Origin of the sequence: Modestobacter altitudinis (assembly GCF_005930475.1) — a bacterium.
Lineage (GTDB): Bacteria > Actinomycetota > Actinomycetes > Mycobacteriales > Geodermatophilaceae > Modestobacter > Modestobacter altitudinis.
Genome location: NZ_SJEW01000007.1, coordinates 1 through 104,212 on the forward strand (window position 1 = coordinate 1; position 104,212 = coordinate 104,212).

Below are 104,212 nucleotides of genomic sequence, written 5' to 3' on the forward strand. Positions count from 1 at the left end.
CGCCTGCACGGCGAAATCGGCCTGATCCCACCGGCCGAACACGAAGACAACTTCTACCGGCACAACACCGCGGCGACTACCGTCGCCGCGTCAGTTCCGAGCCTCCACTGAACCCGGGGCGGGACACTCACCGCTCTGGGGCCTGACCAGAGCTGAGGTCGCACACGTCGGCCCGCGCCTACGCGGTGGATGCCCGTGTCCCTGGGGCCGCCCTCCGGGCGATGTCCCAGAGCGGCCCACTCAGGGCGACTCTGGAACGGGGCGGTTTTAGAAAGTGGGTCGCACGGCCCCGGTTCGCGGTCCTACGTTTTCGGCGGTGAAGCGGCGAGGACTAAGGCCCTGCGGCTGCGTCGCCGCTGTCCCCGGCCCGCTGCAAGGAGTTGGTCGATGTCGGGAATCCCCGCCGTCTGCGACCACGGTGTTCAGGCCGAGGGGCGCGAGGCCGAGGCGTGATCGGCCCGATGCGGCACGACGCGCAGAAGCTGGCCCCCGTCGGCGCACTCGATCTGTGCTACGACGCGTTTGGTGACCGCGGGCGATCCACGCTGCTGCTCATCATGGGCCTGGGCCAACAGCTCATCCACTGGCCGGAGGACTTCTGCCGGCAGCTCGCCGCCGAGGGCTTCCGGGTGGTCCGGTTCGACAACCGCGACGCGGGCCGCTCGACGCACCTGTCGGGACGCCGCTACAGCCTCGAGGACATGGAGGCAGACACCGTCGGCCTCCTCGACGCGCTGGCTGTCGACTCCGCACACGTCGTGGGTGCCTCGCTCGGCGCAATGATCGCCCAGACGATGGTCATCAGGCATCCAGACCGGGTGCGCTCGCTGGCCTCGCTCATGTCCACGACGGGCCGCCGGGGCGTGGGCCGGACCTCCATGCGCGTCTTCCGCCACATGCTCACCAGACCGCCCCGGACCGAACAGGAGGCGATCGAACGCCGCGTCCGTGTGTTCGCGACGGTGGGATCGACCGGCTTCGACCAGGACCTGGACGAGCTGAGGCGGGTCACCGCAGCTGCGTTCCGGCGTGATCCCCTCGCACGCGACGGCCGCCGTCGTCAGCACCGAGCAGTACGCGCCGCCGGCGACCGCACCGAGGCACTGCGACACGTCACGGCGCCCAGCGTCGTGGTCCACGGCACCATGGACCCGATGTGCCACTTCTCCGGCGGGCTGGCCACGGCGCAGGCCATTCCGGGCGCACGCCTCGTATTAGTCCCAGGCATGGGCCACGATCTCCCTCGCGGTGCGTGGCCACAGCTCATTTCCGCAATCGCAAGCAACGCCGCGCGCGCCGACGCTCCTCATGTTCCTGATCGTGGGGCCCAGCCCTGACGGACGCACGGCTCCGCATCACCGAGTTCGTCGCCTCTCAGACTGTCCTGGAGGCCGCCTTGTCTCCAAGCGGCCCACCCTGGGCGATCATGGGGGAGGGGCCCTGGCGCGCCGGGCCGTACTCCCTTTCCCGGCGGGATCGGCGACTCCTAGCGTTGGCCCATGACTCGGAAGCCACTGCGGTGCCGATTCGGGTTTCACTCCTACGTCCAGCGACACCCGGACGGCGAGCGGCCCTCAAGTCCGGACGACAAGATCTGCCGGCGGTGCGGGAAGCGCACGGGCACCCCGTTCGGAAACGCGCCGTCGGTCTTCCCCGGGTGACGTTCTCGCCGGTGGTGGAGGTGGTCCTGAAGCCGCCCTGTGGGCGAGGCTGGAGCGCGTGACCCTGAGGGGCCAACTCAGGGACACCGGCAGCGTAGTGCCAGTGGTGTGTCTAGCCTCTGTTGGATGGAGGACCGCGGGCGGGCCTCCCGGTTCCGTCCCGACATCGAGGGGCTGCGCGCCGTCGCCGTGCTGGCGGTGGTGCTGTTTCACGCGGAGGTGCCCGGCTTCTCAGGCGGCTTCGTGGGCGTCGACGTCTTCTTCGTCATCTCGGGGTTCCTGATAACCGGTCTGCTGTGGCGGGAGACGGAGAGGACTGGAAGGCTTCGGCTGGGCCGGTTCTACGGCGCCCGTGCCCGCCGCCTTCTGCCGGCAGGTGTTCTGGTCCTGATCACGACCGCGGTGGCGGCGGCCTGGCTGTTGCCCCCGCTGCAAGCGCGGTCTGTTCTGGGCGACGCCGTGGCCGCCGGGCTGTATGTCGGCAACTATCGGCTCGCCGTCCAGGGCACCGACTACCTGGCCGCGGACGTTCCGCCCTCGCCGGTCCAGCACTATTGGTCTCTCGGCGTGGAGGAGCAGTTCTACCTGTTCTGGCCGTGGGTGGTGATCGCCACCATGGGACTCATCTCGTGGCTCACCCGCGCCCACGACCGTGGGCGGCCGGCCCCCGGCAGGTCGATGCTTCCACCGCTGCTGGTCCTGGGGGTGGTCGCGGCAGCCTCCTTCGCGCTTTCGCTCCGGTGGACGACCGACCTGCCACCGTGGGCGTTCTTCTCACTTCCGGCGCGCGCGTGGCAGCTGGCGGTGGGTGGGATGGTGGCCTTCAGCGTTGCGTGGTGGCGCCGGCTGCCGCCGCTGTCAGCCGGTCTCATGGGGTGGGCCGGGCTCGCGCTCATCGTGCTGGCCTGCGTGCGATTGGACCAATCCACTCCCTACCCCGGCGTCGCCGCGCTGTTGCCGGTCCTGGGCGCGGCGCTTGTGGTGATCGGTGGCTGCGCGCGGCCGACGTCGGGAGTGGGCGCGCCGCTTTCTACTCCGCCGATGCGCCTGGTCGGACGACTGTCGTACTCCTGGTACCTCTGGCACTGGCCGGTGCTGCTGCTGACGCCGGTGATCGTCGGCCACTCCCTGGACCTCGCCGCGCGCCTGCTGGCAGCCGCGGTGGCAGGGGTCCTGGCGATGCTCACGCTTGTGGCCGTGGAGAACCCGATCCGCTCGGCGGCGACCCTGCGCGGCTCCGGTGGCCGCAGCCTCCTATTGGGCGGTGGCCTCACCGCATCTGGCGTTGCCGCGTCGCTGGTTCTGCTGGCCGTCGTTCCGGTACCGGTGGGGCGCGGGGCGGCGGCACGGGCTCCGGAGATCGAGTCGCAGGCGGCGCAGCCGGATTCGGCCACGCCGGCGCCTCCGTCCCGGGACCCTGCGGAGGCGGCACTGAAGGCGATGACCGACCAGGTCCGGTCCGCGGTCGCCGCGTCTGCCGACGTCCAGGCCGTGCCCTCCAACCTGACTCCTCCGCTCGCCGACGCCTTCGCAGAGAAACCTGAGGTGTTCGTCAACGGTTGCGTGCGGTCGTGGCTGTACGTGGGCCAGGACGAGTGCGCCTACGGGGCCACCACATCCGCGACCAGGGTGGCGCTGGTCGGAGACTCGCACGCTGCGATGTGGTCTCCGGCCCTGGAGCGGATCGCCGCCCAGCGCCAGTGGCGGCTGGAGACCATGGGAAAAGTGACCTGCCCACTGCAGGACCTGCCTATCACCAGCCCCTATCTGGGCCGGACGTACACCGAGTGCGCGCAATGGCGGGGCCAGATCCTCGAGCGGCTGCGGAGCGAACGACCGGCCCTCATCGTCGTCAGCATGTCCCGCCGGTACGGCCCCGACTACGGGTTCACTGTCTACAGCCCGCAGTGGCTCGACAGCCTGACGCGCCTCGTCGGGGAGTTGCGCTCCACCGGCGCCGCCGTCCTCGTGCTGGGTCCGGTTCCGGATCCGCACTCCTTCGTTCCGACGTGCCTCTCCGAACACCTGGACTCGGCCACCGCCTGCAGCCCCGAGCGCGCCGTCGCGGTGAACGACGCCGGCATCGCCGAGGAGGAGCGGGCGACCGCAGCCGGCGGCGGTCACTACGCCCATCTGACCGACCTCTTTTGCACGGCCGCACGCTGCCCGGTCATCGTCGGCGACCAGCTCGTCTACCGCGACGACAACCACGTCACCGTCGGCTACGCCACCTGGCTCGTGCCCGTCCTGGACGCGCACCTCACGAGGGCCATGAGCCGGTGAGCGAGGGCAGCAAGCGACACAGCCGGGCTCGCCAAAAAGGGAGTCCTCAGGAAACGTGATGGCGGCGTCGGCGGGGGCACGGGCTACTCGAGAGGCAGCACTCCTCGGCCGAACCGTCTGACGCCCCCACGTGCAGCCGTGCTCGTGACGGTGTCCCAGAGGCCGCCTTCAGGGACACCAACCGTGTCCGCAGGCGGTGACCGACGGCGCCTGCGGTACTGAGGCACTCGGACGTCGGTAATGGGGTGGCCGCCGCTCCTGGTCTTCCTCCGTGCGGCGCTTCATGTGGGTGGTCGCGGTCGCAGTACTAGCTGGCTGTGGTAATCCAGGCATCCCGCCGACCCCTGCGGGTGAACTCATCTCGAGGGATGAGCGGATGGCCGCGCCTCCACTCAAGGGTCCAACTCATGGTCGATCGTGCTGCCGCACAAGGCGCAGCCTCGCCGAGCGGCCCCTGCTCGGAGTAGCTGCAGCCCCGGTGCTCACCCCTCTGGCAAGCCGGGGAACCAGTTGACGTCTGCCGTGGTCGCGGCGTCGGTGAGTAGCCAGCCACTCGCGGTCGGGGTGGAGGTGAACGTCCAGTCCTGGGCGGCACCCACGACCTCATCGCCGAACCGCACGTTCATGGCGCAGGTCGCCACCATCCGCAAGCGGGGTCGAGTGCCGGTGCGGTCGACCGTCACCGCCGCCTGGCGGTGGCTGGTCTCGTAGTGCAGTGGGGAGCTGCCGTCGCAGCCCTTGCGTACCGCGGCGGCTTCGTTGTGGCCGTTGCCGTCATGGGTGGGCAGGTCGGACAGCAGCGAGGGTGGTGACCCCGTCGGCCCGTCCAACTCCTCAAGCGCACGGTCGAGCAGCTGGGGGCTCACCAGCGCGGCGAGTTCGGGGTCGACCTGGCCGGTCCGCCACCGTCGGCAGTCGGCCAGCGCGAGACGGGCGATGCGGGCGTCATCCAGCAGGGCCAGACGGATCCCCTCGTCACCGAAGACGGAGGCGGCCTCCGTGTAGTCGGCATCGCGCTCAACCGGGACATCGGCCTCGTCCGGCGCGGCGGTGGGGGCGCTCACCGCGGGCGCCGTGGTCGGTGCGGCAGTCGGCGACGACGCCGGGCTCGGCGTCGTCGGGGACGCAGCCTCCGAGGTGTCCTCCGAGGCGGTACATCCGACGGTCAGTGCGAGCAGCAGCGCGGTCGAGCCGAGGATGACGCTTCTGCCGAGCAAAGCCCCTCCCAGGGACGCGGACCGCGCATGATCCTGCCCGGGGTGATGGGACAGGGTGTTGATCCAGCCCGGCGTGTTCCACAGAGCCGGTTGTCGCGCCAGAGATCCGAGCCCCGTCATGTACGGCAGAGCGCTCATCGTGCCCATGACGCGGGTCGATCCCGTCGGTCGGGCTCAGGCGGCCGGCATCAGCAGGACCGGCTTGACGACGTCGCCGGTCTCGGTGTCGGCGGCCGCCTGGTTGATCTGGTCGAGGCGGTAGTGCGTGATCAGCCGGTCGAAGGGCAGCAGGCCGCGCCGGTGCAGGTCCAGCAGTCGGGGGATGGTGCGGGCCGGGGTGCTGTCGCCCTGCAGGACCCCGCGCACGGTGAGGCCCTTCGTCATCGCCTCCAGCATGGGGATGCCGCCCAGCTCGCCGGGGGCAGCCGTCCCGACGTAGGCGCAGGTGCCCAGGGAGTCCAGCGACCGCACGGCCTGGGTGAGCACCTCCGGGACGCCGGTGGTCTCGAACGCGAACTCCACACCCCGGCCACCCGTGGCCTCCCGGATCGCCTCGACCGGGTCGACGTCGTTCGGGCTCACCAGGTGGGTCGCGCCGAACTCGGCGGCGAGCGCCAGGCGGGAGGCCCGGCGGTTGACCGCGACGATCGTCGTGGCGCCGCACAGCCGCGCGGCCATGACCGCGCAGAGCCCCACCGAGCCGGCGCCGAAGACCGCGATGGACGAGCCCGGAGGCACCCGCAGGACGTCCAGCACCGTCCCCGCGCCGGTCTGCACCCCGCAGGCCACCGGCCCGGTGACCCGCAGGTCGACGTCCTCGGGCACGCGGACCACGCTGCGGGCGTTCGCGACCGCGAGGGTGCCGAACGACGACTGACCGAAGAAGTGGTCGCCGACCGGCTCGCCCTGCGCGTCGGTGGTTGCCACGGTGCCGTCCGGACGGCGGCAGCCGAACTTCAGGCTCGCGATCGAGTCGCAGTACGCCGAGCGGCCGGTCCGGCACCGGACGCACACCCCGCACGACGGGAAGCTGAGGACGACGGGGTCGCCGGGGCCGACGCCGCGCACCTCGCTGCCGACCTCCCGCACCACCCCGGCGCCCTCGTGGCCGACGACAGCCGGCAGCACCGCGGGCCGGGAGTCGCGCACCAGCAGGTCGGTGTGGCACATGCCGGCGGCCACCACCTCGACGAGCACCTCGTCAGGGCGCGGCCCGGTGACCTGCACCTGCTCGAGCAGGAACGGGCCGCCCTGGTCGCGGACGACCGCGCAGGTGGCGGTGGTCACTGGGTGGCCGTCAGGCCGCCGTCCAGCGTGAGGACCTGACCCGTGACGAACGAGGACGCGTCGGAGCAGAAGAACAGCAGGGCACCGACCAGGTCGTCGGGGTCGGCGATCCGGCGCAGCGGGATGCGGCTCACCAGGTTGTCGTAGAACCCCGGCTGGGCGAGCAGCGAGGCCGCCTGCGGCGTGCGCACGAAGGTGGGGGAGATGGCGTTGACCCGGATGCCGTGCTTGGCCCACTCGGTGGCGTGCTGGCGGGTCAGTGCGTCCATGGCGCCCTTGGCCGCGACGTAGGCGGAGTAGCCGGCGTCGATGCCGAGCTGGCCGCGCACCGAGCTGACGTTGAGCACCGAGCCGCCGCGGCCGCCGGAGATCATCGCCCGGGCGGCGGCCTGGGAGACCAGCAGCGCCGTCGTGAGGTTGAGGTCGAGGATCCGGTCCCACTCCGCCTGCGGGTACTCCTCGGCCGGGTACAGCGCGGTGCCCGCACCGCCACCGATGCCGTTGACCAGGACGTCGACCCGGCCGAAGGCGTCCAGCGTCTGCTGCACCGCGTCGTCCGCGGCGCTCTTGTCGGCCATGTCGCCGGGGATGACCAGGGCCTCGCCGCCGGCGTCCTCCACCGCCTTCCGGGCCTCGGCGAGCCGCTCCTCGGAGCGGCCGATGACGGCCACCTTCGCCCCGACCGCGGCGAGGGCGCCGCAGGTGCGGACGCCGACACCGCCGGAGCCACCGGCGACGACGGCGACGCGGTCGCGGAGGGTGAAGCGCTGCAGTTCGTCCGTGCTGGCCTGCGTCATGACGTGCGGGGACCTCCGGGTGCGGGGGAGCGGGGGACGGGACTTCAGCGGACGGGCGGGCGCTTGGCGGTGAACTTGTCCCACAGCGAGGCGGCGTTCAGCGTCTGGATGTGGTCCATCATGTAGCCCTGTCCGACGTCGACCGGGCCGAACTTGTCGCGGAAGTCGACCCGCGCGATCGTCTCCTCACGGGACCAGCCCTGGGCCACCGCCTCGGCGACGGCGCTGGTCCACTCCAGCAGCACGGCCTTCTGGGTGGCCAGGTAGGACGGCGTGGTCACCGGCCCGTGGCCGGGCACGACGATGTCGACGTCCAGGCTGCTGATCACGTCGAGGGCGCCGACCCACTGGTCGATGTCGGAGGTCATCAGCCACGTCTGGCACTCGGAGAAGACCGTGTCGCCGGTGAAGACGACGCGCTGCTCGGGCACGAAGACCGCGACCTGGCCGGGGGTGTGCCCGGGGGTGTGGATGAGGTGGAAGGTCGTGTCGCCGACCGCGAGCTCCAGGTCCCCGGTGAACACGAGGTCGCCGGCGTTCGGGTCCTCGTAGTAGGTGTCCCGGTCCGGGACGATGTCCGCGGCGGCGGGGTCGTCGGTCGGGATCGCCTCGAGCGCGTAGACGAACGGGTCTAGGTCCGGGGTCGGGACCATGAAGTTGTCCGCGACGCCCCGGTGGTGGACGACCTCGCCGGCGCCCTTGAACCAGTAGTTGCCGAAGATGTGGTCGACGTGGTGCTCGGTGTTGACCACGAACCGGATCGGGCCGTGCTCCTCGGCCTGCCGACGCATCGCGACCGCCTTGGTGGGCAGCTGCGGGGTGTCGATGACCACCACGCCGGCGGAGGTCACGACGTAGCTGGGGTTGCAGCCACGGATCTCGGTGGACGTGAAGACATGGGGCGTCACGCGCTGCACGACGGAACCTCCCTGGGGCGTCGGCGGCCGGGCCGTCCCCGGCGCCACGGTTTCCCGGTGCGACGAGAGCCGTCTGGTCGGCGCTGACCGGTGGCTCACATAATCGATTCTCGATCCCTCGCCTGTCAACCACCTGGGCGGTGTTCCCGGAGCCGGTGCCGCGCACCGGCTCCAGGGTCACCCCGGGGAGGTCAGGGGGCCTCGGGCAGCACCCTCAGCGTCACCGACCGGTCGGCGGAGACCTCCGCCTCCAGACCGGCCAGCCAGCGCGGCTCCCCGGTGTCGCCGCCGGTGACCTCCACGCCGCAGGCGCGCAGGACGGGGGAGTGGGTGACCGCCACGGTGAAGGCGGTGGCGTCGGACCGGTCGGCGAGGCTGCCGGCGAAGGTGCGGATGCGGGCGGCCACGGCGGCCGCGTCGTCACCCGGCGGCTCCGGGTGCCGGACCCACCAGCCCACCCGGTCCGGGGCGGTCAGCCACTCGCTGAAGAAGGACACCTTCGCGACGTCGGCCTCGGTGAGGCCGGGCACTTGGGCGGCGAAGGCGGCCTCGCTGCTGACCATGTCGACGCGCACGCCGGCGAGGTAGAGGTCGGGGTTGCGCAGCGCGAACGCGACGCCCTCCTCCAGCACCTCGGCGCCGGCCTCGCGGGCACCCCGGGCGACCGCGGCGGCGGTGTCCCGGGTCCGGCGGGTCTCGCCGCTGATCACCCGGATCGGGCCGTCGGCCCGGCCGGCGAGCCGCCGGCCCACCTCGACCGCGGTCTGCAGGCCCTCATCGGTCACCGGGACGTCGCCGCGGTGCGAGGTGACCTCACCGTGGCGGAGCAGGAACAGGTGCTGGGTCATGGGACCTCCGGGTCGGGGACGAACACGCCGGGACGCCGCCTCGGTGGCGGCGTCCCGGCGACGGGTGGTGGGGCGGGACGGGTCAGCCGGCGGTGGTCACGCCGGCGGCCGGGATCCCGGCCTCCTTGCGCTGCTCCCACTGCTCGACGAAGAGCGCGTAGACGGCGTCGGCGAACGCGGTGTCGTTGATGTTGGCGTCCATCTCGACCACCTGGACGGTCGGGTCCAGAGCGCTGCGGAGGGTGTCCAGCAGCGGCGTCACGTCGACGCCGTGCCACTGGCTGCCCTCCTTGAAGTAGTTGTCCAGCCCGTCGAGGGGCAGGGCGACCGCCTTCGGGCCGGGGGCGCGGTTGACGTGGTCGGCGATGTACTCGCCCAGCCGGCGCATCTCGTCCGGGGTGGCGAGCAGCGAGGTGATGTTCGGGTTGTGGATGATGATGTTGCGCTCGTCGGTGTCGAACTCGGCGGGGATGGTGTCGCGGGCACCGAAGTTGAAGCACTCGGCCGCACCGGGGACGACGACCAGCGGGATCCCGGTGCGGATCGCCGCCTCCATCCGGTCCACACCCGGGTCGAAGATGCCCTTGTTCCAGTGGTTGATGATCTCCGGCAGCGTGTAGTCGATCAGCCCGTCGATGGCGCCGGTGTCGATCAGGTGCTCCATGCCCGCGCCCTCGCCGACCGCGTGGAAGGTGACGACCTCGAAGCCGTTGTCCTCCAGCTGCTCGCGGATGCGCATGACGCCCGGGGTGGTCACCCCGAACATCGAGATCGCGATGAGCGGCTTGCTGGCCTCGGCCTGCGACCGGGTGGTCTCGTAGCCCCGCGCCAGGCCGGCGGCCGCGTGTGCGGCGTTGCTCAGCACCTGCTTGGAGATGCGGTTGAGCCCGGCGATGTCGGTGACGGCGTTCATCATCATCATGTCCGAGTGCCCGACGTAGGGCCGGGTGTTGTTCGAGGCCATGGTGCTGACGATCAGCTTGGGCACCCCGATGCCGAGGTTCTGCAGCGCGCCGCCGAGCAGGTCGGTGCCGCCGGTGCCGCCGAGGCCGAGCACCGCGTCGATCCGGCCCTGCTCGCACAGCTCGGCGAGCAGCAGGCGGAGGCCCTCGCTCATCTTCGTGATGGCGACGTTCCGCCCGCCGGCGCCCCCCTCGACGCCCGCCGCGAAGTCGGAGAGCTGCACGCCCGCCCGGGACGCCACCTCGCTGGCCGGGACGTCCGGCGGGAAGTACGGCTCGCCGAGGACGCCGCAGTCGACCACCAGGACGTCGACGTCCTGGGCGAGCAGGGCGTCCCGGACGTAGGCGTACTCGGTGCCCTTGGTGTCCAGGGTGCCGGCGAGACAGACGACGGGCTTGCGGGACATGGTCACTCCTCTGTGACGGGGGAACGGTGGGGGTGGTGCCGCGCCGGGCCCTCGGCGGACCCGGCGTCCTGCTCCGCGGCCTCGGCCGCCTGGATCGCCGCCCAGACCCGTTCAGGGGTCAGCGGCAGGTCTCGGATCACCACGCCGGCGGCGTCGGCCACCGCGGCGCCCAGCGCGCCGGCGGTGCACAGCAGCGCGCCCTCGCTGATCCCCTTCGAGCCGTAGGGGCCCGGGCCGTCGTGGTTCTCCACGGCGGCGCTGACCAGCTCGACGGGGACGTCCTTGAAGGTCGGGATCCGGTAGTCCAGGGCGCCGAGGTTCCGGATCCGGCCGTGCTCGTCGAGCAGCAGCTGCTCCATCTGGCTGTGGCCCAGGCCCATGATCGCGGCGCCCTCGTCCTGCGAGACGACCTGCAGCGGGTTCAACTCGGTGCCGACGTCGCTGACCGTCACGTGCCGGGTCAGCAGCAGCTCGCCGGTCTCCCGGTCGACCTCGACCTCGATCGCGGTGGCGTTGAACTCGTAGAACGCCGCGTCCCCGCCGAGCGGGTGCTTGCCCTTGCCGCGCAGCCGCCGGGTGCCCTGGCCCATGAACTCACCGCGCAGCGACCCGAGGGCCACCCGGGCCGCCTCCGGCAGACCGAGCTCGCCGTCGGGGGTCACCAGCACGCCGGGCCGCTCCTCCAGCTGCTCGGGCGGGACGCCGGTCGACTCGGCGTAGAGCGCCAGCACCCGCTGGCGCACGTCCTTGCAGGCCTCCAGCACCGCCGAGCCCATGAACACCGTCGAGCGGCTGGCGGAGGTCTGCAGGTCGAAGGGCACGGTGCCGGTGTCCCCGCTGACCACGCTCACCTGGTCGAGAGGGGCGCCCAGCTCGTCGGCGACGATCTGCTGCCACAGCGTCCGTGCGCCCTGGCCCATGTCCGAGGTGCCCGCGTAGACGATCGCGCTGCCGTCGGCCAGCAGCCGGACCAGGCTCTGCGAGAGGCCCGAGGTCGCCCCGGGCTTGATGCCCACGGCGATGCCCCGGCCCCGGCCCGGCGGCAGCGGCGTGCCCCAGCCGATCAGCTCGGCGGCCTTCTCCAGGCTCTGGTGCCACTCGCCGTCCGCCGCCGCGGCCGACTCGCCGCGCACGAACGCCTCGCCCTTCGCGACCAGGTTGCGGCGGCGGACCTCCAGCCCGTCGAGGCCGAGCCGCCGGGCGCCGGCGTCGAGCTGGGACTCCAGCGCCCAGGACACCTGCGGGCTGCCGAAGCCGCGGAACGCGGTGCTGGGGGTGGTGTTCGTCATGACCGCTCGGGCGTCGATCCGCACCCCGGGGATGCGGTACGGCCCGGCCGCGACGTAGCTGCCCTTGCCCATCACGCGGGGGGCGACGTCGGCGTAGGCGCCGATGAGGAAGTCGGCGTCGACGGAGTGGAAGGTGAGCGCGCCGTCGGCGGCGAAGCCGGTGCGGGCGGCGATCCGGCAGCCGGCCCGGCGCATGCTCTGGAAGGTCTCCTCCAGGGAGAGCACCAGCCGGCAGGTCCGTCGGGTGCGCAGCGCCAGGAAGGCCAGCAGCGGCTCGAGCTTCGGGTTCTGCTTGCCACCGAAGCCGCCGCCGGGGTCCGGGGCGAAGACCCGCACCTGGTTCAGCGGCAGGCCCAGCACCGAGGCGAGGGTGCGCTGCAGCAGGTAGGGGTGCTGGACGGGGGAGTAGACGTCGAGCCCGCCGGCGTCGGTCGGGACGGCGACGGTGCCCCCCGGCTCGATCGGGAAGTGGGTGACCATCGGGAAGGTGTAGGTCTCCTCGACCACCACCTCGGTGCGCGCCTCCTCGGCCTCGACGTCGCCCCAGGTGTAGTGCGCCTCCTCCAGCACGTTCGAGTCGGCCAGCGCGTGGCCGGGGCGCAGCGAGGGGTCCTGCACCCGGTGGGCACCCGGGGCCAGGGCGTCGTCGAGGGTGTAGACGCCGGGCAGCTCCCGGAAGTCGACGCGCACCGCCCGGGCGGCGACCTGGGCGGCGTCGAGGGTCTCGGCGACGACGGCCGCGACCGGCTCGCCGTGGTAGTTGACCCGGCCGTCGGCGAGCACCGGCCGGTCGGTGTGGGACACCCCGAACCGCGGCATCGGCGAGGGCAGGTCGGCCGCGGTGACCACGTCGACGACGCCCGGGACGGCGCGGGCGGCGGTGGCGTCGATGCCGAGGACGTCGGCGCAGCCCACCGGCACCGTCACCAGCGCGACCTGCAGCGACCCGGGGAAGCGCAGGTCGGCCACGAAGCGCTGGGCGCCCGAGGTCCGGTCGCCGCCGCCATAGCGGAGCACCGGCCGGCCGACCTGGCCCTGCGGGTAGGGGTCCGAGGGCTCGCCGAGCGCGTCGCGCTGCTCGATGGCTCGTTCCGGGGCCGTGGTCACCGCTCGCTCCTGCGCGCCGCCGTGGCCTGCACCGCGCGGACGATGCGCTGGTAGCCGGCGCAGCGGCACAGGTTGCCCGACAGCGCCTCGCGGATCTGGGCCTCGTCCGGGTCGGGGTTGGTCCGCAGCAGGTACTCCGCGGACACCACCTGGCCGGGGATGCAGAACCCGCACTGCACGGCCCCGGCGTTGAGGAACTCCTCCTGCAGGTCGGTGAGCCCGTCGGCGGACAGCCCCTCGACGGTGGTGACCTCGTGTCCCTCGGCCTCCACGCACAGCACCAGGCAGGAGTTCACCGCCCGGCCGTCGAGCAGCACGGTGCACGCCCCGCACTCGCCCTCGGCGCAGCAGCTCTTGGTGCCGGGCAGCCCGACCTCGTCGCGGAGGCCGTCGAGGAGGGTGCGGTGGGTGGGGACGGCGACGGTGCGCTGGCTGCCGTTGACGGTCAGCGTGACCGTCTCCAGCGGGTCGTCGTCGAGGTGGTCGGGTATGCGGGCGGTGCTGGTCACGACGCCATCTCCCTGGGGTCCCGGCGGTCCGCCGCAGCGAGGACCGCGCGCTTGGTCAGTACGCGGAGCGTCGCGAGCCGGTACTCGCGGCTGCCCCGCACGTCGGTGATCGGGGTGGCGACCGCCAGCAGCTCGTCCAGCGCCCGGTCCAGCGACGTGTCGTCGGTGAGGTCGACCGGGCCGGGGACCTCGGTGCGCAGCGGCCGCGGGCCGACCGCACCCATCCCGACCACCAGCCCGCCGTCGGGGCCGACGCGGGCGGCGACGCTGACCGTCGCCAGGTCGACCCCCCGGCGCCGGGTGAGCCGACGGAAGGCCGAGCCGGAGCCCGGGGCGGGGCGGGGCAGGTCGAGCCGGGTGACCAGCTCGCCGGGCCCGCACAGCGTCCGGCGCGGGCCGAGGAAGAACTCGTCCAGCGACGCCGTCCGGTCGCCGTCCAGGGAGGTGATCGTCACCCGGGCGCCGTGCACGAGCAGCGGGGGAGCGGTGTCCGCGGCCGGGGAGGCGTTGCACGAGTTGCCGATCAGGCTGGCCCGGTTGCGGATCGCCACGGACCCGACGGTGAGGGCCGCCTCGACCAGGGCCGGGAACCACGCGCGGACGACGGGGTGGCCGACGAGCTCGCCCATGGTGAAGGTGGGACCGATCCGCACGGCGTCGTCGGTCACGACGACCGGCTCGGGCAGGTCGGTCACGCCCTTGAGGTCGACGAAGGCGTCGACGGCGTCGTGGTGGTGCCGCAGGCCGACCAGCAGGTCGGTGCCGCCCACCAGGGGTCGGGCCCGCGGGCCCCCCGCGGCGAGCGCGGCGAGCGCGTCGGCACGGCTGGTCGGCCGGTGGTACTCCGTCATCGTTGCCTTCTCCCGGGACGGCCGGTCAGGGATGGATGATGATCTTGACGGCACCGCTGGAGCGGTCGTCGAAGACGGCCAGCGCCTCGGCGTACTCCGACAGCGGGAAGTGGTGCGTGATCAGCTCGCCGACGCGCATCCGGCCGTCGGCGACGAACGGCATGACCCGCCGCATCTCCCCGGCCGAGGCGCGCGAGCCGACCAGTTCGAGCTCGTCGAGCACGAGCGACTGCAGGCGGAGGGCGACGTCCTCGGTCGGGATGCCGACCATCGCGCAGCGGCCGCCGCGGCGCAGCATCGCCATCGCCCAGGTCAGCGTCTCGGGGACCCCGGCGCACTCCAGGACGACGTCGGCGCCCAGCCCGCCGGTGAGCCCGCGGACCGCCGCGACCGGGTCGCCGGCGGTGGTGTCCACGGTCAGGAACCCGAGAGCCGCGGCCTTCTGCAGCCGGTGCCCGCGGCCGACGACGACCACCCGGGCGGCGCCACAGATCGTGGCCGCGTCGCCGGCGAGCAGGCCGATCGCGCCGGCGCCGGTCACCGCCACGGTGTCCCCGGGCTTGATGTTGCCGCGGCGGGCCACGTGCAGCGCGATGCTGGCCGGGTCGACGACGGCGCCCTCCTCGAAGGACACCTCGTCGGGCAGCGGGAAGACGCACTTCACGTCGTGCACGACGTAGGTGGCGTCGCAGCCCTGCACGTTGTGCCCGTACTGGGCGTGCAGCCCGGGCTTGCCGTAGTTCTCGCAGAGGTTGTACTGCCCCTCGACGCACTTCTGGCAGGCCCCGCAGGCGTTGTGGCTGGTGCCGGCGACCCGGTCGCCCACCGAGAAGCCGAAGGCCGCCGCGTTCTCCCCGAGGGCGACGATCTCGCCGGCCCACTCGTGGCCGGGGGTGAACGGGAAGGCCGGCGGCCAGAAGCCGGGGTAGTGGCCGTGGATGAGGTGCGCGTCGGTGCCGCAGATCGAGGTCGCCCGCACCCGGGCGAGCACCTCGTTGCGTCCCGGCTGGGGGATCGGCTTCTCCTGGATCTCCAGCTCGTCCGGTTCCAGGACCACCAGGGCCTGCATCGTCTCGGTCACGTTCGGTCTCCCGGTGCGTCGCGGTGCGGCGGATGTGTGACCCGCTTCACCGATTATCGAAAGTAGGGCGGGGCGTCGGTGCCGTCAAGGTCATCGATCATCGACGAGGACGGCGCTCAGCTCTCGGCAGGGGCGCCGACGACGGTGGGGTGGTGGGCCTGCAGCAGGTCGCTGACCGAGAGCTGGTGCGCCCGGGCGGCGGCTGCGGCGGCCTCGGCGTCCCGGGCTCGCAGGGCCGTCAGGATCGGCACGTGCTCGGCCACGATCCCGCGCACGTCGACGCCGGGCAGGGTGAGGGTGATGAAGGTGCGGGCGAAGGGGGCGAGCTGGTCGAAGGCCCGCTGCAGGGCGTGGTTCTCCGACGCCTCGGCGATGAGGTGGTGGAACCGGACGTCGGCGTCGGTGACGCCGGAGGAGTCCCCGTCGTCCAGCCGCGCCGACATCTCCGCGACCAGTGCCCCCAGCGCGTCCAGGGTGGCGTCCGGGATGCGCTCGGCCGCCAGCCGGGCGGCGAGGGCGTCCACCTCGGCCCGCACCAGGCTGACGTCGGCGAGCTCCTTGGCGCTGGGCAGCCGGACCCGGGCCCCGCGGCGGGGGTGGATGGTGACGATCCCGACCGCGGCCAGCTCGCGCAGGCCCTCGCGCACCGGGGACTGGCTCAGCCCCAGCTCCTTGGCGAGCTGGAACTCGACGATCCGCTCACCGGGCCGGTAGTGGCCGCCGACGATCCGGTCCAGCACCAGCCTCTTGACCGTCGCCGAGAGCAGCTCGCCGCCGAAGTCGGCGCCCGGCCGGGTCTCGCTCATCGCACCCGCCTCGGTCACCGGGGGCCGGAGTCCCGCAGGTCGAGGCGGCGCCGCGCCTCCGCCGGGGTCGCGATCTGCCGGTGCAGCAGGCCGGCGATGGCGGTGATCCGCTCCACCTGGGCGGCGTTGGACTCGGCGAGCTTCCCCGGCCCGTCCCACAGCGAGTCCTCCAGCCCGACCCGGGCGTTGCCGCCCAGGGAGAGCGCGATCGTGCCCAGCCGGATCTGCGCGGAACCGGCGCCCAGCACCGACCACTCGAAGTCCTCGCCGAACAGCCGGTGCGCCGTCCGGTGCATGTGCGCGAGGTCCTCGAAGTCCGCACCGGTGCCGCCGAGCAGGCCGAAGACGGTCTGCACGAACAGCGGCGGGCGCACCAGGCCGCGGTCGAGCATGTTCGCCAGGTTGTACAGGTGCGCGGTGTCGTAGCACTCGAACTCGAAGCGGGTGCCCTGGTCGCCGCAGACCTTGAGGATCCGCTCGATGTCGGCGTAGGTGTTCTTGAAGACGACGTCCTTGTCGGCCAGGCGCTCCCGCTCCCACTCGTGCTTGAAGCTGGGGTACCGGTCGAGCATCGGGAACAGGCCGAAGTTCATCGAGCCCATGTTCAGCGAGGCGAGCTCCGGGGCCAGCTGCACCGCCGGGGCGATCCGCTCGTCGACGGTCATGTGCGGGCTGCCGCCGGTGGTCAGGTTGATGACCACGTCGGAACGGTCCTTGACGACCGCCAGGACCTCCTTGAACAGCCCCGGGTCCTGCACGGGGTGGCCGTCCTGCGGGTCACGCACGTGCAGGTGGACGATCGCCGCGCCGGCCGCTGCGGCGCCGAGGGCCGCCTCGGCGATCTCCTCGGGGGTCACCGGCAGTGCGGGGGACATCGTCGGGGTGTGGATCGCGCCCGTGGGAGCGCAGGTGATGATCGCCGACGTCGCGTGCTTGGCCATGAGAGCCTCCCTGAGTGTGTTCTCTCGATAATCGAGGGTAGCGTGCCGATGTGACGCCGGCCACCGGGAGGTCGTCCGGTGCCGTGCCTGCCGCCCTGTCCCTGGCCGCCCCGCGGCCGACCGGCACGACCGACGGAGGAGAGCCCCGCATGAGCCCCGACACCGGACCCACCGCTGCGACCCCCGACCCCGAGCGCGGGCCCGCGGCGCGGCAGCGACCGGAGGACCTGCTGGCCGCGCTGGCGCTGCCGACCCGCGGCACCGCCTACTCGCTGTCGGTGCCGCGCTACACCGGCATGCCGCTGTTCGGGGCGCACCCGCCGTTCCAGGTCTCGATGTCCCGGACGCCGAACGGCCTGCGCGGGGACGGCGTGCAGCCGTGGGGTCCGCGCAACGAGGTCAACCTGGGCTACATGGCGGAGGTGGTCAGCGGCACCTCGCACAGCGGGGCGCACGTCGATGCGCTGGCGCACATGACCATCGGCGAGGACGACCACTGGTACGGCGGCGGCAACGCCCGTGAGCACCTGGGCGACCGCGGCCCCAAGCGCGGTGACGGCGCCAAGCTGCCGCACTTCGTGACCCGCGGGGTGCTGCTGGACGTGCCGGCCCACCGGGGGATCGAGGCGCTGCCGGCGCACGAGCCGGTCGGTGCGCAGGAGCTGCAGGCGGTGGCCGAGCGCCAGGGCACCGAGGTGCGCGCCGGGGACGTCGTGCTGATCCGCTCCGGCTACCTCAGCCAGTGGCCCGACCCGGAGGGGCTGGCCCGGCACGTCACGGCCGGCCCCGACATCAGCGCCGCCCGGTGGCTGCTGGAGCAGGGCGTCGTGGCCGTGGGCAGCGACACCGAGACCTTCGAGGTCCAGCCCGCTCCCGACCCCGGCAGCCCGGCCAACCCGCAGCCGGTGCACACGCTGCTGCTGATCGAGAACGGCATCTACCTGTTCGAGTCGATCTACCTGGAGGAGATCTCCCGCGCGCGGGCGTTCGAGTTCCTGTTCATCGCCCTCCCGCTGAAGATCGAGGGCACCACCGGCTCGATGCTCGACCCGCTCGCCGTCGTCTGACCGCCCGAGGCCACCCCGGGCCGGAAGGCGTTGACACGGCCCACTGACCTGCGCTGTCCTCCAGGCTCCCCAGCGACAGGGCATCTCATGGTCTCGCTGTTCCCGCCGGCGTTGTTCGTCCTGGCGTGCGTCCTCGGCCTCCTCGGCGTCGACCCTCCGGGGAAGGCAACGGACCCGGGGCTCGACGACACCCTGCTGCTCTGGACGCTCTACCTGAGCATCGGCTGGGCCGGCATCGGCGCCGGACTGGCGCACACCGCCTTCGCGAGGAGCACGGCTGCCTCGATCGGCTGGGAGTCCAACGGCTTCCAGTACGAGGTCGGCTTCGCCGACCTCGCCACGGGGGTGGCCGCGATCTACGCGGTGCACGCCGGTTCGGAGGACGCGTGGGTGGCGATCGCGATCGCCGGCGGGCTCTTCCGGGTCCTCGCCGGGGTCAACCACATCCGCGGCATAGTCAAGGAGAAGAACTACGCGCCCGGCAACTCCCTGATCCTGGTCGCGAACTTCGGACCCCCCGTCGTCCTGCTGGTCACGCTGCTGGCGACCGGCATCCTCTGACGTGCGGGCCCGGCGGCCGGGGGAACTGGACGATCTGCCCGGCAGATGACCAGTGCCCGGTCGGCGCCCGTCGACGCCCGACCGAGGTCGGACCTGCGCGCACGACCCCGGCATGGACTTGCCGTCGTCCCTGGCGTGTCACTGGACCGGTCCGTCACATCCTCCCCATCGTTGCCTGGCGTCCCGGTCGTGAGGCACCAGCAGTGCGCCGGCCAGGACGCGACGGCGGGTTCCCGAGCACGCCTCGACGAGGGAGGACGAATGCACCAGCCCAGCAGCAGCAGATCGACGCGACGCCCCAGGAGGGGGCGACGGCTGGCAGTGACGACGTCTGCCGCCGTGCTCTTCACCGCGCTGCCGGCCACGGCAGCGTGGGCCGGCGGGGGAGGCGGGCAGACCTGGGTGGTGCACCCCGGTGAGTCCATCCAGGAGGCCGTGGACGCCGCGTCCTCCGGCGACACGATCCGGATCGAGGCGGGCACCTACGAGGAAGCCGTCTGCGTCGACGAGAAGGGCCTGACCGTCACGGGTGCGGGACGGGACGTCACGAAGATCGTCTGGCCGGAGTGGAAGACGCCCGCGGACCTGCCCGAGGTCGACGCGACAGCGTGCTGGGAGGCGCAGAACGGCGCCGACCCGGAGGGCGACCCGGACACCTTCGCCGACGACGTCTCCGGTCTGTTCTTCCTGGAGCCCGACGGTCCGGTCGAGGTGACCGGGGTGTCGACGTGGAACCACCCGGCCAACGGGATCGCGGCGTGGGGTGCCGACGGCTTCCGCGTGTCCAAGACCAAGGGGCACGGCCACGACCGCTACGGCATCCTCGCGGCGTACTCGACGCACACCCGGATCCTGCGCAACATCGAGGAGGGCGTGGACCGCGGCAGCGCGGACGAGCCGAACAGCGGCACGGCGGGCATCGGGACGACGGACTCGGCCAAGTCCTACGCCGACATCGTCGCCAACGACGTCCAGGGCTACAACATCGGCATCTTCGCCCGGGAGTCCCGCTCCGGCGTCATGCGGCACAACTACGTGTCGGGGAACTGCGTCGGCGTCCTGGTGTTCGACGACGCCGCCACCGAGATCCCCGACGCGTCGCGGAACGTCAAGGGCGGGGACTGGCAGATCCGGGCCAACGAGTCCTCGGGGAACGACCGCTTCTGCCTCGCCGGGATCGGTGAGGTCGAGGCCGCGCTGCGGGTCTCCGGGACCGGCATGGCCGTGGTGAACGCCGACCATGTCGGCATCTACGACAACAAGATCCGGGACAACAACTCGGCCGTGGACCCGGCGACCCTGCAGTTCCCGAGCGCGGGGGTCGCGCTGCTGACGCTGCCGCCGTTCAACAACCCGTTGGGCGTCGACCCGGGCCCGGTCACGGCCGTGCGGGTGTGGAAGAACGGCATCACCGGCAACACGCTGGACGTCCTGCGCGGCTGGCCGCCGCCGCTGGACGCCCAGTTCCCCCCGGTGGGTCGGGACATCTCGATCCGCGGGAACACCTGCGCGACGAGCATCCCGGCGTCGCTCTGCGGCGGCTGATCCCCGGCTGCTGACCCCCGGCGCCGGAGGCCCGTCCCGCTCGGGGCGGGCCTCCGGTCCGTGCGGTCAGCGGCCCATGCGGTCCCGGTAGCGGGCGGCGCGCTTGGCCGCGGCGGCCCGCTTGCGCTCGCTCTCCGCCCGCTGCCTGACCGAGGAGCCCCGGTCCCGGACGGCCTGCGCCGTCCCGGCGGGGTAGCCGGCCTTGACCACCCGGTGCTCGACGGTCTCGTTCATGTAGGCCAGCGAGTAGATCATCGCCAGGAAGACCCCGCCGCCGGCGCAGGCGGCGCGCAGTCCCCAGTCCGCCGGGATCAGCGTCATCACCGCGGCGATCGGGATCGTCATCTGGACGAGGCTGCGCGCGACGTGCCGGGCCCACCAGCTGTCGGTCGTGGTGTCGTACAGCACCCAACTGCGGTGCCGGGCGGGGAGCCGGCCGCCGAAGGCGTACCAGAGCCAGCGGTGCGGCGCGGGGCGGACGACGGGCTCAGCCGGGGTGCCGGGCTCCGCGGTGGACGGGGTCATGTCGGCGGGGTGCTCCTGACGGAGGGGGGTCACACGTCCCATGGTGCGTCACCGGGCGGCCACCTCGTCGGTGTCCTCCGTCGCCTGGGACCGGGTCCGGTCGCGCGGCATCAGCAGCACGGCGGCCAGCAGCGCCACGGCCAGCACCACCGTGCCCTCGAAGACGCGGTGCACCGCGGTGGTCAGGGCCGCGGGGGACACGCCGTCGCTGCCCACCTCCTGCCCCCGCAGGGTCGCGTTGACCACCGCACCGAACACGGCGATGCCGATGGCGCTGCCGGCGGAGCGGGCGAACATGTTCAGGCCGGTGACCACGCCGCGCTCGGTCCACCGGACCGCCGACTGCGCGGCGATCAGCGTGGGCGCGGCGGTGAAGCCCATGCCCAGGCCGATGACGAACGCCGTCCCGCCGACCAGCAGCACGCTGGAGGACCCGTCGAGCAGGAGCAGCAGCGCGGAGCCGAGCAGGACGACGGCGACCCCGACGAGCGCGGTGGACCGGATCCCGATCCGCAGGTAGAGCCGGCCGGCCTGGGACGCCGAGATCGGCCAGCCCAGGGTCAGGGCGGCCAGCGCGAAACCGGCGACCAGCGGGCCGGTGCCCAGCACGTCCTGCACGAACGTGGGCACGTAGGAGGTGAGCCCGAGCAGAACGGCGCCGACGCAGGCCGAGACCAGGCTGGTCGCCACCAGCAGCCGCTGCCGGAGCAGCCGCAGCGGGACGACGGGGTCGGCCGCCCGGCGCTCGATCGCCACGAAGGCCCCCAGCAGGACGACGCCGCCGCCCAGCACCCCGACGCTCTGCGGCGACGCCCACGCCCAGGTCTGCCCGCCCTCGAGCAGGCCGAGGACCAGCATGGTCAGCGCGACGGTGAGCACGCCGGCCCCGGCGTAGTCGATCTGGGGGCGGCGCCGTTCCACCCGTTCGGCGAACTTCAGGCCGATCATCACCGCGGCGACCAGGCACAGCGGGACGTTGACGAAGAAGATCCACCGCCAGCTGACGTACTCGGAGAAGACGCCGCCCAGCGTGGGGCCGACCACCGAGGAGATGCCCCAGACGCTGGCGATGTAGCCCTGCACCTTCGCGCGCTCCTCCAGCGAGTACAGGTCACCGACGATCGTCATCGACATCGGCTGGACCGCCCCGGCGCCCAGGCCCTGCACCGCGCGGAAGGCGATCAGCGCGCCCATGTCCCAGGCCACGCCGCAGAGCACCGAGCCGAGCAGGAACAGCCCGATGCCGAGGAGCATCACCGGCTTGCGCCCGAAGACGTCGGCGAGCTTGCCGTAGACCGGCACGGTCACCGCCTGGGCCAGCAGGTAGACCGAGAACAGCCAGGGGAACTCGGCGAAGCCGCCGAGGTCGGTCACCACGGACGGGACGGCGGTGGCGATCACCGTCGCGTCGATGGCGACCAGGGCGGTGGACAGCATCACCGCGATCAGCACCGGCCCCCGCTCCGACCGGAACCCGACACCTGAGGCCCGCGCGACCTGCTCCCCGTTCACCGTGCCGAGGTTAGTTGGGCTCAACGACCACCGGCAGCGGAGTGGCACAGCCGACACCCAGGGTGTCTAGTGGGCTGGCCCGCTGATGACCCCGAGGAGCAGCCATGGCGCGTCGACGGTCCACCCTCCTGGCCCTCGGTGGGGTCACGGCCGGCCTGCTGGTGGGCGCCCCGCTCGCCCCGGCAGCCGCCGACCCGGTCCCGGACCGGCAGCCGCTGGCGGTGGGCACGGGGGGCGCGGTCGCGACGGTCGACCCCGACGCGACCCGGGTCGGCCTGGAGGTGCTGGCCGAGGGCGGCAACGCCGCTGACGCCGCGGTGGCGGCGGCCGCCGCCCTCGGCGTCACCGAGCCCTACTCCGCGGGCATCGGCGGGGGCGGCTACTTCGTGTACTACGACGCGGCCAGTCGGACGGTCTCCACGATCGACGGCCGGGAGACCGCACCGCTGGCGATGGGGGCCGATGCCTTCCTGGACGAGCGGCGCGATCCGCTGCCGTTCCAGGAGGCGGTGCAGAGCGGCCTGGCGGTGGGGACGCCGGGCACTCCGCTGACCTGGGTCCGCGCCCTGGAGCAGTTCGGCACGCTGTCGCTGGGGGAGGCGCTGGACGGCGGGACCCGGCTGGCCGACGAGGGCTTCGTCGTCGACCAGACGTTCCACGACCAGACCGCCGACAACCAGGAGAAGTTCGCCCGGTTCGCCGCCTCCGCCGACCTGTTCCTGCCCGGTGGGGCGCCCCCAGAGGTCGGCTCGGTGTTCCGCAACCCCGACCTGGCACGCACCTACGACCTGCTGGCAGCAGACGGCGTCGAGGAGCTGTACGCCGGTGACCTGGGCGCGGACGTCGTGCGGACGGCGCAGGACCCGACAGAGGCCCCGGGCGCCGGCCCGGTGCGGGCGGGGCTGCTCACCGAGGAGGACCTGGCGCGGTACGACGCCCCGCTGCGCGAGCCGACCCGGGTCGACTACCGCGGGCTGGAGGTCTACGGCATGGCCCCGTCCTCCAGCGGTGGCTCGACCGTCGGGGAGGCGCTCGGCATCCTGGACCTGTCCCGGCTGAGCTCGCTGCCCGAGGTCCCGGCCCTGCACCGCTACTTGGAGGCGAGCGCGCTCGCCTTCGCCGACCGCAACGCCTACGTCGGCGATCCGGCCTACACCCAGGTGCCGCTGGCACAGCTGCTGTCACCGGGCTTCGCCGCGGAGCGCGCCTGCGCCATCGACCCCGACCACGCCCTGGCGAAGCCGGTCCCCGCTGGGGACCCGGACGGCGAGTACGGCCCGTGCCCCGCCGAGGACGCCGCGACCCAGGACGGCGGCACCGAAGGACCGAACACGACCCACCTGACCGTGGGTGACGCGGCCGGCAACATCGCCAGCTACACGCTGACCATCGAGCAGACGGGCGGCAGCGGGATCACCGTCCCCGGCCGCGGGTTCCTGCTGAACAACGAGCTCACCGACTTCACCTTCGCGCCGAGCGACGTCACCGTCCCGGAGCCGAACCTGCCGGCCCCCGGCAAGCGCCCGCGCAGCAGCATGTCGCCGACGATCGTGCTGCGCGACGGTGAGCCCGTGCTGGCCCTGGGCTCCCCGGGCGGCAGCACGATCATCACCACGGTGCTGCAGACGCTGGTCAACCGGGTCGACGGGCACATGGACCTCGCCGAGGCCATCGCCGCCCCCCGCGCCTCCCAGCGCAACACCGCCTCGGTCGAGGCAGAGCCCGCCTTCATCGACGCCCACGGCGAGCAGCTGACGGCGCTGGGGCACACCTTCACCGCCACCGCGGAGATCGGCGCAGCGACCGGGATCGAGTACCTGCCCGGCGGGCTCCTGCTCGCCGCCGCGGAGCCGGAGCGGAGGGGTGGTGGCAGCGCCGGCGTGGTCCACGAGGTGGCAGGTGACCTGAACGCTCCGGGCGCGCTCGCTCCCGAGCTGGGTGCGGACGGGTAGCCGCAGCGCCCGGTGAGCCGACCCCGGTCGCTGTGCCGCGGGCACATGCTCCCCCACGGCGCCCGGTGCTCCGGCCACGTTGTCGCACCGGGCGCCGGGGACGACGGTGGGGTGGCCCGCCGGTGGGCGGCCGCCGGTGGGCACCCTGACCGAGGCCCGGACGAAGGAGTCCCCATGCGGTTGCGCAAGTCCCTCACCACGTTGTTCGTCACCCTGACCGCGGCGACGGTCGCCCTGCAGGCGGCACCGGCGCAGGCCGGGCCCGGCGGGAGGGGGCCGGCGCCGGGGCCGCGGCCCTGCACCGCGTCGGACACGGTGCGGGTGCCGGGCGCCGAGCACGCGGAGACCGCCTGCTTGCCGGACATCACGACCGCCGGGCTCCTCCCCGCGGGAGCGGGCCGGTACACCGACCAGGCGGACTGGCTGTCCCTGCACGCCCCCGGCACCACCAACCCGACCGGCGTCCCGGGGCTGCAGGTGGACGGCTGGTTCCCGGACACCTCGACCTTCAACACGACCCACGGCTGGCACCACGACAGCCAGTTCGTGCTCCGGGTCCCCGACGACTGGAACGGCGGGCTCGTCGTGGCCGGCGCGCCGGGCACCCGCAAGCAGTACTCCTCGGACTTCCTCATCTCCGACTTCGTGGTGGCCCAGGGCTTCGCCTACGCGGCCACCGACAAGGGGAACAACGGCAACGACTTCTACCTCGACGGGCAGCAGCCGGGCGACGCCGTCGCCGAGTGGCACCAGCGGGTGTCCCAGCTGGCCGTGGCGGCCAAGGGCGCGCTCCGCGAGCGGTTCGGCCACCGGCCGACGCACACCTACATGGCCGGCATCAGCAACGGCGGCTACCTGGTGCGCTGGCAGCTGGAGAACCGGCCCGACCTCTTCGACGGCGGCGTCGACTGGGAGGGGACGCTGTTCACCCCGGACGGACCGAACCTGTTCACCTACCTGCCGACGGCGGTGCGCCACACCCTCGGCCAGGCCGACGCCGAGGACATGTACGCCGCCGGGTTCGCCCGCGGTTCCGAGGCGCTGTGGCCCTACCACCAGAGCATCTACTGGGGGTTGACCCAGAAGGTCTACCGCGCGGAGTTCGACCCCGGCTACGACCCCACCTGCCCCGGGGCGAGCGCCGGGGCGACCCTGCCGGAGCTGGTCGCGCCGTGCCCGAGCGACGCCGCCTACGACAGCTGGTTCGCCAGCCCGGCGTCCCGACCGGCGCACGACGCCCTGGCGCGGATCAGCCTGACGGGGAAGATCAAGAAGCCGCTGCTGACCCTGCACGGGACGCTGGACGCCCTGCTGCCGATCAGCACCGACAGCGACGTCTACGCGCAGATGATCGCCGAGCGGCACCGCGACCGGCTGCACCGCTACTACCGGATCGAGGGCGGCAACCACGTGGACAGCCTGATGGCGCTGGACCCCGCGCACCTGCGCCCGATGCTGCCCTGCTTCCGGACGGCGTTCGACGCCCTCGTCGGCTGGGTGGAGACCGGGCAGCAGCCGCCGGCGAGCACGACCGTGCCGAGGCCGGCCGGCAACGGGGCCACCGACCCGGCACTGCTCAACTCCTGCGCGCTGGCCTGACCACGCCGGGCGGTCGGGCCGTCCTCCCGCCCGCTCGACGGGCCGGGAGGACGGCTCCGGCCGTGCTGCCGACCGTGCCTCGCCTCACTATGGTCGGGAGGTCCGCCCGTCCCCACCACCACCGTGGAGTGCGCCCATGAGGCTGATCATGCTGTCGCCGCCCGGCGCGGGGAAGGGCACCCACTGCGCCTGGTTGACCGAGGAGACCGGGGTCGCGCACATCTCCTCCGGCGACCTGCTGCGCGCCGAGATCGCCCGGGGCAGCGACCTCGGCCGGCGGCTGGCGGAGTACACCGGACGCGGGGCGCTGGTCCCCGACGACGTCATGTTCGACCTGCTCGTCCCGGTGGTGGTGGCGGCCGCCCGGGACACCGGCGGCTACCTGCTCGACGGGTTCCCGCGCACCCTGCCGCAGGCGATGCGCGCGCAGCAGATCGGCCGTGACCAGGGCCTGGCCGCCGACGCGGTCGTGTACCTCACCGCCCCCGAGCCGGTGCTGGTCAGCCGGCTGCTCGCGCGGGCCGCGGAGCAGGGCCGGGCGGACGACACCGCGGAGGTGGTCAGCCACCGGCTGGCCGTCTACGCCGAGTCGACCGCGCCGCTCATCGACCACTACCGCGAGCGCGGGCTGCTGATGGAGGTCGACGCCGACCGGCCGGTGGCCGAGATCCGGGACGACCTGCGGGCCCGGCTCGGCGAGCGGGGCCTGCTCGGGAGCGGGGCCGGACCCGGCCGGTGACCGCCGCGGTCAGGGCACCACGTCGGGGACGACGTGCTGGGACTCCTTCGGCGGCCGGACGTAGTCGTCCTCGACCGGCGGCCGCGGCGGGAGCTCGGGTGCCTCCGGGGTGAGGTCCTCGTAGGGGACCTGGCCGAGCAGGTGGGAGATCACGTTGATCCGGGCGCGCTTCTTGGAGTCGGCCTCGACCACCCACCACGGCGCCTCGGGGATGTCGGTGGCGGCGAACATGGCGTCCTTCGCCCGGGAGAAGTCCACCCAGCGGTTGCGCGCCTCGAGGTCCATCGGGCTGAGCTTCCAGCGCTTCGTCGGGTCCTGCAGGCGGGCCTGGAAGCGCTTCTCCTGCTCGGTGTCGCTGACCGAGAACCAGTACTTGACCAGGGTGATCCCGCTGCGCACCAGCATCCGCTCGAACTCCGGGCACGAGCGGAGGAACTCCGCGTACTCCTCGTCGGTGCAGAAGCCCATCACCCGCTCCACGCCGGCGCGGTTGTACCAGGACCGGTCGAGCAGCACCATCTCGCCGCTGGTCGGCAGGTGCGCGACGTAGCGCTGGAAGTACCACTGGCCCTTCTCGCGTTCCGATGGCGCCGGCAGCGCGACCACGCGAGCGGCACGGGGGTTCAGCGACTCGGTGATGCGCTGGATCGCCCCGCCCTTGCCGGCTGCGTCGCGCCCCTCGAAGACGACCACGACCCGCAGCCCGCGGGCGCGCACGAACTCCTGCTGCTTGACCAGTTCGACCTGGAGCCGGGCCATCTCCTTCTCATAGGCCTTCTTGTCGACCTTGCCGGTCGTCCGCGGGGCCTCTTCGACCGAGGGGGAACCGGTGCCGGGAGCGGTCATGGGGCCAGGGTGATCCGGGAGCCGTCCGGTGACAACCCCTCGCAGTTCTGGTCCGCTGCCTGCGCGCGGCGGTGCCCGGGGGCCTAGCGTGCTGACGGTGGGCAGGCGTGTGGTGGTCATCGGCGGGGACGCCGCAGGGGGCAGTGCGGCGTCGCAGGCCAAGAAGCGGCGACCCGACCTGGACGTCGTCGTGTTCGAGCGCGGCCGGGCGACGTCCTACTCGGCGTGCGGCATCCCGTACTGGATCAGCGGGGCGGTCGAGGACGAGGCGTCGCTGATCGCGCGGACGCCGGAGCAGCACCGCGCGGCGGGCATCGACGTCCGGATGCGCACCGAGGTGGTCGGCATCGACCTGGACCGCCGGGTGGTCGCCTGGCGCGAACTGGACGGCGGGGCCGAGGGCAGCGAGCCCTTCGACGACCTGGTGTACGCGGCCGGCAGCGTCCCGATGCGCCCGCCGGTGCCGGGGATGGACGCGGCCGGGGTCTACGGCGTCCAGGTGCTCGACGACGGGGTCGTGCTGCGCGCGGAGCTGGACGGCGGCTCCGTGCAGCGGGTCGTCGTGGTGGGCGGGGGCTACATCGGCCTGGAGATCGCCGAGGCCTGCCGGGTCCGCGGCCTGGACGTCACCGTCGTCGACCGCTCGGCCACCCCGGTCGGCACCTTCGACCCCGACATCGGCACCTTCATCGCCGATGCGGTCCGCGCCGAGGGGATCGAGCTGGTGCTCTCCGACGGCGTGACGGCCATCGACGTCGGGGACGACGGACGGGCCCGCGCCGTGCTGACGGCGAGCGGCCGGGAGCTGCCGGCGGACCTGGTGGTCCTCGGGCTGGGGGTGCGGCCGGACGTGCGGCTGGCGCGGGACGCCGGGATCCCGCTGGGGACCTCCGGCGGCATCGCCGTGGACGCCAGCATGCGCACCCAGGTCGACGGCGTCTGGGCCGCGGGGGACTGCGTGGAGTCCCGGCACCGGCTCTCCGGTCAGCGCATGGTGGTGGCCCTCGGCACCCACGCCAACAAGCAGGGCCGGGTCGTCGGCATCAACATCGGCGGCGGGTACGCGACCTTCCCCGGCGTCATCGGCACCGCCATCACGAAGGTCTGCGACGTGGAGGTCGCGCGCACGGGCCTGTCCAGCGCGGAGGCCGAGGCGGCGGGCTACCAGTTCGTCACCGCCTCGGTGGACTCGACCACCAAGGCCGGCTACTTCCCGGGCGCCGCCCCGATCCGGGTCAAGATGATCGCCGAGCGGCGCAGCGGGCAGCTGCTCGGCGCGCAGGTCGTCGGGCGGGAGGGGGCGGCGAAGCGCATCGACGCGCTGGCGATCTGCGTCTGGAACGAGATGGGCGTCGACGAGGTCCTGTCCCTCGACCTGGCCTACGCGCCCCCCTTCGCCCCGGTGTGGGACCCGGTGCTGATCACCGCGCGCAAGGCGCTGGAGGCCGTGGAGGCCGACGCCCGGCAGCTGTGAGGAGTCGGCGGCGATGAGTTCTGGCCCGGGCCCGGGTCCGTGCTGGTGTCGCAGGACGCAGATCCCCCGGAGGACGCCATGACGACCAGCTCGAGCACCCCGTCCACCGCGCTGCCCGGCCGCCCGCCCGTCGTCGACCGCGCCACCTGGCAGGCCGCCCGGGACGAACTGCTGGTGCGCGAGAAGGCGCACACCCGCGAGGGCGACGCGCTCGCCGCTGCTCGCCGCCGGCTGCCCATGGTGGAGGTCGACGGGGCCGCCGAGGTGGTCGGACCCGACGGCCCGGTCCCGTTCCGGGACCTGTTCGCCGGTCGCGACGAGCTCGTCGCCTACCACTCCATGTGGTACGACGGCGCGCCGCCCCAGGGGCAGTGCGAGGGCTGCACCTTCAACATCTGGCACCTGCGGGACGCCGTCTACCTCAACGCCCGAGGGGTCTCCCTCGCCGTCCTCACCTCGGGCCGCTGGGAGGAGGTGGCGCCCTACCGGGAGTTCATGGGCTACACCCAGCCCTGGTTCTCGGTGCGCGGCGTCGAGGCGTCGATCGCGACGGAGGAGGGGCACATCGAGTGCTACCTGCGCGACGGCGACCGGGTGTTCCTCACCTACGCCACCACCGGCCGGGGCAACGAGCCGGCCGACGGGTCCCTCGGGCTGCTCGACATGACCCCGTACGGCCGCCGCGAGGCGTGGCAGGACGACCCCGAGGGCTGGCCGGGGGCCCCGCAGGTGGGTGCGCCCGTCGGTGGGCACGGCGCACCGATCTGCTGGTACTGGCGCTCGGGTCCCGACGGCGTCGGCAGCTGGGGTCCGGGCAGCCGCCCGACGCCGCAGTGGACCCGCCCCGGCGCGACCCCCGTGGAGACCCTCGGCCGGCAGGACCACCACCACTGACCGGCGGGCGGCGGCGTGGTCCCCGTGCCAGGCTCGGGGCACGACGACGGGGAGGCGACGTGCAGGCAGTGGTCTACGAACGCACCGGTGGCCCGGAGGTGCTCGCGCTCCGCGAGGTGCCCGACCCCGAGCCGGCCGACGGCGCGGTGCTGGTCGACGTCGCGGCCGTGGGCGTCAACTTCCGGGACGTCTACGAGCGGGAGGGCCGACCGCCGTACACGGCCAGCCCGCCGGCGGTGATCGGCGTCGAAGGCGCGGGGACGGTCGTGGACACCGGCGAGCGGGTCGCCTGGCTGGACGTCCGCGGCAGCTACGCACAGCGGGTGGCCGCGCCGCGGGCGAAGCTGGTGCCGGTGCCCGACGGCGTCGACCTCGACGTCGCCGCCGCCGCGATGCTGCAGGGCTGCACCGCCCAGTACCTGGTCACCGACTCCTACCCGGTCGCCGAGGGTGACTGGGCGGTCGTGCACAGCGCGGCCGGTGGCGTCGGCCTGCTGCTCACCCAGCTGGTGCGCGCCCGGGGCGGCCACGTGCTGGCCACGACCTCCACCGAGGACAAGGCCGAGCTGGCCCGCGCCGCCGGAGCCGACGAGGTGGTGGTCGGCTACGCGGGGTTCCCCGAGCGGGTCCGCGAGCTCTCCGGCGGCGACGGCGCCGCCGTCGTCTACGACGGCGTCGGCCGGACGACCTTCGACGCGGGCCTGACCGCCCTGCGGCCGGGCGGCCGGATGATCGTCTACGGCGCCGCCAGCGGACAACCCGAACCGCTGGAGCTGCACCGGCTCGCCGGCGCCGGGTCGCTGTTCGTGCAGCGGCCGACGCTGGCCACCTACACCCGCACGCCCGAGCTGCTGCGGCAGCTGGCCGGCGCCGTGCTGGAGACGGTCGCCGCCGGCCGGCTCGACGTCCGGATCGGGGCCCGGCTCCCGCTCGCCGACGCGCGCCGCGGGCACGAGGACCTCGAGGCCCGCCGCACCACCGGGAAGCTGCTCCTGCTGCCCTGAGTCGCTGCCCTGAGTCCCTGCCCTGAGTCGGCCGGGCACGGCCGACCCCGGGCCCGGAGAGACCAGGGTGTTCCACGGGCGCGATCGCGGGCCGGGACGACGAGCGTCGGGGTCCCCGCCGGAGTGCGGGGACCCGCTGCGCGTCCGTGGAGGTGCGTCCGTGACCACGCTGTTCCGGCGTCTGCACATGCCCCCTCTCGACGGGGCGACCGCCTGGCTCAACTCCGCGCCGCTGGACCCCGCCGGACTGCGCGGGAAGGTCGTCCTGGTCGACTTCTGGACGTTGACCTGCATCAACTGGCTGCGCACCGCGCCCTGGGTCCGGGCCTGGGCGCAGGCCTACCGGGACGACGGGCTGGTCGTGATCGGCGTGCACACCCCGGAGTTCGGGTTCGAGCACGACCTCGACCTCGTCCGGCGGGCCGTGCGGGAACGGGGGATCGACCACCCGGTCGCCGTCGACAACGGGTACCGGGTCTGGCGGGCCTTCGACAACCACTACTGGCCGGCGCTGTACTTCGTCGACACCGACGGCGTGGTCCGCGACTCCCACGTCGGCGAGGGCCGCTACGAGCAGTCCGAGCGCCGGCTCCAGCGGCTGCTGGGCATCGACCGCCCGTTCGTGTCCGTCGAGGGCGAAGGGGACGAGGCGGCGGCCGACTGGGACCACCTGCGCACGCCGGAGACCTACCTGGGCGCCGAGCGCGGTGGGCGGCCCGACGCACCGGGCGAACTGCGCCTCGGCTCCTGGGCTCTGACCGGGCGCTGGACCACCGAGCCCGAGGACGTCGTCTGCGACGAGCCCGGCGGCAGCATCAACTTCCGCTTCTCCGCCCGCGACGCCCACCTGGTGCTGTCCTCGGCCGGCCCGGCGCCGATCCACTTCCAGGTGCTCCTCGACGGCGAGGCCCCGGGCCGCTCGCGCGGGGTCGACGTCGACGAGCAGGGCAACGGCGTCCTGGACGGCGGCCGGCTCTACCAGCTGGTCCGCCAGGACGGCGAGGTCCGCGAGCGCACGCTGACCCTCACCTCCTCCGCTGCCGGGGCCCGGGCCCACGTCTTCACGTTCGGCTGAGCTCGTCCCGGGCCCGGAGTGGGTCCGGTCGCTGTCCGTCCGCACGATCCACACCGCCCGGAGGAGCAACGATGTCCACACCCACCCGACCCACCTCGACCGGCGCCCGCACCGGCGCCGTGCCCTCGCCCCGCGCGGAGGCCGACCTGAGCGCGGTCCGGCCCTTCGAGGTGCACGTGCCGGAGGAGGAACTCGCCGAGCTGCGGCGCCGCATCGACGCGACGCGCTGGCCGACCCGGGAGCTGGTGGCGGACCGCTCGCAGGGCGTGCAGCTGGCGACGATGCAGGCACTCGCGCGCTGCTGGACGACCGAGTACGACTGGCGCCGGTGCGAAGCGCGGCTGAACGCGCTGCCGCAGTTCGTGACCGAGATCGACGGCGTGGACGTGCACTTCCTGCACGTGCGGTCGCGCCACGAGGACGCCCTGCCGCTGGTCATGACCCACGGCTGGCCGGGCTCGGTGGTCGAGATGCTCGACAGCGTCGGGCCGCTGACCGACCCGACCGCGCACGGCGGGCGCGCCGAGGACGCCTTCCACCTCGTGCTGCCGTCGCTGCCGGGCTACGGCTTCTCCAGCGAGCCCACCGAGGTCGGCTGGGACGTCGGCCGCACCGGGCGGGCGTGGGCGGAGCTGATGCGCCGCCTGGGCTACACCCGCTACGTCGCCCAGGGCGGTGACGTCGGCGCCGGGGTCACCGACGCGATGGGCCACCAGTCGCCGGAGGGGCTGATCGGCATCCACACCAACCTGCTGGTCAGCGCGCTGGGTTCCGCGCAGCCCACGGACACCGAGGCCGAGCGCGCGGCGGCCGAGGCGATCACCACCTTCCGGACGACCGGCATCGGCTACTTCACCGAGCAGTCCACCCGGCCGCAGACCATCGGCTACGCGCTGCTGGACTCCCCGGTCGCGCTGGCCGCCTGGATGCTCGACCACGACACCGACGCCTACCACAAGATCTCCCGCGCGTTCGTCGAGGAGCAGCCGGTCGGCAACCTCACCCGGGACCACGTCCTGGACAACATCACCCTCTACTGGCTGACCGGCACCGGGGCCTCCGCAGCCCGGTCGTACTGGGAGAGCTACGGGGCCCGCGCCGCGGCGGCCGCGTCCGGCGAGGTGCCCCCCGACGTCACCGTCCCGGTCGGCTTCACCGCGTTCCCCGGCGAGATCTGGCGGACCCCGCGCAGCTGGGCGGAGAAGGCCTACCCCACCCTCAACTACTTCTCCGAGGCCGAGCGGGGCGGCCACTTCGCCGCCTGGGAGGAGCCGGAGCTGTTCGCGGCCGAGCTCCGGGCGGCGTTCGCCCCGCTGCGCTCGTGACCTCCTCGCCGCGCGGCTGAGCACCGGACCGGCGGCCCGCGGGACCAGGTCCCCCGGGCCGCCGGTCCGGCGTCCTCAGCGCAGGGAGCGGAAGGCGGCCCGCAGCTCCTCGGCGAAGAGCTGCGGCTGCTCCCACGCGGCGAAGTGCCCACCCCGGTCGACCTCGGAGTAGTAGACGAGCCCGGGGTAGGCCCGCTCGGCCCAGCTGCGCGGTGCCTGGTACTGCTCGCCCGGGAAGATCGTCATGGCCACCGGGATGGTCACGCCCTTGGCGTCGAAGAAGCCGCCCCGGTACTCCCAGTACAGCCGGGAAGCGGACACCCCGGTGTTGGTCAGCCAGTAGAGGGTGATGTTGTCCAGCACCTCGTCGCGGGTCAGCTCGCCGGTGGCGCTCGTGGTCCGGTCCAGCGCGGCGACGACGGCCGCGGCGGGCTGGTCGTCGGCGTCGTTGTGGTCCAGCAGCCAGGCGGCCAGGCCGACGGGTGAGTCCGCGATGCCGTACAGCGTCTGCGGGCGCGCTGCCATGTACGTGGCGTACTGGACCTGACCGAAGGTCCGCGCCAGCTGCTGGTAGGCGCGGCGTTCCTCGGGCGAGAGACCGGCGGGCGGCGGGTCACCGGCCGCGAGCGCCCGGTCGACGTCGGCCGGCACCGTGGCCGGCATGTTGGTGTGGACGGCGAGCAGCCCCTCGGGGGCCTGCAGACCCATCTGGTCCACGACGAAGGCACCCCAGTCGCCGCCCTGGGCGACGTAGCGGGTGTAGCCCAGCCGCTGCATCAGCTCCGCCCAGGCCCGGGCCATCCGCTCCGGACCCCACCCGGGGCTGGTGGGCTTGCCGGAGAACCCGTACCCGGGCATCGAGGGGACGACCACGTGGAAGGCGTCGGCGGCCGTCCCGCCGTGTGCGGTCGGATCGGTCAGCCGGTCGATGATCTTCAGCTGCTCGATCACCGAACCCGGCCAGCCGTGGTTGACCACCAGCGGCAGCGCGTCCTCGTGGCGGGACCGGACGTGCAGGAAGTGGATGTCCAGTCCGTCGATGGGCGTGACGAACTGCGGGAACGCGTTGAGCCTCGCCTCGCACGCCCGCCAGTCGTAGTCGGTCGCCCAGTGGTGCGCGAGGCGCTGCACCATGTCCAGCGGCACGCCCTGGGAGTGGTCGTCGACGGTCTCCCGGTCGGGCCAGTGGGTGGCCCTGATGCGGCGACGGAGGTCCTGCAGGGCCTCGTCCGGCACGTCGACGTGGAAGGGGCGGATCCCGACTCCGGACTCCACGGTGGTGGTCATGACGACGTCCCTCCTGTGCGGAACTGGCTGCCTGGGCGCCCGTCCCCGGTCAGGGGACGGCGTGGCACCACCCTCGCGCGGCGCACCCCCGGTCGAACCCGGGAGAGTCCCTGGTCCGCTCTCGCGGCCGGCGGGGTCAGCCGCCGAGTGCTTGGTGGTCGCGGGCCGGCAGCGACTTCCGCAGCTCCCGCCGGGTGCTGACGCCGAGCTTGGTGAAGGTCTTGCGCAGGTGCCACTCCACCGTCCGGGGGCTGACGTAGAGAGCGGCACCGATCTCGGGGTTCGTCAGCCCCTGCGCGGCCAGGCGGGCGATGTGCGCCTCCTGGGCGGTGAGCTCCCCGGGAGCTCCCACGGTGCGTCTGCGGACGGTCTCCCCGGTGGTCAGCAGCTCGTGCCGGGCGCGGTCGGAGAAGGCCTCCAGGCCCATCTCGGACAGCGCCCGGTGCGCGGCCCGCAGCAGGGCGCGGGCCTCGACGCGCCGCCCCTCCCGACGCAGCCACTCGCCGTGCAGCAGCTGGGCGCGGGCCAGCTCGACGCGGACCCCGGTGCGGCCGAGGCGCTCGACCGCCTCGCGGTGCAGCTCGTCGGCCGCCGTCCCCTCGCGCAGCAGGGCCGCCCGGCTCGCCGCCACGCCCAGGGCCCAGTCGCTGCCACTGGCGCCCGCGAGGTCGGCGAGCCGCTCGAGCGCGGCCGCCGCGGCCGGCGTCTCCCCGCTGCGCACCCCGGCCTCCACGAGCTCGGCCAGCGCCCACGTCGACGGACCCAGGTCCAGCAGGTCCGCCGCGGCCTCCCGCGCGGCGTGCAGCGCTTCCGCGTAGCGGCCCAGACCGTTGCACAGGACGGCGCGGGCCCACTGGGCCATGGTCACCCCGACGCCCTCGCCGCGGGCGACGACGTCGTCCAGGCAGCGGCCGATCACCGGTTCGGCCTGGTCGGCCCGGCCCCGCACGGCGAGCAGGCCCACCTCCCCGTAGCGCACCAGACCGCTGCCGGTCACCTCGGTGGTCCACCGGCACTCCCGGACCAGGGACTCCGCTGCGGCGAGGTCCCCGGTGAACAGGTGCACGACGGCGCGGGTGTCCAGGGCCAGCGGGAGGGCGCCGAGGGCACCGGCCCCCCGGGCGAGCTGCAGGTGCCGGCGGGTCAGCACGTCCCAGTTGCCGTCGTCCCACAGCGAGGCGGCGGTGGCCGCCGCCAGCCACGCGGAGCGGAGCGCCTCGTCCATGGTGAGGTCCTCGCCGGCGAACGCGGTGACGGCCCGGCGCAGCGGCGTGACCGCGGGTGCGTACCCGTCGGTGGCGAGGACGGCCAGCCCCGCGAGCAGGGCGTCGCGTCTGCGGGGGGTGGACGGCGGCGGTGCCGCCCGCACCGCGCCGGCGACCTGCTGCGCGCCCGGGCCGGCGGCCAGCCGGCCGGCGAACAGCGCAGCGGTCAGCGCGTCCAGGTAGGTGTCCCGGGCGAGGTCGGCGTCGATCGGCTCGAGCCGCCGGGCGGCGGCCAGCAGGAGGGGGAGCGCCTCGGTGCCCCGGTCCTCGGCGAAGGACAGCTGCGCGCAGAGCAGCTCCAGCCGGGCCCCGTCCGCCTCGCGCAGCGGCCCGACCCGGGCCGTGGCCAGGGCGTCGCCGGCGTCGTGGAACGCCCCGGCGGCGATGTCGGCACCGGCGGCGTCGAGCGAGCGCCGTGCCCGGCCGGCGGGGTCCGGTGTCAGCGCGGCGGACCAGCCGAGCAGGGCGGCTGCCGCGGCCAGCCCACCGTGCGCCAGGGCTCGGCCGGCCGAGTGCTCGAGCTCGGCGGCGACCGACTCGTCGGGCCCGACCGCGGCGTGCGCGCGGTGCCAGGCCCGGCGGTCGGCGTCCAGGTCCGCGTCGGTGGCGTCGGCGAGCGCCCGGTGGACGGCCCGCCGGTCGTCGGGGGCGGCTGAGCGGTAGACCGTGGCCCGCACCAGCGGGTGCCGGAAGCGGACCCGGTTCCGCACCTCGACCAGCCCGGCCGCCTCGGCGGCGGCCACCGCGTCGGAGCCGAGGCCGAGCCGCCCGGCCGCGCGCCACAGCAGCGGGACGTCGCCGACCGGTTCGGCCGCGGCGACGAGGAGCAGCTGCCGGGACGGCGCCGGCAGCGCCTGCACCTGGCGGGCGTACCCCCGCTCCAGGCGGTGCAGCAGCGGGGTGGCGACGGCGTCGCCGTCGCCACCGAAGGCCAGCTCCGCCGCAGTGAGACCGCGCGGCAGCTCGAGGAGGGCCAGCGGGTTGCCCTGGCTCTCGGCCACGATCCGGTCCCGCACCCGGGGGTCCAGCGCGCCGGTCACCGCCGCCTCCAGCAGCCTCGTCATGTCCGCGCTCCGCAGCCCGGACAGCGTGCGGCTGGGCAGGCCGGCGAACGGTGGTGCCGCCGCGCTGTCCCGCGCGGCGAGGACCAGCGCCACGGGGTGGGCCGCCAGCCGCCGGGCGACGAACCCCAGCGCCTGCGCCGAGGCCTCGTCCAGCCACTGTGCGTCGTCCACCACGCAGACCAGCGGTCGGTCACCGGCCACCCCGGACAGCAGGGTGAGCACCGCCAGGCCGACCAGGAAGCGGTCCGGTGGAGGCCCCGGCCGGAGTCCGAACGCCGTCCCGAGCGCCTGCTGCTGCGGGACGGGCAAGGCGCCCAGCCGGTCCAGGAACGGGGCGCAGAGCTGGTGCAGCCCGGCGTGCGCGAGCTCCGTCTCCGACTCGACGCCGGCCGCCCGGGTCACCCGGCACCCGGTGGCCCGGTCCACGAGGAAGTCCAGCAGGGCCGTCTTGCCGATCCCCGGCGGGCCGCGCAGCACCAGGACCTGGCTGCGGCCGGCCCGGGCGGCCTCGACGAGGCCGAGCAGCGCCGCGCACTCGGCGTGCCGGCCCACCAGCCCGAGCCACGAGCCGGGAGAGGGCATGTGCTCACCGCCTGAGGAGTCGGAGCCCGCCCATCCGACACCCGGGAGGCGCCCCTCGGGAAGGGGCCGCACGACGGCAGGCACGGTGGGTCCAGTTCCGTCGTGCCGGCCCCGGTCGGCGACCGGGGCCGACCGCGGTCAGGTCGAGGTGGCGTCCAGCGGGCTCCCCGCCCGGGTCTCGCTGCGCCGGCGGTGCCTGGCCGCGACCGTGAGGTACCCGCTGACCGCCAGGTAGTAGACCAGGTAGGCCAGTGACGCGGCCACGACCAGCGGGTTCAGGGACGGGTACTCGACCAGCAGCAGCGCGTACGTGCCGATCCACACCGCGGTGAGCACCAGGCTGAGCGACCGGAACGCCTGCGTGCGGGACGGGTAGAGGTAGCGCACCGGCACGAAGACCAGCACCGAGCAGACGACCAGGATGGTGGCGACGGTGACCCGGTCCAGGTCCAGCACGATGACGTAGAAGGCGACGACGTTCCAGTAGCTGGGGAACCCCAGGAACGTGTGGTCGTCGGTCTTGGCGTCCACCCGGCAGAACTGGAAGCTGGAGGCCAGCAGCGGCAGCGCGGCCAGCACCCACCCGGGTGCGCCGTCCGGCAGCGCCCCCGTCATCCAGAGCAGGACGACCGGTGCGAAGACGTAGGTCAGGTAGTCGACGATGTCGTCGAGCCGGGCGCCGTCGAACCAGGGGATCGTCTCCTTCACCCGCGCAGTGCGGGCGAGCATCCCATCCGTGCCGTCGACGACGAGCGCGGCCAGGCCGATCCAGAGCGCCATGATCGCGTTCCCGTCGAACGCGGCCAGCACGATGAGCAGCGCGAGCACGGAGCCGCTCGCGGTGTAGAGGTGCACGGCCATGCCGGCCAGGCGCCGGCTCAAGGGGAACACCTGCGGCCAACCGCCTCTGTGGTCGGGGATCGTGGGCAGCCGGCGGTCCCGGGGCGGGTGCCGTGTCCTGCACCGCAGACCTTTCCACGTCCACGTCCCGTCGGCCCGATGACGGGGCCGGTCGCGCCCCCGGAGAAGCCTCCGCCGACCCCACCCGGCGGCCGCGGAGTGGCAGCGAGCCGATCTTCGGAGCAGAGTGACGCGACTTCTCCCCTCTCGGACGTGGGCGGACCGTGGACAGATCGATCGAGCAGGACCGCGACCAGCACCTCGCCGACTTCGGCTACAAGCAGGAACTGGACCGCCGGATCGGCAGGTTCGCCAGCTTCGCGGCCGGGGTGAGCTACATCTCCATCCTGACCGGCACCTTCCAGTTGTTCTACTTCGGCTTCGGGGCGGGCGGGCCTGCCTACGTCTGGTCCTGGCCGCTGGTGTTCGTCGGCCAGCTGATGGTGGCGCTGTGCTTCGCCGAGCTGGCTGCGCGGTACCCGATCGCCGGCTCGCTCTACAACTGGACCAAGCGGCTGGGGAGCCGGACCACGGCCTGGATGGCCGGCTGGATGATGCTCACCGCCTCGATCGTCACGCTGTCGGCGACCGTCCTCGCGTACCAGATCACCCTGCCCCAGCTTTGGTCGGGCTTCCAGGTCGTCGGCGACGGCACCGGCACCTACGACGTCGCCGTCAACGCGGTGGTGCTGGGCAGCGCGTTGATCCTCTTCACGACCATGGTCAACGCCTTCGGGGTCCGGCTGATGGCCCGGATCAACAGCACCGGGGTCTTCATCGAGCTGGTCGCGGCCGTGCTGATCATCGTCATCCTCGCCGTGCACGCCACCCGGGGTCCGCAGGAGGTCCTCACCGACACCGCCGGCCGGGGGGACGGGCAGCAGCTGGGCTACCTCGGGGCGTTCCTGATCGCCGCGCTGGCCTCGGGCTACGTCATGTACGGCTTCGACACCGCCAGCTCGATGGGCGAGGAGACGATCGACGCGCGGCGCACCGCCCCGCGGGCGGTCGTCCGGGCGGTCACGGCGTCCTTCGTGCTGGGCGGGCTGATCCTGCTGTTCGGCCTCATGTCGGTGGACGACCTCGCGGACCCGCAGCTGTCCTCGGCCACCGGGGGGCTGCAGTACGTGCTGCTCCAGGCGGCCGGGAACGGGCTGGGGAAGGCCTTCCTGGTGTGCATCGTCGTGGCCATCACGGTGTGCTGCCTGGCGGTGCACACGGCGACCATCCGGATGATGTTCGCGATGGCCCGGGACAACAACCTGCCCTTCGCGGCGCGGCTGGCCCGAGTGGACCCACGCCGGAAGACGCCGGTCGTCCCCGCCGTCCTCATCGGCCTGCTGTCGATCAGCATCCTGCTGGTCAACATCCGTCAGCCGCAGATCTTCACCACCATCACCAGCATCGCGGTCGTGATGATCTACCTCGCCTACCTGCTGGTCACGGTGCCGATGCTGGTCAGCCGGCTGCGCGGTCGCTGGCCGCTGCCGGCCGAGCCGGAGGGCACGCGGCACTTCTCGCTGGGCCGCTGGGGGCTGCCGGTCAACGTGCTGGCCGTCCTGTGGGGCGCCGGCATGGCGCTCAACCTCGCCTGGCCCCGGCGCGAGGTCTACAACGCCACCGCGCCGTACCACTGGTACCTGCAGTGGGGCGCGTTCGTCTTCATCGGCGCGATCACGCTGATCGGCCTGGCGTACTACCTGCTCCGGCAGCGCCACCGCTCCGGCGTGCTCCCCGAGCACGCCGCCTGAGCACCGCCGTCACCGCTGCGGGGTGTCCGTCGGGGGCGGGGGGCCGGCCGCGGACCCGGCCGGCGTGACGTCGTCGTAGAGGAGGGCCATCCGGTCGATGAACCAGGTCTTGGCGGCCGTCTCGACCGCCAGCCCGAACGCGACCATCCAGCCGTTCCGCACGGCCAGTCCCCTCACGATGAAGGGCACGCCCACGGCGCTGACGCCGGCGAGCACGTTCGGCGCGACCCGGTGCCGCACGGGTACCGGCTCCTCGTCCCGCCGCGCCCAGCAGGTCTCGCCCAGGACGCCGCGGGAGGCCCAGTGGTCCAGCGAGCGTGGCGGCGGGAACGCCCTGGGGTTGATCGCGGTCCACGCGCCCACCAGCCCCACCGGGACGACCGACCACCAGCCCAGCCGGTGGCGGGACCAGATGGCTCCGGCGAGCAGGGACGGGATGGGGATGCGGGTGTAGACGCTCCACGGGTTGGCGTGGCGCTGCCAGGCGTCCTCCTCGAGCCCGAACGCCTTCGCCAGCCTGGTGTCCACGGTCATGTCGAGGCCCTCCTCGCGATCGCAGGTCAGCTCGCCGACCGGAGCAGGGGCGACCGGAGGTCGAGGAAGGTCGTCTCGCCGACGCTCAGCTTCCCCATGTCCTCCATGGCGACCTGGAACTCCCTCGGCGGCTCCTTGCGCTCGCCCTCGCGGGCCTCGGCCTCCGAGGTGAAGTACAGGACCTGGGTCCACGCGCCGTCCGGGTGCCCGACCATGACGCTGCCCAGCACGTCCGGCCGGAAACTGGCCATCAGGTCGGCGGGGATCTGCGCCATGACCTCCTTCGCCCGCTCCAGGTCGGTCATCCGACCCTGCATGACCTGCACGAAGCCGGCCCGGTCGGGGTCGCCCTGCAGGTCGACGGTGACGTCCTCGCTGTCCCGGAAGCCGACCTCGCCGTCGAACAGGCGGCTGGTCTCCTGCCACCACCGGTCCTGCTCCGGCCGCTGACCGTTGCGACCGGCGGCCTCGGCGGAGGTGAAGCGGGCGATCGCGATGAACGTCCCGTCGTCGGTGGTCCCGACCGTGCTGCCGAGCCAGCCGACCGCACCGGGCGCGAGCTCCTCGACCCACCTGTCCAGGGCGGCCCGTACCCCGTCGGCGTCCGAGGTCCGGCCCGTGATGACCTGAGCGAACATGGTGTCCTCCCACCGAGCATCGAGTTCCCCGACCCCCGTGGGACCCCGACGCTACGACCGTCCGTGCACGCCGTCGACGGGTCCGTGCGCGCCGGGTCCGCGGGCCGGTTGGCAGACCGCCGGGGACAACCGGGGTGGTCGCTGCCGTGGATCGCCCCCGCCGGCGATGCGCACCAGCGCCCGCAGCGCCGGCAGCGCGCCGACCGGCTCGATCGCCGACGGCGAGGCGGCGGGGTGGTGCGCCGCGATCCGCACCCGCAGTGCCGCCGGCCGGGTCCGGAACACGACCGGTGGAGCGAGCAGGGCGGCCTCGCCGTCGATGCCCGCCGGCACCGGGCGGGTCGCCTCGACCCGGAGCTCGCTGGTCACCCACTGCCGCCAGGGGCGGCGCCTGCGCCGCGTCCCGTGGACCGGTGGGTCGACCACGGTCACCCCGAGGAGGCCCTGGTCCACGGCCGGCCGGGTGCCCGCTCCCGCCGCGCCGGCCAGCCGGTACTGGTTGTTGCTGACCAGGACGACCGCCGCACCGCGCAAGGTGCGACCGCCCGGGGTGGTCCAGCGCAGGTCCTGCGCGGCGCTCGCCGGGACCTGCGAGGCCGCCACCGTGTCCAGCAGCGTCCGCAGCTTCGCGGCGCGGTAGCCCTGCTGCTGCACCGCCTCCGCGTAGACGCCCAGCGAGACGTTGTTGACGAAGTCCCGGTCGTTGACCTCGGCCAGGTCCACCCGCCGCTCGCCGCCGTCGACGAACGCGTCCAGCGCGCCCACCACGTCGTCCCGGTCCACGCCGAGGTCGAGGGCGAAGTGGTTGCGCGTGCCCGCGGGGATGCACGCGTAGGGCAGGTCGGCCTCGGCGGCGAGGGCGGCCACCACGGCCTGGGAGCCGTCCCCGCCGGCCATGCCGAGGGCGTCCGCGCCGGCGTCGACGGCCGCGCGCACCAGTGCCGCGAGGTCGGCGCCGGGAGGCAGCTCAACCACGTCGATGCCCCGCTCCCGGGCAGCCGCCGCCAGCCCGACCCGGCCCGCCCGGCCATCGCCGGACCGCGGGTTCACCACGACCACCGGCCGCTGCGGCCGCGGCGCGGCGGGCAGGACGACGTCCGGCCGGAAGGCCGCCCGGGCCGCCGCGTGCCAGACCAGCGCGCCGAGGCCGAGCAGCAGCAGGCTGCGCCGGTACCCCTCGTCGCCGAGCACCAGGACCCCGCCCGCCAGCGCTGCACCACCGACGGCGAGGCCGGCCAGCCGGGCCCAGCCCCGGCGCAGGACGCCCTCCCAGGCGCCGGCCGCGACGAGCGCGGCGCACAGCAGCAGGAGCAGACCGCGCGGGAAGTCGTCGATCGCCACGGTGACCCCGAGGACGAGCACCCAGGCCGCGGCGGCGAGCGCCACGGCGGCGGTCGTGCGGCGCCAGCGCACCGGGGACCTCCGGCGCGGAACGGACATCGACGACCTCCTCGGTGGGCGCCCTGGACGGAGGCGGGCTCAGCCGGTGCCGCACTCCTCGCGGAGGTGGGTCTCGACGCGGTCGCCGGCCGCGGACAGGTCGCCCTCGGCGTCGTCGAGGGCGTCGAGCGTCGAGGGGTCGGTCAGGTCGACGTCGGCGACCGCGTCGGCCATCCGCTCGAGGCCGTCGGCCATCGTCGCCCCGTCGGTGGCGATCGGGGCGGGCGGCTCGATCGCGCGCAGTTCCGTGGTCAGCTCGCGGAAGGCCCCCGGGATCGACGCGCCGTCCCGAGCTCGGACACCGCCGCGTCCACGCGGTCGTCGATGCCGGCTGCCCGCGCGCAGGAGTCCGCGTCGCCGGAGGACGCCGTGGAGGAGGCCGCCGTGGAGGTGGACGCCGCGGACGTGGCCGGGAGGCGTCGGACCCGGGGTCGTCACCCCCGCAGCCGGTGAGCAGCAGGACCCCCACCGACGCCGCGACGACGCCTGCGCGGCCGGCGGGCCGGGTCCCGTGCACCGTGCCGGACATGGCAGCCCCCAGGGGCGGATGAGCGGACGGCGTCGAGTCTCCACCCGGCCCGCCGCTGCGGACAGGGGTTCGGCCCGGGCTGCGGAGGTCCACGCGGACGACGTGCGCGGCGCAGGCGTTGGACAGCTCCGCGTTCGTCGGGCATGATCGTTGCTGTAGGGGAGTACCCCTCCGCGGAGCGTCGTCAGTACGGTCTGTCCTCAGGCCCGGCGCATCCGGTCCGGCACGTCGCCGGGCGGGGGAGACCTGCCGACTTCGTGTTGGAGGCCTCTGCCATGCCCGCTCTCGACCGTGCCGCCGATCCCACCGGCGGTCTCCCCGCCGCCCTCCCCGTCGGGGAGGGCTGGGTGGCGCCGTCCTGGGAGCAGGTCGTGCGGGACCACTCGGCGCGGGTGTACCGGTTGGCCTACCGGCTCTCGGGCAACCAGCAGGACGCCGAGGACCTGACACAGGAGACCTTCGTGCGGGTGTTCCGGTCGTTGGCAGACTTCTCCCCGGGCACGTTCGAGGGCTGGTTGCACCGGATCACCACGAACCTGTTCCTGGACATGGTGCGGCGCCGGGCGCGGATCCGGTTCGACGCGCTGCCCGAGGACACCGAGCGGTTGCCGGGGTCGGCGCCGAGTCCGGAGCAGGTGTACGCCGACACGCACCTGGACCCGCAGGTGCAGGCGGCGCTGGATGCGTTGTCCCCGGAGTTCCGGGTGGCGGTGGTGCTGTGTGACATCGAGGGTCTGACGTACGAGGAGATCTCGGCGACGTTGGGGATCAAGCTGGGCACGGTGCGCAGCCGGATCCACCGCGGGCGGGTGCAGCTGCGCGAGGCGCTGGCCCACCTCGCCCCCGGGCGGTCCGCCGCGGCGGTCTGACCGCGCGGCCCACGCGGGCCGGCCGGGGGAGGATCGGGGCGTGCGGACTCGCGCGGTCGATCGACCGAGGCTCCTGGGGTTCACCGGAGCGCTGATCGCGGTGCTGGCCGCGTGGAACGGCCTGGTCGTCACCCGCCTCCCCGGGTCCGCCGTCGTCGCCAACGTGCCGGCCACCGTGGTGGTGCTGGCGGCGGCCCGGGCGACCGGGCTGGGCTGGGACGAGGTGGGGCTGGGTCGGCGGCGGCTGCCGTCCGGGCTGCGGCTGGGCGGGGTCTGCGCCGGGCTGGTCGTCGCGGGCTACGCGGCCGCGCTCGCCGTCCCGGGGGTGCGCCCGCTGCTCGCGGACGCGCGGATCGCGCACCTGGACGGGGGTCAGCTCGCGTACGCGACCCTGGTGCGCGTGCCGCTGGGCACCGTCCTGTGGGAGGAGGTCGCCTTCCGCGGGGTGCTGCTGGCCGCGCTCTCCCGGCTGGTGCCCCGGCCGACGGCCGTCGCCGCGTCGGCCGCCGTCTTCGGGATCTGGCACATCCGCCCGACGCTGAGCGGGCTGGCCGCCAACGACCTGGCCGACGGCGCGGCCGCCACCACCGCCGCGGTGCTGCTGGCATGTCTCGGCACGGCGGCCGCCGGCGTCGGCTTCAGCTGGCTCCGGCTGCGCAGCGGCAGCCTGCTCGCCCCCGCGCTGCTCCACCTGGCGACCAACTCCACCGGCACGCTGGCCGCCGCCGCGGCCACCCGGCTCGGCTGACGCCGGTCAGCCCTCGGCGAGCAGCCCACGCAGCCGGTCGGCGTCGAGGGCTGTCCAGCCCGGTGGCTGGAGGACCTGGGCCCAGGCGTCGACGTACGGGACCATCGCCGGCGTGGTCGAGGGACGAGCGATCGCCGTCCGTGCCCCGGTCGGTCGGTGTCGGCGCCGCTGCGAGCGTCGGTCTCCGTGCGGTCCGTCGGGACCAAGAGCTGGTCCACCCCGGAGACCGTCCTCCGACCTGCCCACCGCGGACACCCCTTCCGCGCCGGGATCGTGGTAGGACGCCCGGCAACGGACATCGGCTCGGGCGGGGTGTCGATCCGGGCCGGTCGCAGGTGTCGGAGAGGTGGAGGCCCGAACAGCGGGCCGTGACCCAAGGGGACGAGATGAGCAAGTACCTGATCCTGATCTACGAGGCCGAGGCCCCGTACGAGACGGCCACGCCCGAGCTCTTCGGGGAGATCACGCAGGAGCACGACACCTTCTCCGCGCAGGTCGAGCAGCACGGGGTGACGCTCCTGGGCGGTGAGGCGCTGCAGCCCACCGGCACCGCGACGAGCGTGCGCGGCGGGTCGGAGGTCACCGACGGCCCCTTCGTGGAGACCAAGGAGGCGCTGGGCGGCTACTACCTCATCGACGCCCCGGACCTGGACGCGGCGCTGGCCGTCGGCAAGCTGTGCCCGGCGCGGTTCGGCGGCGTCGAGGTCCGTCCGGTCATGACCTTCGACTGAGCTGGTCAGGCCGGACATGACCGTCCCGGACACCTCCGCGGTGGCGGCGGCGGTCGCGGACGCGCACCGTCGCGAGTGGGCCCTGGTGCTCGCCGCGACGGTGCGCGTCACCCGTGACCTGGACGCCGCGGAGGAGTGCGCCCAGGACGCCTTCGCCGCGGCGCTCATCGACTGGCAGGTGCACGGCGTCCCCGCGCGGCCCGGGGCGTGGCTGACCACGACAGCCAAGCGCCGCGCACTCAACGTCGTCCGGCACCGGGGCGTGGAGCACCGGTACCTCCCGCTGCTGGTCGAGGAGGAGACCACGCCCGGGCCCGGTGACCTGGTCGACGACGAGCCCGGGCTGTCCGACGACCGGCTGCGGTTGATCGTCACCTGCTGTCACCCGGCACTGGACCGGTCGGCGCAGGTCGCGCTGACGCTGCGGCTGATGTGCGGCCTGTCCACCGCCGACGTGGCCCGCGCCTTCCTGGTCGGCGAGGCGACCATGGCGGCGCGGATCACCCGGGCGAAGAAGAAGATCGCGGTGGCCCGGATCCCGTACCGGGTGCCCTCGGCCGCAGAGCTGCCCGAGCGGGTGGACGCCGTCCTGTCCGTCGTGCACCTGCTGTTCACCACCGGGCACACCACGCCGGCAGGGACCGAGCTCGTGCGGCGGGACCTCGTGCTGCGGGCGGTGGAGCTGTGCCGGATGCTGCGCCGGCTGCTGCCCCGGGACCCGGCCGTGGCAGGGCTGCTGGCGTTGCTGCTGCTCACCGACGCCCGCCGGGACACCCGCACCGCACCGGACGGGCGCCTGGTGCTGCTGGAGGAGCAGGACCGGTCGCGGTGGGACCGGCAGGCCATCGCGGAGGGTGCTGCGCTCGTGCGGGAGGCGCTGTCGAGCCGGCCACCGCCGCGGTACGCGCTGCAGGCGGCGATCGCTGCCGTCCACGCCGAGTCACCGACCTGGAACGACACCGACTGGCACGAGATCGTGGCCCTCTACGGGGTCCTGACCCAGCTCTGGCCCTCGCCGGTGGTCGCGCTCAACCGCGCCGTCGCGATCGGCTTCGCGCGCGGGGCGGCCGCGGGCCTGGCCGAGCTCGACGCACTGGCCGGCGAACGGCAGCTGGCCGGCTACGGCTACCTCCCGGCCGCGCGCGCGGACTTCCTGCGCCGGCTCGGCCGGGTTGCCGAGGCGCGAGCGGCCTACACCCAGGCGCTGTCCCTCACCGAGAACACGGTCGAGCGGGACTTCCTCACCGGCCGGCTCGGCGAGCTGGGCGGCACGCCCGTGTGACGTCGCGGCGCCAGCCCCTTCCTATACCACGGCCCGGGTGCAGCCTGGTGCCCGGAGCAGGGCCGCACGAGTCAGCCGGGAGTCACCGTGTCCGTGCAGACCAGCAGTTCAGGACCGCGGCCGCCGCCCGATCCTGGACCCCAGCCAGGTCAACGGGTCGTACCGGCGGTCGGCCACCCGCTCCTTCAGCGGGATGATGCCGTTGTCGGTGAGGTGGATGCCCTCCGGGCACACCTCGCTGCAGCACTTGGTGATGTTGCAGAAGCCCAGGCCGAACTCCTGCTGGGCGGCGTCGCGGCGGTCGGCCACGTCCAGCGGGTGCATGTCGAGCTCGGCCAGCCGGATGAGGAAGCGGGGGCCGGCGAAGCTGCGCTTGTTCTCCTCGTGGTCCCGGATGACGTGGCAGGTGTCCTGGCAGAGCCAGCACTCGATGCACTTGCGGAACTCCTGGGAGCGCTCGACGTCCACCTGCTGCATCCGGTGGCTGCCGTCAGGATCCCGGGGTCGCGGGGTGAACGCCGGGATCTGCGCGGCCTTGTCGTAGTTGTAGGACACGTCGGTGACCAGGTCGCGGATGACCGGGAAGGTGCGCAGCGGGGTGACCGTCACCGTCTCGGCCTCACCGAAGGTGCTCATCCGGGTCATGCACATCAGCCGCGGGCGGCCGTTGACCTCGGCGCTGCAGGAACCGCACTTGCCGGCCTTGCAGTTCCACCGGACGGCGAGGTCACCGGCCTGGGTGGCCTGCAGCCGGTGGATGACGTCGAGCACCACCTCGCCCTCGTTCACCGGCACGGTGAAGGTCTGCAGGTCCCCGCCCGCGGCGTCCCCGCGCCACACCCGGAACTCGGCGTCGTAGGTCATGACGACTGCTCCTCGAAGATCTCGGCGACCTCGGCCGGCATCTCCGGCAGCGGCTGCCGGGTGAGGGTCACCGAGCCGTCGGCCGCGCGGGCGCAGACCAGGTTGGTCCGGCCCCACTCCGGATCGGGGCCGGGGAAGTCGTCGCGGGTGTGCCCGCCGCGGCTCTCCCGGCGCTCGAGGGCCGCCCGGGCGATGCACTCGCTGACCAGCAGCATGTGCGGCAGGTCCAGCGCCAGGTGCCAGCCGGGGTTGTACTGCCGGTGCCCCTCGACCGACAGGTTCCCCACCCGCTTCTTCAGCACGGCGATCCGCTCCAGCGCCTCGTCCATCTCCGGCTCGGTGCGGATGATGCCGACCAGGTCGTGCATCGTCTGCTGCAGGTCGTGCTGCACCGTGTAGGGGTTCTCGCCGCCCTCCCGCTCGAAGGGCGCCAGCGCCGCCCGGGCCGCGTCGGCCAGCGCGTCGTCGGCGAGCTCCGGGCGGTCGGCCCGGGTCAGCGCGTGCCCGGCGGCGGCCGCGCCGGCCCGCCGTCCGAAGACGAGCAGGTCGGACAGCGAGTTGCCGCCGAGCCGGTTGGAGCCGTGCATGCCGCCGGCCACCTCACCGGCGGCGAACAGCCCCGGCACCCGCGCGGCCTCGGTGTCGGGGTCGACCTCCACCCCGCCCATGACGTAGTGGCAGGTGGGGCCGACCTCCATGGGCTCGGCGGTGATGTCGACCTCGGCGAGCTCCCTGAACTGGTGGTACATCGAGGGGAGCCGTCTGCGGACGTACTCCGCGGGCCGGCGGGAGGCGATGTCGAGGAAGACCCCGCCGTGCGGGGTGCCGCGGCCGGCCTTCACCTCGCTGTTGATCGCCCGGGCGACCTCGTCGCGGGGGAGCAGCTCCGGTGGCCGTCGGTTGTTCTTCTTGTCGGTGTACCAGCGGTCGGCCTCCTCCTCGCTCTCCGCCGTCTCCTTGCGGAAGTAGTCGGGGATGTAGTCGAACATGAACCGGTTGCCCGCCGAGTTCTTCAGCACGCCGCCGTCACCCCGGACGCTCTCGGTCACCAGGATCCCGCGCACCGACGGGGGCCAGACCATCCCGGTCGGGTGGAACTGGACGAACTCCATGTTCACCAGCGTCGCGCCGGCCTGCAGCGCCAGGGAGTGACCGTCGCCGGTGTACTCCCAGGAGTTCGAGGTGACCTTGTAGGACTTGCCGATCCCGCCGGTGGCGAGCACGACCGACGGCGCCTGCCAGGCGACGAAGCGGCCGGACTCGCGCCAGTACCCGAACGCGCCCACGATCCCGTGGTCGTCGGTGAGCAGCCTGGTGACCGTGCACTCCATGTAGACGTCGATGCCGAGGGCCACGGTGCGCTGCTGCAACGTGCGGATCAGCTCCAGCCCGGTCCGGTCGCCGACGTGGGCGAGCCGGGCGTAGCGGTGCCCGCCGAAGTCCCGCTGGCTGATCAGGCCGTCCGGCGTCCGGTCGAACAGCGCACCCCAGTCCTCCAGCTCGCGCACCCGGTCCGGGGCCTCCTGCGCGTGCAGCTGCGCCATCCGCCAGTGGTTGAGCATCTTCCCGCCGCGCATGGTGTCCCGGAAGTGCACCCGCCAGTTGTCCTCGGCCCAGGTGTTGCCCATGGCGGCGGCGATGCCGCCCTCGGCCATCACCGTGTGCGCCTTGCCCAGCAGGGACTTGCAGACGACGGCGGTGCGCGCGCCGCTCTCATGGGCCTCGATCGCCGCCCGCAGCCCGGCACCCCCCGCGCCGACGACGACGACGTCGTACTCGTGCCGCTCCAGCTCCATCAGAAGAACCTCAGGTCGGAGATCGTGTCGGTGGCCAGCAGGAGGACGTAGAAGTCGGCGAACGCGACGCTGAACAGCGACGCCCAGGCGAACTGCATGTGCCGGGCGTTCAGCCGGGAGACCTGCGTCCAGGCCCGATAGCGCAGCGGGTGCCGGGAGAAGGAGTTGATCCGGCCCCCGACGATGTGCCGGCACGAGTGGCAGGACAGCGAGTAGAGCGCGAGCAGGGTGGCGTTGACCAGCAGGACCAGCGTCCCCAGGCCCATGTGACCCCAGGCGCCGGTCTCGTCCCGGAACGCCAGGACGGCGTCGTAGAACAGGACCACGTTGATGACCAGCGCGGCGTAGAGCGCGTACCGGTGGATGTTCTGGCCCACCAGCGGCAGCCGGGTCTCCCCGGTGTACCGGCGGTGCGGCTCGGCGACCGCGCAGGCCGGCGGCGACAGCCAGAACGACCGGTAGTAGGCCTTGCGGTAGTAGTAGCAGGTCAGCCGGATGCCCAGCGGGAACACCAGGATGTAGAGGGCGGGGGATATCCAGGTCGGGCCGGTGAACAGCTCCGGGAAGGTGTCGCCCTCGCAGGCCGTCGTGAGGCACGGCGAGTAGAACGGCGAGATGTAGGGCTCGGCGAAGTAGTGCGCGTCCTGGAAGGCGCGGAACGTCGCGTAGACGACGAACAGCAGCAGGGCGACGGCGGTGACCAGCGGCTGCAGCCACCACCGGTCGGTGCGCAGGGTGCGTGCCGCGATGGTCGCCCGGCGGGGCGCGGCCATCCCGTTCCCCGGTCCCGGCGCGACCGCCCCGGTCCCGCGCGGGGCGGTGGTGGTCACCGCCCCGTGCGGCCGGCCCCGCCCCAGCCCTCGTCGTCCCCGTCGCCGTAGATGCCCGCGAAGGGCTCGCGTGCCCGGTACGGCTGGGCGCCGCACAGCAGGGTCAGGTCCTCCCGCACCCGGGTGACGTCGCCGCGCAGCCGCCGGGCGTCCACGGTGTCGCCGAAGTGCCTGCTGACCGGTGCACATGCCTGCTCGAAGGCGTCGAGCGCCTCCCGAGCTGCCGCCACGTCCTGCTCCAGGGACATCGCTGCCTCCACGTCGCTGCTGACGCCGCCGAGATGGTGGGAGGCAGTCGACCACGGACGCCGGGTCGGGGAAAGAGGCTCCGGCGCGCCAGTTGTGGTCCGCGGGATCGGGCCGTGCGAGACGCGGTGCCTACAGCCGGACGCCGGGGTTGGCGTGCTGGAATCAGGCGTCCTCCACCTCGGCCCGGTCCAGCGGGTTGCCCGGGTCCACCGGCCGGTGGTGCTCCCACCCACCGCAGGAGCAGGACGCCAGGTGGGCGTCGGTGCCGTGGGCGTCGCTGCTCTCCCGACGCTCGTATCGGGGCGCGTGCTTGCTCACGTGCCTCGCGTCGGCCCCCCGTCCTGGGCCGGCGCGCTCCACCGGCGCACGCGGGAACCGGTGGTGCAGGACGATCGTCCCCTTCCGGGAACCGCCACCTCGTCCAGGCGCTTGGCCCGCGGCGCGCAGGTGTTGACCAGGTTGGCGTCGATGTGCAGCTGACCGACGTCGTAGTCGAGTTCCCGGACGATCTCGTCGGCCAGCGCGTCCCCGAGGAGGGGGTGCGGCGACCGGTTGTCCAGTGCCCGGCAGCAGAGCGTCAGGTACAGGCTGTCTTCCAGCGGCGTGAGTGCCGGCAGCGTGGTGCTCATCGGATCGACCCCTCGTGGTGGGGTAACTGTCGCGGCGGGGTCTCCTGGCGCGCCGTCCGGCGGCGGCCGCACCGCTCCCGCCTGCGGCGGGGACGTCGGCGGGACCGGGTCCACGTGCCGCGGCGGCCCTGCCAGTGTGCTCGCAGCGCACCTCCCGGCCAAGCCCTCCGGGAGCGGTCAGGACACCGATCGGGTCCAGGCGGGCCCACTGGAGGGACCACGTCGCCGAGCGCCGTCCGGCGCGGGGGTCTGTTGTCCATCACGGGGGAGGGCGCGATGCTGGTTCATGGCGTCGAATCCCTCGTACCAGCAGTCGAAGCAGGTCGCCGAAGCCAGCCGTGAGACCGAGTGGACCAGGCCGTCGTTCGGCAAGGAGCTCTTCCTCGGCAACTTCCGCCTCGACCTGATCCACCCCCAGCCCGAGCTGGACCCGGCGGCGGTCGAGAAGGGCGAGGCGTTCCTGGACCGCCTCCGTGCCTTCCTGACCGAGCGCGTCGACCCGCTGCAGATCGAACGCGAGGCGAAGATCCCCGAGGACGTCCTCCAGGGACTGAAGGACCTGGGCGCCCTCGGCATGAAGATCCCCGAGGAGGACGGCGGGCTGGGGCTGAGCCAGGTCCACTACAACAAGGCGCTGGCGATGGCCGGCACGTGGCACGCGTCGATCTCGACGCTGCTGTCCGCGCACCAGTCGATCGGCCTGCCCGAGCCGCTGCGCCTGTTCGGCTCCGAGGCGCAGAAGCGGGAGTGGTTGCCCAAGCTCGCCAGGGACCACGTCTCGGCGTTCCTGCTCACCGAGCCCGACGTCGGCTCTGACCCGGCGCGGATGAGCACGACCGCGGTACCGACGGCGGACGGCACCGGCTACCGGATCACCGGCACGAAGCTGTGGGCGACCAACGGCGCGATCGCCGACGTGGTCGTGGTCATGGCCGTCGTCCCGAGGTCCGAGGGCCACCGGGGCGGCATCACGGCCTTCCTCTGCCCGTACGACCGCGAGGGCATCACGGTGGAGCACCGGAACTCGTTCATGGGGCTCAAGGGCATCGAGAACTCGGTGACGCGCTTCGACGACGTCCTCGTCCCCGCGACGGACGTCATCGGCGGCGAGGGCAAGGGCCTGCGGATCGCGCTCACCACGCTGAACACCGGCCGCCTGTCGCTGCCGGCGATCTGCGTGTCGATGGCCAAGTACTCGCTCAGGATCGCGCGCCAGTGGTCGGCCGAGCGCACGCAGTGGGGCCAGCCGATCGGCCGGCACGACCCGGTCGCGCAGAAGCTCGCCTGGTTGGCGGGCACGGCGTTCGGCCTCGAGGCGATGCTGGACGTGTCCAGCCGCCTGGCTGACGACAAGCGCAACGACATCCGCATCGAGGCCGCGCTCGCCAAGCTCTACGGCTCGGAGCTCGGCTGGACCGCCGTCGACGAGATGGTCCAGGTCCGCGGTGGGCGGGGGTACGAGACCGCCGAGTCGCTCGCCCGGCGCGGGGAGAAGCCCGTGCCTGCCGAGCAGATGCTGCGCGACATGCGGATCAACCGCATCTTCGAGGGCTCCACGGAGATCATGCACCTGCTGATCGCCCGCGAGGCCGTCGACCAGCACCTGCAGGTCGCCGGCGACGTGCTGCTCGCCGATGCCGGGCTGGCCCACCGGGCGAGGACCGCCGCGACGGCAGGTGCCTTCTACGCCCGGTGGTTCCCGACGCTGACGACGGGCGCCGGCCAGCGTCCCGGCTCGTACGCGGAGTTCGGCGACCTGGCCAGGCACCTGCGCTACGTCGAGCGCCACGCGCGCAAGCTGGCGCGCTCGACCTTCTACGCGATGGGCCGCCACCAGGCGCGCCTCGAGCGGAAGGGCCGGCTGCTCGGGCGGATCGTCGACATCGGCGCCGAGCTCTACGCGATGTCCTGTGCTTGCGTGTACGCGGACACCGTCGCCCGCGCGGACCCGGACCGCCGGCAGACGGTCCTCGAACTGGCCGACCTGTTCTGCGGCCAGGCCCGCCGCCGTGCCGACCGGCTGTTCGCGGAGCTGTGGGCCAACGACGACGACGCCCAGTACCGGGTCGCCCAGCAGGTGCTCGCCGGCCGCTACGAGTGGTTCGAGGACGACGTGCTCGACCCCGCGGGTGACGGTCCGATGATGCCGGCGCACGCGGAGCCGGCCGTCGGGCGGGCCGAGGACCCGCAGGCGGCGACCGCGGCGGCGGGCACGCCCCGGGAGGAGGCCACGATCGCCCGCTAGGACACCGGTGCGGCGATCCGGTACGCGCACGTGGCTGCCGCCCGGCTCCACGTCCTCGCCGCCGTCGGCCGAGGGCGAAATCCCCTTGCCTCCGAGCGGACCGGTGGACGCATGCTGGCTGCATGACCCCGCGGACGAGCACTGCGGCCGAACTGTCGGTACCCAGGGACAGGATCACGTCATGAACGCCACACCGGCCGTCGAGGCGATCGACCTGGTCAAGCACTTCGGTGAGACCCGGGCAGTCGACGGGGTGAGCTTCGTCGTCCCGCAGGGCTCGGTCCTCGGCCTGCTCGGGCCCAACGGGGCGGGCAAGACGACGCTGGTGCGGATGCTCACCACGTTGAGCGTGCCGACGAGCGGGACGGGTCGGGTGGCCGGCTTCGACGTCGTCGCGCAGCCGACCGAGGTCCGCCGCAGCCTGGGCCTCACCGGCCAGGCGGCGACGGTCGACGAGATCCTCACCGGACGGGAGAACCTCAAGCTCATCGGCAGTCTCTACGGTCTGCCGAAGAAGTACGTCCGGGAGGCCACCGAGCGGCTCTTCGCCCGCTTCGACCTCACCGATGCGGCCGACCGGATGGCGAAGACGTACTCCGGTGGCATGCGCCGCCGCCTCGACCTCGCGGTCAGCCTGCTGGCGGCACCGCCGATCCTCTTCCTCGACGAGCCCACGACCGGCCTGGACCCGCAGAGCCGGTCCGGGCTGTGGGCGGTCCTGCGGGAGCTCGTCAGCGAGGGCACCACCCTCGTCCTGACGACGCAGTACCTGGAGGAGGCCGACCAGCTGGCCGACGAGATCGTCGTGGTCGACAAGGGCAGGGTCATCGCCGCCGGCACCCCGACGCAGCTCAAGGACCGGGCGGGCCGGGCCAGCGTCGTCGTCACCCTGACCCATGCCGCGGACGTCGACGAGGCGGCGGAGCTCATGCGGTCCTGCTGCCAGGAGGTGCACGTGGAGCGCGGCAGCCGGCGGCTGACCGCACAGGCCGGCGGGCTCGGCGACATGACCCGCATCGCCGCGGTCTTCGAGACCAGCGGCATCGCACTGGACGACCTGGGCCTGGCTCGGCCGAGCCTGGACGACGTCTTCCTGCACCTGACCGGGCACCGGGCCGAGGACGCCTCGACCCCGACGAACGAGGGAGTCGTTCCATGACCACCGTCCAGGCCACCCGGGCACCGGCCGCGCGGCCGCCCATCTCCCCGCCGTCCCTGCTGCGGGCGTCCTCGACCATCGTCTGGCGCAACCTGCTGCACATCCGGCGGATGCCCGAGATGCTGCTCGACGTCACGGTGCAGTCGGTGATGTTCGTGCTGCTGTTCGCCTACGTGTTCGGCGGGGCGATCGTGGTGCCCGGCGCGGACTACAAGGAGTTCCTGCTCCCCGGGATCATGGTGCAGACCATGGTGTTCTCCTCCGCCATCGTGGCCATGGGCCTGACCAGCGACCTGCAGAAGGGGATCGTCGACCGGTTCAAGTCCCTGCCCATCGCACGGTCAGCGGTGCTGGTCGGCCGGAGCATCTCCAGTCTGATCCACTCCAGCATCGGCGTCGCGGTGATGGCCCTGACCGGCCTGCTGATCGGCTGGCGGATCCGCAACGGCGTCCTGGAGGGGGTGCTCGCCTTCCTGCTCCTGCTGCTGTTCGGCTTCGCGCTGATCTGGCTGGGCATCTGGGTCGGGTCGATGATGCGGACCGTCGAGGCGGTGCAGGGCTTCATGTTCACCGTGATGTTCCCGCTGACCTTCGTCGCCAACACGTTCGCGCCGCCGGAGAGCATGCCCTCCTGGCTGCGGGCCATCGCCGAGTGGAACCCGGTCTCCGCGGTCACCCAGGCCTGCCGTGAGCTGTGGGGCAACGGCCCGGTCGCACCACCGGAGGCCGCGTGGCCGCTGCAGAACCCGGTCCTGGTCTCGATCGGCTGGTCGATCGTCCTCACGGCGATCTTCGCGCCGCTGGCCGTCTCGGCGTTCCGCCGCCGGTCCCGGGACTGATCCAGGACGACCTGATCACGCCGTCACCGTGGTGTCGGAGGTTCGGTGGGGGAGGAGGGTGGCTCCTCGCCGATGTCGATGACCGGCGCCGGCTGAGGATCGGGTGGGTCGTTCTCCCGGGGCCGTGCTGAGGTCACGTCCGCACCGTCGCCCGGGGGCCGGGCCGAGCGGGTCGCCGCCGCCAGCTCGGAGCGCGCCCCCTCCGCCTCGGCGACCGCCCGGTCCCGCGCCTCCTCGGCCCGTAGCCGGTCGCGCCGGCTCTCCTCGGCCTGCCGCTCGGCACGCTCGGCGCGGGCCTCCTGCACGCGCGCCCGTTCCGTGGCGTCCTCGGCCCGGGCCGTCGCCGCCTGGACCCGGCCCTCCGCGGCCGCGGTCTCCAACCGGAGTGCCGCCTCCGCCTGCTCGGCACGGCCGACCGCCCGGGCCGCGTCGGCCCGCGATGCCTCGGTCCCCGCGCGAGCCGCGCGTTCGGCCTCCAGCGCCCGGTCCCGCGCCGCCTCGGCCGCGCTCGCCCGGTCCTGCGCCGAGCGCGCGTCGGCGAGCGCGTGGTCCCGGGCATCCTCGGCCCGGGCCGCCTCGCTGCGGGCGGACCCGGCGTCGAGCACCGCCGCGGCGCGTCGCCGCTCGGCCTCCTGTCGCGCCGCCTCGGCCTCACGGGCGGCCGTTCCGGCAGCGTCCGCGGCGGCCCGCGCCTCCCGGGCTGCTCCCTCCGCGGCGTCGGCCGTCTCCAGCGCGGCGGCGGTCTGGTCGAGGGCGGCGGCGGCCCGGTCCTGGGCTGCCGCCGCCTCGTCCCGGGCGTCGGCTGCGTCGGCGTCGGCCCGCGCGGCGGCCTCGAGCGCCTCCCGGGTCGCGGTCTCGGCGACCGCCCGCACCCGGTCGGCGAGGGACGCCCGCTGCTCGGCCTCGGCGATCTCGCGGCGTGCGTCGGTGCGGATCGCCGCTCGCTCGACCTCCAGCAGTTCTGCGTCGGCTGCCCGGGTCAGCACCTCCCGGGCACGGCCCACCTCTTCCTCGATCGCGGCCAGGGTGTGACGAAACCGGTCGGCAGCCTCAGTGAGGGTCTCAGCCGGCCGCGTTCCCGACCGCGGAGCGGCAGGCCGCTCCTCTGTCGACGTGTGCACTGCGGCCTCTGCCCGGCGGGCGGCGAAAGCGGTCGTGCGGTTGTGGTCGGGGCGCGGGCAGTACGACGACCGCCCGCCAGTGGGCGGCGGCGGCGCCACCGGCCGGTCGCAGCTCGGGAAGGCGCACGTCGCCGTGCCACTGGTCATGCCCAGCAGTCTGCGCTCGTTCGTGCTCCATGACCAACGACCGCAAACGAACGAACGCGCGCGTGTCGGATGGGCACGCTCGGCGCCGCGCGTCGCAGCACTCCATAATCAACTGTTATGGAGTCCTCCGAGTCGATGTCCGGAACGTCCGCCGTGGGCTCCGCGGAGGTGGTCCGGCCGGGCGTTCCCCGACCCGGGAACGGTGGCCTGGTGCTGCCCGGGGACGTCGAGTCGGTGGGGCGCTACCTGACTGCGGCCAAGGCCGAGTCGACCAGGAAGGCCTACGACGCGGACTTCCGCGCGTGGTCGACATGGGCCCGGCAGCGCGGCTTCGCCCCGTTGCCCGCCGCCGATGCCGCGGTGGCGGCCTACCTCGCCGCGCTCAGCGACGCCGGGGCCAGTCCGCGCACCGTCGCGCGGCGGCTGTCCGGCATCGGACACGCGCACCGGGAGGCCGGGCACCCGAGCCCGACCGAGCACCCCGGCACCCGGGAGGTCCTCCGCGGCATCCGCCGCACGGCGGCCCGTGGCGGCCGACGTCCGAAGAAGGCCCGGGCGGTGGACACCCAGACCATCCGGGCGCTGGTCGAGGACCTCCCGGACGGCGTGGCCGGCCTGCGCGACCGGGCCCTGATCCTGACCTCGTTCGCGCTCGGGCTGCGGGCCTCGGACGCCTGCGGGCTCGACGTCACCGATCTGGCCCCGGCCGGGCACGGCGGCCTGGACGTCACCGTCCGCTGGTCCAAGACCGACCAGGAGGGCGCCGGTGAGGTGCTGGCACTGGCGCCCGGCACGCGGGCGCGGACCTGTCCGGTGCGTGCCCTGCAGGCGTGGGTCGACGCGGCGGGGCTCCAGGGTGTTCCCGGGCCGCTGTTCCGCAGCGTCGGGCGGGGCGCGCAGCCCCGGATCGGCTCGACGCGGATGGCCAGGTCGTCGGTCCGGCTCGTCCTCCGCCGCGCCGCCGAGAACGCCGGCGTCCCGCTCGACGGGCTGAGCCCGCACAGCCTGCGGCGGTCGTTCGCGACCGAGGGCTACAAGGCCGGGGTCAGCGAGCGCGAGCTGGCCCGGACCGGCCGGTGGGCCTCGGTCACCACGCTGCGGGGGTATGACGCCAGCAGTCGCTGGGCGGCTCCGGCGTCCGCCCGGCTCGGCCTCTGACCGGCGGGGTCCCGCACCGGCAGGTCCTCAGCCCTCGCCCGGGTACGGCGGCGCGCTGTCCGCCACGACCGCGCCGCGCTTCCCCAGCGGCTGCTCGGGTCCGACCGTCGAGTCCTGGGTGGTCTCCCGTTCGGCCTCGGCGTTGACCACCGCGCCCGCGATGACCAGGAACACGGTCACCCACAACCAGAACATGCTGATCGCGACCCCGGCGAGGCCCCCGTACGTCGCCGCGTAGTTGCCCAGCCGCTCGACGTAGGCGAAGAACCCGAGCGTGGTGGCCAGCCACAGCAGCGTCGCAACGGTCGAGCCGCCGGTGATCCACCGCCAGCGGGCCCGCTTGCGATCCGGGCCCCACCGGTACAGCACGGCGAGCACCGCGGTCATCACGACGGCCAGACACAGCCAGGGCGCGAACGTGCGGAGCGGACCAGGAGCCCCGGTCAGCGAACCCGACAGCGCACCGGCCGCGGTGACCAGCGCGCCCAGGAGCACGGCGCCGCCGAGGACGAACAGCAGCGCGAGCCCGCTGCGACGGAGGAAACCCCGGGTCTCGGGCTCGTGGTAGGCGAGGGTCAGCCCGTCGATCAGGTAGGTCATGGCGGTCGTCGCCGTGTAGAGCGCGACCACCAGCCCGGTGAGCCCGCTCCAGGTGTGCACCTGGGTGGAGGCGGTCGTGATCGTGGTGAGCTGATCGGCCATCATCGGCCGGAGCTCGCTGGGCAGCATCCGGGTCACCCGGGACAGCTGCGCGAGCGCCTGCTCGGGGGTGTTGACCGCGCCGTAGACCGAGATCGCCGTCACCAGCACCGGGGCGATGGACAGGATCGCGAAGAACGCGACAGCCGAGCTCTGCACCATGAGCCGATCGCTGACCACGTGCGCCAGCACGCGCCGGAGGACACGCCGCCAGCCCGCGGCGGAGATCTTCCGCGGCGAGTCGGCGTCGCTGGCCTGCCGACGTCGTTCGGATCCAGCGGCTCGCGTCGTGCGCCCGTCCTCCTGAGCCCGGGCCATGGCTCATCCCATACGGCGTCGGGGGAGCTCGCAACACGCGGTCATCCGGCCGAGCCCCTCCGGCACCCGTCGCCGGGGCTCGACCCTCCCGCCGCGGGAGACCGCACGGTCGGTGCCCGACCACCCCTGCCCGACCCGAGAGGAACGAACTCCATGTCCACCAGAACCCCCCGAGCCCCGCACGGAGACGACGCCCACCCGGTCATCGCCGCGGCCCACCCGCTCCGCGGGCTGCACGATGACGCCGAGCGCCATCGTGGCCACTGTGGCGGACCAGGCCTTTGCCGCCGACGTCGCCCCGGAGGTGGCCGACCTGGTGGCGGTTCCCCGACGGCCCGTGCTCGCCGACGCGCTGGAGGCGAAGGCCACCCGCACCGCCTGGAAGACCATCCCGTCCTGGGCCCTGGGCCCTGGTCACCAGGCGCGACCTGGCCGTCCCCGTCGACTCCCTCCGGTTCATGGGCCGAGCGCGCGGGGTCCCGCACCGTCGAGGTGGACGCCTCCCACGCGGTCACCGTCTCCCACCCCGGGCCGTCGCCCGGCTGATCGACGAGGCCGTCCGCGCGACCGCCGGCTGACCGGTCCGGGCGGCGTGGCGCGGTGTCAGGCTGCGCGCTGGGAGGTCGGCTCTAAGCGGCGAGGAAGCGCCGGCGCGGGACGTCGCCCACGAGGGCGTGCCGAGGGAGGAGCATCGGCCGCGTCCCAGCACGGCGCGCTGCGCGGGAGCAGCGGCTGGATCGGGGAGCGCGGCCGCGACCACCGCCCAGGTGCAGACCGGGAAGTCACCCGGCATCCGATGACTTCACGGTCGACGTCCGGTCAGCCCTTGCAGAGATGCTCGTCCCACGCCCGAGATGGGGAAGCCGATGACCGCACAGACCGAACTCGCGATCGACGCGAGCGGGCTCGGGAAGTCCTTCGGGGAGACCCGCGCCGTCGCCGGGGTGGACCTCGCCGTGCCGGCCGGTGCCATCTACGGCGTGCTGGGCCCCAACGGGGCGGGCAAGACGACCACCATCCGGATGCTGGCCACGCTGATCCCGCCGGATGCGGGGAGCGCCCGCGTCCTGGGGCACGATGTGGTGGCCGAGGCGGCGACGGTCCGTGAGCTGGTCAGCCTCACCGGCCAGCTCGCCTCGGTCGACGAGGAGCTCACCGGCCGGGAGAACCTCCGGTTGCTCGGGCGTCTCCTCGGTTGTTCGCGTGCCGCCGCCAAGGCGCGGGCGGACGAGCTGCTCGACGCCTTCGACATCGCCGAGGCCGCCGGCCGGCTGGTCAAGCACTACTCGGGCGGCATGCGCCGCCGGCTCGACATCGCGGCGAGCATCGTGGTGACCCCGCGGCTGATGTTCCTCGACGAGCCGACGACCGGGCTGGACCCGCGCTCCCGCAACCAGGTCTGGGAGATCGCCCGGGCGCTGGTGGCCGAGGGGACGACGATCCTGCTCTGCACCCAGTACCTGGAGGAGGCCGACCAGCTCGCCGACGGCATCGCCGTGATCGACCGGGGCCGGGTCATCGCCGAGGGCACTCCCGCGGACCTCAAGGCCTCGGTCGGCACCGGCTCGCTGTACGTCCGGCTGCTGGACCCCGCGCGGCGCGCCGAGGCCGCGCAGCTGCTGGAGCGGACGGTGGGCCCGGTGGTGCTGGAGCCCGAACCCGCGGCCCTGTCGGCCACCGGGGCGGACGCCGAACGGGCGGCGACCGCCGTCGCCGAGCTCCACCGGGCGGGCTTCCCGCTGGTGCACTTCTCCCTGCAGCAGCCCAGCCTCGACGAGGTCTTCCTCGCCCTCACCGGCCACGCGGCCGAGGAGACGTCCCCGTCCACCGACGACCTGCAGGAGCACCTGTCATGACCGCGACGACGACGGCACCCGGCTCCGCGGACACCGCGGCGGTGCGCCGGGCCATCTCCTCCACCTCCCGGCCTCCCCGGCCCGGGCCGCTGTCGGCCGCGCTGACCTTCGGCTGGCGGGGCATGCTGAAGGTCAAGCACGTGCCCGAGCAGCTGCTCGACGTCACCGTCACGCCGGTGATGTTCCTGCTGATGTTCACCTACCTGTTCGGCGGCGCGATCGCGGGCTCCACCAGCGCCTACCTGGACTACACGCTGCCGGGCCTGCTGGTCATGTCGGTGCTGTTCACCACCGTCTACTCCGGGGTCTCGCTGAACACCGACCTGACCAAGGGCGTCGTCGACCGCTTCCGCACCCTGCCGATCTGGCGGCCGGCGCCGCTGGTGGGCTCGCTGCTCGGCGACAGCGTCCGCTACGTGATCGCCGGCACGGTGATCATCGTCGTCGGCGTCGCACTGGGGTACCGGCCCGACGGCGGCGTGGTCGGGGCGGTCTCGGCGCTGGGGCTGGTCGTCGCCTTCTCGTTCGGGTTGTCCTGGGTCTTCTGCGTCCTCGGCCTGCTCCTGCGGTCCCCGAACGCGGTGATGAACGCCGGGTTCATGGCGATCTTCCCGCTGACGTTCCTGTCCAACGTCTTCGTCGACCCCGCCACGCTGCCGGGCCCGCTCGAGGCGTTCGTCGACGTCAACCCGATCTCCGTCCTGGCCACCGCCTCGCGGTCGCTGATGGCCGGTGCGCCCGACGGCGAGGCGATCGTCATCTCCCTCGCGGTGGCGGCTGGGCTGGCCGCGGTGTTCCTGCCGCTCACCACGCGGCTCTACCGCAGCCGCTGAGCCCCGGTGCCACCTCGTCCGGCACGCGGCAGCGCGGTCATCGGCTGCCCTCCTCGGCGATCAGCTCGGTGATCTCCTCGGGCATCTCCGAGCAGTCGTCGTCGGCGGCCGGTTGGTCCTCGGCAAGCCCCTCGATGCCGGCGTCCTCGACCGGCTGGAAGCCCTTCTCCGCGATGTGCCGGGGCACGCGGTTCTCCGCGTTGAGGACGTGCGAGCGCGACAGCCAGCCGAGGCCGTCGGCCACCTCGAAGTCCAGCCCGCCGCCGGGTGCCCGCTGCACGTGCCCGGGGGAGGGCAGCAGCCCGACCAGTTGGCTCGCCTGGTCGACCGTCAGCGTGGACGGCGGTGTGTCGAAGTAGTACCAGCTGGCCGCGCAGATGCCGTAGATCGTCGGACCGAGCTGGGCGTGGTCGACGTACAGCTCGAGCATGCGGCGGTCGTCGACCACCAGGGCCAGCTCCACCGACAGGCCGGCCTCGACCGCCTTGCGCCAGGCGCTCATCCCCTGGTTGAGGAAGAGGTTCTTGGCCACCTGCTGCGGGATGGTCGACCCGGACGGGTCCTCCTCGCCGCTCAGGTGCGCCTCGGCGCGGCCGTACAGCTCGTCCCAGGTGAACGCGCCGTCGCGGTAGGGGAGGGGCTGGTCCTCGTGTGCGATGACGGCGGCGAGGAAGTTGCGTGACACGTGCTCGACCGGTACCGACTGCTGGATCGCCCCGTCGCTGTTGGCCAGCATGAACGCCGTCGTCGGCGGGTCGATCCAGCGCAGCGACAGCAGGACCGCGGCCTGCACCACGAAGACGACGACCAGCACCCGGAGGACCCGTCGGGCCAGCCGGCGGCGCCCTCGACGCCTCGGGACGTCCGCGGGCGGGACCTGGCCCCGGCGCCGCCAGGTGTCCCGGCGACCCCGTTCGCGCGCAGGCGGGGCCGACGGCTCGGGCCAGGGGTCGGCCGGCGGCGGTCCTGCGGGGAGATCGCCGTGGCCGGGGAGCTCCTCGCCGACGTCCGGCCGCGACATGCGCCGGGTGGCCGTCCGGTCGGTCCACGGCTGCCCGGACGGGTCGTCGTCGGGGGCGCGGCGGCGGTGCGACGCGAAGGGCATGCGGTGCTGTCCTCCTGTGGACCGACGGACCGGGTCCCCAGGTTACGAGGGACCCGGCCGAGGGCCTGCCACCGGCGCGCTCAGCGGCGAGCCGCTGCCCCCGACCCGCTCGGGACCGGCACGCTGTCCTCGGTCGGCACGCCGGTCTCGTCGGGCCGCTGCGCGAGTGCGCTGGGCCACCACATGTGCCGGCCGGCGTCGAGGGTCAGGGCGGTGACCAGCACCGAGCGCACGATGACCGTGTCCAGCAGCACACCGAGGGCGACGGCGATGCCCAGCTGCGTCAGGAAGGTCAGCGGCAGCGTGCCGAGCACCGCGAAGGTCGCCGCGAGCACCAGCCCGGCCGAGGTGATGACGCCGCCGGTGGCCGCCAGGCCGATCAGCGCGGCCCGCCGGGTGCCGTGGTCGGCCGCCTCCTCCCGCACCCGGGTCATCAGGAAGATGTTGTAGTCGATGCCCAGGGCCACGAGGAACACGAAGACGAACAGCGGGAACGAGCTGTCGGTCGCGGTGACCCCGATCGTCCAGTCGAACACCAGGGCGCTCAGCCCCAGCGCAGCGCCGTAGGACAGCACCACCGTGGCGATCAGGATCACCGGGGCGACCAGCGCCCGCAGCAGCAGGCCCAGCACCACCAGGACGACCAGCATGATCAGCGGGATGATCACCCGGTTGTCCCGCTGGGAGGCGTCCTGGACGTCGAGGTTCAGCGCGGTGTTGCCGCCGACGAGCGCCTCGCCGTCCCCCGCGTCGTCCAGCGTCGTCCGCAGCCGCTCGATGGTGGCGGCGGCCGCCGCGCTGTCGAAGGGGTCGGCCAGCGTGGCCTGGACCAGTGCCTGGTCCCCGGCGACCTGCGGCTCCCCGGTCTCGGCGATGCCGTCGGTCGCGGCCACGGTGTCGGCCACCTCGGCAGCGGAGCCGGCCGAGGTCACCACGTAGACCGGGTTGCCCGCGACGGCCGGGAAGTGCTGGACGGCCACCTCTTCGCCCTCGATCGACTCCGGTGTGCCCCGGAAGCTCTCCGCCTGGGTCAGCCCGCTCGGGGAGAGGAGGAACACCCCGGCGCAGGCGACCAGGAGCAGTGCGCTGGTGACGACCCAGGTCGCGCGCGGGCGAGGCCGGATCCTGGCGCCCACGCGGGCCCAGATCCCGGTAGCGCTCGGCTCGGCGCTGCCGAAGGTCGGGCGCACCGGCCAGAAGACCCAGCGGCCGCAGATGACCAGCAGCGCGGGCAGCAGCGTCATGAGCACCAGGAGGGTGACGGCGACGCCGATCGCAGCGACCGGCCCCAGCCCGGCGGTCGAGTTCATCTCCGCGAAGACCAGGCACAGCATGCCGAGGACGACGGTCCCGCCGCTGGCCAGCACCGCCGGTCCGGCGCGGTGCACGGCCTCGGTCATGGCCTCGTGCCGATCGGTGTGCAGCCGCAGCTCCTCCCGGTACCGCGCGACGAGGAGGAGGGCGTAGTCGGTGCCGGCGCCGACGACCAGCACGGTGAGGATGCTCGCGCTCTGGGCGTTGACGGTCAGGTCGGCGTGGCGGGCCAGCAGGTAGATGACGGCCTGCGAGGTGAACAGGGCGATGACCGCCGAGAAGATGGGCAGCACCCAGAGCACCGGGCTGCGGTAGGTGAACAGCAGGATGAGGATGACCACGCCCAGGGCCGCGAACAGCAGCGTGCCGTCGATGCCCTGGAAGGCCTCCGCCGAGTCGGCGGCGCTGCCCGCAGGGCCGGTCACGTAGGCGGCCAGGCCCTCCGGGCCGTCCGACGCCTCGGCCCGGACCCCGTCGACGACCGGGGCGATCTGCTCCCAGCCGTCGGCACCCACGTTGAGCGGCACGATCAGCTGGACCGCCTCGCCGTCCTCGGCCGGGACGGGGCCGACCACGGTGCCGTCGAGCTCCGGCAGCTCTCCGAAGAGCCGGACGTCCTCCTCGATCGCCGTGGTGTCGGCAGCGGTGAGACCCCCGGCGCGCTCGTAGACCACGACCGCCGGGATGAGGTCGGGGTCGGAACCGAGCTCGGTCTGCAGTTGCAGGGCTCGGGTCGACTCCGCGTCCGCCGGCAGCCACGCCGCGATGTCGTTCTCCTGCTCGTCGGTGAGCCCGCCCGCCAGCGGGGCCGCGACGGCGGCCACCACCAGCCAGAAGACGAGCACCACCCACTTGAGGCGTGGATGACTGACGCGGGAGGCGAACGACCTGGCCATGGCGGCCTCTCAGGGTTCCCGGGCAGGCGGACCCGGACGGGGACGGGTGCGGCGGCGACGTTAGCGAGACCGGGCAGTCTCGTCATCGCCTTTTCCGACGACGGGTAGAGCGCTCCCACGTCCGGCCCGCGCGGGCCGTCCGCGCGTGACCGGCCGCTCGCCGGGCGTGAACGGCTGCGACGGGCCAGTCGGCCGCGGTGCGACCGGCGGGGTGATCAGGCGGCCACTGGACCACCTCGATGCGGTTGCCCTCGGGGTCGGTGGTCCACGTGGTCAGGTGACTGATCGGCGCCCGATCGGACCGGGCGCTACCGGGACCGGCAGGTCATGCGGCTGCGCGTGGTGGCTGGGTCGGCAGCTGGACGGTGATCCGTAGTCCGCCGGCGGGACGCGGCACGATGTCGAGGGACCCGCCGTGCACCCGGGTGATGCTCGAGACGATCGCCAGGCCGAGGCCGACACCGGCGTGGTCGGTGCGGATGCGATCGGTTCCCCGCTGGAACGGTTCGGGGAGCGTCGCGACCAGCTCCGGGGTGAGGACGTCGCCGGTGTTCTCGACGGTGAGCACCGCGGTGCCGGGACCGACGGCGGTGGTGACCCGGACGGTGCCGTGCTCGGGGACGTTGTGGACGATGGCGTTGTGCAGGAGGTTCGTCGTCAGCTGCAGCAGCAGCGTGGGCGAGCCGACGACGGGGGTGAGGTCGGCGCAGGAGTCGATGGTGACCCCGCGCGCCTCGGCCAGCGGGAGGAGCGTCTCGGTGGCCTCCTCCACCAGCAGGGACAGGTCGACCGGTTCCCGGGTGAACGCCCCCTGGTCGGCGCGGCTGAGCACGAGCAGCGCCTCGGTGAGGTCGATCGCCCGCGCGTTGACGGCGTGCAGGCGGTCGAGGAGCTCGCCGGGGTCCCGGGGCGGGTCGTGGCGGGCCACCTCCAGGAGCGTCTGGGTGATCGCCAGCGGGGTGCGCAGCTCGTGGGAGGCGTTGGCTGCGAACCGCTGCTGCTCGGCGAGGTGTCCCTCGAGCCGGGCGAGCATGGCGTCGAAGCTGTCGGCGAGTTCGCGGAACTCGTCGCGGCGGCCCGGTAGCCGCACCCGGTGGGACAGCGACCCGTCCGCGGCCAGCCGGGTGGCCTGGGTGATGCGGGTCAGCGGCGCGAGCATGCGGCCGGCGAGGAGCCACCCGCCCAGCAGGCCGAGGGCCAGCAGGAGGGCCAGCATCGCGGCTGCCTTGGGGACGAAGGCGCGCTGGAGGTCGGAGCGGTTGGGCACGAACTCCGCCGGCCGCCCGACGCCGGCGTCCGGCCCCGGCACGCCCTGGGCGGATCGGATCACCTCGGGCACGTAGCGCAGCAGGAACACCCACACCACGGCGAGGAGCAGGCCGCCGGCGAGCACGAGGAACCCGGCGTAGCTGAGGGTGAGCCGCAGCCGGACGCTCGTCCCGGGCGCCCGGTGCACCGCCTCCTCACCCACGCCCACGTCCGGTGCCCGGGGCCGTGTCGATGCGGTAGCCGACGCCGGCCACGGTCGCGATGACCCAGGGCTCGCCGAGCCGCTTGCGCAGCGCCGAGACCGTGATGCGCACGGCGTTGGTGAAGGGGTCCGCGTTCTCGTCCCACGCGCGGGCCAGCAGGTCCTCGGCGCTGACCACACCGCCCTCGGCCGCCACGAGGACGTCGAGCACGGCGAACTGCTTGCGGGTCAGCGCGACGTACCGGCCGTCCCGGAAGACCTCGCGGCGGAACGGGTCGACGCGCAGGCCGGCGATCTCCCGCACGGGTGGTCTGCTGTGGGCGCGCCGGCGGTCCAGTGCCCGGAGCCGGAGGACCAGCTCCCGCAGCTCGAAGGGCTTGGTGAGGTAGTCGTCGGCGCCCAGCTCGAACCCGGAGGCCTTGTCGTCGAGCCGGTCGGCAGCGGTGAGCATCAGGATCGGCATGCCGCTGCCGGAGGCGACGATGCTCTCGGCGATCTGGTCACCGGAGGGACCGGGGACGTCCCGGTCGAGCACGGCGATGTCGTAGGCGTTCGTGGCCAGCAGTTCCAGGGCGGCGTCGCCGTCACCGGCGATGTCGGCCGCGATCGCCGCCAGGCGCAGGCCGTCGCGGATGGCCTCCGCCAGGAAGGGCTCGTCCTCGACGACCAGCACGCGCACGCTGCGATGCTACGAGCGGGTGCATATCGCCAGGATATGGACGAGCGCGAACGCGCTGGCAACACCAGCGTGCCTTGACTCCCGGCATGAGCCCGAGCAGATCAGCACGAAGGACGACCCGGCGGAGTCCCCGGGTCCTCGCCGCCACCGTCCTCCTGGTGGTCGTCGCGGCGGCCGCGGTGGCCCTCACCGACCAGGCCCCGGCGCCCCCGACGCGTCCGGCCCTGTCGGCGGCGGCCGGGTCGCCCCCCGACGTCCTCGGCCGGGAGGACCGTGCGCCGGTCGGCGAGGCCGACGGTGTCCTCCCCGCCGGCGCGACGGTCTCCGACGACGACCTGCCGGGGGTGGCCCACCTCGATCCGGCCCTGCTCGGCGCGCTGCGCCGGGCAGCGGCGGACGCCGGCATGGAGTTCCGCGTCACCAGTGGCTGGCGTTCCCCGGAGTACCAGGAGCAGCTGCTCCGTGAGGCGGTTGCCGAGCACGGGTCCGAGGAGGAGGCCGCGCGGTGGGTGGCCACCGCCGAGACCTCTGCGCACGTGTCGGGGGACGCGGTCGACATCGGACCCGCCGAGGCCACGGCGTGGCTGTCGGAGAACGGCGCCGAGCACGGGTTGTGCCAGGTCTACGCCAACGAGCCCTGGCACTACGAACTGCGCCCCGAGGCGATCGGTGACCACTGCCCGCGGATGTACGACGACCCCACCCAGGACCCGAGGACGCACCGGTGACCGGACGGCGTGAGCGGCTCACACACCCGGGTCGCAGGGGACGGTGCCCCGCGCCACGGCATCGACCAGGCGCTGGTGGTCGGCCTCGGTCTGGTCGGCGTACCTGCGGGCGAAGGCGCAGAGGGCGCGGTCCACCTTGTCCGACCTGCCCAGGTAGCCGGCGATCATCGAGGCGCCGCTGGTGCGCGCGTGGCCCTTGGCCAGCAGCTGGCCGCAGATCCCCGCGTAGTCGGCGAGCGCGCGGGGGTCGATCGCGTCCAGGGCGACACTGCCCTTCATGTTCCGGAACTGGCGCACGTAGTACTGCCGGCTCCCCACACTCGTCCAGCCGAGCAGGGGGTCGCTCACGGTCTGCAGTGCCTGCTGGTACTCCACCACCCGCTCGCCCTGGTGGGCGTGCCAGGCCTGGTCGCCGTGCACGAAGGGGGCGACGACGGAACGTCTGGCCTGCTTGAGCTGGAGGAACAGCACGTCCTCCGGGTCGGACCCCTCGCACAGGACGACGTAGGCCCGCAGGCCCACGCTGCCCACGCCGACCACCTTGTGGGCGATGTCGACGATGGAGTACCCGCCCAGGATCCGGCGCCAGTGCGGGGCGAGCGTCGCCAGGTACCCGTCCAGCGCCGCGGCCAGCTGGTCCGCCTCGGCGGCGTCCACCCGGGTGATCAGCGGTGGCTCCTCGACGATGCGCCGCCGTCCCTCGTGCTGCTCGGTGAAGCGGGGGAGCGCCCGGTCGCTCGTCCGGGAGCGGGCCTTCCTCGCGGCCCGGTCCAGCTCCTGGCGCAGGGCGTCGTCGGACGCTGCGGTCTGGAGCCGGTCGAGGTCCAGGCGCTGGAACGAGCGCCAGAGCAGCGGCTGGTCCGACAGCTCCCACAGCTGCCGGCGGTAGGAGGCCACGCAGGAGCTCGCCGCGTCGGCGCAGGAGTCCTCGCTCATGGCGTTCTGCCGCCCGGCGACCCAGACGCTCGCCACGAGGCGACGCAGGTCCCACTCCCAGCTGCCCGGGTGGGCCTCGTCGAAGTCGTTGAGGTCGAGCACGAGCTCCTGCTCGGGAGAGCCGTAGAAGCCGATGTTCCCCACGTGCGCGTCGCCGCAGATGATCGGGGTGATGCCGGTGGCCGGCAGCGTCGCGAAGTCCTCGGCCATCACCACGGCGGCCCCGCGCAGGAACCCGTACGGCGAGGCGGTCATCCGCCCGACCCGCACGGGCACCAGCCAGCTGATCCGGCCCTCGTGCGACTCCGCGAGCAGGTCCAGCACGTCGCGCCGGTCGGCCGGAGGGCTCCACTGCGACAGCGACGACCGCGGCACCTGCTGCCGCAGGCTGCGGCCGAGGGCGTACCGCTCCGCGCGGGGGGTGCTCCGGGTCCGCAGGGAGCCGTAGGACTGGCCGTCGGCGGCGGCCAGCACCGTCGGGGTGGTGCCGTGCGGGCGGACGTGTGCCATCTCGACCTCCCGGCGGCCCCGTGCGCTGCGGTCGATCCTGGCACGGCCGTCGGTGCAGCGGCATCGCCCCGACCCGTGGGGTCGCCACCGGGAGGACGTGGCCGCGCCCGCGCCGTCAGCAGCTCCTCACCGTCCGCAGTCACCCGGCCGGGCGGGCGCACCGGCTCGCGCGGCGCGGTCGGCGGGCCGCGCTCCGCACGTACGGGGGGAGCCGAGCCGGTGGGACGCTCGGGTCAGGACGGGGACCCGTCCCGGTCTGGAGAGGGCGCGGTGGTCGCCGATGTCCATGTCGCGGAGCGACTCCGGGGCGGCGGTGTCCCGGAGCCGCAGTGTCGTGGCCCTGGCCTGTCTCCTCCTGCTGCCCGGGTGCGCCGATGCGCAGCAGACCGGTGCAGCGCCTCCGACGGCGGACGCAGCGGTCGACTGGCTCAACACGACGTACTCGGTGACCTGCGACGGCATCGTCCCCGACGGCTTCCCCGCGACCGTCGTCGACGGGAGCGCGCGGGTCCCCGCCGACGGCAGCCGACCCCCGTACTACGACCACTACGACGTCCGGGTCACGGCCACCGCCAGCGGTGACGTGGACGGCGACGGGGCGCCGGACAGCGCGGTCGTGCTCGACTGCTCGCCGCAGCCGTCCAACGGCATCGTGCAGGAGGTGCAGGTCCTCTCCTCGACCGGTCGCCTGCTGGGCACCCTCCCCAGCCCGCGCACGATGCCGGAGAACGTGCAGCTGCCGCCGGTGTACGACCGGGCGGGGCTGTCGGTCCAGGACGGCGAGGTCGTCGCGGCGATGACGGCCTACGGGCCGGAGGACTTCCACGCCAGCGGCCCCTCCGTGCCGCTCACCGTGCGCTGGCGCTTCGACGGGCAGGGATTCGTCCGGGTCTCGTCGTGACCGGGACCTGACGACGCCGGGGTCCTGCGTCAGTGCGGATCCGGCGCGCCGTCGGGATCGGTCCGCGGCGGCTCCGCGTGCCGCTGCTGGTCGTCGGCGAGGTGGTCGCTGACGACCCGTTCGGCGGCCGAGGAGGGGGCGGAGGAACCGGTGACCGCCGAGACGAACTGCGGCCCGCTCAGGGTGGCGAGCTCGGTGTCCTCGAGGGCGCGGACGGTCGCCGTCCGCGGGACCGCCCGCAGCAGTGCGATCTCACCGAAGGCGTCGCCGGGACCCAGCTGACGGATCTCCTGCCCGTCGTCGAGGACGGCCACGCGGCCGGACTCGATGACGTAGAACCCGTCGCCGGGATCACCCTGCCGGAACACGTCGGTCTGCGCCGGGACCCGCGTCCTGCCCAGCCGCTGCGCCAGGCTCTCGATGACCGGGACGGACAGGAGACGGAACATGCCGACCCGGCGCAGCAGCACGATCCGGTCCCTCCGCACGCCGATGTCCGCATCGATCGCCCGGAGTGCTGCCCAGCGCGCCATGACGGCCACGGGCAGGATGCCGCCGATGGCGAGCAGCGCACCGGTGTCACCCAGCGCGGAGAGGACGAACGGGACCGCCAGGGAGCCGAGCGCGACCGTCAGCGAGAACACCGCCTCGGTCAGGGCGAGCACGCGCGCCAGCGTCTGGTCGGGGACCAGCCGCTGCAGCAGCGTGAACCCGGTGACGTCGACGAGTGCGTTGGCGGCGCCGATGACCACGAACGCGCCGACCGCCACGGGGCTGCCCGTGAGCAGGCCGACCAGGACGATCGGCACACCCCACAGCGCGATCCCGGCACCGAACAGCGTGCCGAGCCGGGCGCTCCCCGCGGCGCCGATCGACGCCATCGCTGCAGCGAGGCCGCCCACCCCGAACGCGGCCCAGAGGACCCCGACCCCCGGGCGCCCCAGGTCGGTGAGCTGCACGGCCACCACCACGGCCAGCACGGTGAGTGCGCCGCGGACCAGGCACTGCGCGCCGCCCAGCCCGATGACCTCCAGCGCCCGACCGCGGCGGCGCAGTTCGCGCAGGCCCTCGACCACGTCGGCGACCACCCCGGACCGGTCGGGCGGCCCGTCGGCTGCCACCGGGCGGGGCGATTCGTACCGCAGCCCGGCAGCGAGCAGCCCGGCGGCGCCGGCCAGCAGGGCCACCGCGGCGAACGCGATCGCCGGGTCGTACGCCGCGATCAGCGCGGCCGCGGCGAGCGGGCCGACCAACGCGGCTGCCCCGTCGAGGACGGCCCGCACCGCGTTCACCCCGGTGAGCTCCTCCGGGGTGGTGCACAGCGTGGGGAACAGGGCTGCCAGGACCGGCCGGTAGGCGGCGTGGCAGACCGTCGACAGGGTCAGCAACGTGTACACCGCGGCCGGCTGGGCTGCAGCAGCCGCCGCCCCCGCTGCGGTGACCGCACGGAGCGCGCACGCGACCACCAGCAGCCGGCGACGCGAGACCCGGTCGGCCAGCGCGCCCAGCCAGGGGAGCGCGACCGTCGCCGGCAGCACCCGGAGGAACCCGACCAGACCCACGCCGGCCGCGCCGTCCTCGTCGAAGGCGTACACCGTCATCGCCGAGAGGAACAGGAACTCGCCGGTCCAGGCCAGCAGCGACGACGACTGCGCGAGCCGGAGGTTCCGGTTGCCGGTGACCGATGCCCACGCCTCGCGGTAGGAACCGCGCACGGCGCGCACGCTAACAGCGGACTCGCGCGTCAGGCGCCGGTTCGGACCTGGCCTGCCAGGTCACCGTCCTCGCTCCGGAGGGGGCCCGATCGCGGAGGTCTCAGCCGGCCGGCGCGAGTGGGCGGGGGCGCCGGCGGGGGAGGACGTGCGGGAGGCCCCGGCCGACCATGTCGAAGGTGGCGCCGATGCGCAGCAGCAACGAGGGCTCTGGCAGAGCCATCAGCGGTGCCGCGATGTCCTGGACGTCGACGTAGAAGGTCTGCACCTGCCCGATGTCGTCGAGGTCCTGGGCGATCTCGTGGACCACCAGCTCGGTGGAGGTGCTGCCACCGTTGCGGAAGAGGTCGTCGGAGACGAGGAGGTACTCGGGCACCGTGACGGCGTTCTTGAGCAGCCGGTGGACGTAGATCACGTCCATGCCGACGAGCTTCTTCCGGCGCCTGATCGTCTGGGTGGCGACGTCCCCGACGTGCGCGACGAACTTCAGCGTCAGGGCGCTGGTCTGCGTGCAGCTCTGGCAGGGGCACATGTTGAGCTCGACGAGCCGGCGCTGGGTGTGGAACGCGCGGTGCATGGCGACGGCTGCCCGGGTGGCCGCGGCCAGCGTCGCGGCGCCGTCGAGCCCGTCGGCGTCCCGCGACAGGAAGGCCGCATCGCCCTCGATCTCGATCAGGTCGAAGTCGCGCGCGGCGTCGACGATCTTGTCGAGCAGGCGTCTCGTGGCCGCCTCCGCGTGCCCGAGCATGCTGCGGTGGAACTGCATGTACTCCGTGTAGCCGCCGATGTCGGCGATCAGGAGCAGCGCACGCCGGGTGGCCATGGGCGGACACTAACGCGCTGCGCGGGCCGGGAGGCCGGTCCCGGGAGCGGTCACGCGTGGACGTGTGTGGGCGGCCTCACTGCTAGCAAGACGCTTGCTCCGGCTAGCAATGGGCATGCAGACTGGTGTCGGTCCCCGGACCGACGCACGGCCGGCACCGCGCTGCGGTGTCGATCGGTCCAAGCCAGTGGCCGAGACGATCTCCACCCAGGCAGCCGGTCCAGCGACCCTGCCCGCCGTCCATGAGAGGCCAGGTCCACATGGCACAGTCGAAGACCACTACGAACACCGAGACCGTCGACGTTCCCGTCGACGTGACCGTCGAGCAGGGCGACCGCGGCCCCAAGGGCCCGACCGGTCCGGCAGGCGCCCCTGGCGAGCGCGGCGACAAGGGGCCTCAGGGTCCGGTCGGCGCAGCCGGCGAGCGCGGGGAGAAGGGTGCCCGCGGCCCGGCCGGCGCTGTCGGCGAGCAGGGCGACCGCGGCCCGACCGGTCCGGTCGGCCCGGTCGGTGAGCGCGGCCTCCAGGGTCCGATCGGTCTGCTGGGCGAGCAGGGCCTGCCGGGCGACAAGGGCCTGCAGGGGCCCGAGGGTGCGACCGGCCCGCAGGGCGAGCAGGGCCTCCCCGGCTCGACCGGTCGGCCCGGCGAGGTCGGTCCGCAGGGCCTGCCCGGTCTGCGCGGCGAGCAGGGCCAGCAGGGTCCGGCCGGCGAGCGGGGTCTGCCCGGCGAGCAGGGGCCGCTGGGCGAGCAGGGCCTCCGGGGCGCCCAGGGTCAGCGTGGCGTGATCGGTGAGACCGGCGAGCAGGGCCTGCGCGGTCTGCAGGGCATGCCGGGCGTGCTCGGTGAGCAGGGCGAGGCCGGCGTTCGCGGTCTGCAGGGGCCACAGGGCGTGCAGGGCCAGGCCGGCCCGGCCGGCCCGGTCGGCCTGCCCGGCGTGCAGGGTCCGCAGGGCGCCTCCGGTCCCGCCTGGCTGCACCAGCCCAGCACCGCTGAGCTCGCCGCCAAGGTCAAGCACGCCGCGCTGGACCTCTCGCCGCGCACCCTGCTCGACCCGCGGGTCGGCGTCCGCTACCTCACGACGCTGACGTCGCGGCTGGTCAAGCTGCAGGGCGGGCTCTTCCTGCGCGCCATCGTCGACACCGAGGCCGGGGCGGCCGAGCAGACGGTCTCCGATCGTTCCAACGTGCGCTCCATCGCCTGACAGCACTGAACGCACGAAGGGCGCCTCGTACCGCTGAGTCGGAACGAGGCGCCCTTCGCCGTCCGTGCAGGTCTACCCTTCGCCGGTGCGCTCTGCCGGGGTCCGCAGGGCGGCGCGGGACAGGCCCCCGGCCGGACCACGGGTGCTCATCCCGGTCCTGGTGCTGGCCGCGGGCGTGGCCCAGGGCTTCGGGCGCTTCGGGTACGCGCTGCTGCTGCCGGCCGTCAACGCCGACCTCGTGCACTCCTACACCGTCGCCGGGCTGCTCGGCACGCTGAACCTGACGGCGTACCTCGGCGGCGCCCTGCTCGTCAGCCTCACCGCCGGCCGGATGGCACCGGCGACGTCGGTGCGTCGGGGCCTGCTGCTCACCACGGCCGGGGTGTCGGTGCTCGCGCTGGCGCCGTCGGTGCCGGTCCTGGTGGCGGGGATGGTCCTGGCCGGCTTCGGCGGGGCGATGATCTGGGTGCCGGCTCCCGGCATCGCCGGGTCCGCGGTCGGCGTCTCCCGTCGCGGCCTGGCCATCGGGCTGACCGGCAGCGGCGTGGGCCTGGGGGTGATCGCCAGCAGCGGCCTGACCGCCGTCGTCCACGCCGTCGCGGGCCCCGGCGCCTGGCGCCCGGTGTGGGCGATCGAGGCGGTGGTCGCTGCGCTCGTCGCGGCGGCGGCCGCCCGCTGGCTGCGCCCGGGGGTCGTCCCGGCCTCCGGCCCGGTGCACGTGTCCGCGCTTCGCGCGGTGCCCGGCTGGATCGGCTCGATGCTCTCCTACGGCGGCTACGGGCTGGCGATCGCCATCTACATGACCTTCCTGGTCGCCGCGTACGAGGACGACGCCGGCTTCAGCTCCGGCCACGCCTCGGCGGTGTTCGCCCTCACCGGGGTGAGCATCACGGCCGGCGGGATCCTGCTCGGACGCTGGTCGGACGCGGTGGGGCGGCGGGCGGCCATGACGTGCGCCTACGGGGGCATGACCGTGGCTGTCCTGCTCGTCCCGGTCGGCGCCGAGCCCTGGGCGGTGCTCTCCGCCGTCGTGTTCGGCCTGGCGATGTCGGGGGCGCCGGCGGTGCTCGCCGCCCACCTCGCCGATTCCCTCGACCCCCGCCGGTTCGCCGCGGCGTTCGGTGCGGTCACCCTCGTGTTCGGGCTGGCCCAGTTGGTGGGTCCTCAGCTCGGCGGGTGGATCGCCGAGCGCACCGGCAGCTTCTCGGCCGCGTTCCTGGTCGCCGCCGCGGCCGCGCTCGGCGCTGCCGTCGCGTCCGCCACGCTGCCCCGGCGCGGCGCCGCCCGATCCCGCGGCACGGCGCCCGGGGCGTCCTGACCGGCCGACACGCTGCCGGTTGCAGCCGAGCCGGATCCGCAGGATGCTCACCCGCACCCGATGCCGGAGCAGGCGTCGCCGAGAAGGTCACCGGCTCCGGTCCCGGACCGAGGCGTGCGCGCCCTCTCCCGAGGAGGACCCGGTGACAGACATCCAGGAGCAGACGGCCAGGACCGGCGACAAGCTGGTCGGTCGGGTGGCCTTCGTGACCGGGGGCACCCGGGGGATCGGTGCGGCCATCTGCCGCAGTCTCGCCGCCCAGGGCGCCGAGGTCGCAGCGGGCTACAGCGGGAACCAGGAGGCGGCCGAGAAGTTCGCCGAGGACACCACCGCCACCTTCCCCGACAGCAAGGTGTCGCTGCACCGTGGTGACATCGGTTCCGCGGACGACTGCCGCCGGTGTGTCGCCGAGGTCATCGACCAGCACGGCCGGTTGGACGTCCTGGTCAACAACGCCGGGATCACCGTCGACCGGACGGTGGCCAAGATGGGGGACGCCGACTGGAGCCGGGTCATCGACGTGAACCTGTCCGGGGCGTTCTACCTGTCGCAGGCCGCGCTGGGGCACATGCTGGAGCGGGGCAGCGGGCGGATCGTGATGATCTCCTCTGTCATCGGCGAGACGGGCGGGATCGGGCAGGTCAACTACGCCTCGGCCAAGTCTGGGCTGTTCGGGCTCACCAAGACCCTCGCCCGGGAAGCCGCCATGCAGCTGCAGCGCGCGGGCACCACCGACGGGATCGGCATCACCGTCAACGCCGTGACGCCGGGCTACACCGCCACCGAGATGCTGGACGCCGTGCCGGACAAGGTGCTCGCCGGATTGCGGGCGAAGATCCCGCTCGGCCGGCTCGGGCAGCCCGAGGAGGTGGCCCGCGTCGTCCACTTCCTCGCCGCGGACGCGTCGTCCTACATCACCGGCCAGGTCTGGGGGGTCAACGGCGGCCTGGACATGTAGGCCGGCCGTCCGCCCCGTCGACGACGGGGACCACTGAGAAGGAGAGGTGCCCGGTGTTCGACCGCATCGCCGTGATCAACCGGGGCGAGCCGGCCATGCGGCTGACTCGTGCCGTCCGTGAGCTCAACGCCGAGCACGGCTCGCGCACCCGGGTCATCGCCCTGCACACCGAGGCCGAGCGCCGGGCGACGTTCGTCCGCGCCGCCGACGAGGGCGTGCTGCTGCGCGAGACCGGCGCCGGGAACCCCTACCTGGACCACGACGAGCTCGCCCGGGCGCTGCGTGCCAGCCGCGCGGACGCCGCCTGGGTGGGCTGGGGCTTCGTCGCCGAGGACCCGGCGTTCGCCGAGCTGTGCGCCTCGCTCGGGGTGGTCTTCATCGGGCCGCCGCCGGAGGCCATGCGGCGCCTCGGCGCCAAGATCGAGGCGAAGGTGCTCGCGGAGGAGTCCGGGGTGCCGGTGGCCCCGTGGAGCGGCGGCCCGGTGGAGGGCATCGAGGACGGGCGCCGGCACGCGGGGGTCATCGGCTACCCGCTCATCGTGAAGTCCCGGAGCGGGGGCGGCGGCCGGGGCATCCGGATCGTCCGGTCCGAGGTCGAGCTGGAGGAGGCGCTCACCCGCACGCGGGCGGAGGCAGGGCGCACCTTCGGCGATCCGACGATCTTCATGGAGCGCCTGGTGGAGGGCGGCCGGCACGTCGAGGTGCAGGTCATCGCCGACCAGCACGGCAACGTCTGGGCACCCGGGGTCCGCGACTGCTCGGTGCAGCGGCGCAACCAGAAGGTCCTGGAGGAGTCCAGCTCCCCGGCGCTGAGCCCGGAGCAGGACCGCTCGCTGCGTGAGTCCTCCATCGCACTGGTGAAGGCGGCCGGCTACGTCGGCGCGGGCACCGTCGAGTTCCTCTACCAGCCGCAGGAGGAGCTGTTCACCTTCCTGGAGGTGAACACGCGGCTGCAGGTGGAGCACCCCGTCACCGAGGAGACCACCGGCCTGGACATCGTGAAGCTGCAGCTGCACGTGGCCGCCGGCGGCCGGCTCGAGGGCGACCCACCGGCCCGGTCCGGCCACGCGATCGAGGCCCGGCTGAACGCGGAGGACGCCGAACAGGGCTTCGCCCCCGCCCCCGGCCAGGTCGTGCTCATGCGGCTGCCGACCGGCCCTGGTGTCCGCGTGGACACCGGGATCGGCGTCGGTGACGTCATCCCGCCGCTCTACGACTCCATGATCGCCAAGGTCATCGCCTGGGGCCGGGACCGGCCCGAGGCGCTCGCCCGCCTCCGCTGCGCCCTGCGGGAGACCACCGTCGTGCTGCGCGGGGGCACCACCACGAAGTCCTTCCTGCTCGACCTGCTGGACCGGCCCGAGGTGGCGGGCGGGACCGCCGACACCGGCTGGCTGGACCGCACGGGCGCCGGGAGCCGCGCCGAGACCGCCGGCGACGCCTGGGTGGCCCTGGTCCGGGTGGCCATCGACGTCGCGGACGCGGAGGAGGCCCGCGAGCTGACCGCCTTCCTCGCCTCCGCGCGGGGCGGACGCCCGCGGGCCCCGCACGAGGTGGGCCGGGTCGTGGAGCTGGGGTACCGGGGCCAGGCGTACCGGCTGAGCGTGGCGAAGGTGGGGCCCGACCGCTACCGGGTCGAGCTCGACGGCCCGTCCGTCGACGTGGACGTGGACCGGCTGAGCGAGCTGGAGAGCCGGCTGACGGTGGGGGAGGACCGGTTCTCGGTCGTCGCGGTCCAGGGCACCGGGTCCCACCTCGTCGAGGTCGACGGCGTCACCCACCGGATCTCCACCGACGTGGGCGGGGTGGTGCGCGCCCCGGCACCTGCGGTCGTCGTGGCCGTGCGGGTGTCCGCCGGCCAGGAGGTCGAGGCAGGCCAGACGCTCCTCGTGCTGGAGAGCATGAAGATGGAGACCGCGGTCCGGGCACCGTTCGCCGGCCGGGTCCGGGAGGTCCGCGCCGCCGCCAACGCCCAGGTCGACGCCGGCGCCCCGCTGCTCGTCGTCGAGCAGGCCGGCGGCGACGTCGAGGAGGCGTCCGGCGAGCGGATCGCCCTGCCGGCGAGCTCGGGCACGGCCGCCGGCGGTCCCCGGGACCGGGCGCTGTCGCTGCTGGCGGCGCTGCGGTCGCTGATCACCGGGTACGACATCGGCGCGGGCCACGGCAAGGACCTCGTCGCGGCATACCGCAGTGCCCGCACTGAGCTCCCGCCGGACGATCCGGAGCTGCTGCACGCCGAGCTGGCCGGTCTCACCACGTTCGCGGACCTGTGCGACCTGTCCCGCAACCGCCCGGCCAGCGAGGAGGAGGAGGCCGACCAGCAGGTCCACAGCCCCCGCGAGTACTTCCACGCCTACCTGCACTCCCTCGACGTGGAGCGGGAGGCGCTGCCCGAGAGCTTCCGCGGACGGCTGCGCCGGGCGCTCGCCCACTACGGCGTCGGCGAGGAGCTCGAACCGGGTCCGGCCCTCCAGGACGCGGTGTACCGGGTCTTCCTGGCCCAGCAGCGCATCGGCGACCAGCTGCCCGCCGTCCTCGCGCTCCTCGACCGCTGGCTGACGGTCGGCCTCCCGCCGTCGGATGCCGCACGGTCGGAGATCGCCGAGGTGCTCGACCGGCTCATCGGCGCGACGCAGCTGCGCTACCCGTCGGTGGGTGACCTCGCCCGGGCGGTGCGGTACCGCTACTTCGAGGAGCCGGTGGTCCAGCGGGCCCGGCAGGAGGTGCTGGACGAGGCAGAGCGGCTGCTGACCGAGCTCGACGACGACGACGCGCGCGGGGGCACCGACGACGTGGCCCGGATCGAGGCGCTGGTGGCCAGCCCCGAGCCGTTGATCCGGCTGCTGGCCCAGCGCTTCGTCCGTCCGACGAGCAAGCCGGACCCCATCATGGAGGTCCTCACCCGTCGCTACTACCGCAGCCGCAGCCTGCAGGACGTCCGGTCGTCCCTGCTCGACGGGCACTCAGCGGTGACCGCGGACTACGACCTGCGCGGCACGCGGCTGCACCTGCTCGCCCTGATGGTGAAGGCGGCAGACCTCCCCACCGCGCTGTCCGGGGTCCAGCGGCTCGCGGCCGACGTGACCGACCCGCAGACCCTGCTCGTGGACCTCTACCTGTCCTGGCCGGACCGCCCGACCGACCCGGACGAGATGGCCGCGGAGCTGCAGCGGCGGCTCGCCGACGTGGCGTCGATGCCGTCGATCCGCCGGGTGACGGTCACCGTGACCACGCCGGACGGCGACGTCGACGCGGTCACCTTCCGTCCGTCCCCGGACGGTCCGGCCGAGGAGCGGATCATCCGCGGGATGCACCCGCTGACCGCCCAGCGGCTCGACATCTGGCGGCTGAAGGACTTCGAGGGGCAGCGTCTGCCGTCGGCTGAGGACACCTACGTGCTGCACGTCGTCGCCAAGGACAACCCGAACGACGAGCGCCTGATCGCCATGGCCGAGGTGCGTGACCTGACGCCGCTCCGCGACGAGGCGGGGGAGATCGTCGGCTTCCCGACCATCGAGCGGCTGTTGACCTCCTGCCTCGACGGGCTCCGGCAGGGGCAGTCGCAGCGTCGGGGGAGACGGCCGCTGGCGCACAACCGGATCCACCTGTACGCGTGGCCGTCGATCGAGGTGCCGCTGTCCGAGGTGGCCACCTTCGCCCAGCTGTCCGCGCCGCTCACGGTCGGCTCCGGGGTCGACCAGATCGTGCTCCTGGCGCGGCTGCAGGACGAGGCGGGCGGTCCGCCGCGCGAGGTGGCCCTGCGCTTCTCCTACCGGCCGGGCACCGGCGTCCAGATGCAGGTGACCGACCGGCCGACCGAGCCGCTGCGCGTTCTGGACGACTACACCGAGAAGGTGCTGAGCTCGCGCGCCCGGGGTGCGGTCTACCCGTACGAGCTCGCCCCGCTGCTGGCCGGTCCCGACGGCACGTTCGTGGAGCACGACCTCGACGAGCAGGGCCGGCTGGCACCGGTCGACCGGCCGCCCGGCCGCAACACGGCCGGCATCATCGCCGGCGTCGTCAGCACGCCCACCAAGCGCTACCCGGAGGGCATGACCCGGGTGGTCCTCTTCGGCGACCCCACCAAGGCGCTGGGCACCGTGGCCGAGCCGGAGTGCGCGCGCGTCGTCGCCGCCCTCGACCTCGCCGAGGAGCGCGGCATCCCGGTCGAGTGGTTCGCGCTGTCCTCCGGGGCGCGCATCTCGATGGACAGCGGCACCGAGAACATGGACTGGGTCTCGAGGGCGCTGCGCCGCATCATCACGTTCACCCAGGCCGGCGGCGAGATCAACGTCGTCGTCGCCGGGATCAACGTGGGGGCGCAGCCGTACTGGAACGCCGAGGCCACGATGCTCATGCACACCAAGGGCATCCTGGTCATGACGCCGGACAGCGCGATGGTGCTCACCGGCAAGCACTCCCTGGACTACTCCGGCGGGGTGTCGGCCGAGGACAACTTCGGGATCGGCGGCTACGACCGGGTGATGGGCCCGAACGGGCAGGCCCAGTACTGGGCGCCGAACCTGACGGCGGCCTGCGAGCTGCTGTTCCAGCACTACGAGCACGCCTACGTGGCACCGGGCGAGCGGTGGGCGCGGCCGGCCGAGACCGACGACCCGCGCGAGCGCGACGTGCGGTCCTTCCCGCACGAGCACCCGTCCAGCGACTTCACCACGGTCGGTGACATCTTCTCGGCCACCGCGAACCCCGAGCGGAAGAAGCCCTTCGACATCCGCGCGCTCATGCACGCCGTCAGCGACCAGGACCACCCCGTCCTGGAGCGGTGGGCCGGCATGGCCGAGGCCGACACGTCGGTCGTCCTCGACGCGCACCTGGGGGGACACCCGGTCGAGCTGATCGGGATCGAGTCCCGGCCGATCCCGCGCCGCGGCAGCTATCCGGCCGACGGCCCGGACCAGTGGACGGCCGGCACGCTGTTCCCGCGCTCGTCGAAGAAGACCGCGCGGGCGATCAACGCCGCCAGCGGCAACCGGCCGCTGGTCGTGCTGGCCAACCTCTCCGGCTTCGACGGGTCACCGGAGTCACTGCGCATGCTGCAGCTGGAGTACGGCGCCGAGATCGGCCGGGCGATCACCAACTTCGACGGCCCGATCGTGTTCTGCGTCGTCTCCCGGTACCACGGCGGTGCCTTCGTCGTGTTCTCCGGCGTGCTCAACGAGGGCATGGAGGTCCTCGCCGTCGAGGGTTCCTACGCCTCGGTGCTGGGCGGCGCGCCCGCCGCCGCGGTGGTCTTCACCCGCGAGGTCGACAAGCGCACCTCCGCCGATCCGCGGGTGCGCGAGCTGGAGGCGGCGGTCAGCGCCGCCGCGGGGGTGGAGCAGGCCCACCTACGGGCCGAGCTCGCCACCCTTCGAGCCGGCGTGCGGTCGGAGAAGCTGGGCGAGGTGGCGGCGGAGTTCGAGGCCGTCCACGACATCGACCGGGCCCGCCGGATGGGCTCGGTGCACGACATCGTCCCCGCCGCCGAGCTGCGCCCGCGGCTCATCGCGGCCGTCGAGCGAGGAAAGCAGCGCGCAGACCTGCCCTAGGTCTGCGGCGACGTCAGGACCCCCAGAGAGGAACCCCGTGAACGCCTTCGTGCTGAACCGACACGGTCGGCTGGTCTTCCCCTCGAGCATCATGCCGCAGCTGGACTTCTCCACGATGGAGTCCCTGGACCAGCTCGACACCGTCATCCGCCGCGACTTCGAGACCAAGGCGCCGAGCGGGACCGACATCCTGGAGAAGATCCGGACCGGGGACTACGAGGACCGGTACGCCCTGATGCGGGACGTCGCCCTCAACCTGTTCTGGGCCAACCGCTTCTCGATCACCATGTACGACAAGCGGCCGACCCGGTGGGCGGACCTGCCGCGGACCCGCTCCGACGTCTTCCTGCCCGTGCTCGAGCCGTGGGAGGACGGCGAGACCAAGATCGCCGCCGTCGAGCAGGCCTACCCGACGCTGCCGGCCCGGTGGGACGCCGACGTCGAGGACCGGGTCTTCGGCGTCCTGTTCGACGTGTTCGGCAACCGCAAGAACCACGCGACGACGCTGCCGGCGGTCAAGCCGACGGTGGAGGAGTTCCTCGCCGACGCCGGCAACCTGACCTTCCGGCTGCCGGACTACGACCCGGACTACCCGGTCTACGAGTACGACGACATCCTCGACTGCCGGGAGAACGTGCCCGAGCTCGAGGCGCTGCACCGCTGGGCGATGGTCCTGCACAACCAGTACCCGTGGGACCGGGCGGCGGTGGAGCTGGCCCGAGCCGACCAGCTCTCCGACGACGACTACGTGGTCGCCTTCCACCCCCGCGACCGGGAGGTGCGGGACTTCCTGCGCCGCCTGCGCGCCGGCGCGGAACCCCGGCAGGCATCGCGCCCGCGGGAGTCGCGGCAGCCGGTCCGGCCGTTCCCGGCGGTGGACGTGCGCCGCGCCTTCACCGTGATGCCGCGCCTGGAGTGCCTGGTCGCCGTGCACGGAGACCAGGTGTGCACGAACGACGACGTCGTCCGCAACTCCGCCTACAACTGGTCGCCGATGAGCGCGGACGAGATCCAGGAGAAGACCGGTGTGGAGGAACGCCGGTACACCTCGCTGAGCCTGGAGGAGCTGGCGCTGCAGGCGGCGGAGGCGGCGCTGGAGAAGGCCGGGCGTGGTCCGGAGGAGATCGGCGGCGTGATCGTGTGCACGTGCACCAGCTCCCGGCTGATCCCGTCGCTGGCCACCTACCTCTGCGGGCAGCTCGGCATCTACCAGACCCACGCCGCCTACGACCTCATCGCCGCCTGCGCCGGCATGCCCTACGGGCTGGCCGAGGCCGTGCGGATCCTGCAGGAGGTGGAGCGGCCGATCCTGGTGGTCTGCGCCGAGAAGTTCTCGGACAAGATCGGCAACGTCCGCCCCTCGCGCATGCTGTTCGCCGACGGCGCGGCCGCCATGATCGTGGGGCCGGCCGCCGAGGGGGAGGCCCCGGACTTCGACTACCTGCAGACCTACGCCAGCGGCCCGGCGAGCGAGGTGAACTCGATCATCTGGCCCAACCCCGAGTTCGACAACAACATCACGGTGTTCGGCCCGCAGGTGAAGGCGCTCGCCGGGCGCTACCTCACGCAGATGATCGAGGAGATCGGCGCCCTGCCCGCCCCGGACGGAGCGGCCGGCTCCGTGCTGGACACCATCGACCTGATCGTCCCGCACCAGGCCAACAAGACGATGGTGCTGCAGCTCGCGGACCGGGCCGGCCTCAGCGCCGACCAGCTGTACTTCAACATCGAGACGACGGGCAACGCGTCGTCGGCGAGCATCCCGCTGGCCATCCACGACGCGGTCCGCGACGGCGTGATCACCGAACCGGTCCGCGTCTTCGCGCCGGGCTTCGGGGCCGGAGCCGTGGCCGGCTACGCGGTGATGCGGGTCGACCCCGCGGTCGTCGACGTCCAGGACGCTCACCCCTCGGCCGTCGCGGAGGAGCCACCGGCCCCGGCTGCGCAGGAACCCCAGCCGGCGTCGGAGCAGCTGCGCGAGGCGTTCACCTGAGCACCCGGACGGTGCGCGGCGCGGACGGCACCGCCCTCCGCGCCTGGTGCAACGACGGTGCCGGGCCGCCGGTGCTGCTGTGCAACGGGCTGGGCGCGCCGAAGGCGGCGTGGCCGGGGCTCGTCGCCCGGTCCAGCGGCTACCGGGTGCTCAGCTGGTCCTACCGCGGCCTGGCCGGGTCGGCGCGGCCGGCCGACAGGGCGCGGGTCCGCGTCGAGGACCACGCCGACGACGCCCGGGCGGTGCTCGACGCCTTCGACGTCCCGGCCGCGACCGTGATCGGCTGGTCGCTGGGGGTCAACGTGGCCTTCGAGCTGGCGCTGGAGGACCCGCGCCGGGTGCTCGGCGTGCTGGCGGTCGCCGGCGTGCCGGGCGGCTCGTTCTCCTCGCTGTTCGCCCCCTACGGGGTGCCCCGCCGGCTGCGTGCCCCGGTGGGCCGGTGGAGCAGCGCCCTGCTGCTCGTCGTCGGCCCGATGCTGCCGCCGATCGCGGCGAGTCTGCCGCCGTGGCCCGAGCTGCTGTCGCCCGGCGCACTGCGCGGGCCCGCGCACGAGGTGGCGCACCCGGGGGCCCTGCGTGCGGTGGTGCAGGAGTTCTCCCGGCACGACTGGCGGTGGTTCCGCCACTCGGCCCTCGCGATCGCCGAGCACGCGCCGCTGGACATCACGCCGGTGCGCTGCCCGGTCACCTTCGTGGCGGGCCGCTACGACTCGCTGGTCGACGTCGCCGACGTCCGCCGGGCGGCGGGCAACCTGCCGGGGGCGCGGCTGCGCGAGCTGCCGGGCACCCACTTCCTGCCGCTGCAGTACCCCGGGGTGCTGCTCGAGGAGCTGCGGCGGCTCGTTCCTGCTTCCTGAACCGTCAGGCCGGCCGGCGGTCGCGGACGTACGAGCCGGGAGCCGGTTCCAGCGGCGGGTGGTCCGCGCTGCCCGGGGCCGCCGGGGCCGGGACCTCATCGCCGGAGCGCTCGAGCATCCACTCCGCCCACGGCTCCCACCAGCTGCCGGTGTGCCGCTCGGCCGACGCCCGCCACGCCTGCGGGTCCGGGCCCGGCTCGCCGCCGGTCCAGTAGTGGGCCTTCGGGTTGCCCGGCGGGTTGACCAGGCTCTGGATGTGGCCGCTGTAGCTGAGCACGAACGTGCTCGGGCCGGACAGCAGCTGGGTCGTCCGGTAGCAGCCGTCCCACGGGGTGAGGTGGTCGGTCAGGGCCCCGGTCACGAACGTGGGGACGGTGATCCGGCTCAGGTGCACCGGGCTGCCGAGCACGCGCATCGCCCCGGCCCGGACCAGCGCGTTGTCCCCGAAGATCTCCAGGAACTGCTCGTGCAGCCGGGCCGGCAGGTTCGTGCCGTCGGCGTTCCAGGCCAGGATGTCGAACGCCGGCGGGTCCTCGCCCATCAGCCACTGGTTGACCAGGTAGTTGAAGATCAGGTCGTCGGGGCGCATCCAGCTGAACACCGAGCCCATCTCGCGGGCGCTGATGACCCCGCGCCGGGTCGAGTTGCGGCGGGCGAGCTCCAGCAGCCGGGGGCCGGAGAAGGCGCCGAGCGGCGCCCGGTTGGCGAAGTCGAGCAGCGTCACCGCGTAGCCGGCGGCGTGCACCCGGTCGTCGCCGGTCGCCGCGAGGTGGTTCAGCGCCGTCGTCATCACCTGACCGCCGGCGCACAGGCCGAGGGTCGTGACGTCGGGTGAGCCGGTGATGTCGGATGCCACGCCGATGGCGTCGACGACGCGTTGCGCGTAGGTGTCCAGGCCCCAGTCCGCCTGCTCCTTGGTGGGGTTGCGCCAGCTCATCATGAACACCTGCAGGCCCTGGCTCACCGCGTACTCCACGAGGCTGCGCCCCGGGCGCAGGTCGAGGAAGTAGAAGCGGCCGATCGGTGGCGGCACGATCACCAGCGGCCGTTGCCGGACGCGCGCCGTGGTCGGCGTGTACTGGATCAGCTCGATGACCTCGTCCCGGTGGACGACCGCGCCGGGGGAGATGCCCAGGTCCTGGCCGACGGTGAAGGCGCTGCGGTCGGTCTGGGTCGGCAGCCCGCCGTTGTGCCGGAGGTCGGAGAGCAGGTGGCCCATGCCGCGCAGGACGCTGCGTCCGCCGGTGTCGAAGGCGCGCTTCACGGCGGCCGGGTTGCCGAGCAGGGTGTTGGTCGGCGCCAGCGCGCTGGTGAACGCGGTGAGGACGAAGCGCGCCTGCTCCACCTCGCGCCAGTCGGCGCCCCGGGCCTCGTAGGCGTCGACGAGGCTGGTCAGCGACCCGGTCACCGCGAGGTAGGACTGGGCCAGCCGACGGTAGGCGGGGTTGGTCGACCAGGCCGGATCGGCGAAGCGCTTGTCCTTGGGGGAGGGCGCGATCTCCGCCGTGCCGCGGAGGATGCGCACCGTGTCCCGCCCGAGGCGGCCCGCCTCCCGCGCGAGGGGCCCCGGCTGGGCGAGGGTGGACAGGACCGCTCGGGCCATGCCCCGCGGGGAGGGGACGCCGACCGGTTCGGCGCTCTCCACCGAGGCCAGCGCCGCGGACTCGTCCTCGGGCACCGGTGGTTCAGCACCGGGCTGCGGCCTCCCCGACCCGGTGGAGCGCGGCGTCGACGTCGTGGTCGTCACGGAGGCCTCCTGTGTGACGTGCATCACTCGGGGGTCCGACGGTAGCCGCTCGGGTGGCCGACGTCACGGCCTCGTACGCGTCGAACGTGGGCATCCACCGGGAGTGACCGCACCGTTGTCCCTCACCCGTTCCGGCTCCGGTGAGCCGCTCCTGCTCCTGCACGGCATGGGCAGTTCCAGCCGCGACTTCACCGCCGTCCTCCCCGAGCTGCGCGCACGTTTCGACGTGCTCAACCTCGACCTGCCCGGCGTGGGCAGGTCGGCGCACCTCGAGCAGCGCCCCACCGTCCCAGCCCTCACCGACGCGGTCGAGCGCACGCTCGATGCGGCGGGGGTCGGCCGGGTGCACGTGCTCGGCAACTCCCTCGGCGCCCGGATCGCGCTGGAACTGGCCCGCCGCGGCCGGGCCCTGTCGGTGGTCGCGATCTCGCCCTCCGGGCTGAACGTGCCGCAGGAGCGCATCGTGCAGGGGCTGGGCATGGCCGCGGCCCGGGTGGTCACGCGGATGGCGCAGCCGCTCATCGCGCCCCTGTCCCGGTCGGCGGTCGGTCGGGCGGCGCTGCTGGGGCCGCTGAAGGCCCGTCCGTGGAGCACCTCGCCGGAGGAGGCCATCGGAGCGCGCGAGGGCTTCGCCGACTCCCGCGACTTCTGGCGCGTCCTCGTGTGGGGGCTGATGCTCGACGTCCCGCGCGGCCTGGACCGCATCGACTGCCCCGTCACGCTGGTCCAGGGCGTGGCGGACTGGATCGCCTCCGGCCAGACCGTGCGCTACCTGCCGCTGGTCCCGGCGTCCCGGTTCACCCCGCTGCTGTGGGCCGGCCACGCTCCGCAGTCCGACCGGCCGGAGACGATCGTGCGGCTGGTCGAGGAGGCGGCCGGCCTGGCCGAGGAGAGGACCGCACCCGCACGGCCGCAGACCCTGACCGTCGCCGCTTGACTCGCCGGGGCACCAGCACCGGAGTCCTCACCGTCCCTCGGTGGTGGCCGACTCCCACCTGAGCGGGCGTCGGCCGTTGGTCCCGACCGCGACGACGGGCACACTGCCGAGGTGATCGACGGCGGCGGGACGACGACCGGACCTGACGCCGATCCCGGTGGCGCCCGGGACGCCGGTCGGCCTGAGCCGGAGCAAGGCGCGTCGCTGCTGGTCCCCGGCGCGACCTGCTGGCGGATCGAGCGGGCCACCCGCTTCGCGGTCTTCGTCGACGCGGCCGGTTACTTCGCCGCGCTGAAGCACGCGGTGCTCCGCGCCGAGCGGCGGGTGCTCTTCATCGGCTGGGACTTCGACCCGCGGATCCGGCTCGACCCGCTCGGCGGCGGACCGGCGGAGGACGACCGGCTCGGCGCCGTCCTGGAGCGGGCGGTGCAGGCCAACCCGCGGCTGGTCGTCGGCGTCCTCCAGTGGGACCTCGGCATGCTGCGGGCGCTGGGCCGTGGCCTGACGCCCATCGTGCTGCTCGACCGGCGCACTCCCGACCGGCTCACCTTCACCGTGGACACCCACCACCCGGTCGGCGGCGCGCACCACCAGAAGATCGTGGTGATCGACGACTGCCTCGCCTTCGCCGGCGGCATCGACGTCACCGCCGACCGCTGGGACACCTCCGACCACGCCGACGAGAACCCGCACCGACGTCGTCCGGCAGCCGGGCGCATCGAGGGTCGGCTGACGGGGCCGTGGCACGACGCGACCAGCATGGTCACCGGGCCGGCCGCCCGGGCGATCGCCGAGCTCGCCCGCGAGCGGTGGGAGAGCGGCACCGGGGAGCGGCTCGAGCCGGTCCCCGAGACGCGGGAGTGCTGGCCCGAGGACGTCGACCCCCTGCTCACCGACGTCGACGTGGCGATCTCCCGCACCCGTCCCGCCCACGGCGGCACCACCCTGGTCAACGAGATCGAGCTGCTCTGGCTGGCCTCCATCGCCGCGGCCAGCCGGTCGATCTACGTGGAGAGCCAGTACTTCGCCAGCCGCCGGATCGCCGAGGCGATCGCCGAGCGGTTGCGCGAGCCGGACGGCCCGGACGTCGTCGTGCTCAACCCGTGGACCGCCGACGGCTGGCTGTCGGAGAAGGCGATGGGCACCGCGCGGGCCCGGGTGCTGCAGATCGTCCGCGACGCCGACGCCCACGACCGGTTCCGGATCTACACGCCGGTGACGGAGCAGCGCGAGCACATCTACGTGCACGCGAAGGTGACCGTGGTCGACGACCGCCTGCTGCGTCTGGGGTCCAGCAACGTGAACAACCGCTCGATGGGCCTGGACACCGAGCTCGACCTGGCGGTCGAGGCGGTCGAGGGGCGGCCGGGGGCCGATCGGCTCGCCGCGACGATCGTCGGTGTCCGGGACCGGCTGCTCGCCGAGCACCTCGGCTGCACGCCGGAGGAGGTCGCCGCCGCGGTCGCCGACACCGGCTCGCTGGTGCGGGGCATCGAGCGGCTGCGTCGGCCGACCGGCCGCTCGCTGGTGCCCTTCGAGCCGCCCGACCTCGGTCCGGCCGACCGGGCACTCGCTGAGTCCGAGCTGATGGACCCGCAGAAGACACCTGACCAGTGGCGCCGGGTCGAGCGGTTCTTCGCCCGCCGGCGGCGCGCGCCGAACCGGGTGCGCTCCTGAACCCGCAGCCGCCGAGGGGACAGCAGGTCGAGACCGGATGACGAGTGCGTGGCCGCCCGGCCTGTTCCCCGAGGGACTGACCCCGGGGCTGCTCGTCCTGGTCCTGGTCGCCGCGCTCACGGCCGGGTGGATCGACGCCGTCGTGGGTGGCGGCGGTCTCCTGCAGCTGCCCGCGCTGCTGCTCGTCCCCGGGATGAGCCCGGTGCAGGCCCTGGCGACGAACAAGCTGGCCTCGATCTCCGGTACCGCCACCAGCGCGGTCACCTACCACCGCCGGGTCCACCCCGACCTGCGGACCGCCCTGCCGATGGCCGCAGTGGCCCTGGTGGGCAGCTTCGCCGGGGCCTCCGTCGCCGCGGCCCTCCCGGCCGGCGTGTTCAAGCCGGTCATCGTCGTCGCCCTGGTCGCCATCGCCGCGTTCACCGTGCTGCGCCCGGCGCTGGGCGAGGTGACCGCACTGCGGCACAGCGGGCGGCGTCACCACGGCGTCGCCGGGGCGGTGGGCGCCGGCATCGGCTTCTACGACGGGGTCCTCGGCCCCGGTACCGGTTCGTTCCTCGTGTTCGCCATCGTGTCGCTGCTGGGCTACGACTTCCTCCACGCCAGCGCCCAGGCCAAGATCGTCAACGTCGCCACCAACCTGGGGGCGCTGCTCTTCTTCGTCCCGTACGGCGCGGTCTTCTGGGGGCTGGGGCTCGTCCTGGGTGCGGCCAACATGCTCGGCGGCTACCTGGGCGCTCGGACGGCGACCGCCCGGGGCAGCCGCTTCATCCGGGTCGTCTTCCTCGTCGTCGTCACGGCGTTGATCGGCCGGGTCGGCTGGGACGTGTGGACGGAGAACCTGCGTCCGCTGCTGCGGTGAGGGACCGCCGCGGCGTCCGACGGCGTCGTGCAGGTCAGCCGACGGGCGCCCCGGTCACCAGGTCGGCAGGCTGCCGGGGTACAGCAGCGTGACGATCCCGCCCCAGAGGCCGGTCGCGGGGACGGCCTCGCCGTCGGCCGCATTGACCATCACCACCACGCTCGCCTTCTCCTCCGGCAGGTGGAAGACCATGTCGCTGTAGCCGAAGATCGAGCCGTTGTGGCCGACCCAGTTCCCGAGCTGGAGCACGCCGAGGCCGTACTGCGCCCGGACGCCGGTCGAGGTGAGCGGAGTCCACTGCTGGCGCAGCCGGGCCGTCTCCGGGGCGAGGCCCACTCCGGTCGCCAGCTGCTCGGCGTAGCGCACCATGTCCGGCACGGTGGAGACGACCGCACCGGCGGTGAACGGGACCACCGGGTTGCTGAGCGTGAGGTCCCGTGGCTCGTCCGCTCCCGGGTCCGCGGGCGCCAGCTCGCTGTCGGTGTTCAGGTAGCCGTGGCTCAAGGGCTCCGGCAGGGCCGCCGTCGTGGGGTACGACGTCTCGTCGAGGCCGAGGTCGTCGATGACCGCGGTGGTGTACTGCTGTGCCGAGCGGCCGGTGACCCGCTCGATGACCAGGCCGAGCAGCACGTACTCCGAGTTGGAGTACACGGTCGCCCGACCGGGCGGGGTGGCCTCGTCGGCGTGCGCGCGGATGATCTCGAGGGCGTCGTAGGGGGACCACCCCGGTAGGAGCGGATCGGCCACGTACCGCGCCAGGAACTGCTCGTCGGCGACGAAGTCGTACACGCCGCCGCGCATGCCCAGCAGGTCGTGGACGGTGATCTCGTCCCCGTACGGGATGTCGGGGACGTACTCCGCCAGGGGGTCGTCGAGGGACAGCTCCCCCTGGTCGGCGAGGCGCAGCACCGCCTGAGCGGTGAACGTCTTGGTCACGCTGGCGATGCGGTAGTGCATGTCCGGGGTCATCGGGGTCCCCGCGGTGTCCGCGGTCCCGTAGGCCTGGAGGTAGCTCCCCCGGACCGGGTCGGAGATGCCGACCACCGCACCGGTGACGCCGTTGGTCAGCGCGGCCCGGGCCAGCTCGTCGATCTGTGCGGCGAGGTCCGGGTCGAGGGTCGCGGCCGGGGGAGGAGCGGACTCGGCGAGGGCCACGGGGGTGGTCGTGACGCCGGTCGTCCCGGCCCCCGCGAGCAGGGCCAGTGCGAGGGCGGCGGGGCGCATCCATCGGCGCATGAGGAACAGCTCCTGCTGTGGAGGGGACGGTGTGGTGACCCCGTGGCCGAGGGGCCCTCCTGCTGACGCGGTCTGCCACGGGTGCCGATCAGTCGGCGTAGAGCTCGGCGATCACCGCCTTGGCGAGCTCGACGGCTGGGCCCTCGCCGTTGGGTGCGGGGGCGGTGGAGGCCCAGGTGACGACGGTGATGTCCCGGACCGGGTCGTAGCCCATGAAGGAGTTGGTCCCGGGCAGTTCACCGCTGTGCCCGTACACGGGCCCGAAGCTGGCCAGGCCGAGCCCGTAGCCGGGGCTGGCCGGGTCGTCGGGGTCCAACGGCTGGACGCTGGCGATCCGCTCCTGCTGCAGCTGCGGGCTGAGCAGGCACCCCTCGACCAGTGCCTCCACGTAGTCGGCGAGGTCCGGCGCGGTGGAGATCCCGGCGCCTGCGGCCCACCCCCAGGAGGGATTGGCGTCCGTGACGTCCATCGGCTCCAGGGTGCCGGCGCTGGCTGCGGCCCGGACCTCCGGTGGGAGCACGAGGCTGTCGATGGTCTCCACGTTCGTCCCGAAGGTGTAGGTCCGCGGGTGCGGTTCGGGGATCGAGGCGTCGGTCAGCGCCGGGAAGGAGGTCCCGCTCAGCCCCAGCGGGTCGAAGACCCGCTCCTGCAGGGCCTGCTCCAGCGGGAGCCCGGTGAGCTGCTCGATGATCACGCCCAGCAGCACGTAGTTGGTGTTGGAGTACAGGAACCCCTCGCCCGGGGGGAAGGCGGGCGGCTCGGCGAGGCCGATCGCGAGCAGTTCCTCCGGGCTCCACACCCGGCCGGGGTTGCTGTCCATCTGCTCGTTCAGCTCGAGGTCGGTCGTGTAGTTGGCCAGCCCACTGCTCATGTCCAGCAGCTGGGCGATGGTGATGTCCTCCCCGTTGGGCACGTCCGGGCGGTACCACGACACCGGGTCGTCCAGGCCGATCCGGCCCTCGTCGACCAGCTGCAGGATCACCGTGGCGGTCATGGTCTTGGTGTTGCTGCCGACCCGGACGTGGTCGGCGAGGGTGACCGGCTCGTCGCCGTGCCAGGTCTGGGTGCCCATCGTGGTGGCCCAGTCGCCGAGCTCGGGGGAGCGCACCAGGACGACCGCGCCGGTGATCGCCAGGTCCTCCATGAGCCGGTCGAGTTCGGGCTGGACCGCCGCCGCGTACGCCGGCTCCTCCGCCGGTGCCGTCGCGCCCCCCGGCGATGCGTTCGCCGGGGCGGGAGCCACGACCAGCAACGCGGCCGCCGTCGTCGCGAGCGAGGCGGCCAGCGTCCCGGGTGGCCGGTGACGACGTGGTCCGCGGGCTACAGCTCCCATGGTCGACCTTCCGAGGGGTAGCCGGTCAGTGGTGTCCGGGTGTCCGGGTGTCCGGGTGTCCGGGTGTCCGGGTGTCCGGCGAACCAGTCAGGCGAGCCGCCGTGGACCGCGACGGGGTCGACACGAGCACCCTGACTGCGGCCACTCGGCTGTCCATGCACGCGACCCTTGCGACGTCGTGACCGCCGGACAATGGACCGGAGTGGCCCGGTGACCTGGACCTGGGTACAGGGTGGTGCCCGAGCAGTTGGCCGGTCCGGTGGTCCACCGGGCGCGCGTCCCCGGTGCCATGCTGCAGCGATGGCGCGTCGGCGAGCTGTGCGGTCGGCGCTGGGCGGGCTCCCGTGCTGAGCCTCGCGCTGCTCGGGGCGGCCCGTGCCGTCGTCGCCGGCCGAGCACCCGGACCGGCTCGATGTCGGTCGTCGGGGCCGCGCCGGTGACCGGGGGTGTCCTCGTCGACCGGCTGCGCACCGCGACGCCCGGCCGGCGTGGGGTGCTGCCGCTGCACGCCATCGGGAGCCCGGCCGGCGGCGGCACACCTCTGCTGGTGGAGCTGCCGTGCGGGTCGTGATCGGTCAGGCCGAGGCGCTGTTGCGAGCCGGGCTCACGCACGTGATGCAGGCCGCCGGGTTCGACGTCGTCGCTGCGGTCGCTGATGCACACGAGCTGGTCCGCACCGCGGGAGAACACGTCCCCGACATCGTCGTCACCGACATCCGCATGCCGCCCGATCACGAGGACGCGGGCCTGCGGGCGGCGATGGAGATCCGCCGGGAGCATCCCGAGATCGCCGTCCTCGTGCTGTCGCAGCACCTCCAGCGCGCCTACGCCGTCGAACTGCTGGGCACCAGGTCGTCGGGCGTCGGGTACCTCCTCAAGCAGCGGATCGCCGACATCGACGGGTTCACCGACGATGTCCGCCGCATCGCTGCCGGGGGCACCGTCCTCGACCCCGAGGTCGTCAGCCTCATGGTCTCCCGCGCCCGGGGGCATCACGATGCGCTCGACCGGCTGACCCCTCGCCAGCGGCAGGTCCTGGCCCTGATGTCCGAGGGCAGGACCAACGCGTCGATCGCCCGGACCCTGTCGATCACCGAGCGGGCGGTCGTGCGCCACACGTCCCGCATCTACGACGAGCTCGACCTGGCGCTCAGCGACGACGACCATCGCCGAGTACTGGCGGTCATCCGCTACCTCTCGTTCTGAGCGGGTCACTGAGCTCCCCAGCACAGCCGTGCTGGGGGATCCCGCGGGGTCCACGAGGCAGCCGCTCCGGCCGGGTCGTCCTCCGCGTCGTCGTCACGGGCAGGAGAACCGGGGTGAGGCGGTGTTCGAGGGGCGACACGCCACCGACGCACCCGGCCGCACATGGCGCCCAGGTCGTGCGGGAAGAATGCAGTCCGTCGGACCTCACGATGAAGGGAGCGACCCGTGCCGGTTCTCGAGCGTCCTGACTCCGCCCGCATCTCGTGGGAGTCCGACGGGCCCGAGGGCGCTCCCGCCGTCCTGCTGGTCATGGGGCTGGCCTACCCGGCCGCGATGTGGTTCCGGCTGGTGCCCGCGCTGGCCGAGGGCCACCGGGTCATCCGGGTCGACAACCGGGGTGCCGGCCGCACCGGCGACGTCCCTGGGGCGCCGTACACGGTCGAGACCATGGCGGGGGACTGCCTGGCCGTGCTGGACGCGGCGGGTGTGCACACCGCCCACGTCGTCGGCATCTCGATGGGCGGCCTGATCGCCCAGGAGATCGTGCTCACCGCTCCGGAACGGGTGCGCTCGCTGTGCCTGATCGCCACCCACCCGGGCATCGCGCACGCGGTCTCCAACCCCCAGGCGATGGCGGTGCTCATGCAGCGCGGTCAGATGACGCCCCAGGAGGCGGCCGAGGCCTCCATCCCCTTCAACTACGCACCCGGGACACCTCGCGAGCGCATCGAAGAGGACTGGGCGGTGCGGCTCCCGCTCGCCACCACCAACGAGGGTTACCTGGCCCAGGCGATCGGGTCGTCGCGCTGGGACGGCTACGACCGCATGGCGGGCATCACCGCCCCGACGCTGGTCCTGCACGGGGAGCTGGACGCGCTCGTCCCGCCGGAGAACGGCCGCATCATCGCCGGCCGCATCCCGGGCGCCGAGCTCGTGGTGGTCCCGGACGCGAACCACCTGCTGATGACCGACCAGCCCGAGCACGTGTCGACGGTGCTGGTCGACTGGCTGGACCGGAACCGCTGACGGTCCACCTCGACCCCGCCGAGGTGCGGTTGCCGCCCTGCCCTCGCCAGGGGAGTCGGCATGGTCACGGACTCTCGTCGGCGTCAGGACGCGGAGACCCATCTCGGGGATCCGGCAGTCGTTCAGATCTCCACGGCCGTGCCGCAGACGCCGCAGATCTCGAGCTGCCGTCGTCCCCACCGAGCGATGGGGACGAAGAAGACGGTGACCTGCTTGACCATCCGCACCCGCGCCCACGTCGTGGTGTTGCCGCAGTTCGGGCAGGTGCGGACCTCCCCGGGGCCGAGGTCCTGTTCCTTGGTGCCGAAGCCGAAGAGGAAGAACACGGCGCCACAGTAGGTAACGGACTCCTTCGTCGCCCGGCGTGCGCACCGGCGCCGGCGGGTGTGCCCGGCTGCTGACGGCACCCGCCGCGACCGGAGGGACGATCACCACCCGCGGCCGACGGCCTGCACGACCTGGTGTGCAGGTCGCCCGCCGGTTCGCCGGAGCCGAGCCGTTCGCGGGACCTCAGACGTACTGCGACCTGCGCAGCCAGGTGAGAGCGGCCCAGCCGGGCAGCGTCGGCAGCCAGAACGTCGCGATGCGGTACAGGAAGACGGCCGGGACGGCGACGGTGTGGTCCATCCCGCCGGCGACCAGCCCCGCGATGACGGCGGCCTCCAGTGCGCCGAGGCCCCCCGGGGTGGGCGCCGCGGCCGCGATGGCCGCGCCGGCGAGGTAGACGGCGCCCACGGTGGCGAAGCTGAGCTCGCCGCCGAAGGCGCGGGTCGACAGGTAGACACAGGTGATGTAGCTGAGGGTGACCACGGCCGAGCCGCCGAGCAGCAGCGCGAGCTTGCCGGGGCTGCGCAGCGCGTGACCGGCCCCGTGGACCGAGCGGCGCAGCAGGGGGAACAGCCGGACCGCCATGAGCCGGCGGACGGCCGGGACGGCGAACACGACGGCGGCCAGGACGACCACGGCTGAGGCGCCCCAGGCGAGGACCTCGGGGTGCGGCAGCCGGACGGCACCGAACACGGACCGGCCGGCCCACCCGGCGAACGTGAGCAGCAGGAACACGTGCACGACGACCCCGGCCACGGTGTTCAGGCCGACCCCCGAGGTGGCCACCGCCACGTCGACGCCGCTCCTCTGCAGGTAGCGCACGTTCAGGGCCATCCCGCCGAGGCCGGCCGGTGCCAGCTTGCTGGCGAACGAGCTGGCGAGCTGGGTGAGGAGGGTCGGCGCCAGGCGGAGCCGGTCCGGGACGGCTCCGAGGATGCTCAGCGCGGCGCCCGCGTAGCTCAGCGCGGACGTCCCCAGGATCAGCGGTGCCCAGGACCAGTCGGCTCCTCGGACCCGGTCGACGATGCCGGGCACGTCCCCGAGCTGGGGCACGAGGACGTAGGTGACGGCGGCCAGCACCGCGATGGTCACGATGGACCGGGGGCTGATCCTGTCCAGGTGCTCGAGCTCCGGCTCCGGGACCCCGGTCCGGGTCGACACCGCGGTGCGGACCTGCCCGACCAGGTCCTTGCGCTGATCGAGCGCCTTCCTCGTCGCGCCGCTGAACGTGTCGGGCTGCAGCCGCGGCAGCGATGCGGCCACTGCCTCGGCGCCGAGCTCGGCGACGGCGGCGTCGACGGCGGGGTCGACACCGACGTCCAGCGCCAGCGCCACGAGGAGCTGGGCGACGTCGGCGTCGAGGAGCGCCTGACCCGCGGCCACCTCGCTGAAGCCGAAGTCGATGAGCCAGGGGTCCCCGGCTGCGTCGAGGAAGACGTTGGCCCGCCTCAGGTCGCGGTGGGCGATGCGGTGCCGGCGCAGGACGGCCACCTGCTGCCAGATCCCCCGCAGCACCGGCGTCGTGACCGCCTCGTCGGGCACGCGGTCCAGGGACGTGCCGTCGATCCGGTCGTAGCACAGCACGACGGAGTCGCGTCCCACCGCTGCGACCGCCCGGAGCCGAGGGGTGCGGGCACCGACGTCGCGGGCCATCAGCGACACCAGCGCCTCGTGCTCGACGGTGCGCCGCAGCGAGGAGAACGGCCGCTCGTCCCCGACGTTCTTCAGCCGGATGAACCGGTAGGCGCGGAACAGCAGGTCCGCGGCTCGTTGCTCGGCATCGAGGACCTTGGCGAACACCCGGCCGCCGTCGTCGAGCGTCGCGAAGTAGGGGACGGAGCCGCGGGCGTCGACCGCGGCCGCTTCCAGGTCGACCAGCGGGAGGCCGCTGCTGGTCAGGGCAGCGGCGATCGCGGCCCGCGTCGGCCTGCCGCTGGGTCGACCGAAGAGCAGCAGGGTCGCGGAGCCCACCGCTCCGCCGAGCACGAGCGCGACCGCCAGGGTGGTCGGGGGGGCCACCGGCACCGACAGCCGCAGCAGCGTGAGCAGGCCGAGCACCACGACCCCTGCCCGCCGCCACCGGCGGGACACGAAGGGAGCCAGCACCGCGAACGACGCTGCGGTCACGGCCATGCCCTCCACGGTCAGCCCGTCCTCGACGCCGCCCCACCCGACCTCGCGGGACCGGACGTCCGTGGTCCCGCGGTCGAGCAACGAGTCGACCCCCCGCACGGCCGACGCCGCGAGGACCCCGCTCACGGCCAGGTAGCCGAACAGCCGGTGGTGGCGGATGAGGAGCGGGGTGACCCACGCCGCCGCGACCGATGCGAGCACCAGCAGGGTCAGGGTCCCGACCAGGGCGCGTTCCACCGTCGACGTCCTGGCGGAGGACCGCTGGACGAGGTCGTCCTCGAGCGACAGCACCCCGTCGCGCGACCAGGCGGCGAGGGCGACGACGAGCAGGGCGGCGAGGACGAGCACGACGGTGCGCAGCACGTCGCTGGGGGAGCGGACGTAGCCGGTGACCTCTTCCTGGAAGCGGTCGCCGGGATCGGGTACGGCGGCGGGTACGGCGGCCGGAGCGCTCGGACGTGGCGACTCCGCTGGTCGTCCCATGGGTCCGGCTCCCTCCGCGGACACGTCGATCCTCAGACGTCCCGGGACGCGCCTGCTCTTCCACGAGGGGATGCGTGCGCGGGGGAACGCGGGGCGACGTCGGCCGATCGCGCTGATCGAAGCAGGTCCGTGCTCGGTCCAGGGCCTTCCGAGGCATGCGGGTCATCGGCCGCAGGCTGCCGGGAGGCGCTCTGGCAAGGGTTCCGACCTGCCCGGACGCGGTGCTAGCGTCCCGGCGCAGTGGACGGGGACCGCGGCGCGACGACGAGCGGCGCCCCCACGTCCGAGCACCTGTTCGGCTACCGCGCGGCGGTCGACGCGGTCGTGCAGCACCTCGCGGACCTGCCGGCCGACCAGGCACCCCCGGAGGGCGCTGTCTTGGCGGACGCCGCCGACCGACCGGCAGTGCGCCTCCTCCTGGACCGCCTGCCGGAGGGTGCGGAGGGCGCACTCGCCCGGATCGAACGGGACGTGCTCGCCTTCCGGTCCAGCGCCCGCTCCAACGCCTCGACACCGGCCACCCTGCTCAAGATCCTGCTGCTGCACCAGGTCGATGTCGTGTGGTGGTCGTCGGTCGCGCCCTTCCCCGACGACCGTGCCGTCCTGGGTTCCCCGGAGCTGACCTCCCTGCGCCGACTGCAGCAGCAGCGCCGCCTGCCCTTCTCCTTCCGGGTCGGTGCGACAGGGCTGCCCGGCCGCGCCCGGGACTACGCGGTCCGCCGGTGCGCGCCCGGGCGTCAGCCGCAGTCCTCCGGCCTGAGCTTCCCGCTGGCGCGGCCGGCCATGATCGGGCTGCTGAGCGAGATCGCGACGGCCTTCGCCCAGGCCGCTGCCGGGTGGCGCCGGGGCCTGTGGGTGAACTGCATCGTCCGCAGCAACGAGGGCCAGCAGCGGCTCAGGGACCTCGGTTACTCGGCCTTCCTCCCCAGCGCGCACTGCGTCGGGTACGCCGCCGACATCGAGATGACCTGGCTCCGCCGCAACGGGGTGGCCGCACCGCTCCAGCAGGTCCTGACCACCTACCGGGACGCGGGGGTGCTCAACGTGATCGACGAGGGCCAGGCCTGGCACGTGTGCCTGAACCCGGCTTGGGTCGGCAGGTACGAGGCCGTGGCCCGACCCCTGCTGACCGCGGCCGGTCCGGTGCCCTGATGTGCGGGATCGCCGTCCTCCTCGGTCCGGGCGCCGGGCGCCAGCGTGCCGTGTTCGACGCGATGCTCGCCGCCGTGTCCCCCCGCGGGGAGGTCGACGAGGTCCTCTGCGACACCGATGCCCTGCTCGGCACCGCCCGGCTGCGCATCGTGGACCGGGACCGGGCCGTCCAGCCGTGGACGTCCGGTGACGGGACCTGGGCGCTGAGCTTCAACGGTGAGGTGTTCAACCACGCCGAGCTGCGTGCCCGGCTGCATGCGGACGGGCGCCGCACGCGGTCGTCGAGCGACACGGAGGTCGTCCTGGAGGCCGTGCTGGCCTGGGGGGAGGAGGCGCTGACGCGCATGCGCGGCGAGTTCGCCTTCGCCCTCGTCGAGCGCGGCACCCGCCGGGTGTTCCTGGCCCGCGACCCGGCCGGCGTCAAGCCCCTGTACTGGGCGAGCGCGGCCGGGCGCCTGCACATCGCCTCCGAGATCAAGGCCCTGGTGCCGCTGGGCACCGAGGTGCACGAGGTCCCGCCCGGGCACTGCGGCTGGGCTGATCCGGACACGGCCCCGGACCTGCACCCCTACGTCGACCTGTACCGCCTGGGGGAGGGGCGGCCCGTCCTCGCCGACGTGGAGGAGGCGGCGGCCGCGCTCCGCGAGACCTTCACCGACGCCGTCCGGATCCGGGTGGACACCGACCTGCGGGTCGGCGTCGTCCTCTCCGGCGGGCTGGACAGCTCCCTGACCCTGGTGAAGGTCCTCGAACTGCACCCGGACTGCGTGGCCTTCACCGTCGGGGTCGAGGGCAGCGAGGACCTGGCGTACGCCCGGCGGCTCACCGCCGACCTCGGGGTGGAGCACGTCGTGGTCCCCGTCCGCCCCCGCGAGCTCGGTCGCCGCGACGTGCGGGAGGCGATCAGGGTCTCCGAGCTCACCGAGTACGGGGACATCATCAACGCCGTCGTCTCGCAGCGCCTCTTCGCCGCCGTGCACGAGGCCGGCGTCAAGGTCGTGCTGACCGGGGACGGGTCCGACGAGCTGTTCGGGGGCTACGAGATGTACCGCCGGATCGCCCCGGAGGACGCGCGGCGGCTGTTCCTGCACAAGATCCGCTACCTGAGCCACACCGAGCTCCAGCGGGTCGACCGCACCTCGATGGGCAACGGGGTCGAGGCGCGGGTGCCCTTCCTCGACCTGGCGATGCTCGACCTCGCCATGCGCATACCGCAGGAGCTCAAGCAGCGGGACGGCTACGAGAAGTGGATCCTGCGGCACGCCTTCTCCGACGTCCTCCCCGACTACGTCACCGCGCGGCACAAGAACCCGATGTCGCACTCCAGCGGCCTGCACGAGCGGATCCGCTTGTTCCGGCCGCTGTTTCCGGCCATGTACCGCAGCTACGGGTACCGGTGCTTCGCACCGCTGCAGCGCGACTTCTCCGAGGTCCTCAAGGACCACGGCTACGACCTCGACGCCGCCGTGGCAGCAGCCCGACCCGCCCGCGATCTGACCTTCGCCGAGCACGGCCGGGACTTCGCCGGCGCTGTCCGCTGGAACCTCACCGGCCTGGTCCGCCGTCGGAGGACGACGCCCCCGTCGGCCCGCCATGACCACGAGGCGAGCACCCTGACCGATCGAGCCCGGTGAACAGCACCCGCCGCCGGCGTGCTTGCCACAGCTGCACCGGACCGGCAGGCTGCTGCCGTGCAGGTCCCGCTGACCGCTGAGGATCGGACGATCCTCGCCCTGGAGGGACGCCACCTGGTCGGGCACACGGCCACGGTGGTCCACCTGCCGGACGGCGCGCCCGACCTCCGGGGGCTCCGGGAGGCCGTGAGCCGCCGGCTGCCGGCGGCGCCGCGGCTGACCTGGCGGCTGGGTGGGACGGCCGACGAGCCGGCGTGGTGCCCGGACGGGACGCTGGACGTCACGGCGCACGTCCGATCGGTCGACCCGGTCACCCCGCTCGACCCGGCCGGTCTGCGCACCGAGCTGGTCCGGTTGTTCGGAGAGCGCCTCGACCGGACCCGGCCGCTGTGGCGGATGGACGTCGTCGGCCCGCTGGCAGGCGGCGGTGCGGTCCTGGTCTGGCGGGTCCACCACGCCCTGGCCGACGGCGGCACGGTGATGCGGCTGGCCGAGGACGTGCTGTGGGACCCGGCGCCGGCGACCGGCGCCGCCGGCGGTCGCCGCACCGGAGCCGCGGGGTCGGGGACGCCCGTCGAGCAGCTCCGCCGCTCATCTGCCGCCGGTGTGCTGACCGGGGAGCTCATCCCGGGGCTGAAGCGCTCCCCGTTCGACGCGGCAGTGGGCCGCGAGCGGGACGTGGCCCTGACCGCGATCCCCGTGTCGGCCCTGCGCGAGGCCGCCCACGGGGTCGAGGGCGCGACGGTGAACGACGCCGTGCTCGCGGTGGTGGCCGGTGCGCTGCGCCGGTGGCTGGAGCACCGGCACGGACCGCTCACCGGGTTGCGGGTCAAGGTGCCGGTGACCCTGCACCACGACGGCGACCAGGCCGGCAACCGGGACTCCTGGTTCCGGGTCGACCTGCCGGTGGACGAGCCGGACCCCGTGGTGCGGCTGGCGGCCGTCCGCCGGGAGACGGCCCGGCGGAAGGCCCACCACGACGCCGAGCAGCTCGACGAGCTGATGACCCGGCTGGCTCGCCACTCGCCGCGTTTGGCGGAGTGGTCGCAGCGGCTGCAGCGCAGCGGGCGGTCCTTCGCGCTCAACGTGTCCAACGTGCGCGGTCCCGACCGTCCGGTCACCGTGCTCGGCGCGCCCGTCGCTGCTGTCCAGCCGCTGGTCGAGGTCGCCGAGCACCACGCGCTGCGGGTGGCGGTGCTGTCGGTCGGCGACCGGCTGGGCTTCGGCCTGGTCGCCGACCCCTCCGTCGTCGGGGAGCTCGACGTGCTCGCCGGCGCGGTGGCGGAGGCGGCCGGCGAACTGCAGCGCGCGGGCCGGGGCAGGGACAGCGAGCACACCGGGATCGCGCCCGGTGTGGGCCCGGACGACGCCACGCGGGGCGGCGCCTGCGAGTGAGGTGGTGGCAAGGCGTTCATCCGGGACCTGACGGTCGTCCCTTCTGTGTCCGGGCCGGCGGAGGGCTCCCCGGCCGGTCAGCCGGTGGCCCGTGGCAGTCGTTCCTCCGCGCGGTCCAGCAGGGCCAGGAGTGCAGCGTCGACGACCTCGGGTCGGGTGATGTTGACGCTGTGGCCCGCACCGGGCACGACCACCAGCTCGGTGCCGGAACCGAGCACCTCGGCGATCCGCCGGCTGTGCGCGGCGGGGGTGAGCCGGTCGTGGGTGCCGACCACCACCGTGACCGGCACGCGCCGCAGCACCTCGAGCCCGGCCGTCTCGTCGCTGTCGAGGATGCTGGCGTAGAAGGCCGTCGTCACCGTCAGCGGTGTCTCCTCCAGCATGTCCTGGACCCTGCGCACCAGGACCGGGTCGGCGTCGTCCCGGCCGAAGAGGTAGCGCCGGGTGTACCACCGGCCCAGCGCGGTGCCCCGCCGGCGGAACCGCTCCAGGAGCGGGGCGATCAACTGCAGCCACCACAGCTGGACGGCCAGCAGGCCGAGCCGACGCGCCAGCGCGACGAGCCGGCCGACCACGCCGCCCGGGACCACCCCGTCGGCCGAGGTGGCGAGCAGGAAGACGCCGACGACCCGGGTCCCGAACAGCTCCGGGCGCTGGCGGGCCAGCGCCAGCACGGTCATCCCGCCCAGGGAGTGCCCGGCCAGGACGACCGGGCCGGAGGGCGTGGTGGCGTCCAGGACCTCGCTCAGGTCCCGGCCGGTCCGGTCGATCGTCGCTGTCCGCCGGTCGCCTCGGGCCGACCGGCCGTGGCCGCGGTGGTCCCACAGGACCAGCCGCGCCCGCCCCCGCAGCGCGGCCCGCTGGTCGTCCCACTCACCCAGCCGCGCGGTGAAGCCGTGGGTCAGCAGCACGGTGAGCGGGGCGTCGGCGGTGCCGTCCACCTCGACGTGCAGGTCCACGCCGTCGTCGGTGCGGACCCGCTGCGATCCGGGCGCGGGTGACCCGGCGGGCGTGGAGCGAGAGGAGCGACGGAAGAGGGGCACCTGCTCATCTCAGGGGCCATCGACCCTGACCGCCACCTCACCGGTCCAGCGAGGTCGGTCGCGGCCGTGCGGGGACCACCACGGGTCAACCCTGGTGCGGGTCCGCCTCGTCCGCGAACTCCTGGAAGGCCGCGAACGCGCGCGGTCCGTACACGGTGCCCGGGCCGCCGTTCATCGCGATGGCGACCCCGAGCGCTTCGGCGACCTCCGACTCGGTGGCGCCGGTGCGGACGGCGCCACGCGCGTGCGACACGATGCACCCGTCGCACTCCTTGCTGACCGCGATGGCCAACGCGATCAGCTCCTTGGTCTTCTGGTCCAGCGCACCGGCGGCGTACGCGGCGGTGTGCATCTGGCGGTACCCGTCGTAGACGTCGGGGATCGCTCGACGCAGCGCGCGGGATGGTTCGCGGAGCGCGTCCTGGACAGCGTGGGCGTGACGCATGGCGGAATGCTCCCACCGGCCCGGGCACAGGGCGCGGCGACCTGGAGCTGGGGGCACGGACCAGACCCCTGCCAGTGGAGCAGCGCGGCCGGGTCGCCGCGTCCACCACCGGCGGCGCACGGTTCCGGCCACGATCGGCCTCGGACCACGGGGCCCGGCCCGGTCCGGGTCCGCGGAGGACTCCTGACCGGAGCAACGGGAGGCCCGGCGCATGCAGACGCTCATGGAGCGCGCCGTCGGAGTCCTGATCGTCCGCTGCACGACGCCCGGCGCCACCGTGGGCGCCGCGGCGTTGACCGCGCTGTTCCGGCTGGTGACCGAGCACCGGCTCGCGGTGCCTGCCCAGGTCGCCGCGCTGTTCCGGACCTTCGCGACCCTGGAGGGCACCCTGCAGACCCTCGACCCGGGGTTCGACCTCGTGGTGGCCGCGCGATCGGCCGCCCGCCAGCGGCTGACCGAGTCGATGGCCCCCGAGCGGCTTCGCCGGTCGGTGGAGGACGAGATGGCGGCCTTGCTGCCCATGCTGCAGCGGCTGCCGCGCCGGCTGGACCGCATCGCCGACGCCGTCGAGCAGGGCCGGGTCAACCTCAACGTCCGTCTGCTGGCCGACGGTCAGGACCGGCGCTTCCTCACCAGGCTGGTCCACCTGTCGCTGACCGCCGTGATCGGTGCCGTTGCCGGGGTGATGGGCGTGCTCTTCCTCGGCATGCGGGACGGGCCGCAGGTCACCGCGGCATTGCCGTTGTTCGCCGTCTTCGGCTACGGCTTGCTCGTCGTGGCGGTCGTGCTGGTGCTGCGGGTGCTGGTCGTGGTCCTCCGGCAGGGCGGTGACTGACCCGCCGACCCGGGGTCTTCCGGCCCCGGGCGTTCGTCCCTAGCGTCGGGCACGCCACGGCCGATGGAGGAGACGACATGGACGACGTCCAGTTGCTGCACCCGGGCGACGCGGGCTACGACCGGGCCCGCCGGGTGTGGAACGCCATGGTGGACCGGCGGCCGGCGCTGATCGCCTGCTGTCGGGGACCCCAGGACGTCGCGCGTGCCCTCGCGGTGGCTAGGCGGGAGGGCCTGGAGGTCGGCGTCCGGTGCGGGGGCCACAGCGTGGCCGGGCTGTCGGTCCCGGAGGGTGGGCTGATGCTGGACCTGTCCCCGATGGGCGGGGTGCGGGTCGACCCGGGGC

87 protein-coding genes are annotated in these 104,212 nt (G+C 73.8%); 43 read left to right on the forward strand and 44 right to left on the reverse strand.

All coding sequences use genetic code 11. The features are described from left to right. Positions 1-449 precede the first annotated feature (449 nt). Together FHL79_RS04410 and FHL79_RS04415 are read left to right on the forward strand one after the other, a co-directional pair. Positions 450-1,337: an alpha/beta fold hydrolase gene (locus FHL79_RS04410; protein ID WP_218938323.1), complete on the forward strand. Its 888-nt coding sequence runs from the start codon at positions 450-452 to the stop codon at positions 1,335-1,337. A 450-nt stretch (positions 1,338-1,787) separates the two neighbouring features. Next, the gene (locus FHL79_RS04415; protein WP_138757417.1) at positions 1,788-3,944 is read left to right on the forward strand and encodes an acyltransferase family protein; all 2,157 of its coding nucleotides are present in this window, start codon (positions 1,788-1,790) and stop codon (positions 3,942-3,944) included. Positions 3,945-4,426: 482 nt separating this feature from the next. Here FHL79_RS04415 and FHL79_RS04420 read toward each other — a convergent pair whose 3' ends face one another. The 12 genes from FHL79_RS04420 to kce form a co-directional block, all read right to left on the reverse strand. Continuing rightward, positions 4,427-5,299, reverse strand: a complete 873-nt coding sequence (locus FHL79_RS04420) for a hypothetical protein (RefSeq protein WP_138757418.1) — start codon at positions 5,297-5,299, stop codon at positions 4,427-4,429. A 36-nt stretch (positions 5,300-5,335) separates the two neighbouring features. Then, positions 5,336-6,448, reverse strand: a complete 1,113-nt coding sequence (locus FHL79_RS04425; protein WP_138757419.1) for an NAD(P)-dependent alcohol dehydrogenase — start codon at positions 6,446-6,448, stop codon at positions 5,336-5,338. Continuing rightward, positions 6,445-7,245 (reverse strand): SDR family NAD(P)-dependent oxidoreductase, encoded by an 801-nt coding sequence (locus FHL79_RS04430; RefSeq protein ID WP_138757420.1) that lies wholly within the window; start codon positions 7,243-7,245, stop codon positions 6,445-6,447. Before FHL79_RS04430 ends, FHL79_RS04425 begins: the two co-directional genes overlap by 4 nt. A gap of 44 nt (positions 7,246-7,289) precedes the next feature. Further along, positions 7,290-8,162 carry an MBL fold metallo-hydrolase gene (locus FHL79_RS04435; RefSeq protein ID WP_138757421.1) on the reverse strand — a complete coding sequence of 291 codons (873 nt, stop codon included), beginning with the start codon at positions 8,160-8,162 and terminating at the stop codon, positions 7,290-7,292. A gap of 191 nt (positions 8,163-8,353) precedes the next feature. Next, positions 8,354-9,010 (reverse strand): histidine phosphatase family protein, encoded by a 657-nt coding sequence (locus FHL79_RS26075; RefSeq protein ID WP_138757422.1) that lies wholly within the window; start codon positions 9,008-9,010, stop codon positions 8,354-8,356. 82 nt (positions 9,011-9,092) lie between these two features. Further along, the gene (locus FHL79_RS04445; RefSeq protein WP_138757423.1) at positions 9,093-10,379 is read right to left on the reverse strand and encodes a Tm-1-like ATP-binding domain-containing protein; all 1,287 of its coding nucleotides are present in this window, start codon (positions 10,377-10,379) and stop codon (positions 9,093-9,095) included. A gap of 2 nt (positions 10,380-10,381) precedes the next feature. Next, a complete protein-coding gene (locus tag FHL79_RS04450) occupies positions 10,382-12,775 on the reverse strand; it encodes a xanthine dehydrogenase family protein molybdopterin-binding subunit (protein ID WP_246080343.1) in 2,394 nt (797 codons plus the stop codon). Next, positions 12,772-13,284 carry a (2Fe-2S)-binding protein gene (locus FHL79_RS04455; protein ID WP_138757424.1) on the reverse strand — a complete coding sequence of 171 codons (513 nt, stop codon included), beginning with the start codon at positions 13,282-13,284 and terminating at the stop codon, positions 12,772-12,774. Before FHL79_RS04455 ends, FHL79_RS04450 begins: the two co-directional genes overlap by 4 nt. After that, positions 13,281-14,135 (reverse strand): FAD binding domain-containing protein, encoded by an 855-nt coding sequence (locus FHL79_RS04460; RefSeq protein ID WP_138757425.1) that lies wholly within the window; start codon positions 14,133-14,135, stop codon positions 13,281-13,283. Before FHL79_RS04460 ends, FHL79_RS04455 begins: the two co-directional genes overlap by 4 nt. Positions 14,136-14,160: 25 nt before the next feature. Next, complete coding sequence (locus FHL79_RS04465; protein WP_138757426.1) at positions 14,161-15,216, reverse strand: zinc-dependent alcohol dehydrogenase; 1,056 nt, start codon at positions 15,214-15,216, stop codon at positions 14,161-14,163. A 116-nt stretch (positions 15,217-15,332) separates the two neighbouring features. Further along, complete coding sequence (locus FHL79_RS04470) at positions 15,333-16,022, reverse strand: GntR family transcriptional regulator (protein ID WP_138757427.1); 690 nt, start codon at positions 16,020-16,022, stop codon at positions 15,333-15,335. Between the two features lie 14 nt (positions 16,023-16,036). Continuing rightward, complete coding sequence (gene kce, locus FHL79_RS04475) at positions 16,037-16,963, reverse strand: 3,5-dioxohexanoate:acetyl-CoA acetone transferase (RefSeq protein ID WP_138757428.1); 927 nt, start codon at positions 16,961-16,963, stop codon at positions 16,037-16,039. 149 nt (positions 16,964-17,112) lie between these two features. Here kce and FHL79_RS04480 point away from each other — a divergent pair, with 149 nt between their 5' ends. From FHL79_RS04480 to FHL79_RS04490, 3 genes are all read left to right on the forward strand, one after another. After that, positions 17,113-18,030, forward strand: coding sequence for a cyclase family protein (locus FHL79_RS04480; protein WP_138757429.1), 918 nt, complete (start codon positions 17,113-17,115; stop codon positions 18,028-18,030). Between the two features lie 87 nt (positions 18,031-18,117). After that, positions 18,118-18,591: a DUF6790 family protein gene (locus tag FHL79_RS04485; protein ID WP_138757430.1), complete on the forward strand. Its 474-nt coding sequence runs from the start codon at positions 18,118-18,120 to the stop codon at positions 18,589-18,591. A 321-nt stretch (positions 18,592-18,912) separates the two neighbouring features. Further along, positions 18,913-20,136, forward strand: coding sequence for a right-handed parallel beta-helix repeat-containing protein (locus FHL79_RS04490; protein WP_138757431.1), 1,224 nt, complete (start codon positions 18,913-18,915; stop codon positions 20,134-20,136). A 66-nt stretch (positions 20,137-20,202) separates the two neighbouring features. Here the strand turns inward: FHL79_RS04490 and FHL79_RS04495 are convergent, their stop codons facing one another. Further along, positions 20,203-20,694 carry a DUF5313 family protein gene (locus tag FHL79_RS04495; protein WP_246080345.1) on the reverse strand — a complete coding sequence of 164 codons (492 nt, stop codon included), beginning with the start codon at positions 20,692-20,694 and terminating at the stop codon, positions 20,203-20,205. 15 nt (positions 20,695-20,709) lie between these two features. After that, positions 20,710-22,173 (reverse strand): MFS transporter, encoded by a 1,464-nt coding sequence (locus FHL79_RS04500; RefSeq protein WP_246080347.1) that lies wholly within the window; start codon positions 22,171-22,173, stop codon positions 20,710-20,712. A 104-nt stretch (positions 22,174-22,277) separates the two neighbouring features. Between FHL79_RS04500 and ggt the strand changes: the two genes are divergently transcribed. The 3 genes from ggt to FHL79_RS04515 all read left to right on the forward strand — a co-directional run bounded on the left by ggt (position 22,278) and on the right by FHL79_RS04515 (position 26,463). Beyond that, the gene (gene ggt, locus FHL79_RS04505; RefSeq protein WP_138757432.1) at positions 22,278-24,125 is read left to right on the forward strand and encodes a gamma-glutamyltransferase; all 1,848 of its coding nucleotides are present in this window, start codon (positions 22,278-22,280) and stop codon (positions 24,123-24,125) included. Between the two features lie 174 nt (positions 24,126-24,299). Next, the gene (locus FHL79_RS04510; RefSeq protein WP_138757433.1) at positions 24,300-25,724 is read left to right on the forward strand and encodes an alpha/beta hydrolase family protein; all 1,425 of its coding nucleotides are present in this window, start codon (positions 24,300-24,302) and stop codon (positions 25,722-25,724) included. A 136-nt stretch (positions 25,725-25,860) separates the two neighbouring features. Further along, the gene (locus tag FHL79_RS04515) at positions 25,861-26,463 is read left to right on the forward strand and encodes an adenylate kinase (protein ID WP_138757434.1); all 603 of its coding nucleotides are present in this window, start codon (positions 25,861-25,863) and stop codon (positions 26,461-26,463) included. A gap of 9 nt (positions 26,464-26,472) precedes the next feature. Here the strand turns inward: FHL79_RS04515 and ppk2 are convergent, their stop codons facing one another. Further along, positions 26,473-27,309 (reverse strand): polyphosphate kinase 2, encoded by an 837-nt coding sequence (ppk2, locus tag FHL79_RS04520; RefSeq protein ID WP_138757435.1) that lies wholly within the window; start codon positions 27,307-27,309, stop codon positions 26,473-26,475. Positions 27,310-27,406: 97 nt separating this feature from the next. Between ppk2 and FHL79_RS04525 the strand changes: the two genes are divergently transcribed. The 5 genes from FHL79_RS04525 to FHL79_RS04545 all read left to right on the forward strand — a co-directional run bounded on the left by FHL79_RS04525 (position 27,407) and on the right by FHL79_RS04545 (position 33,081). Then, positions 27,407-28,783: an FAD-dependent oxidoreductase gene (locus FHL79_RS04525; protein ID WP_138757436.1), complete on the forward strand. Its 1,377-nt coding sequence runs from the start codon at positions 27,407-27,409 to the stop codon at positions 28,781-28,783. A 78-nt stretch (positions 28,784-28,861) separates the two neighbouring features. Further along, positions 28,862-29,677 (forward strand): DUF899 family protein, encoded by an 816-nt coding sequence (locus FHL79_RS04530; protein WP_138757437.1) that lies wholly within the window; start codon positions 28,862-28,864, stop codon positions 29,675-29,677. A 59-nt stretch (positions 29,678-29,736) separates the two neighbouring features. Further along, a complete protein-coding gene (locus FHL79_RS04535) occupies positions 29,737-30,681 on the forward strand; it encodes a quinone oxidoreductase family protein (RefSeq protein WP_138757438.1) in 945 nt (314 codons plus the stop codon). A 160-nt stretch (positions 30,682-30,841) separates the two neighbouring features. Next, positions 30,842-31,756: a thioredoxin family protein gene (locus FHL79_RS04540; protein ID WP_138757439.1), complete on the forward strand. Its 915-nt coding sequence runs from the start codon at positions 30,842-30,844 to the stop codon at positions 31,754-31,756. 71 nt (positions 31,757-31,827) lie between these two features. Further along, complete coding sequence (locus tag FHL79_RS04545; protein WP_218938324.1) at positions 31,828-33,081, forward strand: epoxide hydrolase family protein; 1,254 nt, start codon at positions 31,828-31,830, stop codon at positions 33,079-33,081. Positions 33,082-33,156: 75 nt separating this feature from the next. On the opposite strand, the gene FHL79_RS04550 is transcribed toward FHL79_RS04545, so the two are convergent. The 3 genes from FHL79_RS04550 to FHL79_RS04560 form a co-directional block, all read right to left on the reverse strand. Next, the gene (locus tag FHL79_RS04550) at positions 33,157-34,368 is read right to left on the reverse strand and encodes an epoxide hydrolase family protein (RefSeq protein ID WP_138757440.1); all 1,212 of its coding nucleotides are present in this window, start codon (positions 34,366-34,368) and stop codon (positions 33,157-33,159) included. A gap of 136 nt (positions 34,369-34,504) precedes the next feature. Further along, positions 34,505-37,279 carry a helix-turn-helix transcriptional regulator gene (locus FHL79_RS04555; RefSeq protein WP_138757441.1) on the reverse strand — a complete coding sequence of 925 codons (2,775 nt, stop codon included), beginning with the start codon at positions 37,277-37,279 and terminating at the stop codon, positions 34,505-34,507. A gap of 138 nt (positions 37,280-37,417) precedes the next feature. Then, the gene (locus tag FHL79_RS04560; protein WP_138757442.1) at positions 37,418-38,161 is read right to left on the reverse strand and encodes a CDP-alcohol phosphatidyltransferase family protein; all 744 of its coding nucleotides are present in this window, start codon (positions 38,159-38,161) and stop codon (positions 37,418-37,420) included. A 242-nt stretch (positions 38,162-38,403) separates the two neighbouring features. On the opposite strand from FHL79_RS04560, the gene FHL79_RS04565 reads away from it, so the two are divergent. Then, positions 38,404-39,930 (forward strand): APC family permease, encoded by a 1,527-nt coding sequence (locus FHL79_RS04565; protein ID WP_138757443.1) that lies wholly within the window; start codon positions 38,404-38,406, stop codon positions 39,928-39,930. 9 nt (positions 39,931-39,939) lie between these two features. Here FHL79_RS04565 and FHL79_RS04570 read toward each other — a convergent pair whose 3' ends face one another. The 4 genes from FHL79_RS04570 to FHL79_RS24970 are packed head-to-tail and all read right to left on the reverse strand — an operon-like array spanning position 39,940 to position 42,737. Beyond that, the gene (locus FHL79_RS04570; protein ID WP_138757444.1) at positions 39,940-40,464 is read right to left on the reverse strand and encodes a DUF6653 family protein; all 525 of its coding nucleotides are present in this window, start codon (positions 40,462-40,464) and stop codon (positions 39,940-39,942) included. A gap of 26 nt (positions 40,465-40,490) precedes the next feature. Continuing rightward, positions 40,491-41,102, reverse strand: coding sequence for a hypothetical protein (locus tag FHL79_RS04575; RefSeq protein WP_138757445.1), 612 nt, complete (start codon positions 41,100-41,102; stop codon positions 40,491-40,493). Positions 41,103-41,153: 51 nt separating this feature from the next. Then, the gene (locus FHL79_RS04580; RefSeq protein WP_246080349.1) at positions 41,154-42,542 is read right to left on the reverse strand and encodes a diacylglycerol/lipid kinase family protein; all 1,389 of its coding nucleotides are present in this window, start codon (positions 42,540-42,542) and stop codon (positions 41,154-41,156) included. A gap of 39 nt (positions 42,543-42,581) precedes the next feature. Further along, positions 42,582-42,737 (reverse strand): hypothetical protein, encoded by a 156-nt coding sequence (locus tag FHL79_RS24970; protein WP_171058012.1) that lies wholly within the window; start codon positions 42,735-42,737, stop codon positions 42,582-42,584. Positions 42,738-43,346: 609 nt separating this feature from the next. On the opposite strand from FHL79_RS24970, the gene sigE reads away from it, so the two are divergent. From sigE to FHL79_RS04600, 4 genes are all read left to right on the forward strand, one after another. Further along, positions 43,347-43,940, forward strand: coding sequence for an RNA polymerase sigma factor SigE (sigE, locus tag FHL79_RS04585; RefSeq protein ID WP_138757446.1), 594 nt, complete (start codon positions 43,347-43,349; stop codon positions 43,938-43,940). Positions 43,941-43,980: 40 nt separating this feature from the next. Further along, the gene (locus FHL79_RS04590; protein ID WP_246080351.1) at positions 43,981-44,688 is read left to right on the forward strand and encodes a CPBP family intramembrane glutamic endopeptidase; all 708 of its coding nucleotides are present in this window, start codon (positions 43,981-43,983) and stop codon (positions 44,686-44,688) included. Between the two features lie 386 nt (positions 44,689-45,074). After that, entirely contained in the window at positions 45,075-45,419 is a 345-nt protein-coding gene (locus FHL79_RS04595) for a YciI family protein (protein ID WP_138757447.1), read from the forward strand. Between the two features lie 16 nt (positions 45,420-45,435). After that, complete coding sequence (locus tag FHL79_RS04600; protein ID WP_138757448.1) at positions 45,436-46,701, forward strand: RNA polymerase sigma factor; 1,266 nt, start codon at positions 45,436-45,438, stop codon at positions 46,699-46,701. Positions 46,702-46,809: 108 nt separating this feature from the next. On the opposite strand, the gene FHL79_RS04605 is transcribed toward FHL79_RS04600, so the two are convergent. The 6 genes from FHL79_RS04605 to FHL79_RS04625 all read right to left on the reverse strand — a co-directional run bounded on the left by FHL79_RS04605 (position 46,810) and on the right by FHL79_RS04625 (position 51,069). After that, a complete protein-coding gene (locus FHL79_RS04605) occupies positions 46,810-47,565 on the reverse strand; it encodes a succinate dehydrogenase/fumarate reductase iron-sulfur subunit (protein WP_138757449.1) in 756 nt (251 codons plus the stop codon). Continuing rightward, the gene (locus FHL79_RS04610; protein WP_171058013.1) at positions 47,562-49,361 is read right to left on the reverse strand and encodes a fumarate reductase/succinate dehydrogenase flavoprotein subunit; all 1,800 of its coding nucleotides are present in this window, start codon (positions 49,359-49,361) and stop codon (positions 47,562-47,564) included. The genes FHL79_RS04605 and FHL79_RS04610 overlap by 4 nt, the downstream gene beginning before the upstream one ends. Continuing rightward, positions 49,361-50,191: a succinate dehydrogenase subunit SdhC gene (gene sdhC, locus FHL79_RS04615; RefSeq protein ID WP_138757450.1), complete on the reverse strand. Its 831-nt coding sequence runs from the start codon at positions 50,189-50,191 to the stop codon at positions 49,361-49,363. The genes FHL79_RS04610 and sdhC overlap by 1 nt, the downstream gene beginning before the upstream one ends. Continuing rightward, positions 50,188-50,439: an Rv0250c family protein gene (locus tag FHL79_RS04620; RefSeq protein ID WP_138757451.1), complete on the reverse strand. Its 252-nt coding sequence runs from the start codon at positions 50,437-50,439 to the stop codon at positions 50,188-50,190. Before FHL79_RS04620 ends, sdhC begins: the two co-directional genes overlap by 4 nt. A gap of 163 nt (positions 50,440-50,602) precedes the next feature. Then, positions 50,603-50,758: a hypothetical protein gene (locus tag FHL79_RS24975; RefSeq protein WP_171058014.1), complete on the reverse strand. Its 156-nt coding sequence runs from the start codon at positions 50,756-50,758 to the stop codon at positions 50,603-50,605. Beyond that, positions 50,755-51,069, reverse strand: a complete 315-nt coding sequence (locus tag FHL79_RS04625; RefSeq protein ID WP_138757452.1) for a hypothetical protein — start codon at positions 51,067-51,069, stop codon at positions 50,755-50,757. The genes FHL79_RS24975 and FHL79_RS04625 overlap by 4 nt, the downstream gene beginning before the upstream one ends. Before the next feature lie 286 nt (positions 51,070-51,355). Here FHL79_RS04625 and FHL79_RS04630 point away from each other — a divergent pair, with 286 nt between their 5' ends. The 3 genes from FHL79_RS04630 to FHL79_RS04640 all read left to right on the forward strand — a co-directional run bounded on the left by FHL79_RS04630 (position 51,356) and on the right by FHL79_RS04640 (position 55,312). Then, positions 51,356-53,314, forward strand: a complete 1,959-nt coding sequence (locus FHL79_RS04630; RefSeq protein WP_138757453.1) for an acyl-CoA dehydrogenase family protein — start codon at positions 51,356-51,358, stop codon at positions 53,312-53,314. Positions 53,315-53,495: 181 nt separating this feature from the next. Next, positions 53,496-54,473 carry an ATP-binding cassette domain-containing protein gene (locus FHL79_RS04635; RefSeq protein ID WP_138757454.1) on the forward strand — a complete coding sequence of 326 codons (978 nt, stop codon included), beginning with the start codon at positions 53,496-53,498 and terminating at the stop codon, positions 54,471-54,473. Next, positions 54,470-55,312 (forward strand): ABC transporter permease, encoded by an 843-nt coding sequence (locus tag FHL79_RS04640; protein WP_138757455.1) that lies wholly within the window; start codon positions 54,470-54,472, stop codon positions 55,310-55,312. Before FHL79_RS04635 ends, FHL79_RS04640 begins: the two co-directional genes overlap by 4 nt. 23 nt (positions 55,313-55,335) lie before the next feature. On the opposite strand, the gene FHL79_RS26080 is transcribed toward FHL79_RS04640, so the two are convergent. Further along, positions 55,336-56,316: a coiled-coil domain-containing protein gene (locus FHL79_RS26080; protein WP_138757456.1), complete on the reverse strand. Its 981-nt coding sequence runs from the start codon at positions 56,314-56,316 to the stop codon at positions 55,336-55,338. A 399-nt stretch (positions 56,317-56,715) separates the two neighbouring features. On the opposite strand from FHL79_RS26080, the gene FHL79_RS04650 reads away from it, so the two are divergent. After that, entirely contained in the window at positions 56,716-57,738 is a 1,023-nt protein-coding gene (locus FHL79_RS04650; protein WP_138757457.1) for a site-specific integrase, read from the forward strand. Positions 57,739-57,765: 27 nt separating this feature from the next. Here FHL79_RS04650 and FHL79_RS04655 read toward each other — a convergent pair whose 3' ends face one another. Beyond that, positions 57,766-58,629 carry a YihY/virulence factor BrkB family protein gene (locus FHL79_RS04655; protein WP_246080353.1) on the reverse strand — a complete coding sequence of 288 codons (864 nt, stop codon included), beginning with the start codon at positions 58,627-58,629 and terminating at the stop codon, positions 57,766-57,768. 992 nt (positions 58,630-59,621) lie between these two features. Between FHL79_RS04655 and FHL79_RS04660 the strand changes: the two genes are divergently transcribed. After that, positions 59,622-60,611, forward strand: coding sequence for an ATP-binding cassette domain-containing protein (locus FHL79_RS04660; protein ID WP_138757459.1), 990 nt, complete (start codon positions 59,622-59,624; stop codon positions 60,609-60,611). Continuing rightward, on the forward strand, positions 60,608-61,444 hold the full coding sequence (locus FHL79_RS04665; protein ID WP_138757460.1) for an ABC transporter permease: 837 nt from the start codon (positions 60,608-60,610) through the stop codon (positions 61,442-61,444). Before FHL79_RS04660 ends, FHL79_RS04665 begins: the two co-directional genes overlap by 4 nt. A 37-nt stretch (positions 61,445-61,481) precedes the next feature. On the opposite strand, the gene FHL79_RS04670 is transcribed toward FHL79_RS04665, so the two are convergent. The 4 genes from FHL79_RS04670 to FHL79_RS04690 all read right to left on the reverse strand — a co-directional run bounded on the left by FHL79_RS04670 (position 61,482) and on the right by FHL79_RS04690 (position 66,909). Then, positions 61,482-62,549, reverse strand: a complete 1,068-nt coding sequence (locus tag FHL79_RS04670; RefSeq protein ID WP_246080354.1) for a transglycosylase domain-containing protein — start codon at positions 62,547-62,549, stop codon at positions 61,482-61,484. An 80-nt stretch (positions 62,550-62,629) separates the two neighbouring features. Beyond that, a complete protein-coding gene (locus FHL79_RS04675) occupies positions 62,630-64,759 on the reverse strand; it encodes an MMPL family transporter (RefSeq protein WP_138757461.1) in 2,130 nt (709 codons plus the stop codon). Between the two features lie 325 nt (positions 64,760-65,084). Beyond that, entirely contained in the window at positions 65,085-66,230 is a 1,146-nt protein-coding gene (locus tag FHL79_RS04685; RefSeq protein ID WP_281283851.1) for a sensor histidine kinase, read from the reverse strand. Next, the gene (locus FHL79_RS04690; protein ID WP_138757462.1) at positions 66,223-66,909 is read right to left on the reverse strand and encodes a response regulator transcription factor; all 687 of its coding nucleotides are present in this window, start codon (positions 66,907-66,909) and stop codon (positions 66,223-66,225) included. The genes FHL79_RS04685 and FHL79_RS04690 overlap by 8 nt, the downstream gene beginning before the upstream one ends. Before the next feature lie 86 nt (positions 66,910-66,995). On the opposite strand from FHL79_RS04690, the gene FHL79_RS04695 reads away from it, so the two are divergent. Next, positions 66,996-67,637 (forward strand): M15 family metallopeptidase, encoded by a 642-nt coding sequence (locus FHL79_RS04695; protein WP_138757463.1) that lies wholly within the window; start codon positions 66,996-66,998, stop codon positions 67,635-67,637. Between the two features lie 18 nt (positions 67,638-67,655). On the opposite strand, the gene FHL79_RS04700 is transcribed toward FHL79_RS04695, so the two are convergent. Beyond that, positions 67,656-69,083, reverse strand: coding sequence for a DUF2252 domain-containing protein (locus FHL79_RS04700; RefSeq protein ID WP_138757464.1), 1,428 nt, complete (start codon positions 69,081-69,083; stop codon positions 67,656-67,658). Positions 69,084-69,363: 280 nt separating this feature from the next. Here FHL79_RS04700 and FHL79_RS04705 point away from each other — a divergent pair, with 280 nt between their 5' ends. Continuing rightward, positions 69,364-69,984 carry a hypothetical protein gene (locus FHL79_RS04705; RefSeq protein ID WP_138757465.1) on the forward strand — a complete coding sequence of 207 codons (621 nt, stop codon included), beginning with the start codon at positions 69,364-69,366 and terminating at the stop codon, positions 69,982-69,984. A gap of 29 nt (positions 69,985-70,013) precedes the next feature. Here the strand turns inward: FHL79_RS04705 and FHL79_RS04710 are convergent, their stop codons facing one another. Then, positions 70,014-71,699, reverse strand: a complete 1,686-nt coding sequence (locus tag FHL79_RS04710; RefSeq protein WP_138757466.1) for a cyclic nucleotide-binding domain-containing protein — start codon at positions 71,697-71,699, stop codon at positions 70,014-70,016. Between the two features lie 100 nt (positions 71,700-71,799). Further along, positions 71,800-72,519 carry a DUF2652 domain-containing protein gene (locus FHL79_RS04715; RefSeq protein ID WP_138757467.1) on the reverse strand — a complete coding sequence of 240 codons (720 nt, stop codon included), beginning with the start codon at positions 72,517-72,519 and terminating at the stop codon, positions 71,800-71,802. A 260-nt stretch (positions 72,520-72,779) separates the two neighbouring features. On the opposite strand from FHL79_RS04715, the gene FHL79_RS26085 reads away from it, so the two are divergent. The 6 genes from FHL79_RS26085 (at position 72,780) to FHL79_RS04745 (ending at position 84,396) form a co-directional block, all read left to right on the forward strand. Continuing rightward, positions 72,780-73,721, forward strand: coding sequence for a collagen-like domain-containing protein (locus FHL79_RS26085; protein WP_138757468.1), 942 nt, complete (start codon positions 72,780-72,782; stop codon positions 73,719-73,721). Between the two features lie 142 nt (positions 73,722-73,863). Beyond that, entirely contained in the window at positions 73,864-75,039 is a 1,176-nt protein-coding gene (locus tag FHL79_RS04725; RefSeq protein WP_171058015.1) for a YbfB/YjiJ family MFS transporter, read from the forward strand. Positions 75,040-75,181: 142 nt separating this feature from the next. After that, a complete protein-coding gene (gene fabG / locus FHL79_RS04730; RefSeq protein WP_138757470.1) occupies positions 75,182-75,997 on the forward strand; it encodes a 3-oxoacyl-ACP reductase FabG in 816 nt (271 codons plus the stop codon). Positions 75,998-76,050: 53 nt separating this feature from the next. Beyond that, entirely contained in the window at positions 76,051-81,546 is a 5,496-nt protein-coding gene (locus tag FHL79_RS04735; protein ID WP_138757471.1) for an ATP-binding protein, read from the forward strand. Positions 81,547-81,583: 37 nt separating this feature from the next. Next, positions 81,584-83,539: a 3-oxoacyl-ACP synthase III family protein gene (locus FHL79_RS04740; protein WP_138757472.1), complete on the forward strand. Its 1,956-nt coding sequence runs from the start codon at positions 81,584-81,586 to the stop codon at positions 83,537-83,539. Positions 83,540-83,550: 11 nt separating this feature from the next. Further along, entirely contained in the window at positions 83,551-84,396 is an 846-nt protein-coding gene (locus tag FHL79_RS04745) for an alpha/beta fold hydrolase (protein WP_138757473.1), read from the forward strand. Between the two features lie 4 nt (positions 84,397-84,400). Here FHL79_RS04745 and FHL79_RS04750 read toward each other — a convergent pair whose 3' ends face one another. Next, complete coding sequence (locus tag FHL79_RS04750) at positions 84,401-86,143, reverse strand: PHA/PHB synthase family protein (protein WP_246080356.1); 1,743 nt, start codon at positions 86,141-86,143, stop codon at positions 84,401-84,403. A gap of 103 nt (positions 86,144-86,246) precedes the next feature. Here FHL79_RS04750 and FHL79_RS04755 point away from each other — a divergent pair, with 103 nt between their 5' ends. From FHL79_RS04755 to FHL79_RS04765, 3 genes are all read left to right on the forward strand, one after another. Beyond that, the gene (locus FHL79_RS04755) at positions 86,247-87,080 is read left to right on the forward strand and encodes an alpha/beta fold hydrolase (protein WP_218938326.1); all 834 of its coding nucleotides are present in this window, start codon (positions 86,247-86,249) and stop codon (positions 87,078-87,080) included. Positions 87,081-87,191: 111 nt separating this feature from the next. Next, the gene (locus FHL79_RS04760; RefSeq protein WP_246080358.1) at positions 87,192-88,757 is read left to right on the forward strand and encodes a phospholipase D-like domain-containing protein; all 1,566 of its coding nucleotides are present in this window, start codon (positions 87,192-87,194) and stop codon (positions 88,755-88,757) included. A gap of 37 nt (positions 88,758-88,794) precedes the next feature. Then, on the forward strand, positions 88,795-89,619 hold the full coding sequence (locus FHL79_RS04765; protein WP_138757474.1) for a sulfite exporter TauE/SafE family protein: 825 nt from the start codon (positions 88,795-88,797) through the stop codon (positions 89,617-89,619). 54 nt (positions 89,620-89,673) lie between these two features. Here the strand turns inward: FHL79_RS04765 and FHL79_RS04770 are convergent, their stop codons facing one another. Beyond that, complete coding sequence (locus FHL79_RS04770) at positions 89,674-90,855, reverse strand: serine hydrolase domain-containing protein (protein WP_138757475.1); 1,182 nt, start codon at positions 90,853-90,855, stop codon at positions 89,674-89,676. Positions 90,856-90,943: 88 nt separating this feature from the next. Then, a complete protein-coding gene (locus FHL79_RS04775) occupies positions 90,944-92,188 on the reverse strand; it encodes a serine hydrolase domain-containing protein (RefSeq protein ID WP_138757476.1) in 1,245 nt (414 codons plus the stop codon). A 412-nt stretch (positions 92,189-92,600) separates the two neighbouring features. Between FHL79_RS04775 and FHL79_RS24980 the strand changes: the two genes are divergently transcribed. From FHL79_RS24980 to FHL79_RS04785, 3 genes are all read left to right on the forward strand, one after another. Further along, entirely contained in the window at positions 92,601-92,759 is a 159-nt protein-coding gene (locus FHL79_RS24980) for a hypothetical protein (protein WP_171058016.1), read from the forward strand. Then, entirely contained in the window at positions 92,747-93,394 is a 648-nt protein-coding gene (locus FHL79_RS04780) for a response regulator transcription factor (protein ID WP_138757477.1), read from the forward strand. The genes FHL79_RS24980 and FHL79_RS04780 overlap by 13 nt, the downstream gene beginning before the upstream one ends. Before the next feature lie 225 nt (positions 93,395-93,619). Further along, complete coding sequence (locus tag FHL79_RS04785) at positions 93,620-94,420, forward strand: alpha/beta fold hydrolase (RefSeq protein ID WP_138757478.1); 801 nt, start codon at positions 93,620-93,622, stop codon at positions 94,418-94,420. Between the two features lie 122 nt (positions 94,421-94,542). Here FHL79_RS04785 and FHL79_RS04790 read toward each other — a convergent pair whose 3' ends face one another. Further along, positions 94,543-94,746: a zinc ribbon domain-containing protein gene (locus tag FHL79_RS04790; protein WP_138757479.1), complete on the reverse strand. Its 204-nt coding sequence runs from the start codon at positions 94,744-94,746 to the stop codon at positions 94,543-94,545. A gap of 184 nt (positions 94,747-94,930) precedes the next feature. After that, a complete protein-coding gene (locus FHL79_RS04795) occupies positions 94,931-97,363 on the reverse strand; it encodes a lysylphosphatidylglycerol synthase transmembrane domain-containing protein (protein WP_138757480.1) in 2,433 nt (810 codons plus the stop codon). Between the two features lie 240 nt (positions 97,364-97,603). Between FHL79_RS04795 and FHL79_RS04800 the strand changes: the two genes are divergently transcribed. Genes FHL79_RS04800 through FHL79_RS04810 form a run of 3 tightly spaced genes read left to right on the forward strand, consistent with a single transcriptional unit; the run spans position 97,604 to position 101,544 of the window. Next, positions 97,604-98,515 (forward strand): DUF5715 family protein, encoded by a 912-nt coding sequence (locus FHL79_RS04800; protein WP_138757481.1) that lies wholly within the window; start codon positions 97,604-97,606, stop codon positions 98,513-98,515. Next, positions 98,515-100,149 carry an asparagine synthetase B family protein gene (locus tag FHL79_RS04805; RefSeq protein ID WP_138757482.1) on the forward strand — a complete coding sequence of 545 codons (1,635 nt, stop codon included), beginning with the start codon at positions 98,515-98,517 and terminating at the stop codon, positions 100,147-100,149. Before FHL79_RS04800 ends, FHL79_RS04805 begins: the two co-directional genes overlap by 1 nt. Positions 100,150-100,206: 57 nt before the next feature. Then, complete coding sequence (locus FHL79_RS04810; RefSeq protein ID WP_171058017.1) at positions 100,207-101,544, forward strand: wax ester/triacylglycerol synthase domain-containing protein; 1,338 nt, start codon at positions 100,207-100,209, stop codon at positions 101,542-101,544. A 77-nt stretch (positions 101,545-101,621) separates the two neighbouring features. Here FHL79_RS04810 and FHL79_RS04815 read toward each other — a convergent pair whose 3' ends face one another. Both FHL79_RS04815 and FHL79_RS04820 read right to left on the reverse strand, forming a co-directional pair. Beyond that, the gene (locus FHL79_RS04815) at positions 101,622-102,503 is read right to left on the reverse strand and encodes an alpha/beta fold hydrolase (RefSeq protein ID WP_138757484.1); all 882 of its coding nucleotides are present in this window, start codon (positions 102,501-102,503) and stop codon (positions 101,622-101,624) included. Positions 102,504-102,672: 169 nt separating this feature from the next. After that, the gene (locus tag FHL79_RS04820) at positions 102,673-103,032 is read right to left on the reverse strand and encodes a carboxymuconolactone decarboxylase family protein (RefSeq protein ID WP_138757485.1); all 360 of its coding nucleotides are present in this window, start codon (positions 103,030-103,032) and stop codon (positions 102,673-102,675) included. A gap of 211 nt (positions 103,033-103,243) precedes the next feature. On the opposite strand from FHL79_RS04820, the gene FHL79_RS04825 reads away from it, so the two are divergent. After that, positions 103,244-103,867: a hypothetical protein gene (locus FHL79_RS04825; protein ID WP_138757486.1), complete on the forward strand. Its 624-nt coding sequence runs from the start codon at positions 103,244-103,246 to the stop codon at positions 103,865-103,867. A 77-nt stretch (positions 103,868-103,944) separates the two neighbouring features. Continuing rightward, positions 103,945-104,212 (forward strand): FAD-binding protein (locus FHL79_RS04830; protein ID WP_138757487.1); only part of this gene is annotated, 268 nt, incomplete at its 3' end.

Bases quoted from the DNA above. Each gene is read 5' to 3' on its own strand.
- FHL79_RS04775 (WP_138757476.1), bottom strand. From the start codon at position 92,188: ATGGGAGCTGTAGCCCGCGGACCACGTCGTCACCGGCCACCCGGGACG.
- FHL79_RS04485 (WP_138757430.1), top strand. From the start codon at position 18,118: ATGGTCTCGCTGTTCCCGCCGGCGTTGTTCGTCCTGGCGTGCGTCCTC.
- FHL79_RS24970 (WP_171058012.1), bottom strand. From the start codon at position 42,737: ATGGCCGACGGCCTCGAGCGGATGGCCGACGCGGTCGCCGACGTCGAC.
- FHL79_RS04705 (WP_138757465.1), top strand. From the start codon at position 69,364: ATGTCCATGTCGCGGAGCGACTCCGGGGCGGCGGTGTCCCGGAGCCGC.
- FHL79_RS04765 (WP_138757474.1), top strand. From the start codon at position 88,795: ATGACGAGTGCGTGGCCGCCCGGCCTGTTCCCCGAGGGACTGACCCCG.
- kce (WP_138757428.1), bottom strand. From the start codon at position 16,963: ATGGCCAAGCACGCGACGTCGGCGATCATCACCTGCGCTCCCACGGGC.
- ppk2 (WP_138757435.1), bottom strand. From the start codon at position 27,309: ATGACCGCTCCCGGCACCGGTTCCCCCTCGGTCGAAGAGGCCCCGCGG.
- FHL79_RS04700 (WP_138757464.1), bottom strand. From the start codon at position 69,083: ATGGCACACGTCCGCCCGCACGGCACCACCCCGACGGTGCTGGCCGCC.
- FHL79_RS04515 (WP_138757434.1), top strand. From the start codon at position 25,861: ATGAGGCTGATCATGCTGTCGCCGCCCGGCGCGGGGAAGGGCACCCAC.
- FHL79_RS04640 (WP_138757455.1), top strand. From the start codon at position 54,470: ATGACCACCGTCCAGGCCACCCGGGCACCGGCCGCGCGGCCGCCCATC.
- FHL79_RS04820 (WP_138757485.1), bottom strand. From the start codon at position 103,032: ATGCGTCACGCCCACGCTGTCCAGGACGCGCTCCGCGAACCATCCCGC.
- FHL79_RS04825 (WP_138757486.1), top strand. From the start codon at position 103,244: ATGCAGACGCTCATGGAGCGCGCCGTCGGAGTCCTGATCGTCCGCTGC.
- FHL79_RS04695 (WP_138757463.1), top strand. From the start codon at position 66,996: ATGAGCCCGAGCAGATCAGCACGAAGGACGACCCGGCGGAGTCCCCGG.
- FHL79_RS04510 (WP_138757433.1), top strand. From the start codon at position 24,300: ATGCGGTTGCGCAAGTCCCTCACCACGTTGTTCGTCACCCTGACCGCG.
- FHL79_RS04620 (WP_138757451.1), bottom strand. From the start codon at position 50,439: ATGTCCCTGGAGCAGGACGTGGCGGCAGCTCGGGAGGCGCTCGACGCC.
- FHL79_RS04575 (WP_138757445.1), bottom strand. From the start codon at position 41,102: ATGTTCGCTCAGGTCATCACGGGCCGGACCTCGGACGCCGACGGGGTA.
- FHL79_RS04550 (WP_138757440.1), bottom strand. From the start codon at position 34,368: ATGACCACCACCGTGGAGTCCGGAGTCGGGATCCGCCCCTTCCACGTC.
- FHL79_RS04555 (WP_138757441.1), bottom strand. From the start codon at position 37,279: ATGCCCTCTCCCGGCTCGTGGCTCGGGCTGGTGGGCCGGCACGCCGAG.
- FHL79_RS04610 (WP_171058013.1), bottom strand. From the start codon at position 49,361: ATGGAGCTGGAGCGGCACGAGTACGACGTCGTCGTCGTCGGCGCGGGG.
- FHL79_RS04430 (WP_138757420.1), bottom strand. From the start codon at position 7,245: ATGACGCAGGCCAGCACGGACGAACTGCAGCGCTTCACCCTCCGCGAC.
- FHL79_RS04805 (WP_138757482.1), top strand. From the start codon at position 98,515: ATGTGCGGGATCGCCGTCCTCCTCGGTCCGGGCGCCGGGCGCCAGCGT.
- FHL79_RS04580 (WP_246080349.1), bottom strand. From the start codon at position 42,542: ATGTCCGTTCCGCGCCGGAGGTCCCCGGTGCGCTGGCGCCGCACGACC.
- FHL79_RS04470 (WP_138757427.1), bottom strand. From the start codon at position 16,022: ATGAGCGAGACCCGGCCGGGCGCCGACTTCGGCGGCGAGCTGCTCTCG.
- FHL79_RS04595 (WP_138757447.1), top strand. From the start codon at position 45,075: ATGAGCAAGTACCTGATCCTGATCTACGAGGCCGAGGCCCCGTACGAG.
- FHL79_RS04675 (WP_138757461.1), bottom strand. From the start codon at position 64,759: ATGGCCAGGTCGTTCGCCTCCCGCGTCAGTCATCCACGCCTCAAGTGG.
- FHL79_RS04665 (WP_138757460.1), top strand. From the start codon at position 60,608: ATGACCGCGACGACGACGGCACCCGGCTCCGCGGACACCGCGGCGGTG.
- FHL79_RS04770 (WP_138757475.1), bottom strand. From the start codon at position 90,855: ATGCGCCGATGGATGCGCCCCGCCGCCCTCGCACTGGCCCTGCTCGCG.
- FHL79_RS04605 (WP_138757449.1), bottom strand. From the start codon at position 47,565: ATGACCTACGACGCCGAGTTCCGGGTGTGGCGCGGGGACGCCGCGGGC.
- FHL79_RS04480 (WP_138757429.1), top strand. From the start codon at position 17,113: ATGAGCCCCGACACCGGACCCACCGCTGCGACCCCCGACCCCGAGCGC.
- FHL79_RS04545 (WP_218938324.1), top strand. From the start codon at position 31,828: ATGTCCACACCCACCCGACCCACCTCGACCGGCGCCCGCACCGGCGCC.
- FHL79_RS04670 (WP_246080354.1), bottom strand. From the start codon at position 62,549: ATGCCCTTCGCGTCGCACCGCCGCCGCGCCCCCGACGACGACCCGTCC.
- FHL79_RS04460 (WP_138757425.1), bottom strand. From the start codon at position 14,135: ATGACGGAGTACCACCGGCCGACCAGCCGTGCCGACGCGCTCGCCGCG.
- FHL79_RS04715 (WP_138757467.1), bottom strand. From the start codon at position 72,519: ATGGCCACCCGGCGTGCGCTGCTCCTGATCGCCGACATCGGCGGCTAC.
- FHL79_RS04625 (WP_138757452.1), bottom strand. From the start codon at position 51,069: ATGAGCACCACGCTGCCGGCACTCACGCCGCTGGAAGACAGCCTGTAC.
- FHL79_RS26085 (WP_138757468.1), top strand. From the start codon at position 72,780: ATGGCACAGTCGAAGACCACTACGAACACCGAGACCGTCGACGTTCCC.
- FHL79_RS04630 (WP_138757453.1), top strand. From the start codon at position 51,356: ATGGCGTCGAATCCCTCGTACCAGCAGTCGAAGCAGGTCGCCGAAGCC.
- FHL79_RS24980 (WP_171058016.1), top strand. From the start codon at position 92,601: ATGTCGGTCGTCGGGGCCGCGCCGGTGACCGGGGGTGTCCTCGTCGAC.
- FHL79_RS04635 (WP_138757454.1), top strand. From the start codon at position 53,496: ATGAACGCCACACCGGCCGTCGAGGCGATCGACCTGGTCAAGCACTTC.
- FHL79_RS04415 (WP_138757417.1), top strand. From the start codon at position 1,788: ATGGAGGACCGCGGGCGGGCCTCCCGGTTCCGTCCCGACATCGAGGGG.
- FHL79_RS04600 (WP_138757448.1), top strand. From the start codon at position 45,436: ATGACCGTCCCGGACACCTCCGCGGTGGCGGCGGCGGTCGCGGACGCG.
- FHL79_RS04650 (WP_138757457.1), top strand. From the start codon at position 56,716: ATGTCCGGAACGTCCGCCGTGGGCTCCGCGGAGGTGGTCCGGCCGGGC.
- FHL79_RS04420 (WP_138757418.1), bottom strand. From the start codon at position 5,299: ATGAGCGCTCTGCCGTACATGACGGGGCTCGGATCTCTGGCGCGACAA.
- sigE (WP_138757446.1), top strand. From the start codon at position 43,347: ATGCCCGCTCTCGACCGTGCCGCCGATCCCACCGGCGGTCTCCCCGCC.
- FHL79_RS04660 (WP_138757459.1), top strand. From the start codon at position 59,622: ATGACCGCACAGACCGAACTCGCGATCGACGCGAGCGGGCTCGGGAAG.
- ggt (WP_138757432.1), top strand. From the start codon at position 22,278: ATGGCGCGTCGACGGTCCACCCTCCTGGCCCTCGGTGGGGTCACGGCC.
- FHL79_RS26075 (WP_138757422.1), bottom strand. From the start codon at position 9,010: ATGACCCAGCACCTGTTCCTGCTCCGCCACGGTGAGGTCACCTCGCAC.
- FHL79_RS04530 (WP_138757437.1), top strand. From the start codon at position 28,862: ATGACGACCAGCTCGAGCACCCCGTCCACCGCGCTGCCCGGCCGCCCG.
- FHL79_RS04570 (WP_138757444.1), bottom strand. From the start codon at position 40,464: ATGACCGTGGACACCAGGCTGGCGAAGGCGTTCGGGCTCGAGGAGGAC.
- FHL79_RS04445 (WP_138757423.1), bottom strand. From the start codon at position 10,379: ATGTCCCGCAAGCCCGTCGTCTGTCTCGCCGGCACCCTGGACACCAAG.
- FHL79_RS04795 (WP_138757480.1), bottom strand. From the start codon at position 97,363: ATGGGACGACCAGCGGAGTCGCCACGTCCGAGCGCTCCGGCCGCCGTA.